The sequence below is a fragment of the Sulfurimonas sp. ST-25 genome (assembly GCF_048079205.1).
In the GTDB taxonomy this organism is placed as follows: domain Bacteria; phylum Campylobacterota; class Campylobacteria; order Campylobacterales; family Sulfurimonadaceae; genus Thiomicrolovo; species Thiomicrolovo sulfuroxydans.
In genome coordinates, this window is sequence record NZ_CP182225.1 from 166,169 (window position 1) to 281,511 (window position 115,343).

Sequence of the window (115,343 nt, forward strand, 5' to 3'; positions counted from 1 at the left end):
CGGCCGCCGTTTGATGGTTTCTAAAATGGCGTTTTTTACGGACATGATCTGCTTTTTTTCTGCTTATTTTATCGCAGGGGAGCATAAAAGCGGATGAGATATGACGGCCAGCTTTTTCACCTAAAAGACGCGTTTTGAAACAAAATCACAAACGGTCATACACTATTCTAAACATTGACCTGTTAAAATTGTTGAAAAAAGGGTAATGCATGCGCCTTCATGCGGTTTTGCTGGTATTACTGTTCTTGTCGCTGGCGCTGAGGGCGCATGAAGCGCGTCATGAGCACATCGTGCTGCAGCTGCAGTGGCTGCCCCAGTTCCAGTTTGCCGGCTACTATGTTGCCAAGGAAAAAGGGTTTTATACCGACGCCGGCCTCGACGTCGAGATCCGCGTCATGAAACCGGAAACGGACGTGGAGCAGGAGGTTCTGAGCGGCCGGGCGCAGTATGGGACGGGAAGGACATCGCTCCTGGTCAATTACGAGAGCGGTGCACCGCTTGTGGCGATGGCGGCCATTTTCCAAAGTTCGCCGATGATGCTTCTGGTGCGGGAGGATTCGGGCATCCGTACGATCAAGGACCTGCGCGGCAAGCGGGTCATGATGACCAGCGATGTCCAGACGGCGGCATCGGTCCAGGCGATGCTTCGCAATGCAGGCATGAAGGAAGAGGACCTCGTGCTGATCCACCACACTTTTGACCCATTGTCGCTCGAGCGGAATGAAACGGATGCGATGGCGGCGTACTCCTCCAATGAGCCCTATGTCCTTGCGCAGCGCGGCATCAAGACCTTTGCGATCGACCCGAAAGTTTCGGGATTTGATTTTTACAACGACATTCTTTTCACCTCCCAGGCGGAACTGAAGCAGTATCCCGAACGTGTCAAACGCTTTTATGAGGCGAGTCTGAAAGGGTGGCGCTACGCCTTCGCCCATATCGACGAGACGGCGGAGATGCTTTTCGAGAAATACAACATGCAGCATAAGAGCCTTGATGCGCTGCGTTTCGAAGGGGAAGCCCTCAAAACGTACGCCCTGAAAGACGATACGCCGCTGGGGGATCTGAGCATCGAGCGCCTCAAAGCGATCTACCAGGCGTATGTGCTGCTGGGATACATTAAGGGTAGCCGGGATATCGGTGCCTTCGTCTATCACCCGGAGCGGCTGCGGCTTACGGCAGAGGAACAGGCGTGGCTCGGGCAGCACCCCATCCTCCGTGTCGGCGTGGACCCGGTGTGGCCGCCGATCGAGTTCATGTCGCGAAAGGGCGTGTACGGCGGCGTCTCTTACGGGTTTATGCGGCGTGTCGCGGAAAAACTGGGGGTGCGCATCGAAGCGGAGCCGAAGCGGAGCTGGCAGGAGGTTGACGAGGCGTTGAATGCACGGGAGCTGGATGTCGCCGCCGCCATCATGGCCGTGCCCGAGCGGCACGCCTATATGAACTTTACCCGCCCCTACCTGACCCTGCCGATGGTCATCGTCGGCGGCGAATCGTTTCAGTATGTTGGGGATCTGACGGTACTGAAGGGCAAACGTGTCGCCGTGGTGAAGGATGATGCAGCCGATATCTTTTTAAAGCGCGATTTCCCGCAGATCCAGCGGATCCAGACGAAGAGTCTACCCGATGCGCTAAGGATGGTCGCCTTCGGACGGGCCGATGTCGCGGTGGATGCGCTGGCCGTCGCCAGCTACGTGATCGCGAAGGAGGGGCTGAACAACCTGCGTATCGTCGGACAGACGCCCTACGACTACGAGATCGCGATGGGTATCCGCAGCGATTGGCCCGAACTGCAGGCGCTGATGCAGCGCGCCATTGACAGTATCGGGGACGAGGAGCGCGAGGCGATCTACCGCCAGTGGGTACCGACGGTCTACAAACACCAGTTCGACTACGCCCTGCTGTGGAAGATACTGGGCGTCCTGGCCGTGATCGCGCTGCTGTTCGGCTATAAGTACATCCGTCTCGATGAGCTTGTAAGACGCCGTACCCGTGAACTGACGGAGCTCAATGCCACACTGAATGAGCGGGTCGAAGAGGCGGTGGGCGAAAACCGGGACAAGGAGCGGATGATGATCCAGCAGGCGAAAATGGCGACCATAGGGGAGATGATCGAATCCATCGCCCACCAGTGGCGCCAGCCGCTCAACGTCATGGGAATAGGCATTGCCAACCTCGACCTCAAACGTCAGCTGGGAAAGGTCGACGACGAGGAGGTCGACAGGCTGATCGATATCGTGCACCGCCAGGTGGACTACATGTCCCAAACCATCGACGACTTCCGCAACTTCTTCAAAAAAGACAAACAGCTCGAAACGGTCCGGCTTCGCACCCTGGTCGATGAGGTGCTCGGGCTGGTGATCCCCGCGTTGGAACAGAAGAAGATCGACGTGGTAGTCGATGTGCCGGAGCAGATCGAAGCGGAACTCTACCCCAACGAGCTCAAGCAGGTGATCCTCAACCTTGTCAGCAACGCCAAAGACGTGCTCCTGCAGCACGGGGCCGAGGCGAAAAAGATCAGGATCACGGGAAAAGAGGAGGGCGGGGATCTCCTGCTTTTTGTGGCGGACAACGGCGGCGGCGTGCCGGAGGAGATTATGGAGAAGATCTTCGATCCCTATTTTACGACCAAGTTCGAGTCGCAGGGAACGGGTATAGGGCTCTATATGTCAAAAATCATTACGGAGAAAAACCTTAAAGGGCACATTTCGGTCGAAAACAGGGACGGCGGCGCAGAGTTCGTCATCCGGTTGCCCAAAAGGCAGAAGGGGGCGTAACACTAGCGGCGTCTGCAGGCGCCGTCAACCATCCAGGCGGTCGACGCTGTTCGGCAGAGGCGTTTGAGTTTAGCCTGTTCGGCGGAGGTGAGGTTGCGTTCGGTGGCATCGGTTTTGTGGCTGTAAATCATGGACTCTCCTTTATGCATGCAGGGTGCTGCGCATCCAAAGGGCATCATAGTATAGTCGCGTTAATGCGGCGTAACGGGAGCGTTGCGCGTTCTAACCTCATTGTAATCGAATACCCGCTAAAATAGCGAAAAAATCTGGGTGCACGTTCCTGTGAAACGGGGCGCCCGCAAGGGTATGGGCTATGAAAGTGACACTCGCGCAGATACCGCATCTCGCCAACCGCGTCGCCATCGAACTGGCACGCAGCGGACTGGTGACAATGACGCAGGGGATGGACCCTATTGTCGCCGAAGCGAAAAAGATACTTGAAGAGAGCGTAAAGCAGGAAGCAGCCCTCGAAGCGCGCGTCAAGGAGATCGTCAACGACAACGAGGACGAGATCGACTTTTACCAGGCAGATGACCGCCAGCTCTTCTTTATGATCAAGAAGAAGCTCGCGCCCGAATACGGTGTCATTCTCTCCTACGAAGACCGCTTTTCGGACCTGGCGCACAAGATCCTCGATGCGATCTACGAAGAGGACCTGATGAACTACGACGTCAGCGAAAACAGGCTCAAAAACATCATCTATGATGCGATCACCTCCTTTATCGCGGACAACGACGAGATCGAGCGTGCGGTGAACGAGAAGATGAAGTCGTTCCAGAAACAGCTCATCCCGGGCACGGATGAGTACGAACTGCGGTTTGAAAAACTCTACCGCGAAGAGCTGACCCGGAGGGGGCTTGCATGAAAACAGCATGGATCTATCTTGAGAACGGCACCTACTTCGAAGCGATGAGTTTCGGTGCCGAGACGACGGCGGTCGGCGAGATCGTTTTCAATACCTCGATGAGCGGGTACCAGGAGATCGCGACGGACCCCTCCTACGCGGGACAGTTCGTCACCTTCACGATGCCCGAGATCGGCAACGTCGGTGCGAACGCCGAAGATATGGAGAGCACGGCGGCCCATGCGAAAGGGATTATCGTCCGCCAGTACCAGCCGCGCTACTCCAACTTCCGCGCCGAGGAGTCCCTTGACGCGCTGTTGAAGCGTCACGGCGTCATGGGCATCTGCGACATCGATACCCGCTACCTCACGAAGATGCTGCGCACGGAGGGGGCGATGATGATGGTCGCTTCCACCGAGATCAGCGACAAGGCCGAACTCAAGAAGGTGCTGGAGAGCTCCCCGCGCATCGAAGAGGTGAACTACATCGAGCAGGTCAGCACCAAAGAGGCGTACAAGCATACGAACGGTACCTACGATGCTGTCAATTTCCGTTATAACGATGCCCCTGAAACGCAGGCGCGCATTGTCGCGATGGACTTCGGCGTCAAACGCAACATCCTCAACGAGCTGACCCAGGCGGGGATGGCCGTCGAGGTCGTGCCCAATGCGACCTCTGCCGAGACGCTGATCGCGCGCTACGAGGCCAAAGAGATCGACGGCGTCTTCCTCTCCAACGGGCCGGGGGATCCGCTGGTTCTGAAAAAGGAGCAGGAGACGATCAAGCAGCTGATTGCGGCAAAAGTGCCGATGTTCGGCATCTGCCTCGGGCATCAGCTGCTCTCCATCTCCCACGGCTACGACACCTTCAAGCTCCGGTTCGGCCACCACGGTGGCAACCACCCGGTGAAGAACGTCAAAACGGGTATGGTCGAGATCACGGCGCAGAACCACAACTACAACGTGCCCGAAAACATCACCGAGATCGCCTCGGTCACGCATACGAACCTCTTTGACAGCACGATCGAGGGGCTGCGTTACAACGACGCTCCGATCTTTTCGGTGCAGCACCACCCCGAAGCGAGCCCGGGACCGAAAGACAGCGAATACGTCTTCGGCGAATTCCTCGCGCTGATGAAGCGCTGAGTTAATTCTGGCCTAACACTCAGAGGCTATACTCTGTAAAAACAGTGGGAGCGACAGTGACATCAATAGAGTGGACGGCCATTATCACCTTCGCCCTGCTGGGCTCCATTGGTCACTGCATCGGCATGTGCGGAGGCTTTATCGTTACGTACACGACCGCAAAGATCAAACCCCGCTTCTCCAAAACCCAGAGTGCTTTTTACCACTTCCTCTATAATATCGGGCGTATTACGACCTATACGCTCTTCGGTGCGCTGTTCGGTTATTTCGGATCGTTCTGGGACGTCAGCCCCCTGACGCGCTCCATTATGTATGCCGTGGCGGGGGTGATGATGATCCTTATGGGACTCTCCTTTGCCGGAAAGCTCAAGTTTCTCACCTCCATCGAGGTGCCGATTACGAACTACAGTTGGTTCAAGCGGGTCTTCACGGCGCAGCTGACGTCGGCGACGCCGATGAGTTTTTATATTCTGGGCGTTTTGAACGGCCTTTTTCCCTGCGGCCTCGTCTATACGATGCTCGTGACGGCGACAACGACGCAGTCGGCACTCTACGGCGCGGCGGTGATGGCGATCTTCGGGCTCTTTACGATCCCGACACTCTTCTCCTTTGCCTACGTCGTCGGCATCTTCTCCCAGACCAAGTTCCGGAGTGTTATGATCCAGCTCGCCGCCGTGACGGTCATCGCCTTCGGGGGCTGGACGCTGATGAAGGCCTATGTCCAGTTTGACAAGTGGTATAATGCCCCTCAGCAACAGCGCAATCTTGCCGGTTCGCCTTATTAACATGTCAAAAATGGGTTGAATATCGTTATATAAACTATAACTTGATACGATTTTACCCACGAAGATGAATTTAAACTTAAAAAATTCGTCAAACTGTCAATATCTCTCACATTTTAAAAAATTTAAGATTCATTAAATATTTCCACTGTTAATATGATGGGGTCAAATAGTCTCGGGAAGGGAGCGTCTGCAAAACCGTAAGCGTGCTTTTGGTTTTGCAGGTGCCCGTCCGGGACCTTTTACGCTTTGAAATCTAAGGAGGCTTGTAATGGAAAATCGTCCATTGGAGTACGACTATACAATTGCCAAATTGTGGATGTTTATGACAATTGTATTGGGTATTGTCGGAATGCTGATCGGTGTCATCTTGGCATGGGAACTGGCATTTCCGAGTGTGAACCTGATTGCCGGGGAAGGGCTCGCTGAGTTTACGAACTTCAGCCGTCTGCGCCCGCTGCATACAGATGCAGTCATTTTCGGGTTTACGGTTAGCGGTATCATGGCGACGTGGTTCTACGTTGGCCAGCGTGTACTGAAGGTGTCTATGGCGGAATCGAAGTTCTTGATGGTAACAGCAAAACTTCAGTTCGCCCTCTATCTTCTCGCGGTCGTTGCGATCGTTGGTTCACTGCTTTTGGGGATCACGACGTCAAAGGAGTATGCAGAGTTTGAATGGCCGATCGATATTCTGATCGTTGTTATCTGGGTCCTGTTCGGTATTCAGATCTTCGGTCTCATCGGTATCCGCCGTGAGAAATCACTGTATATCTCTGTCTGGTACTACATCGCAACTTTCCTCGGTATCGCTATGCTTTACCTCTTCAACAATATGGAAGTTCCGACGGCGCTGCTCTCCGGTGCGGGTGCATGGTACCACTCTGTTTCCATGTATGCGGGTACGAATGACGCGCTTGTTCAGTGGTGGTACGGTCACAACGCCGTTGCCTTCGGGTTCACGGTTCCTATCGTTGCAATGATCTACTACTTCCTCCCGAAAGAGTCCGGTCAGGCGGTTTATTCCTATAAGCTCTCCCTGCTCGCATTCTGGGGTCTGATGTTCGTTTACCTCTGGGCCGGCGGTCACCACCTGCTCTTCTCTACGGTACCTGACTGGATGCAGACAATGGGTTCTGTCTTCTCTGTCGTCCTGATTCTGCCGTCTTGGGGTTCTGCGATCAACATGCTGCTTACGATGAAAGGTGAGTGGAACCAGGTTGCGACCAACCCGCTGATTAAGTTCATGGTTCTTGCGTCTACGTTCTACATGTTCTCTACGCTCGAAGGTCCGATCCAGGCGATCAAATCTGTTAACGCACTGGCGCACTTTACTGACTGGATCGTCGGTCACGTACACGACGGTGTTCTCGGTTGGGTCTCCTTCATGATCATTGCAGCACTCCTGCACATGGCACCGCGTGTTTACAAACGCGAGATCTACTCCAAGTCTCTGATGAACACGCAGTTCTGGATCCAGACACTGGGTGTTGTCCTGTACTTCACTTCCATGTGGATTGCGGGTATTACGCAGGGTATGATGTGGCGTGCACACGATGAGTTCGGTAACCTCGCTTACTCTTTCATCGATACCGTTACAGTCCTGCACCCGTACTACACGATCCGTGCTGTTGGTGGTACACTCTACTTCCTCGGTATGTTCATGTGGGCATGGAATATGTACAAAACTGCGACTGCCGGCCGCCGTGTTGAAGAGAGCGAACTGCAAAGCGCTTCGCCGATGGCAGCGTAAGAAAGAAGGAGGGGAAATATGTTTCACTGGTTAGAAAAGCATCCGTTCTTTTTCGCGGTAGCCGTTTTTGTCACAATTGCGTTTGCGGGTCTCATTGAGAACCTGCCGAACTTTGCGGAGGCTTCCCAGCCGACGATCGGTACGAAACCGTACTCGACGTTGGAACTGGCAGGCCGCCATGTTTATATCAAGAACAGCTGTAATGCATGTCACTCTCAGCTGATTCGTCCGTTCAAATCCGAGACTGACCGCTACGGTCACTACTCCCTCAGCGGTGAGTATGCGTATGACCGTCCGTTCCTCTGGGGTTCCAAACGTACCGGTCCGGACCTGATGCGTGTCGGTAACTACCGTACGACAGACTGGCACGAAAACCATATGAAAGATCCTGCAGCGATCGTTCCGGGTTCCATCATGCCGGCGTACCGCTGGATGTTCAAAAACCTGGCGGATATCGACACCGCTTATGCGGAGCAGGTCACGGTCAACAAGGTGTTCAACGTACCTTATAACAAGCCGATCCCGATGACAGACGGCGGTACGGCAACGGTCAAACTGGCCGGTTCACTTGACGGTGCGAAAGCCGATGCGCTTGCCGAAGCTAAGCTGATTGCAGCAGACATGAAAGATCAGGATGTCAAAGATATGGTCGCCAACGGCCAGGTTCCTGAAATTGTTGCTCTGATTGCATATCTGAACAGCCTGAAGTAAGGACTAGCGCGTGGATGTCAACACCTTTTCGGCGTATGCCTACTTCTTCTTTACGGTGTTCTTGGTGGTGGTGCTATATAGCTACATCTACCACCTCTATAGCAGCGAGAAGAAAGGGCGTCGCAATTACGAGAAGTATGGTGATATGGCGCTCAATGACGATATTACCGATAATCCGGTAGAAAGCGTCTCGGAAAACGAAGAGACGAAAAAAGAGGAGGCATAAATGAATAAGCTGTATATTTTAGGTGCCCTGTTCATTGTGATCCTGCTGGGAATCACATGGCAGATGGCCGGGGGCATTCTCGGCGGCAAGGACTATATGGGTGCACTGGCGCTTCTGGGTGCGGCAGCGACGGCGATCATCGCGGTTGTTGTGGTTACCAAGTATGTTCGCCAAATGCAGATGGACACCGCTTCTGGTGAACTTGCAGAAGAGAACTGGGACGGCATCGGTGAGTATAAAAACGAACTGCCGTTCGGCTGGGCGATCATCTTCGCCGGCCTGGTCATCTGGGCGGTTTGGTACTTTGTTGCCGGCTACCCGGTCAACGCCTATTCACAGATCGGTGAATACAATGAAGAAGTGGCAACGCATGACGCGGAGTTCAACGCGAAATACGCTGACATGGACGCTGATACGAAAGTTGAGATGGGGAACTCGGTCTTTATCGTTCAGTGTGCTCCGTGTCACGGTCTCGCGGCAGACGGTATCGACGGCAAAGCGGCGAACCTGAACCAGCGTCTTGAAGTCACCACGGTCAAATACGTTATCGAGAACGGTTCCAACAACCAGCTGCTCGGTACGGAAATGCCGATGCCGGATCGCAACGGTCTGTTCAATGCGAACACGGGTGCGCTGATCACGGATGCGGAGATCGACACGGTTTCCAAATACGTTGCTAACGGCATGAAAGGCGCCGGTGCTGATATCTTTGCCGGAACTTGTGCGGCATGTCACGGTGCGGACGGTATGGGTCAGCCTTACGTTGCGCCGAGCGTTGCAGCATTTACGCCGGAACTGGTTGTCAATGTTCTGAACCACGGTAAGAAGGGTGCGATCGGTGCAATGCCGGCCTTTACCAACCTGACCGACATTCAGAAAGAAGCGCTGGGTGCATACGTGACCAGCCTGAGTAAATAAGGAGCGATTGATGGAAAATACAAATAGAGGTGTTTTCGCGCTTGACGGCGTCACCGGTATGCTCATCGCAACGGTCCTGCTCCTGGGTATCCTGGTCTATCTTACGATGATGGCACTGGGGGCACAGCAGGCTAACGCGGACAAGTTCTACAAAATCGAGAACGAGAAGTCGATCCAGATGATCAACAAAGATAACGCGGCGAAACGCGTTTTGGTTAACTAAAAGGAGGGGTAAATGAAAATTGATATGAACTTTATCATTACGGCGCTGCTGGTTGTCAGCGCTGCCGTTACCCTTTGGGCGGTACTGACACCGAACCACCTTTTCGTCGGTTAAGGAAACTTAATTGACCTTTCCAAGAGGGCTGGCGGCCCTCATCCTCACGCTAATCACTTCCCTGAGTCTCCATGCGAATTTTTTATATAAAGACGATGTCGTCCACAACGATCTTTTTGCCAAGCAGATTGAAGCCTATGGTGACGAGCTCTATGGAAAAACCGGTGTATCGCTCTATCTGGTCATGTTGCACGATCTGGAGGAAAACCAGACGATTGCCGATCTGAAAAACATACTTGCTGACGAGCTGCAAGAGCCGTTTGTCGTTTTGGCTTTCGTTGAAGAGCGCAAAGATGTCGAGATTTTCGCACAGCCGTCGTCATTATATAAGGATTTCAACCGCAAGCAGGTGCTCAGCCCCAACGCAACGTTTGCAGATGCGCTGATCAGTGCCGTGATGTTCGCCCGCAGCTGGGAAAATTACAATGAAATCATGGACAACTACGGCGGGACGATCCTGCCGATTCTCGGCCAGAAAACAAAAGGCGTGGATACGGTCAAAAAGTACTCCGTCGCGATGTACAACGGCTATGCGGATATCGCAGACCAGATCGCCGAGACCCGCAACGTAGAGCTTAGTACTTCCGCAGGAAACGAAGGTAAGATTTTTCTTGATCTTTTGCGTTTAGTCTTTTATGGCATCATTCTTTACGCACTTATAATCTTTATAAGAAATAAGATGAGAAAAAGGAAACAGACTGATGAGCAGTAACCCCGGGAGAAAATGGCCTTGGATCGTGGTCGGAGGCATTCTGTGTGTCGTGGGACTGAGCTACTGGACGGTGCAGAAAGCGCTCGACAATCCGGTACAGTTGAGCGATCTCGATATGCAGGACTACCGCCACTTTGAACATGACGCCAACGCGATCATCCGTAACAAGATCGCCTTTGACAAGAAGTATGAACTCACCTATGTGACGGAGACATTCAAAGCCGACGGCGCCGTCGTCAAGTTCAAGCTGCTGACACGCGACGGGACACCCGTGGATGACGCGAATGTCACGCTGCGTCTGACCCGTCCGGGTACCCATGCGTATGACATGACCGTCGCCCTGGGGACGGTCGAGGGCGGCATCTACACCTTCGAGACGGTCACCCTGCCCAAAGAGGGGCGTTGGGATATCCTCGCCCAGGTCAATATCGGTGACGACAAGCGCTACCTGAACCTCAAAGCCGATACCCGCTACCCCAACGTCTTCGAATACTGACACCGGGTCATCTTTTCCCCTTTTTCAGAACGGTAGCGCTATACTCCTCTTTAAAAAGGGGAGCCTGTGACGACGGTATTGCCGACATCCCGCGCCATCAGGGAACAGCTGCTGGAACTGCGCTCCCAAAACACGCTGTTGCAGCGTTTCATGACGATGGGCGAACTGATGTCGCGGGCGGTCGTCGTCGAGGGCTTCGGGAACGTCGACCCTGACACCCGGACCCTGACGCTGCTTGAAGCCGCGGACTTCGACGCCTTCTCCGAACTCAAAATCGAGCGCAACTTCTTTACTTTCACCCGCAACGCCGCCTACCTTTTCCGCTTTTTCGAAGAGCTCTCCGGGGAACTTGTCGACATCGACGCCCTCGACAGCGCAGATACCTACGGGGACTTCGCCGAGCACATCGCCATCTTGAAGCTGCTGCGCGAGCGCTACCGGCAGCTCTGCTTCGAGCGCAAGATCCTCGACCGCATCTTCGTGCCGGAACTCTACCGGCTGAACCGCGCGTGGGTAGAGGCGCAGGGCGCCATGGAGGTGCTTGCCGAGGGGTATTTGACGAATTTCGAGCTGCAACTCCTGCGGGAGATCGCCGGACTGGTGCCGCTGACGCTGCGTTTTGATGCGACGCCCTATAACGGGAAAATGCAGCAGAAGCTTGCTGAGCTCGGGGTGGAGACGGCGGTGGGAAATCAGTACCAGATCGATCTCGCCTCGCTGTCGATCGCGGAGACGGTGCCGCTGCGGCACGAGGCAAGCATCAAGGCGATGCCGCTCTCCGAGCGGATTTTGCAGTCGGCTTTTGTCAAGCAGAAAGTGTACGAGATGATTTCGGAGGGGATCGTACCGGAACGGATCGCCGTCGTGCTGCCGGACGAGGGGTTTGTCCCGTTGCTGCGGGGTTTCGATGCGGAAGGGAACTTCAACTTCGCCATGGGCGAAGGGGTGCAGCAGAGCCTCTTCGTACGACGCTGCGAGGCGCTGATGGCCTTTGCCGAACACCCCGGCGTCGAGAACACGATGCGGCTTGAGCGGCTTTTCGGGGAGGGGTACCGCGCTATGATCTCGCTGTATGCCGAGGGGTGCGACAGCGACCGCTTCACGGAGGTGACCGAGGCGCTGCTTGAGGGCGAATCCGAAGCGGTCGGCGCCATCGTGCGCGAAGAGCGTTTCTATTTCGAGCGGCTGATCCCGAGGCTGGGGGAGAGTTCTCTGCGCTCGCTGCTACACCTCTTTATCAACCGGGTGCGAGGAAGGAGCCTGGACGACGTACGCGGGGGGAAGGTGACCGTGATGGGTGTGCTGGAAACAAGGGGCTGCCGATTCGACGGGGTGATCATCGTCGATTTCAATGACGCCTACGTGCCCCACAGAAGCGACAAGGATCTCTTCATCAACTCCCTGGTGCGGGGACGGGCGGGGCTTCCGACGACGGGGGAGCGCGAAGCGCTGCAGAAACAGTTCTATTACCAGCTCATCTCCCGCGCCAGACGGGTGGAGATCAGCTACGTCTCCAACGAGACGACCCTGCCGAGCCGCTTTCTCAAAGAGATGGGGATCGACACGGAGCGCCGCTACGCCGACGATGCCTGGGCGGAGATTCTCTTTTCCCGCACGCCGAAGCGTTCGCTGCCGGTCGAGGCAGTCGAAGCCGATTACGATTTTTCCGCCCGGCCGCTCTCCGCGACGGCGCTGAAAACCTTCCTGGAGTGCCGCCGCCGTTTCTATCACCGCTACGTTGCCGCGATTGCGCCCCACGAACTGCCGAGGGAGATGCCCGAGGAGCACGCGATCGGCAACGCCCTGCACAACGCCCTGCGCGACGTCTATGCGGAACAGGAGCAGTACCGTGATGCGAAAACGCTCAAGGCCGCCGTGGCCCAGGCCCTTGCAGCGCACAGCGGCGGCAGCCCGCTGGAGCGATTTCTGGAGCAGCTGTGGCTCAAAAAACTGGACCCTTTCTTTGAACATGAGATCAACCGCTTCGCCGAGGTGCGGGTCAAAGCGTGCGAGACAAAGCTGACGATGGAACACGCCGGACTGACGCTTGAAGGACGGATCGACCGCATCGACCACGGGCCGGAGGGGTTGGAGGTGCTGGATTATAAAAGCGGGAAGTACCCCCTCTACACGGTCAAAACCGTCGAAAACGCGACGGATTTCCAGCTGGAGTTCTACGCCCTGCTGTCCGAGCAGCTGGGCGAGGTCGCCTACGCGGGCTATTATGATCTGAACAGCGGGGAGATCGTGCGCGACCCGCTGCACGGCCGCAAGCGCGAACTGCTGGACGGGCACCTGGCGGAACTGCGTGAAACAAAACGGTTCAGTTTCGACCTGACCGAGGAGCTTTCCGCCTGCCGTTTCTGCGACTATGCCCACCTCTGCCAAAGGGAGATGCAGTGAGCGGTTTTGTGCCTTTCCAGGCCCTGATGGCCAGTGCGGGCAGCGGGAAGACCTTCAGCCTTGTCGTGCGCTACCTCAGCCTCCTCTTTATGGGGGAGAGCCCCGACGAGATCGTTGCATTGACCTTTACGAACAAGGCGGCCAACGAGATGCAGGAGCGTCTGATCGAGGCGTTGACGCATCTGCACGAGCGCGATGAACTGAAAGAGATCGCGGCACTCTGCGGTGCGGACGACACGGCGATCCTGCAGCGGCGTCCCGAGGTATTGAAACGGCTCTTGGCCGCCGATACGAAGGTGATGACGATTGACAGTTTCTTCGCGCGGATTCTGCGGAAATTCGCCCTGCACGCGGGGATCATGCCGAACTTCGGCACCTTCGAGGCGCAGCATGAGCTGAAGGTGATGGCGCGTTTTCTGAAGCTCTGCGAGATCGAGGGGAAGGAGAATACCCTCGTCGCGATGGCGCAAATCAGCGCGAAACGGGTCAGCGATATCTTCGGCCTCCTCGATGCCCTCTACGCCAAGGCGCCGCAGCTGCGTCATCTGCAGTTCGAGGCGGCGGCGATGGCTCCGCACGAGGCGCGGGCGATGGCGCTGCATGCGCAGCTGGTGGCACTGTTTGGGGGCAAGGCGCTGAGCGACCGGGGGCGCAAAGCGCTGGAGGCGGAGAGCGTCGAGGCGCTGATCGGCAAAACCTGGACGGTGAAGCCCTCTTTGGAGTACTGGGACTTCAAAAAGCACCATGATCCCCAGATGGACGTGCTGTTACAGCAGCTGCAGGGGGCGCTTCAGGGGTATATGCAGGCCAAAGAGCAGACCTTCTTCGCCCATCTCTTTGAACTGCTCGATCTCTATAAGAGTGCGAAGCTCACCGTGGCCAAAGAGGACAATGAGCTCAGCTTCGACGACATCACGGCCCTGGTCTACTACCTGTTGGGCGAGCGCATCGACCGGGAGTTTCTCTATTTCCGCCTTGACAGCCACATCTCCCACCTGCTACTCGACGAGTTTCAGGACACCTCGGTCCTGCAGTTTGAGATTTTGCAGCCGCTCGTGGAGGAAATGGTCTCGGGCAGCGGGGTGCGCGAACACCACTCCTTCTTCCTCGTCGGGGACGTCAAGCAGTCCATCTACCGCTTCCGCGGCGGCACCAAGGAGCTGTTCGGGGCGGTGACCGGCAGGTACGGGCTCACGGTCGACTCGCTGCGGACGAACTGGCGCAGCAGCGTGAACGTCGTCACCTTCGTCAACGACACCTTCCGCGGTCGCATCGACGGCTACGAGGATCAGCTCACCAAGCCGGGGGCGCGCCCGGGCTACGTGGAGATCGTCGAGGACGAAACGCCGCTGGAGGGGATGACAGCCATCGTCGAACGGCTGCTGGCCCTCGGGGCCGCTCCCGGGGAGATCGCCGTACTGACGGCGACGAACAAGGACGGCGGCGCCGTCCAGGAGACGCTCAACGCCCGGCAGATCGACGTGGTGACAGAGACGACCTCGCGGCTGATCGCGCAGCGGCGGGTCCGCGCGGTGATCGAATACCTCAAATACTGCTATTTCGACGCGGAGATCTATGCCCGAAACTTCTGCGCCCTGGCCGACATCGCGGTGCAGCCGCTGCCGCGGCCCGCGCGCGCCTTTGACGCGCCGGCGGAAGCCGTACGGGAGGTGACCGTGCGTTTCGGGCTTTTTGACGGGGATCTGAACATCGTCCGTTTCCTGGAGGTGCTGGAGCGCTTCCGTGACCTGGAGGCCTTTTTGTTCGAACACGAACGTATCGATACGAAGGCCGTCACCCAGGAGCGCGAGGGGGTGCGGGTGCTGACGGTCCACAAGTCGAAGGGGCTGGAGTACCCCTATGTCGTCGTGCTCGACCGGCTGGGGCGCAAAAAAGCGGACACGGCCCCGATCCTCTATGCCTACGAGGGGGTGGAGCTGCGCACGCTCTATCTGCGCCAGAGCAAACGGGCCGAGTTCGACCCCGGGTACGCCGCGGCGCTGGAACGCGAAGCCGCCCTGGCGGATGATGATGCCCTCAACGCCCTCTATGTCGCCTTTACCCGGGCCCGGGAGAATCTTTATGTCGTGCGCAAACCCAAAGAGTCGATGTTCGAGCGGCTCGGCCTTACGCCGATGACGCTGGGCGAGGAGGGGGTGCTGGCCGCCGCGCCGGCGCTGCCGGAGGCGCCGAGGGATATCCCCTATACACCCCTGGCCCTCGGACGGCAGACGGAGGTCGTTAGCGCCGAAAAGGCGGCCGTCGCGGAGGAGCCCTTCGCCGTCACCTTCGGGCTGGCGATGCATTATGCGCTGGAGATGATGGCCGCCTTCGAGCCCGAGGCCCTGGCGGCGGCGATGACCGCCGTCACCAACCGCTACGGGGCACTGCTCGACGGCGGCGTATTTGAGACGATACGCGCAAGGCTGACGCGCCTGCTGGGCGATGAAACCTTCCGCCGCCTCGTCGAGGGGGAGATCGCCCGGGAGCAGCCGCTGATGTATGAGGGGGAGCTGCGCTACCTCGACCTGCTGGTGCGCCAGGAGGAGCGCTGGGTCGTCATCGATTACAAAAGCGCGCGCCGCTACGAGTCCGAACACCGCGAACAGGTCGGGTTCTACGTCAAGGCGGTTCGGGCGATCACGGAGATGCCGGTGGAAGGGTACCTCTGTTATGTGCTGGAAGAGGGGGTGGAGATCGTTGGGGTGTGACCCTTATACATAACTTAAATTCAGTAAATTATAAGTTTAAACGGATATACTTTCGCACTTTTATATTCACTAAGGGTCGCAAGATGAAATTTACGAAAATTGCATCGCCTGAGCAGATCGAGCGCAACTGGGTGCTGATCGATGCTGAAGGCAAAACATTCGGCCGTCTGATCACGGAAGTCGCGACGCGCCTCCGCGGTAAAGACAAGCCATATTTCACACCGAACGTTGACTGCGGCGACTTCGTCGTCATCATCAACGCTTCCAAAGCGAAGTTCAACGGTGCGGGCAAAGTCGCAAACAAAGAGTATTTCACGCACAGCGGTTACTTCGGTAGCACAAAGAGCGTCAAGATGACCGAGCTTCTCGAGAAGAACCCGGAAAAACTCTACAAGCTGGCTACACGCGGTATGCTTCCGAAAACGAAGCTCGGCCGTGCAATGCTGAAAAAACTCAAAGTCTATGCAGGCGAGGAACACCCTCACACTGCACAGATCGCTAAGTAAGGATACTGAATCATGGCAAAAACATACGCAACTGGACGCCGCAAGTCTTCCATCGCAAAAGTATGGCTGACGCCGGGTACGGGCAAGATTACCGTAAACGGTCTCTCCCTTGATGCCTGGCTGGGCGGTCTCGAAGCAAAAAAACTGCGTGTCAAGCAGCCGCTGGCAATGACAAAGCAGGACAGCTCCGTTGATATCGTCGCTACAACACTCGGCGGCGGTTTCGGCGGTCAGGCTGACGCGCTTCGCCACGGGATCTCCCGTGCCCTCGTCAAGTACGACGAGACATTCCGCGCGGTCCTCAAACCGGCGGGTATGATGACACGTGACTCCCGCGTCGTCGAACGTAAGAAACCGGGTAAACGCAAAGCACGCCGTTCACCGCAGTTCTCCAAGCGTTAACGCTTTTTCTGCTCCCTTCGGGGCAGATATTCACTTTCTTTATCTTTCTTTCACAAAACATTCAACTTTATTTATTTTTCTTTCTTTACCCGTTTCGTTAGAATCTGCGCACTTTTTTTTCAAGGGTTGGGTATTGAAATATCTAATAAGTGGCATGATGGCCCTTTCGGCGTCGCTGATGGCGGCAGACAACACTGTCGCGGCGTGGTTCGCGGACGGAAAGGCATACGGCAATATCCGGTACTACTACATTGAGACGGATAAGGATAACGGCGCAGGCACGACCTCTTCGGCCCACGCCAACACGATCGGCGGGGAACTCGGTTACGAAACGGCGGAGCTGCATGGTCTGAAGATGGGGGCGACCTTCATGACGACCAACCCCTTTGCGCTTCCCAATGTGGTCGATACCTCCATTATCGGCAAGGACAACGGTGTGCGCGGTGTGGCGGACCCGACGCAGGGCTTCTCCGTCCTGGGGGAGGCCTACCTGCAGTACAGCCGCGGGCCGATGACCCTCTGGTACGGCCGTAAAAAATATGAGACACCGCTCATTCATACCAAGGAGGTCCGGCTGCTTCCCTCCACGGTCCAGGGGGGGATGGCCGCGGCAACGCTGGGCGGAGCGACGCTCAGCATCGGCTACCTCGACCGTTTCAAACAGCGCACCTCCAATGACTTCGTCAATATCATCGAACACGCCCTCGGTGCGGACACCGAGACGGTAACAGGGCACACTGCCGGTTACGTGGCCCCCGTCAGCATCGTCTACAGCGGCTACGGCGCGAAGCTGGAGGCGTATGACTACTGCAGTCCCGACTTTATGAATGCCCTCTACGTCGGCGCGGGCTATACGCATGCGCTGGGAACGAGCGGGGCGCTCCTGAACGTGGGGGCGCAGTACATCAACCAGCAGAGCATCGGGAACGCCGCGGACAACCTTGAGAGCAACACGTCTATTACCGGCGGAAAGAAGCTGAACAGCAACGCCTTCGGCTTCAAGGCGACGCTCTCCCACCACGAGGGGAGCCTCTTTGCCGCCTACACGAAAGTACTTCGCAGTGCGAGCGACCATGACTCGCTCGTGCTTCCCTGGGACGGTACGCCGCTCTTTACGAACATGATCACGTCAAATGACCTCTTCCAGTCGCTCTACGGCAGTGCGTTTCAGGCCGACAGCGCCTATATCGGCGGTACCCAGGGGATCAAACTCGCTTATGCGCAGGGATTCGACTTTACGGGCATCAGCGGTTTCAAGGCGACGGTCAGCTGGGCGCAGTTCAGTAACAACCGCCCCGGGTATGACAAGGACCAGCAGGACATCAACGCTGTGCTGGCTTACAAGCGTGACGCCTTTTCACTGGCGCTCAAGGGGATCTGGGTCAGCAACAACACCGGGGCATCCAAGGACGGCACCGTCAGTCAGCTCGACAGCCTCACCCAATACCGCGTGATCGCGAACTACACCTTCTAACGTCATCATAAAAAGGAGAAGAAATGACACTCAAAACATTGGCACAATCCCTGGTCGCGGCGGCACTGATCGCTACGGCCTCCTCTGCGGCGGAACATGAATCGAAAGCGCACCACGAAGCGCACTGGGACTACGCGGAAAACGGTCCGGCCCACTGGGAAGAGTTCAGCAAGACCTGCGGCATCGGACATCACCAGTCCCCGATCAACATCGTTCCGGGCAAGTCCATCGCTCTGAACCCGCAGTATGTGCTCCACCTGGATGAGGATATCCATACGACGGCGGATATCATCGACAACGGCCACTCCATCAAGGTCACGCCGAAAGCCGGGGGAATGATTGAGCTTAACGGCGAAAAATTCCGTCTGCTGCAGTTCCACTTCCACGGCAAGAGCGAGCACACCGTCGACGGCAAGCGTTACGACATGGTCGCGCACATGGTCCACCAGAACCCGGAAACGAAGCAGCTGGCCGTGGTCGCCGTCTTCTTCACCGAGGGCAAGAACAACCCGATGCTTGACAACATCGTCGGCAACGTCGGCCGCGAAGCCCGTATCGACCCTCAGGATCTGCTGCCATCCGATACCGCGCACTACTTCCACTACATCGGCTCCCTGACGACGCCGCCGTGTTCGGAGAACGTACAGTGGTACCTGCTGAAGACGCCGGTCGAGGCCTCCAAGGATCAGATCGACGCGTTCCGCAAATACTACGTGGACAACGAACGTCCCGTCCAGGAGCTTTTCGACCGCTCCATCGAGGCGAACTAAGCCTGATTCGCCTCCTTTCGGGGGGCAGCACCCCTTGTTCTAATCTCCGCTTCTGTACAATGGCGCCATGCGCATTTTTTACCTGCTGATCTTACCGCTGTACCTGGCCGCGTCGACCCTGCACCTGGCGACCTCTTCCAACCCCGCACGCCTGAACCCGATCATTGCGACGGATACGGCCAGCAGCGAGATCGCCGGCTTTATCTTCAACGGCCTGGTGAAGTTTGATAAAGACGGCAAGGAGATCATCGGCGATCTCGCCGAATCCTACCGTTTCGAGGATAACCGTACCGTCGTTTTCAAACTGCGACGCGGCGTCAAGTGGCAGGACGGCGCCCCTTTCAGTTCCGAGGATGTCGTTTTTACCTACAACATTATCAACGATCCCTCCGTTGTCTCCCCCTACACCTCGACCTTCCGGATGGTGGAGTCGGTCACGGCGCCCGATGCCTATACGGTGAAGGTGCGTTACAAACAGCCCTATTTCAAAGCGCTGGAGACCTGGATGATGGGGATTCTGCCCGCGCACCTGCTCAAGGATGAGAAGAATCTTATGAGTAGCGCGTTCAATCTGAACCCGGTCGGTACGGGGCCGTACCGCCTGAGCAAGCTTGAGTTTTCAAAGCAGATCGAACTGACGGCATTCGATGATTATTTTGAGCACCGTCCGAAGATCGACCGCATCGCTTTTCACGTCATTCCCGACCCGACAACGCGTTTTTTGATGCTCAAGGCGGGCCAGATCGATCTGAGCGGGCTTGAGGCGATGCAGTACGAGCGGCAGCTGAACGCGGCTTTTTTCAAGCAGTTCCGACCCATCGAAGAGATCTCGCACAGCTATACCTACCTGGGGTTCAACCTTCGGCTGAAGAAGTTCAAGGACCCGCGGGTACGCCGGGCGCTCTCCCTGGCCATTGACCGGCAGGCGATGGTCGATATCCTCTTTATGGGACACGGCAGGGTCTGTACGGGCCCTTTCCTGCCCGGCGGCCCCGCCTATAATCCCGAAGTGCCCATTCCGCAGCCGGACCTTGAAGCGGCCAAAGCACTGCTCAAAGCGGCGGGCTATGACGACGCCCATCCGCTCACCTTCGAAATCGCGACCTCCAACGCCACCCCGGTCCGCCCCTACGCGGCCGAGATCATCCAGCACCAGCTCTCCAAGATCGGGGTCAAGGTGACGCTGCGCATTATGGAGTGGCAGGCCTTTTTGAACATGGTCGTCTTCCCGCGGGAGTTCGAGACGGTCCTGCTGGGGTGGGCGCTCTCCCTGACCCCCGACCCCTACCTGCTGTGGCACTCCGATAACGACAAGCCTGGCGCCTTCAACTTTATCGGTTACCACAACCGTGAAGTGGACAGCCTGATCGAACGGATGCAGCAGACGGTGGAGCGGGACCGGCTTTCAACGATCTGGCAGGGGATGTTCAAACTGATCACCGATGACGATCCCTACCTCTTCCTCTACATTCCCGACGAGATTATCGTGGTCGACAGACGGATCCATCCGATCGAGCCGGCGCTGGAGGGAATCTGGCACAACTACATCGATTGGGAAATGGCACCGGAGTGAATGATGACGATTCTTTTTGACCTGGACGGTACGCTGATCGATTCGACCGAAGCGATCCTCGAGAGCTTTCACCGCACTTTTGAGGTCCTGGGGGGCGAGCACCCTTCAGACGCCGAGATCAAGGCGCTGATCGGGCATACACTGGACGACATGTACCTGCGCGTCGGGATCGCCCCCGAGGCGGTAGAAGCGTATGTCCGGACCTACAAAGAGCACTACCGCCGCATCTCGACGCTTAAAACGGTGCTGCTGCCGCAGGCGCGCGAAGCGATCGAAGCCGCTTCGGCCGTCGCGCGGCTGGGGATCGTCACGACGAAGACCGGGCTCTACTCCCGGGAGCTGATGGAACATTTCGGGGTGATGGATGCCTTCGAGGTGCTGATCGGCCGGGAGGACGTGACCCACGCCAAACCGCACCCCGAACCAGTGTTGACGGCACTGGAGCGGATGGGGGGCGATCCGGCCCGCAGTTGGCTCATCGGAGACACCCGTCTGGATGCGGAAGCGGCACGCCGGGCCGGGGTGAGTTGCGTCGGTGTTTTAAGCGGATATGATAACGAAGAGCAATTACGCTTATTAACACCGTTTATAGAAAAAAATGCCCTCGAAGCGGTCCGATACATCGCAAACAAGGGGAGAAACGTAACGTTTTGACACCCTTTTTTTCTCTTCAAAAATGAAAAGCTGTATTTAAGAGCAACTGGTTTAGAATACCCGATATCTGAGAATAGTCATCATAAGTTAGTAGTATTATGCATATACTGTTCTTAAATTTACCCGAGGAGAAACCATGCTCGAAATCAGATGGCACAGCCGTGCGGGACAAGGTGCTGTAACCGGCGCCAAAGGACTGGCGGATGTTGTTTCCACGACCGGAAAGCATGTACAGGCCTTCGCCTTTTATGGCTCTGCGAAGCGCGGGGCGGCTATGACCGCCTATAACCGCGTTGACGACCATGAAATTCTTAATCATGAAAAATATATGAACCCCGATTTCGTCTTCGTTATCGACCCGGCATTGGTCTATACGACAGACGTGACAATCAACGACAAGCCGGAGACGGTCTACATCATTACAACCCATATGAGCACGGAAGACCTGGTGGCATCCCAGCCCAAGCTCGACGGGAAAAAAGTTTACACTGTCGACTGTATCAAGATCGCTCAGGAGACGATCGGCCGTGCGATTCCGAATACACCGATGCTCGGTGCTTTCATGAAGATTTCCGGCATGTACGACATTGAGTTTTTCAAGGACAGTATGAAACGCATTCTTGCCAAGCTGCCGCCGAAAATCGTTGATGCGAACATGGACGCGATCCAGCGTGCCTACGACGAAGTGAAATAAGGAGAGCAGATGAACAACGGATGGAACGATTTTGAAATCGGCGCAATGCTGCGCTCGTTCGACGGTGCGGTCAATGATGTCGCTACGACGCTTCAGGAAGACCGCCCCTACTCCAAATCGAACTCCTTTACGGCGAGTGTCGCAGACTGGCGTATCGAAAAACCGATCTTTAACAAGGACTACTGTATCGACTGTCAGTTCTGTTGGATCTACTGCCCGGATATCTCCATTATTTCCCGGGACAAGAAGATGGTCGGCGTCGACTACGATCACTGCAAAGGCTGCGGTATCTGTGTCGAGGTATGCCCGACGAACCCGAAATCCCTGCTGATGTTTGCCGAGCAGGAAGATGAAGACAAAGCACTTGCCGGCTGGCCGGAAAAAGAGAAGAAGGAGAACTAATGGCAGATAAAATGGAACTGCGCGACGTCGAGGTCTGGGACGGTAACATGGCCGCCAGCCAGGCACTGCGCCAGGTACAGATCGACGTCGTCGCGGCGTACCCGATCACCCCTTCGACCCCGATTGTCGAGAACTACGGTAACTATCTGGCAAACGGCTACATCGACGGCGAGTTCGTCATGGTCGAGTCCGAGCACGCGGCGATGTCCGGCTGTATCGGTGCTGCCGCAGCGGGCGGCCGTGTCGCAACGGCGACCTCTTCCCAGGGCTTTGCCCTGATGGTCGAGACCCTTTACCAAGCATCCGGTATGCGTCTGCCGATTATCCTGAATGTCGTCAACCGTGCCCTGGCTGCACCGTTGAACGTCAACGGCGACCACTCCGATATGTACCTCGGACGCGACAGCGGCTGGATTCAGTTCGATGCGTATAACCCGCAGCACGCCTATGACCTCAACTTCATTGCTTTCCGCGTCGCGGAAGACCATGAGATCCGCCTGCCGGCAATGGTCCACCAGGACGGCTTCCTGACGTCGCATACGGCGCAGGGTGTCAAAACAATGGACGATGACACTGCTTATAACTTCGTCGGCGAATTCAAGCCGATGAACGATATGCTCGACCTCGATCACCCGGTCACGCACGGTGTCCAGACCGAAGAGGACTGGCACTTCGAGCACAAAGCGCGCCAGCACAATGACCTGATGACGAAGGTCTTCCCGAAGATCGAAGCTGCATTCGATGCGTTCGAAAAAATGACGGGCCGCCGCTATAACATCGTTGAAACGTACAAGACGGAAGATGCGGATGCGGTTGTCGTCTGTATGGGAACTTCCGTTGAAACGGCGTACGAAGTGGCCGATGAGCTGCGTGCCGATGGCAAGAAAGTCGGCGTAATCGGTATCCGTGTCGTCCGTCCGTGGCCGCACGCGCAGATCGCAGAGGCCCTCAAGGGGATCAAAGCGATCGGTGCCCTCGACCGCTCTTCACCGAACGGTACCTTCGGGATGCTGTACAACGAACTGGCCGGTACGGTCATCAACAGCGGTGAAGCGAAAGTCCTGACGAACTACGTCTACGGTCTCGGCGGCCGTGACCTCACCAAAGTCCACCTGCGTGAAATCTACGCGGAACTGCTTGCCAACGCGGAAGCCGGAAAACCGACAACACCGCTGCAGCAGCTGATCGGGGTCCGCGGACCGAAGATCAGCTTCCACTAAGGAGAAGAGATATGAGCGAAATGAAAAAGATTAAAAACCTTAAAGAGTTTTCAACATCCGCGGACCGTTTCGAGGGGGCAAACCTCCTCTGTCCGGGGTGTGCGCACTCTATCATCGTCCGCGAAGTTCTCAACGCGACGAACGATGACCTGATCCTTGCGGCATCGACAGGCTGTCTGGAAGTTTGTACGGCGGTTTACCCCTATACGTCATGGGACGCTTCCTGGATCCATATCGGCTTCGAGAACGGCTCTACGGCTGTTGCGGGTGCCGAGGCGATGTACAAGGCTCTCAAACGCAAAGGGCGCCTGAAGCAGCCGGACCGCGAGCCGAAATTCGTTGCGTTCGGCGGCGACGGCGCCTCTTACGACATCGGTTTCCAGTGGATCTCCGGCTGTTTCGAACGCGGTCATAACATGATGTACGTCGTTCTCGACAACGAAGTCTACGCCAATACCGGCGGACAGCGCTCCTCTTCCACACCGATCGGTGCGAGCACAACGACAGCCCCGGCGGGTCGCGTCAGCTACGGCGAGAAGATGCACAAGAAAAACATGATGCAAATCATGGCGGCGCACGGCTCACCGTACGTTGCGCAGGTTGCACCGAACAAGTGGAAAGATATGGTCAAGAAGATCCAAACCGGTTTCGCGACCGAAGGCCCGGTCTTCATCAACGCCATGTCCGCCTGTACGACGGAGTGGAAGTTCCTTCCCGAAGATACGATTGCGATCTCCGATCTGGCGACGGACTCCCTGGTCTTCCCGCTCTACGAGATCATCGGCGGTACGAAGCTCAACATCACCTACCGTCCGAAAAATGTCATCCCGGTCAAGGACTATCTCGGTGCGCAGGGGCGCTTCAAGCACCTCTTCAAACCGGAGAACAAGCATGTCCTCGACGAGTGGCAAGCTCGTGTCGACCGCGACTGGGAATACCTCCAGCGCCGCGAAGAGGCCAGTGTCTAAAAGACACGGCTTCGCCCCCTATTAACCCCATCCGTTAAAGCCCCCTTCAATACACAAACGCTACCATTTGAAAAATTTTCATCCGATGTTAAAGGACAAATATGCCTCTGCTTGACAGTTTTACAGTCGACCATACCATCATGCCGGCGCCGGCAGTGCGCAAGGCCAAAGGGATGAAGACACCCTGCGGGGATGCCATTACGGTCTTTGACCTTCGCTTTTGCAAACCGAACGAGGAGATCATGCCCGAGCGTGGGATCCATACGCTCGAACATCTCTTTGCCGGATTTATGCGCGACCACCTCAACGGCAACAACGTGGAGATCATCGATGTCTCCCCGATGGGGTGCCGTACCGGGTTCTACATGAGCGTGATCGGTACGCCGGAGGAGGTGCGTGTCGCCGAAGCCTGGGAAGCATCAATGAAGGACGTTCTCGGTGTCGAACACCAGGAAGATATCCCCGAACTCAACCTCTACCAATGCGGTACCTGTAAAATGCACTCCTTGGACGAAGCCAAGGCGATCGCGTCGGGCGTGCTGGACAAAGGGGTCGGCGTGATGGACAACGATGCGCTGAAACTGGACCTCTCCAAGGTTGAAAAGGCGGTCTGCTGATGAAGCTGCTGCTGCCGATGGACCGGGAGGATACCCAGGAGGGTTCCCTCGTTCCGATCGCGGAGGCCAAGACTTGGGGTCTGGTCGACGTGGAGGAGGGGCAGGTCGTCGAAGTCCGTTTTTTCGCGGAGAAGGAGACGGCGCTGGAGGAGTGGCCCGATGCCGTTATCGTGCCGGGTGATTTTGAACCGGTGATGGAGTTCATCGAACAGCAGATGATGGTCCTTGTCGCGCATATGCAGCGTTCCATCGACGACATCGTCGAAGCCTTCCTCTTCAAAGAGCTGCACGAACTGGCGTTCTGACGCCGGTTTTCTTTCAAAAAAGCTGAATCAAGTATCAATTTTCCCTTATTTTTCTTAACATCTTAAAAACTGTATAATTACACCCAATTATACTTGGGCCCCCCGGTTTTACCTGGCCGGCGTGTGCCCGACAAAAGGGTTTTTATGGCTTTTTCCAAAGAGAAACGCAAAGGGACGATCAGCGGTATCATCTTTGTCGCGATCGTCGCCGCCGCCGCCACCTATATCGCGGCGCTGGCCCCGGTAGCGAAACTGGGGATATCTCCCTTGGTTGTGGGTATCGTGATCGGTATCTTCTACGCAAACACGCTGCATAACCATTTCCCGGAAGCGTGGGAGAGCGGGATTGTCTTCTCCGGTAAAAAAATCCTCCGTTTCGCTATTGTCTTTTACGGTTTCCGTATTACCTTCCAGCAGATCGCCGAGGTCGGTATCGAAGGGTTTATGGTCTCGCTGATCATGCTGGGCTCGACCTTTATCCTCGGGACTTGGCTCGGGAGCAAGATCTTCGGCCTTGACCGCGATACCGCTATGCTGACGGCATCCGGCGCCTCTGTCTGCGGTGCGGCTGCGGTCCTGGCGACGGAGCCGGTCCTCAAAGCCGAAGAGCACAAAGCGGCGATCGCCGTCTCCATGGTCGTCTTGTTCGGTACGATCGCGATGTTCCTCTACCCGGCACTCTACAGTGCAGGGGTCTTCGACATGACGCCGCGCGAATTCGGTATCTATGTCGGCGGCACGATCCACGAGGTTGCGCAGGTCGTCGCCGTCGGCGGTGCGTACGGCACCGAGGCGAGTGATGCGGCCGTTATCGTCAAAATGACCCGCGTTATCATGATCGCCCCGATGCTGATCCTGTTGGGGATCTACCTCTCCTACGCTGCGAAGAAAAGCGGCGGCGAGGGCGGTGTGATCAAGCTCGTCATCCCCTGGTTTGCCGTCTACTTCGTGGGGATGGCCGGTGTCAACTCCCTGATCCACGGCTACGTTCACGGCGGTGTGAGCGAAGCGGTCGCGGGGCTGATCACTACGACGATCGCTTATGTGAACGAGATCGATACGTTCCTGTTGACGATGGCCATGACGGCGCTCGGTATGGGAACGCGTTTCGCGAAGTTCAAAGGCCTCGGCCTCAAGCCGATCTACGCCGCCGGTGCGATGTTCGTCTGGCTTGTTGTCGGCGGTTACTTCATCACCAAAGCGGTCGTCGCTACGTTCTAGCACGACCTTTTCTTCAAAAAAGGCCGCTTCGCACGAAGCGGTTTCCCCCTTTTCTACATTCCCACCATGTGATATACGTTGTCTTTTGCGATCTACAATTGGGAAAATCCCCAATGGAAACGATCAATGAAATCAGTTTCGGACTATGTGAAAAGTGCACTCGTCGGTTTCATGCTATTGACGGGTACTATGGCGGACGGCAGGAGCCTGGAGGACACGCGGCGCAACAGCGATGACGTGCCGAAGCTTCAGAGCGCAGAGCGATCTCAGGAGGTGCAGGCACGCATCGAGGGGCAGTTCAGCCGCAGAGACGGTGCGCATATCGCGCTGACACGTTATCTGCGCAAACGGCTGCGTTTCCCTGAGAGCTTTGTCCATATCAAAACGTACTATCGCCGTGAAGGCGAGCGTCTGCACGTGGAGATGGTCTACCGGGCAAAAAATGCGCAGGGGAATTTCTGCACGGAGCGGATGCGGGCAGTGGTCTCGCCGGAAGGGGCGTTATTCGGTGTCCGCTGCGCGTGACGTATCTAGCTGCGCTGTTTTGGTCTCCCGGAAAAGACCGTTGAGTGTTGAGAGCAGCTGCATCGGGTCGACCTGGACGCCCTGCAGCATCACGGCAAAATGCAGATGCGGACCGGTCACGCGGCCGGTACTGCCGCTGAGGCCGATCGGTTCTCCTTTGGCGACGCTGTCGCCGACCTTGACGTCGATACGGCTGAGGTGGTAGTAGCAGCTGTAAAGCCCCTCCCCGTGGTCGACAAGCACGGAGTTCCCGGCGTAATAGCGCTCTTTGGCGAGTACGACCACGCCGTCGTTGACGGCAGCGACGGGGGAGCCGGGCTTGGCCCGGAAATCGGTGCCGGAATGAAAGCTCCTGAGGCTGCCGTTGAAGAGCCTTGCCGTGCCGAAAACACTTGTAACGTTGCTCTCCATCGGAAGGGCAAAGGGCGTAGACCAGAAGCGCTGCGGCGTAAAGCGGCCGTAGATCGCCATCGCCTCACGGTACTCTCTCGAGACGCGTTTCTGCTGTTCGGGATTCGGTTTGACCTTGGAGGGCTGGACATGAAGGGTTTCGGAGGGGTAGTTGCCGTCAATGATGCGGAAAGGGATCAGTTCGTCCCCTTCCGGGCTGAGACGGTGCAACTGCTTTTCTCCCGGTGCCGTGCGGTACCCGACGGGAATAAGGGCAATGCGTTGATCGGGATCGGCCGGATGCTGCAGCAGCGGGATCTCTTTCCCCCGGTAGAAAAGCCTCGCATCGTCATCGGCGGCGAGGCTGATCATGGCGGTCTGACCGTTGGCGATCTCTGTCGCAGCTGCCGGTAGCAGCGTGCATAACAGCAGCAGGAGTAAAAGAGATGACCGCATGAGGATCCTTTGGTGGATAGCTTTTAACAGTATAGGCGGTTTCAGGTAAAGCATCCTTTTAACGATAGCGGTAACGTGGAAGCCAGCAGCATTCCGGTCAGATTCGATAGCACGGATGACGTAGTACTTGGAGCAGTAGAGAAAGGCAACGGAAAGCTAATACTATACTTGATTAATAAAGTATATTTACTTGTGTATTATGATTTTTCTTTGATATGATCGCTCTAAAGATTGAAAAAGGTCCGCAAAACGACGGATCTGCCAAGGAGATATCATGGCTGCTGCATGCCCCGTGGCACTGATAAAAATAGATGAGAACCTGGTAAGACTGCAGGCGTTTCTAGTGGTAATAGCTGTCGCCGCATTTTTGTGGAGCGGCTCGTTCTGGCTGCTGGCGCTGCTGGTGTATGATTTCGCGATACGCGTTCTGGGGGCACCGAAGGGGAGCCCTTTCTTCCTGACAAGCCGGGCGGTCGTGAAACGATTGCCTGTCTCGGCGAAGCCGGTAGATGCGGGGCCGAAGAAATTCGCGGCGAAGATCGGATTGGTTTTCGTCATCACGGCCCTGCTGCTTGCGGTGGGAGGTTACGTTGAGGCTGCGACATGGCTGATGACTGTCATGGCGCTTTTTGCGTTGCTGGAAGCCGCCTGCGGCTTTTGTGTGGGGTGTAAACTCTATACGCTCTGTCTGCCGCTCTTTTCGCGGCAGTAGGGAACGTTACCAGTAGCGGACGCGGCCGCTGTCGACGTGGACGAAGTGGGAATCGGGATAAAAGCCGACCCCGCCGACTTTTTCACTGACGGCGGCTTTGCGGAGCATGGAGAGCTGCGTACCGGGCAGGTTGATGTCCATCGCTTTGCCAAGCATATGGAGGCTTTTTTTCGCGACGCCGGAAGTGTTGTTGTGCAGCATGGCATTGGTCTTCGGCGAGCGGTAGCCTGAAATGATGTGAAAGGCTTCTTTGCTGTCGAGTTTGGTACGGATGGCGTAGAGCAGGTCAAGAAGTTCAGGGTCCATTGCTATCTCCGTGCCCGTCCGGTAGTCCCTGAGGATCTTATTGATATCGACGAGGGATTCCGGGATAAAACTGCCTTCGGCCCAAAAAGTGGTTTTGAGGCTTTCACCCGTATGAATGTTGTAGAAAGAGAGCGTTTTCTCATACGCGTCGGCTGTACTGCCGAACAGTGTATTCGGAAGGGCGGCCGCCAGGGCCGCCGCCCCGCCCAGTTTCAAAAACGCTCTGCGATCCATTGTCTGTTCAAACGCCATCCGAATCCCCCTGTTTCTTATTTCTTATGTATATTATTATACCAAAACGAAACATGGTGGTGCATCAGTAGTTTAAATTACTTAGTATTTCTTAAGATAATGACTGAGTTTTCGATCGTACTTGTAGATGTCGTCGTAGAAATAGACCACGCCCTCTTCATCGACGCGCGCGGTCTGGTAGGTGATATAGACGGGGACGGGAGTGGTGAGACGGACCCAGCGGTTTTCGCCTGTCAACAGCTGTGTCAGGAGTGCTTTGTAAGTGATATCCGGATCATCGAGTGAGAGAAGGTAATGGGCCAGCTCCATCGGCTTTCTGACCCGGATGCAGCCGGAGCTATGGGTACCGTTGCCGTTTTTAAAGAGCGATTGTGAAGGCGTATCGTGGATATAGATATCGTAGGGGTTCTGAAAGAGGAACTTGACGTAACCCAGCGGGTTTTTTGCGCCGGGGTCTTCGCGGAAGGTATAGCGATTGGTATCGCTCTGCTGCCACTGCATCCAGTCGATGGTCCGGGGGTCGATGGGGTGGCTCTCGTCGGCGTCGTCGGCGGCGAAAAGCTTGATGTGTTTTACGGCCAGGTAGTGGGGATCGGTTTGAAGTTTCGGAATAAGGTCTTCGTTGAGGATCGTTGCCGGCACGCGCCAATAGGGGTTGAGGACGATGTAGCGCATCATGGAAGCGAAGGTGGGGGTCTCGCGTTCGCGGCGTCCGACGATCGCCCGCATGGTCAGCAGCGGTTCATCGTCCTGCATGACTTCCAGGGTGAAACCGGGGATATTGACGATGATATAGGGACCGCCGTTGTGGGGCGGCAGCCATTTCCACCGCTCCATATTGAGGCGGATCTTCTTCATGAGCACTGACGGGGACTGGGCCATCTTAGCCGATGTGACCGGACCAACGATGCCGTCTGCCGTGATGCCGTGGCGACGCTGGAAACGTTTGACGGCATCGCGCAGCCGCTCCGTCTCCTCCGCTTCGTCTTCGGAGGGGGGATCGACCAGGTCGCCGGTCATGGCGAGACGGCGGTAGACATTGGCGTCGTCGGCGTAGTCTGCGGCATGGGTACTCCAGCCTCCCGCGTCGGCGATCCGCCGATACTCGGCGAGGGCCGTACGCAGCCGCTGATAACCGATGTGGTTCGGTGCGACTGAGAGCAGGACATCCTGTACGCCGCCCTGCGCAACGTGCTCCGTCAGGAGGGCGGCAGGTTCGAGGAGCGAATTGTCGAATTCGTGGGTGGCATTGAGATCCGCGCCGTAGGCCTGGCCGTAATGCAGATCGTGTCCGAGTGAAAAAAAAGCATCGGTAAGCAGCACGTCAAGCTGTGCAAGCTGTAGCGTTGCATTCCCCTCCTCCTGGCGGAGGGATTGGATTTCGGTTAAATGGTAGGCGGGCGTATTGGGGTCGAGCCCTTCGTCCGCGATGCCGTCGATCATGAGCCAGAGCATGTCCGCGCCGGGAAGGAGACGGCTGTCGCGGCTCCAGAAGGGCGCGAAGCCGCGTGCGGCATAAAAACGCTTTGCTGCGGTCGCCAGCGCCGGCATCTCCGCTCTGGCGGTGACGTTTTCATCCGCCACGCTGCGGATTAGCGCGGCGACGGGGCCAGCAGCGACCGCTACGGGTTGCGTACGGTTGGCCTCCTCTGTACTTTCAAGGGCAATAATTTGTGTGCCAATGAGCAGCCACGCCTTCAGAACAGTGATCACGACCTGTTGAAAAGTAGAGTGTTTCACGTCTGCCGTCTTTTGATCGGGGATATATCCCTATTGTATCCAGATTTATCCCAAGGGGAAGAGCGGTTGACGGAGGCGGGGCGGTTTCAGGTTCGTCTGCGGTAACTGAGGGCCTCCAGGAGATGAACCGCGGCGATCTCGGGACTCCCTTCGATGTCGGCGATGGTACGGGCGACTCTCTGTAGCTTTTTGATGGCGCGGAAGGAGAGTGCGAAGCGCTGCACGGCCTGGGAGAGCAGGGTGTCGCTTTCACCGTCCAGGCGGCAGTAGGTGTCGATGCCGGCGTCGTCGAGGCGACCGTTGAGCGCCTGCTGCCCGCGCGAGCGTTGCAGGGAATGGACACGCAGCACCGTCTCGTGCATCGCTTCCGAGGTGAGCGAAGCGCTGTCCTCGGCCCGGACGGGCTGCATCTGCACATAGAGGTCGATGCGGTCGAGGAAAGGGTCGGAGAGTCTGGAGCGGTAGCGCCGGATCTCCAGATCGCTGCAGCGGCACTCCAGCGCGTCGTTCAGCAGGTTGCCGCAGGGACAGGGGTTCATCGCCGACACGAAGAGGAAGTCCGTCGGGTACTCCACCTTCGAGTGGACGCGCGAGATGCGGATGCGTCTGTCCTCCAGGGGCTCGCGCAGGGCTTCGAGCACCTGTTTGGAGAAGTGGGGGAGCTCATCAAAGAAAAGGATGCCGTTATGGGCCAGCCCCACCTCGCCGATTTGGGCCCGGTGGCTGCCGCTGTCATTTCCAATTATTTATGCTACAATCGAAAGGCAAAGCCCGTGTATTCTGATACAAAATTCCAACTAATTATGCAAATATTTCCAAATATTTGTGCAAAACCTTTACAGAATTCCAATTATTCATGCAACTTCTTGGAAGTGGAAAAATGAAGATTTCATTGAAAAATAGAAAAATCGGATACACCTATGGAAGCATTTCCGGCTATTATGCATTTAGGAAAGAGAAGAGCATAGCGTTTGAGTCGACGCTTGAAAGAGATTTACTTGTTGTACTGGAGTTCTATGATCTGGTACTGGATGTTATAGAGCAACCGGTGACACTAGAGTACTTTGGTGCTGATGGCAACTGCGTGCAATATACGCCGGACTTTCTCGTGCATTTCAAACTTTCTTCCCAAGGCAATGCACGAAAGCCTTATCCAAAGCCAATGCTTATTGAAGTTAAACCATCTAAAAAGCTCAAATCTGACTTCTCCACGCTCCGCCCAAAATTCAAGCTTGCCACAAAATACGCTTTAGAGAATGGATATGTGTTCAAAATCTTCGATGAAAAGAAAATCCGTGGGCAGGCCTTCAAAAACATTAGTTTCTTAGCAAGGTACAAAAACTACGAGTATGATCCTGATGAGCGACATCGCATCATTTCAAATTTAATGATTTTGGGGGAAGTGACTATAGAGAATTTACTCGCATCACTCTACGTCACTGATAGCGAACGGGGTATAGGACTCGGGCATGTATGGCATTTGATCGCGAACAAACACGTAGTATGCGATATAGGGTTGCCTTTGGGCAAGCATACAGTGGTCTGGGCGAAAGAAGAAGAGAATAACTGTTTGGGAGCTCACTATGCATTCTGAGACGGAAGCACATAAACTCGACAGACGCCTTGTAAAAGTTGAAAAAGATGGCTATGTCCAATACCAAGGCGAAGTATATAAAGTGTCACTGATTATCGACCCACACGAGATTGTTGGGATAAATACCAAGACCGGAAGTGCAACAAGGTTATTGGCTAGGGACTTAAAACCAATAGAGTTTAGTGAATCAAGCGGCTATGAGATTATCGACAGGGATATGTTGGATATTTCTGATGAGACTTGGGAAAAAGTAGAGCGCCGATATGAAGGTATCAAACCAATATTGAATGGAGCTTCCAAGGTTGAAATCGAACAACATGCAGAGCAGATGAATGTCCACTATACCACCTTGTATCGATGGTATAAAGAATACAGGGAGAGCGGGACAATTTTAGGTCTTGCACCACGGAAGAAAGGCCCAAAGCCTGGTAAGTCAGGAATCAACAGCCGGGCTGAAGCAATTATCCAGGAAATGATCCAAAAATTCTATTTGACTAAACAACGACCAAACGTATCGTCCATCATCCATAAAGTATTTAATCAGTGCAAGCAGGAGAATGTCACCCCACCCGGCAAGAATACGATTAGAAATAGGATTGCCGGTATTTCAGAATATGAACGACTAAAAAAACAGGGAAATGCGTCGATCGCAAGGGATAAGTTTGAGCCAAAACCTGGGAGCTTTAACGCTGAATACCCGCTGCAGATTGTACAGATTGACCATACCCGTGCCGATGTCATCCTTGTCGATGACGAGACGAGGGCACCTATCGATCGACCATGGCTCACCGTAATGATTGACCTGTATAGTCGAATGGTTGTGGGATTCCATCTGTCCCTAGAAGCCCCCAGTGTTACATCGGATGCATTGTGTATTGCAAACGCAGTGCTTCCAAAAGATCAAATCCTACTTGAACATGGCATTGAGGAGGAGTGGGATGTCTGGGGGTTCCCGCAAACTATTCATTCCGATAATGGTGCAGATTTCAGATCAGAGAGCCTGAAGAGGAGTTGTCTTGTATATGGAATGAATTATATGTTTAGGTCGCCAGGCGTTCCCAGCCTAGGTGGGCATGTCGAAAGAATGATTAAAACAATCATGGATGAAACGCACAATATCCCCGGTACGACGTTTTCAAATATCTTTGAACGCAAGACATATGATTCCGAAGGCAATGCGATGATGACTTTTTCGGAGTACGAAAAGTGGCTATTGCTCTTCCTTACCAAAATATACCATAAGCGTCAGCATCAAACTTTGGGAGTGTCTCCAGAGGCGAAATGGAGAGAGGGCATATTTGGCAGCGCCTTGCATGAAGGCGTGGGGTATCCCCCAAAACCATCCGATCCGCAGACTGTTTTGCTTGACTTCCTGCCAATGGTTATGCGCACCATCCAGCGCAACGGTGTAAATATCGACGGACTGAACTATTATGACCAGTCTCTACGCCCATTCATCAACCAGATTGATCTGCAAACAGGAAAAAAGAAGCAATTCATTTTTAAAAGAGACATTCGCGATATCAGCTTTGTGTGGTTTTATGAGGAAGTGAACCAAGTTTATTACAAAGTGCGTTTGGCTGACATGACCATTCCAAGGATGAGTCTATGGGAGTTGAAAGAAATCAGAAAGAGACTGAAGAATGCAGGTACGCAAGCCATTACGCCGTACAAACTAGCAGAGGCATATGAGGAACTGCATGAACACATCGAAAGTTCTTCACAAAAATCAAAAAAAGCGAGACGGCAGCTTCAGAAAATAAAGAATCAGGAGCATTCTAAGCAGAAAGATCCAAAGCCGATTGTTAAGACAGAAGAGCCGGCAAAAGCCGGGGATGAAAGCCTATGGGATGACGATGACCTTCCCGTTTTTGATTAGGATTGTAGAGTGAGCATCCCATATTCCCATATCCATGACGATTATAAGCATCTACTTGATCTGGATGCAGAACGCCGCATTGCTTCACTTGATGAAGACGTATGGATCAATTACCCAAAAAGCGACAGCGTCATTCAATTGCTAAATAGAATCATCAATATGCCCAAAAAACCCAGGATGCAAGGGTTGTTGATAATTGGAGAAGCAGCTATTGGGAAGACGTCCATCGTCAATAGATTTGCCCAAATGCACCCGGATGTCACTTTTGAAGATGAGGACCGGATAACACATGTGCAACGGCCTGTCATACAGGCTGTAATGCAAAATTCGGATGAACGGGAACTTTACATTGCTATTCTGGAAACGTTCTTAACTCCATTTAGGAAAAACGATACACGCTTGAAGCTGAAATACCAGGCCATTTCTTTGATGCGTGCTTGCCATGTCAAGATGTTGATCCTGGATGAAATCCATAATTTACTACGCGGAACCCCGGTGCAGCAGAGAAGCATCATGGATGTCTTAAAAAACCTTAGCAACGAGCTGATGATACCCATTGTAGGTGTCGGCGTCCACGAAGCAGCACTTGTCTTGGGGTCGGAACCCCAACTCGCGAGCCGCTTCGACATTGCGAGATTGCCTCTGTGGGATATGGACAAAAACTTCAGAGCACTGCTTGTCGCTTTCGAAAAAAGGCTTCCTTTGAAGAAGCCTTCGCATATCGATAGGAAAGAAAAGGCAACACTGATATACCAGTATTGCCAGGGGAATTTGGGGGATCTGCACAGGCTTCTTGTGGAATGCAGTAAAAGCGCGATAGAACGGGGGCTCGAAGAGATCACTGTGGATCTCATTAAAGAAAATCAGTGGGTCATGCGTTCGAATAAACAAAGAGCACGCGAGATACCGCTTTGATCCCTGTGCGGCCAAAACCCTGGGAGGATGAGATTCTGAGCTCTTGGTTGATTCGCTGTTCCATTATGAACGGGAGTGATCCCACCAGTTTTGCGGATGCGATTTGGCCGAAGTCCAGGATGTGGACCAAGGATATGGATCGATTCTTGCCGGAGGATAAAGTATATGCTTTGTCTGAAGCTACCTCGTTATCCCCTGGAGAGATCGTTGGGATGACACTGGCCGGCGTAATAGAAAAAGTAACCCACCTCTCCCGAATGAAACCAACCATAGCATGGCCATGGGTTATTCCAACTGGTAGCCGCAGCAGAAAACGAGTAAATGGTCTTCACTTTTGTCCAAAGTGTCTTGGACTTTCGACTGTCTATTTCAAGAAGCAGTGGCGCCTCTCATGGAACGTCGCCTGTCCTCATCACAGCATTCTGCTACATATTCATTGCCCTGCATGCCATTCCGTATTTTCCCCCCAGCTGGTGCAATATGATGATGGTGACGTCTCCAAGTGTCATATGTGTGGTTATGACTTGAAATCGACCAGCTCCTTGCCGGCAAACGAGATGGCTTTGGATCTACAGGAGTATCTCAATGCAATAGCTATAAATGATCAATATGCAAAAGATGTTTTTCCCTTGCTGGAGGGGAAAACACATTTGGTTTTTGCGACCGTGAGATTACTAATGCGTTTTTTTCGCAGAGCCGATCGTTGCCAGGCTGTTCAGAGGGTCGTGGGTAGGCTCGACGGGCAAGAAGAAAGGCGCTTGAAACATGCCGGCAATCTACTTGATATGGCTGGCGTAGATGAGCGGCACTACCTGTTGACTCTTGTCGGAAAGCTCTGCAAAATGCAGCATAACGATGTTCTTTTTATTTTACGCGAGGAAGGCGTAACGCGTCAAATGTTTGAAAGAACAAAGTGCGAGTTGGAATCGACGATAGACGACATAATGGGTGCTCTGAAAGACAACGTAAGAGGAGAAGTGCATCGGAAGTTGTCAACGAGATCTTTAGAGCCAAAGAGCAAGCGTGAGATCGAAATTAAAATGGACGAGCTCAGGAGATATCTGTGAAAGAAACTCATTGCAGCAGTTGTGCAAAAGTACTGGATGGAGAGTGGTCGTACAGATACAGAGGAGAGCGTTTCTGCCGCCAATGTTTTGAATCGAATTTTACCTTGCGAACATGCACAAAATGTGGCCGAAAAAAGAAAGTTCACAACGATCTAGTGGTTGCTGTTTGCAAGATATGCCAAGTTAAAAATTCCCCGTGTATAAGATGTGGGAAGACTGACTATACGCCAGGATTGATCAGTGGACAAGGACCGGTATGCAACTCATGCTCAAAGTATTTTCGCCCCTATAAAACTTGTACAGAGTGCGGAAAAACTACATACACTGTCTCTAATAGAACATTTAACGATGGAAAGGTGGCACTTGTTTGCCAATCTTGCTACAACAAGCACTTGCCTGTCTGCTCTCAATGCAGAAAACAGAGAAAGGCTTATACATATGATGATGAACAAAAGCCAGTATGCCGGATTTGTGCGTTGGAGGGAACACGGACATGCAAAGTTTGTGGCGAGGAATTCCCTGCAGGCGTTGGTCGTATTTGCACGTCGTGCAGCAGTAACAACTCGTTAGGCCGCCAGATTGATTTTGGTCAGCATGCCTTGTCACCCTTTATGGCCGAATATTTTACACAATTTTCACAGTGGCTTGTGAAAAGAAGAGGCTCGCAGTTCGCTTCCAATAAGATCAAGCAATATTTTCCTTATTTCTTTGACCTGGATCGTTTTGCAGAAGAGCTAGAAAGGCATCCATCTTACGAAGAACTCGTTGACCGTTTCACGGTGGCCAGAACACGTCAAAATCTTCTTGTGAGCATTTTTCTGGATGAGATCGGAGTGATCAGAATTGACAAGAGAGTACAGGAAGAATACTCCAACATGGATATGATTGAACGTTATCTCGGTAGATTCCCTAAGAAGACTTGGCAAGCGGATATGCTTCATAAATATTCTGAACACTTGCATACAAAGCTTCAAAACGACCAAACGACGGTACGGTCAATACGGTTAGCATTAGGTGGCGCCGTAAATTTATTGCATTACTGCAGGCATTTTGTGCCGGTCGAATTATCCAATAAAGCCCTGCATGGGTACCTATGGAAATTCCCTGGACAAAGGGGTACTTTGACAGGGTTCGTCAATTTCGTAAACAGCGGATATTCAATAGACCTCCAGCTTCCAAACGCGGGCAAGACAATACTGCATACTCCAACTAAAAGCCGCCAATTGCTTGAGCGTCTCTTTTTGGAGGCACTTAGAAGCGGAGAACAGGATCTAAGCAGTGTTGTCAAGAAGACTGTACTCGCTATAGAGTATCTGCATCATGTCGGTATTCCGGACAATGTTGTAATTGAACTACGTGACATAAAAAGATCAAAAAAGGATAGCAGCTGGAGTGTACGTTTGGCAGGAAGGGAGTTTTATTTGCCGGAGGAGGTCACTCCTGCGGCAAAATGATCATTTATCCTTGCAGAACGCTTCGTGGAATGAATGATATTCACTAATCAGGTGTATATCTCTCAAAGAAGCTTTTTCGTTTTTCTTGTGGCGCAATTTTGTTGATCTCAAAAGCATATTGACATATGTTGGATAAGTTGCGTTACCATCGCATATTTTTTTTAGAGAAGAGCTATTTTTATCTTGTACAATTTCCTGGACCACTTCCTTTGGGTAATAATAGACGATGTTGTCTCTAATGCCCATCATGAGAATAATCTGCGATTGGTTTTGATCAGAAAACTGAACCTCTTGAATGGCCGGTAAAGTAGATTCCATGGTATAGCTTTCTACAGCCATATCAACCAGGTAATCTTTAAAAAGAGGGTCGTCAACTTTGAGATAAGTCGCTCTCACAAAATTCACCCCTGAAATCATCAATGTAATAGCTAGAAAAATCATTGCTCCTGCTGTAATAGTGACTAACGCACTTTTGATGGAATCAAGCAAACTAGGTTTGCATTTGATGATATATTGTTTGCTCATCTTTTCAAGCACATGTAGTGGGAGTACTCCACCACCTCCCATGACGAGTGTATACGCAAGTATCAAGCCGCCAATGAATAGAAGGGTTTCTTCTGCAATCAGAACGACCGATTCAATTGAGATGGAATGTAGTGGGAATCCGAAGATTAATAGTCTGACAACAATGCTCACGACGACAATAGAAAACATCGCAATGAACAAACTCAGTACATTGCCAATCGATAGCTTGTTTTTTACTTCGTCGATGAAGTGTCTGATCGGGTTGGTGTCAGTGAATTTTTTTGTTTCGGACTCAAAGGGACAAAGATGTTTCTTGATTACTGCAGCACTCTTTTTGTCTTTGACTGGTACTACAAACAAATCAATGAGCAGGTTCTTCCGGTCTTGTCTTGGTTCAAGAAACGAGTGCAGTCCAGACTTAAACTCCATGCGCATGATGTCCTCAAACAAATTAGGCCTATTCCCCGATATGGCTTGCATTGTAAAAATGATGCTGTTGGTTATTTGATCGGTAACACATATAAAGAAAAATACTTCTGGCCGCTTGCCATCTTTGGGGGTATCCAAAAAGGAAAGGGTGTAATTGTGCTGATAGGCCAGGAACTTTTCTACTGTTGTAGATGTGTGGTATTGACCATATGCACTACATAGTTTCACGAAGTCTTTCATATAATTGTCTGTCATAGAACCCTCCAATGTTTTTTGTGCCTGCAATATAGCAAATAGATAAAATATTGTTCAAAAATATTTCATATTGCATCTTGTGGTATCACATATTGTGTTTTAGATAGTCGATACAAGGAAATGAAATGATAAAAACTCTTGCCATACTCTTACTATTGACAGCTTTACTATCAGCAATATCCATTCATGAGAAAGATTTTGGGAATGTCCGGATTGCAGAAGTGACAAGTATTTATGATGGGGACACATTTAGGGTGAATATATTAGGTTATCCCGGAATTATAGGAGAACGCATCCCCATTCGGCTAAACGGCATTGATACGCCCGAGATAAGAGGGAAGTGTGATAAAGAAAAAATCCTGGCACGCAAAGCAAAGCAGTACACTGTACATGCCTTGAGGGCTGCGAATACGATTGAATTAAGGCATATGAAACGAGGAAAGTATTTTCGAATTGTTGCAGATGTCTATGTGGATGGGAGAAGTCTCGCTCGGGGACTGATAACCAGTGGTTTTGCCGTGCCTTACGATGGTGGTAGAAAGACAAAAGACTGGTGTGAGTAAAAAGGTTGACTAGTTATCATGAAGGTTGAAATTCCTACGATTTCGGATCTTAGAAACTCTCAAGTAATCGGATTGGGGAATGAGGTGCTGGCTAGAGGAGTCTCGGTTTATGTCAGACCCCTGGGTATGGCATTGGGGGAGGATGAAATGGTCAAACTCTGCCCAGACGGCAAATGTCAAATTGTACACATTGATGAAGAATTTCATGAGGTCGTTCTTAGCAAGGTGGATGAACATAATCACATCAAGAGAGTATTCGAAGACTCCTTCTAAAGTTTAACACCTAGATGGTGCGTATGCAGATTTTCAGCCGGACTGCAGGCTGGAACATTCGTGTCAATGATGAATGAAAATTGCAAGCACACTGTTTGACTCATTCAAGCTCTAGAGTTGTATAAAAGAACAACCAAGTATAGGGCACACTAACATATATCTTCACATTAATAAATTTATTTCCATACTGTTACAGTGATACATAATTAAGTAAATAATTAGAAACAAACATATACTATTGTGAAAAATTAATTAAAATAACCAAAATAAATCTACTATGTTTCTTCAAATGATGACGGATTTTGTAGTAGAGAAAGGTTCAATGAGTAATGATCAGGCATTTTTCCAAACAGACCAGTTTATTATTACTGTCAGGGGTGAGTCTAGCTTTTATAGGTTGTAATAGCGGTGATAGCGATCATCAGGCGAGCGTTAATATTGACACGAGTAATCAGCAGCTCTTAGTTGCTACACTTTTCGATTCTATAGACAGTACTACGCCACAACTCCCCTCTGTGAAAGAGACAAAAACACCGGATCCCTCTTCGATGTCATATGCTGAAGCGCTTGCAAGTATCAAAGGAGAATCAGATTCAAAAAAAGAGACGGTCTCGACTTGCAGTGGAGGGGGAATGATATATTCCAACGGTTCGGAAGGCAGCGCAGAACTAAGCTATGAGAACTGTGTAGAAGGAACGACAACGACGAATGGAAAGATTACAGTCATTTATGACGATACGACCGGAAGCGTCAGCTATACATTGTCGGACTATAGTTTGGAAAATAGCAGTACCTCTTACAAAACACCCAAGACGACATACACTCTTTCTAGCGGCCACATTGCTTATGTCACTTCGGGTGAGAGAACCATTGATGGCAAAAAGGTCGAGTTTGACCAATACAAATATGCGCTTGATATTGTCGGTGACACGATGCGTATCGCAGTGAACGGATATTTGAAAACCGATGCCGTCGGCGATTGGATGGGCGTCAAGACCGAGAAAGCAATGCAATTCAAAGAGGGTGTTTGCCCTGATTCAGGTGACATGGCGCTTCTTGGCAGTGGATCCACCTTGGAACTTAAGTTTAGTGAGGACCACAGCATTGGCCTTTACCTGAATGATGAGTTGACTAAAAGCTTTGGCGACTGCAATGTGCTTCCGGTTCTATCAGAAGCCGGTGCTTGAATTACAACACTCCCAATTTTTACAATTTAACACTACCGACATAATACGAAATTAAAAGGATGAGAATGTTTCATTTTATGAGAAAGCTTTCAACAGTCATTTCCCCGGTGCTCGCTTCGGTCTTTCTTTTTTCCTCTACGATAGGCACTGCCCAGGCATCTGTAAGGAGTGTGACCGCTCCTTTTCTTTTGGGGGCACAGCAAAATTCTCATAAGGAATCAGACCCATCTTTACTGATGTTTGATGGAAATAATCATTCTGTTTTTTCACCTGAAAAAGCTGTACTGGTTGAACGTGATTTCAATGCTCCGGTACTCCTGAAAGGTTTGAAGCTTCTAGGGGGAACAGACTACGAAATCAGCGTTGACTACTTCATCAATGGAGTATGGGAACAGTGCCAGGCGTGGAGTGGTCTTAAACAACCTTCTTCTCAGTGGCATACTTATTCCGTGGCAGAACCGATTGCCGCTGAAAAAATCCGTATTTCAATGGTTCCTTCGAAAAAAAATGGCAGAGGTGTAGGAGAGATTCAATTCTTGTCTGACCAGAAGATAGAAAACTCTTCCAGTCGCGTTTTCGATGATACGGGTATCAAAGATGGATACCGTAACGTCTATCCAATGCAAAAGTCAGTGAAACAGGAGTATGGCAGCACGACGTTTGCGTTGACGACGGCGTTGCATGCTGGCCAGATCGCCCGCGCATGGCTGGAGTATGACGTGGAGGGCGTCAGTGGCGGCGCCAGCGTGATCCGAGCTATTAACGACGAACTCGCTTTGGGCGGTTTACTAATACAGGCGACAAGCACGAATGGGGCAAAGAAGAAGGTTCATGTCCGCGAAGAGATTAATCCGGAATCACTCCATGCCGGCTTTAACCGAGTCAAATTCATCAATCATGAGAGAGGAGAGATTCCTGAACCTTACTCAGTAAGCAATGCAGTGCTTTCCCTTTCGACTGCCAAGAAGCTTGAGCAAACTGCGGGTGCTCGCCTTGCAGTGTTCACGCCCCAGAAGGGCCTATCATATAAAGAGTATGCCTATATTCGGGGGTTTGTACAGGCAAATGGCCAAAACATCAAAAAAGTGACGGTTGACGGGAAGGCTGTACCTGTCAACGGGGGAGCTTTTGAGAGTCTCGTCAAGGTAAAGGGCACAAAAGAAGTTGTAGTCCACGCAGTGATGGAAAATGGCACCACGTTAAACGAAAAGGTCGCAGTCAATACGACGCTAGCCCTTATGCAAGCAAAAAGCGTGCAACTCAGCGAGAGCGGTGTCGCGCTTCTCAGTGGAAAGCAGCCCGTCTTGCAAACCCGAAGCGTCTTGGCAAGAGCTGGGAAGACAACTCGTATTACATTGGGTGAAGCAACGCTTGAGGTACAGAAGCAGGCATTGAAAGCAAATCGCCAAATCAAGGTCTCTACTCTTGGAGAGAGGGATCTCCCCCCGCTGGATCCAGGCATGGTCAATGTCACCAAAGATCAGCAGGGTTATCGCTTCTTGCCACATGGAACCAAGTTCGATAAGGAAAACCGGCTGGAGTTGGCTTACGACGAGAGTAAGCTTCCAAAGGGGAGTAGCGCCAAAGATGTCAAGACATATTTCTTTGACGAAGAGACCGGGCGATGGCTGCCTCTGCCGAAAGTAGCGGCTGCATCGGGAGTAGTTGCCTCGACAACTACCCACTTTACGGATATGATCAATGCCGTCATTAAAACTCCCGATGCCCCGCAGGCAAAGGCATATGGCGCTACGCAGATTAAAGATCTAAAAGTGGCGAATCCTGGCGCAAAGATCAATCTTATCCAGCCACCGAAGGCGTCAACGCAGGGGGATGCGCAATTGAGTTATCCTCTGGAGATTCCTGGCGGAAGACACGGCATGATGCCGCAGCTAAATGTCAACTATAGTTCCGGTTCTTCGAATTCATGGATGGGACTTGGATGGAACCTTTCGACACCGAGTGTCGGTATTGATACGAGGTGGGGTGTACCGCACTATTACGATGATAATGAAAGTGAAACATATATGCTTGGAGGGCAGCAGCTTGCTCCCCAGGCGCATCGTAGTGCACCGGTTTCCCGGACATCCGAGAAGCGTTTTTACCCTCGTGTAGAGGGGACATTCAATAAAGTTGTCAGGCACGGGAGTGATCCGAAGCACTATTGGTGGGAAGTGACGTCTAAAAATGGTGCAAAGAGCTTTTATGGGGGTAAACCATCTAGCGGGGTCGACCATGCAGCGGTGTTAACCGATTCGTTTGGCAATATTGGACATTGGGCGCTTGTACAGTCAATCGACGTCTATGGCAATACTGTGAATTATACGTACGAGAAGGTGCGGGATTCCGGTATGGGTGATGGAAAAGGAGGCGTTGATGGATTCGAACTTTATGTTAAGAAAATCAATTATACCGGATTCAACGGAGATGACGGGGCATATGACGTTGTGTTCATCCGTGACCGGGATCTGCAAGAGCCCCGCCGAGACGATATTACGATAAGTGCAAGACTAGGCTTTAAACGGGTTACTGCAGATCTCTTGAGAAAAGTGGAAATCCGTTTCCAGGAAACTACGTTCCGCACATATTCATTTGAATATACGAAGGGTGCCTTCGAGAAGACGCTTCTCAAAAAGATTGAACAATACGATGCGGAAGGGTCACTCTTTAACACCCATACATTCAATTATTTTGACGATGTCCGGAAAGACGGCAAATACGCACCGTTCGAAAAGGAGAAGAAGCAGTGGTCTGTGGACCCTGTTGCTTACGACGCCGTACCTTCCAATGAAACGACAGTTCCTGCGGCACCTTTGGTTACTACAAGTACATCCGGATCGGCAACGACAACGCCGATGGCGACACCATCGTCTGTGGTTTCCACTTCGAGTACAGAGACCAGTATTAAAGGGCTGATGGAAGCCCTCTCCCATGTGAATGAACATTCGCGTCTCAACCTTGATCTTGAGGGTATCGTATCCAAGGGGAATGCCCTGGCGGAAGGCTTAAGTAGCAAAAGTGGATTTGAGCATGTTCAGGTGTCCGTGCAGGGTGTTGATGACGAAGCCATTGCGGAAACAGCCCGTGACGGCGTAGCGGACCTGATATATTCCAGCGGGGATGACACAGCGCTGGATTACATCCGTGTCTGGCAAGCACCTTTTGCTGGGACGGTCGCTATTGATGCTCCGCTTGCCCTTGTTTCCGTGGGGACAAACGACCAAGCAGATGGTGTGCGCGTCTCGGTGCAACACCAGGATCGTGAGGTTTGGAATACAGTAATTGCTCCGGACGATTTCAACGTCAAATACCCTGAAGGCACTGATGCAATCATTGTTCAAAAAGACGATTTGATTCTTTTCAGAGTTCATGGCCTTTCTAACGGGTTTAATGACGTCGTTTCATGGAGCCCTGCGGTTTCGTATTTGGATAAACCCGTAGGCACGTTTGACGCGAACAACCTACCTCTGTATGACTACAGCTATACGAAAGAATTCCTTCCGTTGGCTGCTGCTGCCGACTTGCCTTACAGCGGTACCATTATTGTACAAGGAGAAATTCTCAAAGAATCCCTTTCGGATGATGTCAACCTTTCGCTTGTGAAATACAGTGCGGCTTCAGATCAAAGCAGTGTCCTGTGGAGCTATGCCAGTAAGGCACAGAATAAGCTGCAAGAAGAACCGGAATATGGCGAATTCGATGTTGAAGCGGGAGACAAGGTATTTGCTGTCGTTTCCACGCAAAGTCCTATCGATGCAAAAGCGATTGTTTGGAAACCGGTTGTTACATACAAAAGTATGAAGAAACGTTTCATCGACCGGGTGATCCTCGGAGATGTCGATCTGCCGGCTTTGGCCACGGAGATTCGGCCCGCCTTTACACTTTACCGTCCCTTGAAAGAGAGTACGGCCTGGAGCGTGCCGTCAGATGGAACGATGCTTTTCGACGCAGCAGTACCAGGAACATGGGATGGAGCAGAACCGTTAAACTTCACTGTCAAGTCCGGCGGCGAACTGCTGGCCAAGCAGCAAATAACAATGCAAACATTAATGACTGGGGCCTATAAGCCGTTGAGTGTTGACGTTACCCAAGGGCAGGACGTCTATGTCGATTATAGCAGTCTTGGAACGGTGTCCGGCGTCGAAACAACTTATTGGCATCCGGACGCAACGTTGAACGGCAAAACTGTCGAGTTTGATGCGGCGGGTCTTTCCGAATTGCCACTTAACTACGAGGTCTTCTACCGCGGCTGGGGAGAATACGTCTTTATGGCGGCAGATGGGGACAACATTTCACCGGTGAAGGTTGCTGACCTCATGGGGGCTGTTTCGGATCCAACGCGTACACTGCAGAGTGCCAACGCTGCTACCGATAGCAATAGTACTGCTGCGACCGATGAAGGGGCAAGTACTGCATCGGTAACTGCGCCGGCACTGAGAAGTGCGATTGTCAACGGACAGAAGGTTTATGTTATTCAGTCTGCTCCGGAGGTGAAGAGCAGCAGCGTGATATCGCAGATCGGGTTCCTCTCGGCTTTGAGCGGTTCTATTTCAAAAACCAAGACGCTCAGTGCTTCAGCAACGGTTGGGCCTGTCGGCGACACGAATTCCAAAACGTTTACTGTCGGGGGCAAGGCTGGATCCAGCTGGACCGAAGATAACGGCGTACTAGCTTTTGTCGATATTGATGGCGACTCCTTGCCAGATCAGGTATTTGACGATGGCGATCACCTCAAATACAAAAAGAACCTTTCACACTCCGGGATTGAACGCTTTGGCGTCGCCAAACTGATTTATGGAGTAGGTGCCTTCCACCACAGTAAGTCGAATTCTTCAAACAGGGGTGCAGAAGCACACTATTATGCGTTTGCCGGCGTAAATAAAAGCAAGACAACGACGACAACGGATATCTATTTCTCCGATGTAAACGGTGATGGTCTGATTGATGTAGTAAAAAAAGGAGTCGTCTATTACAACCATATCGACAGCGAAGGCAAGCCGATCTTTACCCTAAACAGTGCAGATACTCCCAACCCGATTGCGCAGAGCGGCTCGGTGAATTCCGAGGGGTGGATCCCGGAACAAACCGCTGAAGAACGTGCCCAGCTGGACAGCGAAAACCCGCTGCATGATACTGTCAAAGTATGGGAGGCGCCGGAGGCGGGGGTTGTCTCAATCTATGCACCGGTAAATCTCATTCAGGATACCAGTGAAGAGCGGCCGGATTATCTGAAAGCTGATGGTGTTATGGTTTCAATCGAACACAGGGAAGTTACGCTTTGGAGTGAGAAGATTGCCTCTGACGATTATGCTACCAAGACTCCGACCGGCGTTAGCTCCGTTGCGGTGCAACAGGGTGATCGTATCTATTTCCGCGTCGATTCAATTAATGATGGCATGTACGATAAGGTGAGTTGGGCACCAATTATCTCCTATACGGATAAAACTGACCGCCTTGACGCAAATAACTTGCCGGTTTACCAATACGATGCCAAAGAGGATTTTCTTCTCTCCGGGTACGACGTTACGATGCCGATTGAGGGTACAGTTTCCATTCAATCGACATTTAGTAAGACAGTGACAAGTGATGATGTCATCTTACGTTTTGTGAAAGTGGATTCACAGAATGGGGATACAGTGCTCTGGGAGGAGAATATGGGCCGTGGCGCTGAGCAAAATGCTACGGTCGTCCTGCCAAACCGAGATGTGTTGAAAGAGGAAAAATACCGCTTTGAAGTCGTTTCAGACACCAACGTAGATTGGTCGAAGGTCGTGTGGACTCCAACAGTAGTTTACGTCGCCTCACCCGAAAATATCACTCTTTTCGATGAGAACAACGTAGCCCTCTTGAAACTTCATGCAACACCTACAGTACAGACTTTTTCTACTGAGTATGTTGCTTCCATTCCATGGGTTCCGGATGCGAACATGTCTTCGGCAAAGATCAAACCGTTACTGGTGTTGGGGGCATATGATAACGGCCGTGCCGTTTTCAGTATCAAACGAAATGCGGAATTGCTGGGTAAGCAGGTTGTGGAATACCAGGACGGCTCGCTAGTGACCCCGCTGCAGTCATACAACGTTGATTTGACAGACAAGCATGGCATTTATTTTGAGTACCACACCAACGATCGTGATTTCGCGACATTTCTGGGACAAAACGATGCTTCCGTTTCAATCAAAATCGACAACAATATTACCCTGTATCATGAAGCCGGCGTGCATGCACGAAGAGCATTTAGTATTTTTGGTCCAATGTATCGTCATTGGGGGCAGTTCGTTTACAACGCAAATGATGGACGCTCAACTATGCCGATCATGGAAAGTCTCCTGGGCTTCAGTGGTATTAATGGTGGAGGCGCAGGCGCCGGTGCCTTCGACAATGCAAACAGCAAAGACGATCTGCAGAACGCTTTCGACACCTACGGTTATGACCCGGCAACGTCTATGTTCATTATCATGTTCGCCAGAAGCGAAGCTGATCTCTGGCAGGGTGTTGATACCGATACCCAGTTGGGACGCACGACGATCAGTGCATCGCGGCTTGGCCTTAAGAGTATCGAGCAGGACAACCCAATTGCGGTTGATGGTGAAAACGGCGTACCGGTTCGTGGGATTAGCAAGGTGATGAAAAGCGAGGCTCAAGGTTATTCGGCCGGCTTCTTGCTGGGTGTCTCCGTTTCTGATCAGACCAATAAGACGTTAACGGACTTTATCGACATGAATGGGGACCGATACCCGGATATCGTCGGCAATGACCGGCTGCAGTATACGACCCGGTATGGTTCGCTTGATAGTAATATTAGCAGCGGTATTATTGGCGGTTTCCCGACCTACGGAGAGGCGCATTCAGAAACGCTTAGTGCCGGAACGTTTGCTTTCGCTGAGCTCGTGACGTCGGGGAGCTCGAATGCCTACGCCGCTGACAGTAATGACCCAAGTGCCGGTCTTTCCGGTTATGCGGGTTCTTGCGATGATCAAGGCGAATACTCTTATCGGGATATCAATGGGGATGGACTTCCCGACCGCGTTGACAAGAACGGCAATGTACGGTTGAATCTGGGCTACCGCTTTACTGATGTTGCCGAGGAGTGGGGTTATGGAGAGATTCAAACGGGAGAGAGCGAATCCCTTGGTGCTGGCGCGAGTATCAACCTGGTGAATTACAGTATCAGCGCCGGGTTGTCAATCAATACATCTGATAATAAGCACAAACACACACTGAGCGATCTGAATGGTGATGGGTTGATTGACGAGGTTTATATCAATGGTGCCGGTTCAGTCATGGCAAGGATCAACACCGGGAACGGCTATACGGATACAATTGAATGGAGTGGCGCAGGCGGTCTTTATGAGAGCGAGACTCTTAGCGGCGATGCCAATGGCTATATCACCGCTTGTGTCAATATCCCATTGCCTCCGATTCGTTTCTGTGTGAATCCCGGAGGCTCTGTCGGCGAGGGTGGCAGCAGGGACAAAGCTATGCTCAGTGATATTGACGGAGACGGCTATCCTGATTATTTAAGCTCTTCCGATTCGAACAACCTTGCTGTCAAGCGTTCGACTATCGGTAGGACGAATCTTCTTAAAAGTGTTGAGCGTCCACTTGGAGCTGTGATCAATCTTGATTATAAACGCAGTGGAAATACTTACCAAAATCCGCATAGCAAGTGGGTTCTTGATACGGTCGAAGTCTTTGATGGTCATAGCGGAGACGGTGCAGATACTATGAAAAAACGTCTCTACTATAAAGACGGGTATTATGATCGCCATGAACGAGAATTCTATGGCTTCGCATGGGTGACGGCTGTAGATTTAGACACGGCGAATAGCGATAGCGTATATCGTAAAACCGTCAGCCATTATATTAATGGGAACTACTATGAAAAGGGTTTGCTTGATTATTCCAAAGTGATTGACGATGCCAACCGGACTTACGTCGAGAACTTTAATAGTTACAACACTGTGGACATCTTTACTCAGCAGACAATGAGTGATGAGGAGAAAGATGAAGACGGTCGCGTGACATTCCCGCAGCTGCAGCGCCAACAGACGCTGTACTACGAAGGGACAGCCCAGGCTGGTCAGCGCATGGTGTTGGAGTATACATATGATCGGTACGGGAATATACGGACCCAGACGGATTATGGTGAGATGAGTGACCCGTCTGACGATTACAAGGCCTATGTCACTTATTACCAGGATCTTGATGCTTATATCTTATCCGTGCCCCAAACAATACACATTTATGATGCTGGCAACAACCTTTTACGCCACCGTGAAGCGACTGTTAACGAAAGAGGTGCGGTAACGCAAGTGAGAGTTAACTCTGGAGCGGCTCCACTCAATACTGACATGACGTACGATGCATACGGTAACCTTGAAAGCATCACCAACCCACCAAACCATAAGGGACAGCGGTATGCGGTCCATTACGTTATGGACGACGTCGTTAATACATATACGACCGTTATGCATGATAGCTTTGGTTACACCGCCACTGCGGCTTACGATTATAGATTCGGCGTACAGACGAATCAGACTGATATAAATAATCAACCCGTTGTCACTACACTTGATGCAAAGGGACGTGTCGAAACGATCACCGGCCCGCTCGAAGCAGGTACAGGCGATACGACAATTACACATCATTACTACCCGGAGGAAGAGACGCCTTATGCCGTGACAGAGCATTACGACGAAGGCCGTCCGGACACTATTGATACCGTTACTTTCATCGACGGTTTGATGCGGGTTGTCCAAACGAAAAAAGACGCCGCAATAGATGAAGACAAAGATGGAGTGGCACTTGACGGCATGGTTGTATCTGGCCACATAGTGTTTGACAGCTTTGGTCGTACTGTAGCTGTGTACTATCCCGTTTCAGAAATGCCAGCTTCTAAAGAAACGTTCAACACAGACATAGATAATATCGCTCCAACGAGAACGCATTACGATATCCTTGATCGGAAAACGCTAACAACCTTGCCTGACGGTGCTACCCTTGCCAACGCTTATGACTTTGGTGCAGACCGTCAAGGCGTTATGCGCTTCCATACGCTCCGTATTGACGCTAACGGCAACGAGGCTGAAAACTTCAAAGACGTCCGGAATAGGATCACCTCAGTTCTGCAGCACAATCCATTGGCAGAACAAGAAGATATCTGGACGAGCTACAGTTACAATGCGGTAAACGAACTAATCAGCGTTCTTGATGACAAAGAAAATCTTACTCAGGCTGTTTATGACTTGGCTGGCCGACGTACCGACATCAGTAACCCTGATACGGGGTTAATCAAGTCAGTATACGACGCCGCGGGCAATGTAATAGAGAAAATCACTCCAAACCTTCGGGCTACAGGCAAGTCTATCAGCTATGAGTACGATTACAACCGTCTGAGTCATATTGCCTATCCAGAAAACCCGCAGAACAATGCCACTTACACCTACGGGGACGATGCATCGAACTACAACGTTGGACGCGTCATAAGTATTACCGACGGCAGTGGCATACGCCGTTTCGAATACGGTAAGTTGGGTGAGACGACAAAGGAAACGCGTACTCTCTTCACTTTTACAGGCACTGAGCCGAAGACGTATATTACAGGCTACCGGTATGATACATGGAACCGTCTACGGGAGCTTACGTATCCTGATGGTGAAGTACTGACGCATACCTATGACCGCGGTGGAAAATTGAGCGCAATGGAAGGTCGAAAAGGTAGTCATAAATATGACTACCTCAAGACATTGACTTATGACAAGTTTGGTCAACGTGTATTTGTACGTTATGCCAATGATACAACGATGACCTATGCGTACGAACCAGAGCGCAGAAGACTTGCTAACATAGTTGCAGCCAATGATCAGCGGACCTTTATGGACGACGTTTACGCCTATGATGCTATGCAGAATATTCTTGGTATCAACAATAGAGCAGGGGTCCCAGTTGATTCCCCGTATTTCGGCGGTGAGACGCAGCAAAATTTCAGTTATGACAACCTTTATCAGCTTACCGGTGCAAATGGAGATTGGGTTACCCGCCAGGGGCATGAGCATCGCTATGACCTGAAGATGGTCTACGACACTATTGGAAATATCCAGTCGAAAAACCAGCTCCACGAACGTTTGCCGTACGAAGGAGACAAGTGGATTGAGCAGAAAGGGACTAGTTATAACTGGATTTACAGTTATACCGGGATGCAGCCACATGCTGCGAGTAGAATTGGTGAGCGGAAGTTCACCTATGATGCCAATGGAAACCAGATCGGCTGGGAGAACCTCAAGAATCACACCAACAGAGTCATTAAGTGGGATGAGGAGAACCGGATTGCTTCGGTTAGTGACAACGGCGAAACAAGCTACTATGTATATGATGCTGACGGCGAGCGAACTCTCAAACGTACGTCACAGGGCGAGACATTCTACGTTAACCCGTACTACGTGATCAGAGAGGGTGAAGTTTCTAGCAAGCACTTCTTTGTCGGTAGCCAAAGGATTGCTACGAAGCTTGCCAAAAAAGAGTCGGATAACAATGGCAAGGGAAACAGTCAGCCGATTCTGGAAAAAGAGCAGTATTACTACCACCTTGACCATCTGGGAAGCTCAAGTTTCATCTCCGACCGTAACGGAAAAGTATTTGAGCATCTGGAATATTTCCCTTCAGGTGAGACTTTTGGGCATGAGCACTCCAATACCCAAAGAACTCCATACAGGTTTACGGGTAAAGAGTATGATGAGATGACTGGATTGTATTACTTCGGAGCGCGTTATTATGATCCGAGAACTTCTGTTTGGCAAAATCCTGACCAAATACTTTCACGGTATATGAATGGTCAAGGTAATGATGGTGTATATAATCCCCGGAATTTGAATCTTTTTACATATTCTTACAATAACCCTATCGTTCTGTCTGATCCCGATGGGAACATTCCTATCGACACAGTGTGGGATATTGCGAGCGTAGTTTGGGATGTTGGGAAAATAGGTGTAGGATATGCGACAGGAAATCAGAAGCTTGTCGGTGAAGGTGTTGTAGATCTTGCTGCTGATTCAGTTGCAGTATTAATTCCGTATGTTCCGGCTGGGGCAACAAAGCTCGCGCGTAAGGGTGGTGATGCCGTTCAGGCAGCCAAAAAGGTTAATTATTCTAGACCATCAAATTACAGAAAAGGCGTCAGGGACAAAGTTTGGGATAATGCTACAGATTCTAAGACCGGCAGAGTTCGTGATCCTAAAACTGGTCAATTTATGAGTAAAGAAAAGTCATGGGATATGGGGCATAAACCAGGATATGAATTTAGAAAACATCAAAAGAGCGCTGAAGAAAGAGGAATCTCTCGAGAAAAGTTTCTTGATGAACATAATAATCCTGAGCACTACAGACCAGAGCTACCACAAAGTAATCGTAGCCATGCTGGAGAGGATAAAACAGATACATACTTTGGTAATTAAGGAGCAGTTGATATGTCAGAAGTATCAAACGAAAATATAGCTTTAGCAAAAATGGCAAGAGATGCTTTTGGTGGTACTGCAAAGGTTAGGCGATACTATGATGAAAAAGAAGAAAAAAGTGTTGACATATTGACAAGTGAAGATGAAAAGTTATTGTCGTATGCAACAATTGGCTTGTCTGACTCACCTCTATACATTGATGGGAAAGAATATGAAGTTCGTGTTGAATTAGTAGGTGCGTCGTATGCAAATATCGATTATTTTCCGAATGTTTTAGCGACTGCTGCATTCAACATAATGAACTCCAAGTGGGAATGCTACCCAGGTGTGATTTTTGATAATATTATTTCAATGTATGATTCATCAATTGAGATGAAGCATCTCTTGTTTGTCCCTCCCTTTGTTTGGGATAATAGATTAGAAACTATAGAATTTGAAAATAAGAAAGTGGCTTGGTTGCAAATAATTCCAATTTCTGATGAAGAGCGAAGTCTGGCTCTAGAAAAGAGTTCAGAAGCTCTTGAAGAATTATTAGAGCAATCAGAGGTTGATGTTTATAACATACTGCGTCAGTCAATCGTATAACCTTAGATGATTTACTTTGTAAACCACCAGGTAATACATAAAAAGGTTGCTGCTCTGCTGTTTGGATGACATGTGTAATGTGCTAAATAGAAAAATTGTCGATATTCAGCCAGAGAGAATCTTGCATATTGTCAAAGTGTAATATATCTTCGAGAAAGATGTTTAGAAGACATTGTACTGTTGTAGGAATTGGGAACAAATGGCTTGGGCTTAATCGACTTTTGTGTCTGTTTTTCTGTATATGAATTAAACATGATATACTGGAATTCATACGGTGTGGTCGGCAATTTCTGCAATTTTTTGTGGTATGATTTCGCTACTTTTTATTTTAAAAGGCTGAATGCCATATTGTTGAGAAAGCGGCAGATTCCAAAATCTGCCGCTTTTTGGAATCCTGTAAAGGGGGTTATATGAAAATTGAAGAGCTCTCGCTCAATGACTATAAAGAGTTATTGGGTTATCTAAGCAAAACGCAAAGCGATAGTCTAATCGACAATGATTCTGTAGAACATGCAGCTATTTTGGTTTCAGAGCTTGTGAAAAGCGCAACTAAAGAAATAAGATTATTTACGACAAGTTTTTGTGAAGAGTTTTATAACCGGTCAGATGTCATTAATGCCTTCGAATCTGCAGCCGAGAAAAAAGTACAGTTCCAGATTATTTCTAGAAAGCCATTACATGAAAACCCTGCGTATGCTGCCTATAATGACCTGTTTCAAGAAAGAGTCAGTGTGAAGACATTATCTACAGGAATTGTTATAGCAAATGAAGATGATGCATCGGAACGAATGGAACTGAACAATTTTATGATTATTGACAAACGTGGAATTCGATATGAGCAGGGAAGCATTGAGACACCTTGCAACGGTCTCAAGAATGTAAATGCTCGAGGGACATTCAATCGGCCTGTAGATGCCGAACTGTTTGTCGATGCTTTTGATAAGGCATGGAGTAGGGCCAATTTTTTGGCACTGCACGCACAAACTAATTCATCAACTGCACAAAAGTACTAGAAAGGCGGGATACTGGAGGTTGGGGAATCAATTTGCGGATAAAAAGGAACTTCAAGCAGCCAGTGTAGATGAATTAGCGAGACAAACCATTACAAGATACAACAAATGGAGCGAATGGCTTAGTTTTATTGACAGGTACCTTTCCAAGCCAGTATATTACGTCTTAGTACTTGATTACTTTTTAATCCTATTTCAGTGGGTACCGATTCTTGGCCCTTATTTCAGACAATTTAGCCTTTCAACATACTTTGTTGGACTTTTCGCAGGAAATCCTACAGCATCGCTAACCTCAATGTATCTGCTTGCTCCGCTTATTGCGTTGTATTTTAGAGAGCAATCTATGATTGTGGACGGTTTCATTTCTGATTATGACATGGAACGGGAATCTAGCCCAAAACGAACGCTCTTGGATGAAAAAAAAGATGACTATGATGTTATGCCAAATGGCATAAAGCTTGACAAGCTCATGGCTAACCAGCGTTTCCTCAATGAGTTCGATGATGGACGAGAAATTCAGAAGTTTATTAATACGGCAATAGCGGCTGGACAGAAGCGTGAAAAGATAAAGACCGTCTCTCCACGTAAGATTTCTGTCTTGGTTGGGTTGATGATTCCAGGAATGATGTTGTCTGCAGCAGTGCATGATTCAATTGCGTTTGTGTTGTCTGCATGTCTGCTCCTTGTTATCATGACTAATATTATGGCTGAAGTGATCTATGGACTACGAAGTTATGGGAAATCTTCATTGTTCAAAAGTGCAACAGATGCGTCACATCATTTAATGATGGAAGCAATGCAGGAGAATGCCGAGAAACCCGCTGTGCACTTTATTTTTAAGTGACTTTTTCTCCGTTCTGCCCACGAATCGGTTTCCCTTCATTGGCACATAGACACTTGCTCTAGATTACAATCAACAAAAAATATGTGACTGGTAGGCTTTTTTGATAGCATTTTTTAAAGAGTTATAAATGTCTTTGTGTCTGAAAACATATGATTTGTAAACTGGTAGTTCTAGTTTTCTAATTTGTATTTTTCCACCAGCTTCCACTGACTTGGCAACTGCGTGAAATCGCCCTTTGTGCTGAACGACTTTTTGGAGGAGCCTGACGATTTCATCTGCAGTAATATTATTTGACATGGCACTGAAAAGAAGACCTGCAAAAGCATCGCTTTTCTGTGTCCTTTCAATTTCAAGCAGGTAGGCACTTTTACCATCTTCTAGATAGATTTTAACTAAGAGAAAATGTCTGTATGTATATAACGTCTTGTTCAGATTTTTGTATCTATGAAGATGCCAGCGACCTTTTATGTTTTTATCTAACTGCTTTTTTCTGATAGTACAGTAAGAGGAACCATGACTTTCGGTGCCATCATTCCCAACAAAATGAAAATCAGAAACTTGGGAATCAACATCTTTGACCATTTCGGTCAGTGCATCAACTGTTTTAGAAAGTAATCCGGATAGGTCCGCTGGCGCTTTACTCTGCTTCAACTGCGCGATACCTTCAGAGTCCTTTCTATTGGTCGGATCACCAGACGAAAGACCGGTCACCTCTTCATAACCTTCATGGTTGGCGGGGGGCATACCTTCAATTTCTTTGATCGCGGTTGATCTGGTCACAGGCGCAGTCGGGCCGAGAAGTTTTACTTCGGATCTTATAAAGGCCCTCCCTGTTTTAATCCCTGGGTCGTTCATTCCGTCGACACCCAGATCTTCCTGGTCAATAATTCTAGGGTTTTTGAGACCCTTTGGAGAGCTATCTGTTCTTTCGGGATCGTTAGTGCGGTATTCCGTTTCGAGGCATTCGACTTTGAAATCTTGGGGTTGTGATACACCCGTTATACGCAAGATGAGGAATGTCTGATTGTCTACCCAAAGGCCTCTACCACTCAGAGCCATGCTTGTAGGATGGAAAGGGAGAACCTCTGGGTATCTGTCTTCATAGGGCCGCCCATTTGGCATAGCCCTTGTCCTTTGCACACTCGCCCATAGTCGACTGAGTCTTTGGAACGAAGCCTTATTAAGCTTTAAATATGCCAACAATGTCATATTCTCTGACAAATGGTTTTCTCGGGATTCAATAACGTATCGAACATCTTCCTCTTTGGCCTTTTTGACATGCAGTTCCAGGAAATCAGGAAGGTTGTAGTGGAGTAAGTGGGATCTGAACTGCTTGTGGTAAGGAACGACTGCACTGGTTAGGAATTCAAGCCCTGGTATCAATATGGTGGCTCCGCTTATGGTACGTAGTTTGGTGAGCGTCGAATTCAAAAAATGGTATGTGGCAACCTTGCCCATATCCCCTAGCCAGTATTGGCTCGAAGGGATAAAGTAATTTGACGTTAATGGGTCTTTACTGCTAAATGTTATTACTTCCGGCGCATCAATGGTAAAGTCGAAAGAAAATTGCTCATGTTTCAGCCGTTGCCAATTGCGTCCAGTTTTTCTTTGTCCTTCCCAAACGCTTCCAATCCTAATGATGTCCAGTTCCGTAAGAGGCACTTTAAACACTTGTGCAGTATTTGATAGAGATCCATTTGATTTAATCTCTTTTGTTGATATTTCTACCATTGGGACACTTGAACTTAATGTAGTGTTGATTACAGGACCGTACCACCATATAACACGGAGAGTTTTGTCATTAGGGAAAGATTTTATTAACGGGAAAGAGTCCATAGGTTATTTGAGATTCATATCAAAGTATTGTTGAAAGATAGTAGCATAATTGATTGGAAATAATGATTGAACCTGTCAAGGAATGAAAGATTGAATTACCTTATATGCGGAGCAACCGTATGTGATAAAACTATTCTTTTCGCCGCAAGTCAAATGAACTTAAGAGCCTGATTCTTCAAGTAGTTTTGCATACATAAGTGAACGTTCTCTCATTATCCTGATGAGTTCTTGATTCTCATCATTATTACATACAACTACATCAGGCATGTATTTTTGTATTGTCGGTATGATATCTCTGTATTCATCTCCATCCGTAGTAATAATATTGTAAAAAATATATTTTTTATCTTCAATAATCTTTGAACCTGTAGCGCGCTTCCAAGTACTAAAATAGGGTGTACTTTTTATGTATTCTTCAAAGTGTTCTGGGATCATGACTTTAACTTTCTTATGTTTTTGGTAAGGTTTGTAGAAAGCATTCATACCTTTGTTTGAATCTTTGACTTGATGCCGCAATTCCCGAAGTACACTATATTTTGCATAACTATTAATAGGTTCGATCTTTTCAATTTTTCTAAATGCAAGATAACGTATTTCTTTTCCAGAATCTGTTTTAAACTCACCGATAAGATACCAGTAGTATTCCATATTCGCTATTCGTATTGGTAAAACTTCGCGCTGCTTTATTTCACCGTTTTTTCGATAATGGAGATTGATATATTGCCCAGCCCTTATGGCCATTTCAACGGTAGCAAAGAATGATTTCATTGGCTCTGCATCTTCAATAGTGTCCGGCTGAAGTAGGTTGTAATAGCGTCTCTTTTTATAGTAATTGACAATTAATCCCACTTGTTGGGACAGGGAGTGCCCAAAGTGAGAGCTATTTTTTAGGATACCGGTTAAAACGACGGCCTCTTCTGCTTTGATAAAGGAATCGTCCAAAAACCTTGGGCGTTTTGCTATCCAAAGTTTTTCTTTTCTAACGTATTCAATGTCATCGGAATAAAAATGATCTCTTACATCTCGAAAATTTCTTGCCAGGGTTAATTCGTTTACATCATAAAAATCAGCGAAACTGGAAAGGACCACAGATTGGCTTCTGGAAAGCTCATTTAAGATAATGACAACGACTTCTTGTGCTTTATATTTCAAATGGGTCCTTTAAAAAAAGAGTACTTCAAGACCTTTTTTTTGGTCTTGAAGTGGTGTATAATTATATCAGAGGTTCACTAGGATGTGAATCTTGCAGAGTCCTTTTGGTTATCTCAATGAGGTGGCCATTCAATCGCTATGACGACTATATAAGGAGTATACATGCCTGGCGAAAACAACAACGGAAGTAATGCACCCGGACAGAACAAAGAATATAGCATTATCATCAATGGTAGACCAGTTACGGTCAAAGACCACAAACTTACGTATGAACAGGTTCTTGAACTTGCTAAGATTCCTGCAGGTGGTCAAACAACCCTCTATATAATTACGTATGAACGTGGAGAACACGGAAATGCAGAAGGTACATTGGCGCCAGGTGGTTTCGTTGTCATTAAAGATGGGATGGTGTTCAATGTCGACACAACTAATAAATCGTAGCCCTGATTTAAAACGATTACGTGATGAAGGTTTCAGCGTACACATAAAAGGAGGACTCTTGGTGATAGATGATGTTCCCTACGTGACTGCTGAAAGAAAAGTATCAATAGGAACATTGGTCTCGACATTGGCGCTTCAAGGTGAGAAAGCCGCCTACGACAATATGCACGTCGCGCATTTTGCAGGGAGTCAGCCCTGCTTTGCGGACGGACGTCCGATCAATGAAATAATGCATCAAACTATTGAGACAAATCATGGTAATGGTATCATAACCAAGATGTCTTTTTCAAGTAAGCCAAGCGGAGGATATAGAGATTATCATCATAAAATGATTACATACATCAATATCCTACAGGCTCAGGCCCAGGTGATTGATTCATCAATGGATGCGAAACGTTTCCGTCCACTTGAAGATGATGTCACTTCAGTATTCAACTACGTCGACACGAATGCAAGCAGAGCATCGATCACCGAACTTACAGAAATGTTTGCGGAGCAAAAGATAGGTATTGTCGGTTTAGGTGGGACAGGGTCCTATATCCTTGATTTTATAGCCAAGACGCCTGTTAAAGAGATTCATCTTTTTGACGGGGATGCTTTCCTGACACATAATGCATTCCGCGCTCCGGGTGCTCCCTCCATAGAGCAACTCAATGAAGGGATGAGCAAAGTCGACTATTTGAGTGACATATATTCCAAGATGCACAAAGGGATACGCGCGCATTCTCTCTTTATGACGGAGCAACATATGGAGCTGTTGAAGGAGATGGATTTTGTGTTTGTTTCCATCGACAGCGGTGAAATTAAGCGTTTGATTTTCGATTATCTTGATGGGAATGATATCCCCTATATAGATGTTGGAATGGGGTTGACAATTGAAGAAAAAGTGTTGCGTGGGTCAGTGCGCACTACCGCCTTTATGGCAGAAGAGCACAAGGGGCTTAGAAGGATGATTGATTTCAGCGAAGGAGTGGATAACGCTTATAGCACTAATATCCAGATCGCTGAATTGAATGGGCTTAATGCTGCAATTGCAGTCCTAAGATGGAAGCAACATCTCGGGTTCTACCAATCGCTTGTGGATGAAGGACAGGTGATGTTTAGTATTAATACCCTTGGCCTGGTGAAGACATGAGACATGAATTTGTCGAATTTATTCCAGAGAAACCGGATGAGGGAGTGTTATATATCTCTATCCCCTATAAGACAACATTGCATCTCTGTGCATGTGGTTGTAAAAGGGAGGTTTTTACCTCCCTATCACCAGCAGGATGGAAATTGATATTTGATGGAGAAACAGTTTCACTTGATCCCTCAATCGGGAATTGGGATTTCCCATGCCAGTCGCATTACTTTATCAAAAAAGGGAAGGTAAAGTGGTCTTATGGTTTTTCTGATGAACAGATCCGTGAAGTCAAAGAAAGGGATCTTGAGGATAAAGAACAGTACTATCGAGCAAAGGAAGAAGTAGAGATACAGATATCACACAGTCCCTGGGCGAGAATCGTTCGATACTTTTTTAAAAGGAATAAGTAGGAAGCATCTCAGAAATGACAAGATAGACAGTGTAATAGAAATGCGTCTATAATTGTCGAATAAAAGTGTAGTAGTTAAATGATGTCAGTATGAAGACTGAGTGTTTTGGGGGAGCATTACGTATGTTGGAAGCATGTAGATTGAAAATTACAAAAGGATCATTGTGGGAATAATACAGCACATTACGCTGCTCTTTGATAAGAAGGCGGTTACGATTACAATCGAAGACCATGAAAACGGTGTATTTGGGGCAAGCTTCGAGGGGAGAGAAGGCATTTTTACATCGGCAGAAGAAGGTGAACGACGTTTTATTAAAAACGAGGAAGTATTTGTTGACAGTGATGCGCAGAAACTTTTGCGGGAGTGCGTTGGGCGCTTAGTCAAGGCAAATGGGCAGTATGTATCTGCGCACAGTCATTCGCCTACAATAGTTGATCTTGAACAACTAAAGGGGATACTTGGGCTTGATGAGATTTCACACGCCTAGTGTCTAGATTCAAGAGCAGTTACGCAGCAGGATGAGCAAGCGATGTGAATAAGCTCAATATCTGTTTGAAAGAAGTCAAGGAACTGCTGTCTACAAGAAGCAAAAGTCGTATAGTGACTAAAAATCATATTTATTGATGTGGTAAAAATTTGAAATAGTTCCTCAGATTCAAAATAGGCTAGGCTGATATCGCTTTGTAAAAGGTGGATAGAATAAGCCAATGATGGTGTAGGGATTTCTTGCTTTTCGAATGTGCATTTGTTTCATTGTACCAAGGAAGAGATACAGATCCTTATTTTTAATAAAAGTTTCAAGTTTTTCTTTGACCTTTTGCTGCGCAACATTTTTCCCATGTCTATTTTTTTCATTTAAATATAATTGAGAAATTTCCCAATCAATGATACTCATTGAGCTTTCAACGCCTTCATCATCTTTAAAATGTAACTTGAACTTGTAGGGTATATGGGGCATGGCCGTAAATTCGGATCTCGTCTCTTCATCATCGAATAACGATCGTGTTGAATTTAGGAATTCTAGTTCATCCTTCTTGGAAGGTGCTGGCTTGAGATTAGCTTCTATTTTGACGCCCAAATACTCCGTTGGCTTAAAAGTACATAGAGAGAATTTATTGCTCTTTGCAGCGTCTAGGATGAAAGAGAGATTGGTATACACTTTGGAGTTTTGAAGTATTAATTGTCGACGTCTTCCCCAATCTCCTTGAGGGGGTACATTGTCGAGTATGTCCATGGTACTTGTATTAATTCGGAAGCTTTCGGGACGAGGATCGCGGGAATCTGCGGTGACTTCAGCATCTAACCAGGTGTACCTATTGAATTTTTTATAGTCTTCCATTGTACGAAAAGGGATTGGATAGATTCTGATCCAATCGCCGTTTTCCGTAATTCCGGCAGTACACATCAGTTCACCATATTTTTTCGAACGGGTCGGATAGGTTTTAGCTACTACAAAAATTCTTTTTCGTGGACTGGAAAAAATAATATTTCCTTACATGATTACCTATGAAATATTATTATATCCAAGTCCAAACATTTTTTTCAAATTTTCAGCAATCACCCCTCGATGGCAATACTCAATATCTTTTTCAAAGCAGGTCAAAGCAATTTTTTCATTAGAGGCAATATCATTAATGTATTTGAGAGCATTTTGTGCTACATCTGATGGAATAGTCTCGCGTTGGTAGTCTGCGAAAAGCATTTGATAGTCGCTAATGTCATTAAGTTCTTGCCTATTTTCAGACTCTATCCCAAGCTCGGGGAGGTGAAGATATCGAATACCAATTTTTTCAAGTGTACTCTTAAGCATGTGCTTTGAAAATCCGAACTTCATGCTGAAGGGGTTTTTTCTGACATCACAAAGTACTTTGATGTCATTATTGATAAGAAGGTTGACGTAATGTTCGAAGGTAATTCCCTCATACCCAATGGTGAATAGCATTACACCATCATCAATCAACTTTGGCTCTTTTTGATATCTTTTTTCCAAGAACTTATGGGCGATTTTACTATGCAATGTGTAGTACGGATAGTTCTTATAAACGTATGCAATAAGGTCATTGCCTGACAGATCTTCATATTTGCTGGCAAATGACAAAATTGCGTGTTTATCTTTCTCTTTCAGGCCACTTAACGAATTGCCTTCGCTTTCTAGACCATTGATCAGGTTCTCTTCATCGTTGATTTGAATGAAAGCATAATTGTGCAGGGTTCTTAAATCAGCGTTAGCCTGGAATGAGTAGCAGCCATAATGGTATGGGACGAATTCATATGCCTTTTTCTTACTAGTTTGAACTTCTTCAACAAACAAAAAAAGTAGTTTTTGTAGATCTAATTTGGAGAGTGGTCTTTTGAATGCATGTATCAGTGACAAAAGTAATCGTTGTCTGTAAAAAGTAGGCTGTGTTTTCATGCAACTATCCTAACTATAATTGTATCCAATCAAGTTGAGGTACAATCAAATAAAATATTGATATTGTACAATAAAATATATATATATGGGTAATAAATTAGGAATTATGGAATATGAATGTAAATAAAATATGTATTTATTTGATAATATATTGTATCATTGCTATGAATTATATTGGGAACGTGTTCAGTGACATATACCGAATTCTTACAGTTACTAGAAAAGCATGAGATTGATGTGGGTGGGATCGCATCAAAATTGGGCTATTCGAAAGGCAGTATTGAAAACAATTGGGCTAAAACGGGAGAAGTGCCAAGAAAAGCCGTACTTGCACTAGAGTTGTATCTGGAGTTACGGCAAGAAAAGCATGCCAATGAAGTATTGAAACAGAAATTGGAAGAATACGATAGAAAGCAGAATCTAACTCAACTTCTTTCGAAGAAAGCATTACAGATCGCGGAACGAAAAAGCAATGAGAATGGACTGGAGCTAGAGGATTATATCTCTTCATTAATCATTTCGACAATTTAGAGAATTGCTATAAATGCATACGAGATGTTGTACCCGTAACTCATTTAGTGGTAACAATCAGAAACGTCAATCGCATCAATCCTAGTCGTGTTGAATAGTCGTAACGGGTTGTCGGTATACCTATGATTTGGAGTTCTCATATATAGGGTTATGAGGCTTGTCAATGTCAATCTCCACGTCGTCAGGACTCAACAACATATTTTTTTTTGCTAAGCATCGCTTTTCAAGGATACCAGTTTAAACCAGTAAATCATATATTAGTAAATCCCACTTTAGAAGGCGGGATAAGCCTTGTTGTCATAGTTTGTAAAACAATCACTCTTTCATGCAATAAATGTCCAGATCCAATTCTGCATTGATTGAACACAGAAACTCTAGACTTTCTTTAGTAAATGAAAAACTTGGCATCAAATCATTTGAGTACACAACAATACTTAGCTTTTTTTCCGTATCTAGAGAAGACAGGACGCCCTCTTGTTGAGGTGTGAGATGTAGTATTAGGTCATGCAAAATGCTATCTACATGCAAAATATCTTTCTTCTGAATAGAAAACTCACAACCATTAGTTTTATATTCTATTGTACCTTTTTCATTTTTTAGATCACCAACTTTCCATATTTTTGTCGCATGGATTTTTTCAGCAATTTCACTTATATCATTTAACGCTCCAGATATTATTAAGCGCACAATTACTTCGTTTTTATACATATTTACCACCTCAAAAATCATTGATATTTAGACCAGTTGGTTCGCCTGGGCCTTTGCCGCCTTTACGTTTAACTACGATATCACCATTCTTTTTTTTGTACAAATCCTGGCGTGAATTTTCTTTTAAATCATGTGGGTGGATTCCACCCCTTTTTAATCTTTCAATTTCACCAGGACTTAACATTTTATCGTCATTGGCACAATAGGGGGAATTGTTCTCCCATGAGTCATCCCAAGCTACCGGATGAAACGCTGGTGGTGGGTTTAAGATCGAATAACCTATGCCCAAAACTGCCACACCTATCGTTGGGAAAAGTGGTATTAAGAAGGCAAATTTGCCAGTTGGGTCAATAAAATTAGCTGGATCCCCGAGGACATACCCATAAAGGTTGGTGTCCCCACCTGCAAACCCAATCGGATCCTTCGCCATCCACTTGCCGGTATAGGCATCATAGTCGCGGTAGCCAAAGCGGGTCAGCTTGGTATCCGGATCGTAGAGGCCTCCGGCGAATCCGAAGGGCACCTTGACATCAGGGTTGCTATCTGAAAGGATATTCCCGTAGGTGTCGTACTTGACGGCTTTGCGATCACCAAGGAATAAGAAGAGAGGTTTCTCATAGGCGTATTTGAATGTCCCCACCTGGTCGTATGCCAGGTAGAAGACCTTGCCGCTTCCCGTCGTCATCTTGTAGGGCATCCGTCCGGCTGCGTATTCGAACCGGCTGATCAGGTTGTCATTGCCGTCATAGACCGCCAGGAGCGTCGTCAGGTCCTTCCAGAGGTATTTCTCGACGATCTGTCCGTTGATCTTTTTGGCGACACGCTGGTTATTGGCATTCTGAAGGTATTCGATCACCGTGCCGTCAGGCTTGACGACCTTTATGAGTTCGCCGAGTGTGCCGTATTCGTACGTCGTCGTTCCTTCCGGCGTCGTCTTCTCTGAGAGGTAACCATCATCGTCATAGGCATATGTGTTCTGACCGTAGACGACCACCTGGTCATCCAGGGTGAAGTTCGCTGTTGTCGTCACACCGTTGATCGTCGCGCTTTGCCGGTTGCCGTTGGCATCATATACATACGACTCGACAGAGCCTGAATAAAGATCTTTTGCTTCAATCAAACGACCGAGGGAGTTATATTTATATTCATACAAGGCGAGTGGATTCACTTCTGAACCCTCAAGGCGCTGGGTGATCTTACCCGCGGGTGAACGCTGCAATATCTGGTAGTTATATCGATAGACTCCGGTTCCTTTGATAGTGGATGTATCGGTTTCGCCGTAATCATTATAGGTCATCTGAAGATCGAAGTGAATATCACCACTGTTCACGGATGTAAGCAAGCCATTCTCGGGGCTGTATGTCATTTGGGCGCCGCCGATCTGTGTCGGTTGGCCATCCCCGTTATAGACATAAGACTCGCTGGCACCAGCATAGGTGAAGCTCTCGACTCTAAAGTCGCTGTTGTAGCCCAAGCTCATCGTCTGGTTTAGCACGCCGCTTTGGGCGATGGAGGTGACAAGCGCACCGTCGTAACCGTAATCGATCTGCTCACTGCCGCGCATGACAGTGGAAGGATTGTCGCCGCAGTCGTAGCCATACGTTGTGTTTCCTTCAGGTGTTTGCACCTGCGATACCCGACCGCCGCTATACGTTGTAACAACCGTCTTGCCGCTCGGCTTCATGAGCGTGATCAGCCTTCTTTGCTTGTCGTAGATGTAAGCGGTCGCCTTACCCAGCGGAGAGGTATAGGAGTCACGCTTGTTGACGCCGTTATAGCTAAAGGAGTGGTCTCTCGGTATCGGCGTGGTGAGGACGATCATATTTCCATTGGCGTCATACTGGAAGTCTGTCGTATGCAAGTTGGGGTGGGTGATCTGCGTACGTCTGCCAAGGAGGTCGTAGGCATAGCCCGTTGTGAGTCCGTCAGGATCGATGACTGAGTCGAGGTGGCCGTCCGCATTATAGACATACGTTGTGGTTCTGGTACCTTGCGTGACGGTGGTCAGTCTACCTTCATTGTCATAGCCGTACTGTACCGGCAGTAGGTTGCCCAACTGCGAGGAGAGCATCAGGCGGTTGGCCGCATCATAGGTCTGGCTGGAAGTGATGCCTTCGGCCGAAACAGTCGTCTGGGTGGAACCGCTGTAATCACGTTCGTTCGTTACCGTAGCCCCGTTCGTTGTCGCTGTCCGCACCACTTTTGAGACGCTGTCTCCGTCCATCGTGTAACTGGCGGTATATGCTGTCTGCATGGAGAGTCCGCTTGGTTCCGTCCGTGTCGTGGAAGCAAGGATCCTACGCCCTTCCGCAGGATCCTTGACGAGCACTCCGTTTGCCGTCAGGTAGGTACTGGTCGTCTTCTCGCTGCACATTGTCGTGCTTGAAAGGGTGTCGTCAACGGCATTCTCGTAAAGAACGGTGTCGCCGGAAGGGAGGAACTTTTCCGTGACAAGGAGACCGTTCGCCAGGTAATGCTTTTTATAGGCGACGGCGTCGCCGGCAGCCCTGGTGACATTGATGTCAAGGGCTGTTGCTCCGCTGCTTTGGCCGAAGAGCCACTCTCCCTGCTCGGCATCAACAACTTTGACAACTTTCCCATTGCTGTCGAAGATGTGGAGGAAGCTGTTCCCGTTTGGTTCGGTCTCCTGGGTCATGAGATGGTTCTCATACGTGAAGCCATAGGACGACAGATCTTCGTACTGCACTTCCGTCAGATCCCCGTTCGCGTCTACGTTTAGGTAGGTACTCTGACCGTGCGGAGCCGTAACGCTTATGACGGTGCCGTTGGCGTCCCTGTTGAGTGTCGTCGTTTGACTGAAAGCGTCTGTCACGGTAGTAAGCAGACCCTGACCATCATAAAGGAAGGAGGAGATTGTCTGTTTGGTGTAGGCATCGCGTGTCAGTACATGTTTGCCTTCGGCATCAAACAGGTATTCATGCGTTCCAAGTTTTACGACAAGATTGCCGTTCTCCTGGACGGGGGTGTCGACCGCGTAGATGGTGCTGTCCAGATAGAGTTTGTCTCCGGAGAAAACCGCGTGACCGTTCAGGCTCCAGCCGTAGGCGACGGTTCGGCTGCGGTTCTCATCAATGTCTCCTGAGGAGTAGTGCAGACCATACTCGGAACCGCTGATCGCGATCTCCTCGTGGAAGGTGGTGTCGCGCGGGGAAACATATGAACTGATGGACTCATCGCATATAGGTTGGTCCTCGTCTGTCTTCTTGACACAGCGGTGGAGATCTTCACAGGGTGTATTTGCCGTCTGAACTGACCCATTAAGATCTTCACAAGCCGTCGTTAGATTATTATCGACGCCAGACCATTGGTAAAGGATCTCCTCATTGTCGCCTTTGGCTGGAAAGTTTGCTTGAGTTTCGTCGCACACGGCAGGCAGTTTACACCGTTCATAATTGACGCATGTGAGTTTGCCGCTTTCTATCGTACCGTTGCTGTCAATACATTGCTGGTGTGATGCTGGCGCATCAAGTGTATCGCTTCTCCACGGAGTAGAATAAGTGGCATTGCTCTCTTGAACAGGAAAGGGGATGTCACTTTCATTGCATAGTAGGCATTGATAAAACTCGTTGGCGTAATGGTTGTCATAATAGTTTACATATTGGGTTGTAGTCCATTTTTTGCTGTATTTAAATACGTAATGGTGCGTCTGCCAATTTTTATAATATTTGTCACAGTAATATCGACTCGTATCTTCTAGCAATGAGCAGGGAGTAGAATAACTGCAATGTTGAGTCTGATCAGATACTCCAGAATCTTTTGAATACAGATACCAATATCGTGGTGCATCGCAGGCGCAGTTTTCATAACCCTCCTGCGTATCAGATACAGAAAAGAGTGCAGTTGGCAATAGCAAGAGTAACCCGAATATCATTTTAAGCATATGAGAATACCTTTGATCGTCAAGATGAGATTGAAAAATCCAGAAGCACCATCATTACCGTTGTGTATTGTGTGATCTTATTTATTAAAATTAATCCATGATATCATTAGTATATTAGCAAGAAATAAAAAAGAATATTTATTAGCCTATTTGATATTTTTTTAATTACCGTGTCTTAACACTATATTTGTTTTGCAATCTGTGCAAAATATGGGTTCCTCCCTTTTGATTGAAATTTCTTTCTTCAAAAAAGTAGTAGCATAATTATTTGGAAAGTAGCATAATTAGTTGGAAATGACAGCCGCCACCGAAAATGGAGGCGGAGGTACCGCTGTGGTGTGGAGCCCTGAAAGGGCGCAGCGGCGTGAAGTGGGGCGCTCTCCCTTCCAGCACGTCGAGTTTGGCGATGTCAAGGAGCTCGCCGTCGGTCATAGGCGGCAGGATATGGCGCAGCCGTTTGGCAATCATCGACTTCCCGGAACCGGGGCTTCCTTCGAGGAGAAGGTTGTGCATGCCGCACGCACTGATGAGCGCGGCGCGTTTCGCCACCTCCTGGCCGCGAATCTCCCCGAAGTCCTCGGGATAGTGTTTCTGATAATAGTAGCGGACATCCTGAAACGTCTGATGGGGAAACGGGATGGGTTTCGGTGCTGCCGGCCGGATGTTTGCATGCTCCTCCTCTTTGAAAAAGGCGATGGCGTCTTTAAGCGTTCCGGCACCGACAAAGGTGATCCCGGGAATGTTGGAGAGTTTATCGAGGGCCTCCATCGGGACGAGGGCATTGCGCAGCAGTCCCCTGTTGGCCAGGGAGAGAATCAGCGGATAGAGCATGAGGTTCTCCTTGACCGTGCCGTCAAGACCCAGCTCTCCGAAAGCGTACCACTCCGGGAAGTCCCGTTCGGAACTGTCTAGGGCGATCAGGAGGGCCATGGCGAGGTCGAACTGGCTGCCGTGTTTCTCGATGTCGCTGGGACTGAGATTGATCGTGATGCGTTTGGGCGGGAAGGTGAAGTCGTTTGCCAGTAGAGCGCTTTTGACCCGCTCCCGCGCCTCGGATATTGAGGAGGAGGCCAGGCCGACGACGGTGAAGGAGGGAAGACCGCGTGTCAGCGTGGACTCGACCGTGACCGGAAGTGCGTCGATGCCTTCGAGGGTGGCACATTTGAGCTGTTTCATGACAATACTCCCATAGGTCAGGAAGAATGGTATCCATATAAAATTTATAAAAACATTAATTGTTGTTTAGCGTTTTAGTAAAAGAGCGAGTATTCGTGTGTGGTGTAGTGATGCTGTGTGCCATGGTATGAGTGATGAAGACAATATCAAGGAGGGAAAAGTTGAATGAAAAGATGTTTGGGGCGACCTGGCACCTGGGAAAGGAGGTGTCGTTAGCCGTTCTTCTTCTCTTTTTGAATCCGCTTGTACTCTTTCTCGAATTTCTTGCGGCGAGTGTAGGTGAGCTTTTCAATAAAGAGCTTGCCGGCGAGGTGGTCCATCTCGTGCTGGACGGCGACGCTGAGCAGGCCGTCGGCTTCGAGGACCTGCTCGTTGCCGTGACGGTCTTGGTAACTGACGGTGACCGTCTCAAAGCGTTCGACGTCCTCGTAGAAGCCCGGCACGCTGAGACACCCCTCCTGGTAGAAGGTCGTGCCGTCGCTGAGCACGATCTGCGGGTTGATGATCTCCAGCAGTTCCGACTTGTCCTGTTCGCCCTGCTCGTCGGGGAGGTTGATGATGAGGACCTGGAGGGGTTTGGCGACCTGGATGGCCGCGAGGCCGATCCCGTTGGAGGCGATCATCGTATCGTACATATCGTCCAGGAAGGTATGGAGGGCTTCGTCGAAACGCTCAACAGGCTCGGAGAGCTGTTTGAGGCGTTTGTCCGGGTAGGTGACGATCGGAAGCTGCATGCGCCTTATTTCTTCGCGTTCTTGACGAGGACTTCGTCGATGAGGCCGTAGGCTTTGGCCTCTTCCGCACTCATGAAGAAGTCGCGGTCGGTATCTTTCTCGACCTTTTTCAGGCTCTGTCCGGTGTTCTTGGCAAGGATGCCGTTGAGCTCTTTTTTCATGCGCAGGATCTCGTTGGCCTGGATCTCGATGTCCGTCGCCTGTCCCTGGGCGCCGCCGAGGGGCTGGTGGATCATGATGCGCGCGTGCGGCAGGGCAAAGCGCTTGCCCTGGGCGCCGGAGCTGAGCAGGAAGGAGCCCATGGAAGCTGCCTGCCCGATACAGATCGTCGCGACGTCGGGACGGATGTAGTTCATCGTATCGAAGATCGCCATACCGGAGGTGACGACACCGCCGGGGGAGTTGATGTAGAAGTAGATGTCTTTATCCGGATCCTCCGCTTCGAGGAAGAGCATCTGAGCGACGATGGTCGAAGCGACGGCGTCATTGACCTCGCCGCTGAGCATGATGATGCGGTCTTTGAGGAGGCGGGAGTAGATGTCGTAAGAGCGTTCGCCCCGCGCACTTTTTTCAATGACGTACGGAATATAGCTCATGGGTTACTCTTCGGTCGTCGCCGTCTTGGCGTTGAGGAGGCCGCTGAGCACTTTGTCTTCGACCATCGCCATCTGGATCGCCGGCAGGTAGCCGCTGTCTCTGTAGTGGTCGTAGGTCGCCTGCGGGTCCTGACCTGTCTGCATCGCTTCGAAGTAGATCGTCTGCATGACTTCCTGCTCGTTGACGTTGATGCCTTCGGCCTTGGCCAGGGCATCGATGATGAACGTCGCTTTCACGGAGCGTGTCGCATCGTCGCGGAAGGTTTCGCGGAGCTCTTTGACCTTCTCCTGGTCATCGCGCAGTGCCGCGAGCTCCTCTTCGCTCATTTCGCGCGCTTTGTTGTTCAGCGCCATGTCCATCTCCTGCTCGACGACGAACTCCGGCAGGTCGAAGTTGTATGCGGCGACGAAGGCCTCGAGGAGTTCCGGCTTGAGTTTCTCGTTGAAGAGCTTGCCGCGCTCTTCGTTCTCGAGCTGTTTCTGGACCTGCTCTTTGACCATATCTATCGTCGCGTCCTCTTCACCCGGCAGCAGCTGCTTGGCAAGCTTGGCGTCCATGCGGACCTTCTCTTTTGTCTGGATCTTGTGCAGTTTCACCTTGAACTGTGCCGGTTTGCCGGCCAGTTTTTCGCTGCCGTAGCTCTCCGGGAATGTGACGTCGATCATCTTCTCGTCGCCCGCTTTCATGCCGATGACCTGATCTTCGAAGCCCGGGATGAACTGGCCGCTTCCGATATTGAGCGGGAACTCTTCGGCTTTGCCGCCTTCAAACGCTTCACCGTCGACGAAGCCTTCAAAGTCGATGACGGCAGTGTCGCCGTCTTCAACCGCGCGGTCCTCTTCGATGTCAACGAAAGGCGCCTGCGCTTTGGCGATCTCCTGGATACGGTCGGTGACCGCTTTGGCAGTGATCTTCGGCGCTTTGAAATCGGGAACCTTGGCCTGATAGTCGCCGAGGTCGAACTCGGGGCGCATTGCGACCTTGATCGTCATTTCGATCGTACCGTCCTCTTTCTTGTCGAACTTGGAGAACTGCGGCTCACCGATCAGGGCATCGGCAGCGATCTTGAGGGCATCCAGACCGATGTTCAGGGCTTCGCGGACCGCCTGGCTTTCAGCGTCTTGCATAAGGCGTTCGCCATACTGTTTCTTGACGGCGGATACGGGGACTTTTCCTTTGCGGAATCCCGGGATGTTTGCTTGCTTGCTCAGCTCTTTGGCCATGTTGTCGAAGTGCTTGTCCAGGTCGCCGGCGGTGACCGTCGCGCTGATTTCGGCATTGGCTGCGTTGATTTTGTTGGTGCTCATTTCCATGGTGATCTCTTACCTTTATCTTCTGTTTCTTCCGGCTCAGCCCATGCGGCAATACGGAGAAAAATTTCGCAATTCTACCTTAATTACATTAACACGACTCTTAGATTTCGGCGCTAGCAACTTCTTAAGCTTTTTTAAGTATTGAAATTGATTAAGGGATATCTAACGACAGATGATCTAATATCTCACCACACAAAGAGGACAAATTTTGTCTTTTTTAAAATTGTTATCAAAATAACATGTGAATTGAGGAAGAGCGATGCAAGTATATATGGACAACAATGCGACGACCATGGTAGACCCGGCGGTCGTCGAAGCAATGCTTCCATTTTTCAGCGAGCAGTACGGAAACCCGAACTCGCTGCATAAATTCGGCACTGCGTCCCATCCGGCGATCGCGAGAGCGATCGACCAGGTCTACGCAGCGATCAGCGCGTCGGACGACGACGATATCGTCTTTACGTCCTGCGCAACCGAATCGAACAACTGGGTACTCAAATCCGTCTGGATCGACAAGATCCTGCACGGGGAGAAGAACCATATCATCACCACAGAGGTGGAGCACCCCTCCGTCCTTTCCACCTGTAAGTTCCTGGAGGAGCAGGGCGTCAATGTAACCTACCTCCCGGTCAACGAGCAGGGCGTCGTCGATGCCCAGATGCTGCGCAGCTTCATTACGGACAAGACGGCGCTGGTCTCCGTGATGTGGGCAAACAACGAGACGGGAATGATCTTCCCGATCAAAGAGATCGGAGAGATCTGTAAAGAGAAGGGCGTGCTCTTCCATACCGACGGCGTCCAGGCCGTCGGCAAGATCCCCGTCGATGTCCAGGCGGTCCATGTCGACTTCATGTCGATGTCCGCACACAAGTTCCACGGCCCGAAAGGGATCGGGGCACTCTATATCCGTAACGGACAGGCCCTCTCCCCGCTGCTCAACGGCGGCGAGCACATGGGCGGCCGCCGTTCTGGCACCCTGAACGTCCCCTACATTGTCGGGATGGGCAAGGCACTGGAAATGGCGACAGTGAATATCGAAGAGAAGATGGCCAGCATCAGCGCTAAGCGCGACCGCCTCGAAGATGCGCTGCTGAAGCTCATTCCCGACACCTTTACGGTCGGTGAACGCGACCACCGTACTCCGAACACGATCCTCATCTCCATCCGCGGGGTCGAGGGCGAAGGGATGCTGTGGGACCTCAACAACGCGGCGATCGGTGCTTCCACCGGTTCGGCGTGCGCCTCCGAGGACCTCGAAGCCAACACGGTAATGCTCGCGATCGGTGCGGACCACGAACTGGCCCACACCGGTATCCGCCTGAGCCTTAGCCGCTATACGACGGACGAAGAGGTCGATTACGTGATCGATCACTTCAAAACGGCTGTCGAGCGTCTGCGCTCGATCTCCAGCTCATACGCCAAAGTCAAACCGACGCCCGGCGGTGAAGCCACTGCGTGTGAAATGCACTGAGAATTAGAGAGAGAAGGAAACCATTATGGCAAAGAATGATCTGTTTGGCGCATCCCTGTGGGATGAATACTCCAACAAGGTAACGACACTGATGAACAACCCCCAGCACCAGGGGGAGATCACGGAAGAGGAAGCGGCCGCGAACGGCAACAAGCTGATCGTCGCGGACTTCGGTGCGGAGAGCTGCGGTGACGCCGTACGCCTCTACTGGGAAGTCAACCCGGAGACCGACGTCATCGAGAACTCCAAGTTCAAGAGCTTCGGCTGCGGGACGGCGATCGCCAGTTCCGATATGATGACGCAGCTCTGTCTGGGCAAGACGGTCGACGAAGCGGTCAAGATCACCAACATCGACGTCGAGATGGCGCTGCGCGATACGCCGGACGTACCGGCCGTTCCGCCGCAGAAGATGCACTGTTCGGTCATGGCGTACGACGTCATCAAGAAAGCGGCCGGACTCTACAAGGGCGTCGACGCGGAGAGCTTCGAAGAGGAGATCATCGTCTGCGAATGTGCCCGCGTCAGCCTCTCGACCCTCAAAGAGGTGATCAAGCTCAACGACCTGAGTACGGTCGAGCAGGTTACCGACTATACGAAAGCGGGCGGCTTCTGTAAAAGCTGTATCAAGCCGGGCGGCCACGAGGCGCGCGAATACTATCTCGTCGACATCCTCGCCGACGTCCGCCGCGAGATGGACGAAGAAAAGATGAAAGCGGCGGCCGAAGCCGGTCTCGGCGGCGATTTCGAAGCGATGACCCTGGTCCAGAAGATCAAGGCGATCGACGCGGTCGTCGACGACAACATCCGCCAGTTCCTCATCATGGACGGCGGGAACATGGAAGTCATCGACGTCAAGGACGGCGAAGAGTACATTGACGTTTATATCCGCTACCTCGGTGCCTGCTCCGGCTGTGCGAGCTCCAGTACGGGAACGCTCTATGCCATTGAAGCGGCCCTCAAAGAGAAGCTCTCCGACAAGATCCGCGTTCTGCCGATCTGACGACATGACGAGGGGCCCGGCCCCTCTCCCCCCTCCTATCATTAACGATTTCCCCCTTTTTTTTATCAGCGGCTGTTGCTTAAATGCCGACTTTTTCTGTACAATGCCGCCTTTCAAACGTTCACAAGGAGATAATAATGTTCAAAAACATACTGGCACTGATCGGTGCCGTGACACTGGTCGCGGTGATCGGCGGATACGCGATGTTCGGCGGCAAAGTACAGCAGCTTGACGGCGGTGCCCTTCCGGCGTATATGAAGATGTTCGGCAACATCCTGGAAAACGGGGATGCAGCGCGGGCCATGATGAAAGAGTGGAAGATCAGTGATGAAGTCACGAACGACGATGCGGCGGAACTGATCAAGGCACTGGCCGAAGAGTACAACATGCGTATCACGGGTGACGTCAAAATGTATACGAAAGATGACGCCGCGGCGACTGAAATCAAGCATGCGCGCATCTTCTCGCTCTGCAGCCTTCCAATCGCGAAGGTGTTCCTGAACTACTCCCGCTGGTACGGCGGATTCATGCCGTGCCGCATTATGCTGGTCGAATACGGCAGCGGTGAGCGCTTCCTTGTGGCGATGGACATGACGCTGGCGATCCACGGCGGCCACCCGCTCCCGGCCGATATGCTCACGATGGCTCTCTCTGTCAAAAAAGCGATGGAAGAGATTCCGGAGCGTGCCGCCAAAGGCGACTTTTAACTTCTACTTGTTCGGGCCCTCTTTGGCCTGAACATCCTCTTTTTTACCCCGGATAGTCTACAATCCAGTATGCATTTTATTTTATATGTTCATATTCTTTCCGCAACGGCATGGATCGGCGGGTCGCTGCTGCTTTTCGCGCTGGGCGTCTTGCTGCGCGACAAAGAGGCCCAGCGGCAGACCTATGAGCATCTGGGGCCCATCTACGGCTGGTTCGAGGTCTTCTGGCTGGTCTCGCTCTGGGTGACGGGGACGCTGCTCTATCTGCACCACGGTTTCCACGAGGTCTTCAAATACGCCTACGACTCGGAACTGTCGCAGATGATGCACCACAAGGTCTACCTGGTCATCGTTTTGACGATGTTAACGTTTGTTCATTTAGTGATCGCCTTCAAAACGCACATGATCAGCCGGACGAAATGGCAGCAGTTCCTCTCGCGGGGGAGTTCGCTGGGGATCTTCTTTCTGAACCTGATCATCCTCTGGTATGCGATCGGCGTGCGGAGTATGTTGTAGCCGATGAGAGTACGGATGAGAAAGTGCCCGGAGCAGTTGACAAAGGCGGTATGTGATGGTTTACCGGATTGACCGCAAAGATCTCTGGGATCTCCGGTTCCTTGAGAAGATCTACCGCGACATGGAGCACGACTACTACTGGAGCGACGATTTTTCCGAGGCGATGTACCTTGCGCTCGCCAATGCCGGCTTCATCAGCGTGTCGCTGGAGTATGGCGGCAGCCAGCTTCTGCTGGGGGAGATCCAGCGGGCGTACGCGCTGCTGCGTTTCGATGAGATGCATGTCAGCAAAAAGGTGGCGAAACTGCTGCGGGGGGCGAACTACCGGCTCGCGTTCAACACGGCATTCGACGACGTTGTCCGCGGGATACAGGCCTCGCATGACGCATGTTGGATGGTCGGGAAGTACGAGACGCTGATGCGGCGTCTGAATGCGAACAGCAGTGAAGCTTTCAGGCTCTTTAGCGTGGAGCTGTTCGACGAGGGGACCGGTACCCTCGTTGCCGGCGAGATCGGTTACATTACGGCCAACAACGTCTATACGAGCCTCTCGGGGTTCCACAGTGCCGAACGGCGCTACAGCAGCTGGGGAACACTGCAGCTGGTCCTGCTGGGCCGGCATCTGCAAAAGGCCGGGTTGCGCTTTTGGAATCTGGGGCATCCCTACATGAAGTACAAGAGCGATCTGGGTGCCGTGGTTGTTCCGCGGCGCACGTTTTTGAAGCTCTGGTATCCGCGCCGGTTCGGTTCGCTCGCCCTCTAGCGGTGAGGTGCTCCTGGAGAAGTCTGCCTTTACAGGTTCTTGTCGAACCAGTTGGCGACTTCGGAGCGGATGGTGTGGCGCAGCTGGATGCCGGCGAGGAAGTCGCTGTGCTGGGCTTTGTTGAGCATGGTCACCAGGGCGTTACGGCGCTTGGAGAGGAAGGGGTGGTCGATCTGGTGCGGGTCGCCCATGACGACGAGGCGCGTCTCGTCGCCCATCCGGGTCCCGATCAGCTTCATCGTCGCGTTCGTCATATTCTGCGCCTCGTCGATGATGACGAATTTGCGCGAGATCGTCGTCCCGCGCATGTGGGCGATATCCATTACCTCGATGTTGTACTTGGCCATGAAAAGCTCCGTCGCGTTTTCGCGCTTGGTGGAGTTCGTATTGCCGGTGAACTCCACCTGTGATTCGATGGAGTGTTTGTTCTGGTGCTCGATGGTGTAGTTGATGGCGGAGTAGAGCGGGTACATGAAGTAGCCGAGCTTCTCGTGTTCGTCCCCTTTGCGGAAGCCCAGTTCCGCCTGCGGATCGGAAGCGGTGACGGTATTGCGCGCGTAGACGATCCCCTCGACGATCCCCTCTTTGACCATCTCCAGTCCCGCCTGCAGGGCCATCAGGGTTTTGCCCGAACCGGTGGAGCCGGCGACGACGGTCAGGTGGTTCTGGGGATGGGTGAGAATGGTGTAGTAGAACTTCTGCTCCAGGTTGATGGGGCGGATCAGGGTCTCGTCGAAATACTCCCCGAAGCGCTTGTCGAAGTCGCACCACTCCAGGTGGCCGTTGTAGGTGAGCGCATAGCGCTGCAGCCCGGTTTCATATATCTCGTTGTGCCCTTCGCTGGTGGCCTCCTGGATAAAGCTGAACTGTTCAAAATTGCGGAAGTCGTTCTGCGGGTCGAGGACGGGTTCCTCGTGGTAGGTGACGGTGTGGGCGAACTCGATGGCGTCGGGGCGTTCGACGCTGGCATTTTTCAGGCTCTGCGCCTCGATCCCCTGCACTTCGGCTGCGATTTTGAACGAGATGTCGTTGGTGACGAGCTTGAGATGGTAGTCCGCGGCGATCTCGGCGATCTTGGCGTCGTTGAAGCCCTTCGGTTCGGAGTAGGATTTGGCAATGCGGTACTCTTCGCGGTAGATGATCAGCAGCTCGACGTTCGTGTCGCCCTCCGCCTCGGGGTTGAGGTCCGGGGCGAAGGGGAGGGTGAGACGGTAGTAGCAGTCGCTGTTGTTGGGCGCCGTCTCGCGCGAACGGCGCAGCGGTTCGGGCAGGGCGTCGAAGGTCAGGGTCTGCCCCACCTCGTAATCGGCGAGCCGGAAGAACTCCCGGGCCCGGAAGCCGGCGTCCGAGCGCATGTCGTCTTTTTTGTTATTGAGCTCGGCAAGCACCGTGTTGGTGATGGCGACAATATTTTTGTTGTTCTCGGAAATGCGCAGGATGTTGGCCGGATCATCGAGAATGACTGAGGTGTCGAGGAGATAGCATTTTTGTGTGGGACTCATGGAAAGAGCATCCTTCGGTTATATGAGTTACATTGATTATAACCCCGGAAAGCTTAATGCGAAAGGATGCGGTGGATGAAGTTTGGGCAGCACGCTTTACACGTGGTAATAGCGTGTGACTCCCTCTATGGTGCGCCCCATATTGAGCAGGAGCATATCGGCGACGACAAGGGCGGCCATCGCTTCGCAGACGACGGAACCGCGGATGGCGACGCAGGGGTCGTGGCGTCCCTTGAGCGCGAAATCGACCTCTTCGCCCTCGGTGGTGGTCGTGTGCTGCTCTCGGAAAATGGAGGGGGTCGGTTTGAAGTAGACGCTGAGGCGAACCGCGTCCCCGTTGCTGATCCCGCCGAGGATGCCGCCGCTGTGGTTGGATTCGAAGCCGCTGTTGCGTATTGGGTCGTTGTTCTCTGACCCGTGCAGGCGCGTCCCCAGAAGGCCGTCGCCGATCTCGACGGCCTTGACGGCGTTGATGCCCATCATCGCGTCGGCGAGGACGGCGTCGAGCTTGTAGTAGAGCGGTTCGCCGAGGCCCACCGGAAGGTTCTCGATATGGACCTGTGCGACCCCGCCGACGGAGTCATGGTCGTTTTTGGCGAGCAGGATCGCGTCTTTTTGCGCCTGCTCCACGCTGGGATCGAGGGCGTAGATCTCGCTGGTGACGACGTGGTCGAAGTCGAAGCTGCTTGCGGCGATCCCCGCGATCTCGCTGATGCCGCTTTTGACGGTGATGCCGACCTCGCGCAGCATCAGTTTGGCAATGGCCCCCGCCGCGACGCGGGCCGCCGTTTCGCGGGCACTGGAACGCCCGCCCCCGCGGTAGTCGCGGATGCCGAACTTGTGCCAGTAGGTGTAGTCGGCGTGGCCGGGGCGGAAGATATCTTTGATATTGGAGTAGTCTTTGGATTTCTGGTTGGTGTTGTAGATGACCATCGCAATCGGGGTGCCGGTGCTTTTGCCTTCGAATACCCCGCTGAGGATCTCGACCGCGTCGTCCTCTTTGCGGGCCGTGGCGTAGGCGTTCTGTCCCGGCTTGCGGCGGTCGAGCTCGCGCTGAATGTAGGCCTCGTCGATCGTGAGGCCGGCGGGAACGCCGTCGACGACGCAGCCGATCGCCTTGCCGTGGGATTCGCCGAAGGTGGTGAAACTGAAGCGGATGCCGAAACGGTTCATGAAAGCTCCTCTTTGAGTCGGGCGATGGTTTGCTGGGCCGCCTCCTGCTGGGCGGTTTTTTTGCTCTTGCCGGTGGCTTTGGCGTACTCCTTGCCGTCGATCACGATGGCGATGGTGAACTCTTTCTTGTGGTCAGGGCCGCTGCTGCCCACGAGGCGGTACTCGGGGGTGATGCCGAAGTGCGCCTGGGTCAGCTCCTGCAGCGCCGTCTTGTGGTCTTTGAAGAGGGTGTCGAGGGAGATCTCTTTATAGACGCTCTCCAGCAGGGTGGTCGCGATCGTTTTGACCGGGGCGAGTCCCGCTTCGAGGTAGATGGCGCCGATCACGGCTTCGAAGGCGTTGGAGAGCAGAGAGGGTTTGGTGCGTCCGCCGTTGTTTTCTTCGGCGTTGGAGAGGAAGATGGCCTGGCCCAGCTTGATATGGTTGGCCAGGCGCGCGAAACCCTCTTCGTTGACAAGGGAGGCCCGCATCTTGGAGAGTTTGCCCTCGTCGTGCTTGGGGAAGTGCTCAAAGAGGTACTCGCCGACGATGAGGTCGAGGACGGCGTCGCCCAGGAATTCGAGGCGTTCGTTATTGTAGGGCTGTTTGAAACTTTTATGCGTCAGGGCTTCGCGCAGCAGCTGTTTGTTTTCGAAGGTGTAGCCGAGCGTCTGCTCAATACGCGCCATCTGGTCCATGCTTATCCTCTTTTCATCTTTTCGGCGACGCCCCGGGCCAGGGTGTCGCAGCGTTCGTTTTCCGGGTGGCCGTCATGGCCCCGGACCCAGGTCGCTTTGATACGGTGGGGGGCGCTGGCGACGATGTAGTCACGCCAGAGATCGGGGTTCTTCACCTTGGCGAAATCGCGTTTGATCCAGTTCTGAAGCCACTCGTTGATCCCCTTGACGACGTAGGAGGAGTCCGAGACGATCTCCACGTCGCAGGGCTCTTTGAGGGCTTTGAGACCTTCGATGACGCCGCGCAGTTCCATACGGTTGTTGGTCGTATGGGGTTCGCCGCCGCTGAGCTCGCGCTCTTTGTCGCCGAAGCGCAGGATCGTCCCGTAGCCGCCGGGGCCGGGGTTGCCCAGGGCGGAACCGTCACTGAACAGGGTGATATGTTTCATACTTCGTAAGCCCTTTCCGAGCGTTCCGACGGGGCGAAATCCGCTACGGCTTTGCCCAGCAGCGGTTCGGTGACGACGGAATCGATCGTATGGCAGTTCGGGCAGCGGTGGAACGGGAAAGGGAAGATCTGCTTGCAGTGGCCGCACAGGTATTCAAACTGCAGGGTTGCCCCGCTTTGGCCGCTTTGGCGAAGTTTGATCAAAACATCCAGTTCGAATTCGGAACTGTTCTGAGCAAGATTCACGCTTCCTCTGGCGCTATACAGCTGCCGCAAATAGCCATCACCTGAAATTATATCCAAATTCAGGTGCTCCTCGGGTAAATACCACAGGATGTCCGCGATGATGCGGCTGGCGGAGAGCTCCAGGGCCGCCCAGGCCACTGCCGGGTCGTGGCGGAAAAGGTATTCGAAGGTGAGGTAGGTGAGGGTGTGGTGTTCGCGGTACTCTTCGGCGAGCCGCCGGCATTTCGCCGCCGTATCGGTTCGGGCGTCCTGCAGCAGGCTGACGGTTTCGAGGTAGCGGCGGTCGCCGGCGATGTCGTTGCCGAGTTCGTCGAGGGGTTCGAGCACCTGCAGGGCCTTGTCAAAACTCCGGAGCCGTTCGTAGGTGAAAAGCAGCAGCTTCAGCGCCTGCGGCGTGCGGGGAAAACGGCCGAGGATCTTGAGCAGGATCGTCTCGCACCGCTCCAGGAAGCCGGCTTTAAAATAGGTCTGGGCGAGCAGCAGCAGCAGTTCGCGGCGACGGTGGGGCTCGTGCTGCATCTCCAGAAGGCTGCGGTAGATCGCGACGGCCTGTTCGAAATCGCCGTTTTGCACATAGGTCTGGGCGACGAGCAGCCATGACTTCTGCGAGACGGCGCTGCTGCCAATCTCGCGGTGGAGTTCGGTCTGGGAGGGGGGCTTGGTAAACGAGCGGAGGAAGCGTTCGAGGTAGCGGTGGTCCTCCTTGCTGCGCAGCCGTCCCCACCAGTAGCTCACGAACGCGATGATGAAGATCAGGGCGACGAAGACGATGATGCCGAATAGCGGGTCGCGGAATTCGATAAAGAGGCTGTTCACGTCGGCTCCTGTCGCACTGCCTTGGGGGGTCTTGGATTGCAGCCATTATAGCGCTTTTGAACTTTTCGGAGAAAATGAGATAAAAATGTGACGAAAAAAACTGATAAAACATTGACATTACTTCGCCAAAAAGGGTAGAATGACGTTGAAACTGGAGAATGCGAAAGGTTTATACGTCAATGATATTCAGTTATATCCGTGCCGACAGCCACTTTCACGGTGTATACGAACAGCTGAAAGTGATCAGTGCCTATGCCAAGAAACATGATCTGGTGATCGAAGACGAGATGGTTGATCAGCTGTCGCAGAACAGCCGCCTCAGTGAACGTGACGAGGCTGTGCGTTATATGCGCCAGCCCGAACACATGGGCGGTACGCTGCTGATCTACGACCTGTGGGTGCTCAGCAGCAATATCGAGGATGTCGTGCAGATGTTTAGCTGTCTGCTGAAAAACGGCATCGAAACCCACTTGATCAAACCTTCAATCGTCTTGAATGCGCAAAGTGATATTATCGTCGCGATGGGGTTGGTTGACCAGTTGCGGCAGACGATACAGTCGGTGGAGAAGAAGGTGATCGGCCGCCCGAAAGGGAGCCGTTCCTCTTCGAAGTTCGACCCTTATCTCGAGGTGATCATCGGTTCGCTTCGGGAGGGACAGAGTGTCAGCGAGATCGCTAGAGTATTGGATGTGAGCCGGAGTTCCCTGAAAGACTACATCGAGTCGCGGGAGCTCAAAGAGGTGGCGATGGGAAGCAGTTTTTTGGAAAACGTGGACAATGCCGAAGCCAGCATTATCGAAACGATCGAATGTCCGCAAGTCAATGAAAAGGAGTAGACAGTGAGTCAGGCAGAAGTCTCAGGCCAGGCCGGACCGGCCAAGGTCAGTAAAAAAGAGTATTTAAAAGGGTGGGTTTCCTACCGCGTAAAACGCTACTGGTTTTTCGTGGGGATGACCATCGTGTCGCTGGTACTGCCGTGGATTACGATCAACGGCAACCATATTTTCCTGTTGAGCTTTGACAAGCTCAAACTGCACCTGGCGTTTGTCCAGTTCGACATGCAGGAGATGTACCTTATGCCGTTCATTCTGATGATCCTCTTTATCGGGGTCTTCGGGATGACGGTACTGGGCGGCCGTGTTTTCTGCGGCTGGGTCTGTCCGCAGACGATCTTCCGCGTCATCTACCGCGACCTGATCGAAACGAAGATCCTGAAACTGCGCAAGCGGATCAAGAACAAGCAGAAAGAGCCTGACTGGAGCAAGCCGGAGAACAAGGCCAAGCGTGTTGTCGCCATTGCGCTCTGGACGGCGCTCTCCCTGCTGGCAACGGCGAACTTCCTGTGGTTCTTCGTCCCGCCGGAGGATTTTTTCCCGTACCTGATGAACGCGGGTGACCACCTGATCCTCGTCGGGATCCTGCTGATCACGACGCTCTTCCTCGTGGTCGACGTCGTCTGGTTCAAAGAGAATTGGTGTGTCTACGTCTGTCCCTACTCCCGTATCCAGTCGGTCCTGTACGACGAAGATACGGTGATGGCGATCTACGATCCGCACCGCGGTGGCGAGATCTACGACGAAGCGAAGCACAAGCAGTACACCAAACAGAAGGATCTGCAGGCGGTCGAGCCGAATGCGGAGTGTACGACCTGTGAAAGCTGTGTGACCGTCTGTCCGACCCACATCGATATCCGCCAGGGGCTGCAGCTCGAGTGTATCAACTGCCTCGAGTGTGTCGACGCCTGTACGGAAGTTATGGGTGCGCTCGGACGTCCGTCGCTGGTCCGCTGGTCGAGCGAAAAAGAGGTGCTGTTCCAGAAAGGCAAAACGCACTACCTGCGTCCGAAGATTATCGGTTATGCCGTCGTCCTGGTCATCATCATGGTCGTTCTCGGTATGATGGGAAGCAAGAAGGAGCATATGCTGCTTAACATCAACAAAGAGAACCGCCTCTATGCGATCGAGAAGACGCCGGAAGGCAAAACGCTGGTCGAGAACGATTACATCTTCCTTCTGCAGAATACGCAGGATAAAGACCATAAGTTCTATTTCGACATCGAGGCACCGAAGGGGATGGAAGGCAAGATCAAAATTCTCAAGCCGACCAAACCCTTCACCGTCCATCCGGGCGTGAAGAAGAAGAAAATCGTCCGCCTCTATACGACGGAGGAGCTGGTCAAAGATGAGCGTAAGGATACGGTACTGCCGATCAAGATCCATGCCTATGCCATTGACGACAAAGAGAAGATCGCCGTCGACCGCGAATCAACCTTCATCTTCCCGCGCTACGACAAATACGAGGCGGCGGAATAACCTTCCGCTCAACCTTTCCGTGCGGTGCTCGGCGCCGCGCGCTTTAACGGATTCGTTCCGTTTCCTCCCTTTAACGGCCGCCCGAACTGCTGAACCCCGGGCGGGTTCCGTTTTCTTATCCATATGTTTCGAAACATCCGATCGGCTTCACGTATCCAAAACAGATGTATGCCGAGGCATGGTGTTGGTTTTCATAGGCTTCGCCGAAAGGCAATATCGTTATGTGTCGATGCAGGTCTGCTAGAGGTGTGGCGGGAGAGGATACAAGGCCCCCGGGCGGGGTGCTCTGCTTTTCAAGAGAAGTTGTCTGAAACGGTTTAGACGATCCGGGCCTCTTTGTCGCCCGGTTCGATCTCGCCGATCAGGTAGCCGTCGGTCGCGTCGAGGACGGCGTTGACATCGTCGGGACGGACGACGAGGACCATGCCGACACCCATATTGAAGGCGCGGAACATCTCGTCGCGGGCAACGTGTTCGCTCATCAGTTCAAAGATCGGCAGGACGCGGACGTCGTCGCCTTTGATGACGGCGCGCAGGCCCTCGGGCAGAACGCGCGGCAGGTTCTCGACGAGGCCGCCGCCGGTGATGTGCGCCATCGCCTGGATCTTCGGTTTGAGCTGCTTGAAGGTCTTGACGTAGATGCGCGTCGGCGCGAGCAGGGCGTCGATGAGCGGCGTGCCGTTGAAGTCGTCGTCGAATTTCATCCCCATCTTCTCAAACAGAACCTTGCGCGCCAGGGAGAAGCCGTTGGAGTGGAGGCCGGAGCTCGGCAGGGCGATCAGCTTGTCGCCCGCGCGGACGTTGGCGGGAGTATCGAGCTCGCTCTTCTCCGCGACGCCGACGGCGAAGCCGGCGAGGTCGTAGTCATCTTTGGAGTACATGCCCGGCATCTCCGCTGTTTCACCGCCGATCAGGGCGCATTCGGCCTGGCGGCATCCTTCGGCGATTCCGCTGACGACGGCGGTCGCGACATCGACCTCGAGTTTGCCCGTGGCATAGTAGTCGAGGAAGAAGGTCGGGGTGCCGAAGTTACAGATGAGGTCGTTGACGCACATGGCGACGAGGTCGATGCCGACCGTGTCGTGTTTGCCGGAGTCGATGGCCAGTTTCAGCTTGGTGCCGACCCCGTCGGTCGCGGCGAGGAGCACGGGTTCTTTGTAGCCTGCCGGCATCTCGAAGGCGCCGGCGAAAGAGCCGATCCCGCCCAGGACACCGGGGATGCGGGTCGACTTGACCAGGGGCTTGATGTTCTCGACGAAACTGTTCCCGGCGTCGATATCGACACCGGCGTCTTTGTAGCTGATTTGACTCATAGATCGCTCCAGATGATTATTAATGGAAGTATAGCGAAGGTGGGGTTAGGATAGGGTTTGGCAGGGGCTTTCAGCGCAGATGCGTTATGCTTCGCCTACATGTTCGGCGCGTCCAAAGCTTGGCCGGTGAGAAGTTGGGATTTTCTTCATTCCGGTTTAAATGTAAGATGCTAAAATCGCGCCACTTTCGGCCCAAGGGCACCTCTGAATTACCCTACGTGAATCTCAGAGGACATGTGAAGCATGAGATTTTTTTTGTTTGCTGCGCGGGCTTAGCTTTGGCTAAGTCAAGTGGGAAACGGAGAAAAGATCGTGCTTCAGATGCCCTCCCGAAGGGCAGTGCAGAAAAAGCCATATTCGGCGTTGCCACTTTTCGCCCTAGCTTTGGCTAGGCCTCCAAAGTAGCGCCTTGACTATGACATTTTCTGCACTGCTGAGCTCACGTAGGGTAATTCAGAGGTGCCCAAAGCCCCCAAGGAATTGAGAAAATGAGAGAGTTTGTCTACCCTGAAATGATGGTACACGTCCCGATGTGTACCCACAAGGCGCCCCAGAATGTTCTGGTGATCAGCAATGCGCCCGAACGCCTTCAGACGGAAGTGGCGCGCCATGAGGGCGTCGTTGTCGTCCATGCCCCGGCCAGCCTTGACGCGCTGCGCGAAGTCGCCGACGGCAGTGTCGACGTCGTTCTCTGCGAAGCGGATGTCGATGCGGCGGTGGCCGGGCACATCAGCCGCGTTCTCAGCGAAGAGGGGGTCGTTTCCATGCGCCACGCTTCGCTCGAGGAAGTCCAGGCCAATACGGTGCTGCTCGGTGTGCTGGGCAACTATTTCAAGGTGATCATGCCTTACCGCCTAGCCAATGAGGAGACCCTCCTGCTGGCCAGCAAGGGCAACCACCCGACGGCGGACATCAACCTCCACCGTGCGGACATGCTCGACGGGCTGGAGTATTACAACACCGATATCCACCCGGCCGCGTTCGCGATGCCGAACTACATCCGTAAAACCTACCTCGGGATCATCCGCAACTAAATGGCTTCCATTATGAGTACGCCGAAGGAGCAAAGCCCCTCCGACTACGCTGACGCTGTGTCCGCGTTGTCCTCGGGCTTACGCCCTGTGAAATTCCGCAAAGCTACATCAGCAGCGGGCGCCCTGGAAGAAGTGCTCTTGGAGCGCCCACGCCTTCCCAGGGGGCTGTGATGGCGTTTGAATACGCGATCGCACTGACCGGGGGGATCGCGACGGGCAAAAGTACCGTCGCCTCCCTGCTGGCCCTGCACGGCCTGCGGGTCATCGACGCCGATGCGATCGCGCACAGGCTGCTGGACGAGCACAGCGGATGGGTCGCCGAGACCTTCGGCGCACACTATGTCGAAAACGGCAAGGTCCTGCGCAGCGAACTGGGGAAGGTGATCTTCTCCGACCCCACGGCCAAAGCGACGCTCGAAGCTTACCTGCACCCCAAGATCCGTCAGGCGATCGAGGAGGAGAGCGAACGCCAGGACGCTTTCAAATTCCCCTACTTGATCGACATCCCGCTCTACTTCGAGACGCAGGCCTATCCCATCGCGGACTCCGTTGTCGTTTACACTCCCAAAGCGACGCAGCTGCAGCGGTTTATGAAACGCAACGGCTTCGACGAGGCCGAGGCGCTGCGCCGCATCGAGTCCCAGATGGACATCGAGGAGAAGAAGAAGCGCGCGACCTGGGTCATCGACAACAGCGGCAACCTCAAACAACTTCAGGCTGAGTGCGAGGCCTTTGTTGAGATGATCAAAGCCAAATATAAAGCCTAAATAACCTTTCAACCAATACCCACTACACTTCCATTACTGATATTACTCAAAAGGCATAAACGATGATGATCGCCAAATACAGCGCGAGCGGTAACGACTTTGTCCTCTTTCACAGCTTTATCGCAAGAGACCGCTCCGAACTGGCACGCACCCTCTGTGATCGCCAAAGCGGTGTCGGGGCTGACGGCCTGATCGTCCTTGTGCCGCATGTCGAGTACGATTTCGAGTGGCAGTTCTACAACAGCGACGGCTCGACGGCGGAGATGTGCGGCAACGGCAGCCGTGCCTGCGCGCACTACGCCTACAGCAACGGCCTGGCACCGGCGAACATGACCTTCCTGACGGAAGCGGGCGTCATCGGTGCGGAAGTGGAGGGGGAGATGGTACAGAGCGATCTGACCCCGCCGAAGATCCTGCGTGATGACATCGTTGCGGGCGGGAAAAAGTGGTGGCTGCTCGATACGGGCGTGCCCCACCTTGTCACCTTTGATGCCGACATGGATAACTTCGACCCCGAAGAGGCGCGTGCCCTGCGCTTCGAGCACAACGCCAACGTCAACATTGCCAGCGTCGACAGTGACGGCTCCATCCGGGTGCGGACCTATGAACGCGGAGTCGAGGACGAGACGCTCGCCTGCGGGACGGGGATGGCGGCCTGTTTCTACCGCGCCAACCGTGAAGAACTTGTCGGCGACAAAGCGAATGTCTACCCCAAAAGTGGAGAGACGCTCTATCTCGGGCTGGAAGAGGGGACGATTACCTTCAAAGGGCTCGTAGAGAAAACGTTTGAGACGGTTTTAGACGTTAAATAGTTTTTTTGTTCCCTTTCTTCTTTGCTCGCACAAAGAAGAAACCGAACCCGAAAGAAGAAAATGCGAAAGGCTGCCGCTTTCGGGATATTCCATTCCTTGGTGATCCGCCCGACCCGCTAATTACCGTTTCGGACTTGTACAGAAGAAGCGGAACCCGACATCCTTCACTTAGCACTTAGCACTTAGCACTTAGCACTTAACAGTCGCTCCGGAGGAAGTCCTCTCGGAGGATAGCACGGGCAGCGATGCCGCTTAGAGGCCTGCGGCCTCCATGCTTTTTGCCTGGGCGTCGGCGATGAGGGGATCGATAATCTCGTCGAAGAGGCCGCCGGTCATGATCTCGTTGAGGCGGTAGAGCGTCAGGTTGATGCGGTGGTCGGAGATGCGGTTCTGCGGGTAGTTGTAGGTACGGATGCGGCCGCTGCGGTCGCCGGTCCCGACCTGCTCCTTGCGCGCGGCACCCTCCGCCTCCTGGGCTTTCTGCTGCTCGATCTCGAAGAGGCGCGCCTGCAGGACCTTCATTGCTTTCTCTTTATTCTTGTGCTGCGATTTCTGGTCCTGGTTGGTGACGACGATGCCGGTAGGCAGGTGGGTGATGCGCACCGCGGAGTCGGTCGTATTGACGGACTGCCCGCCGCAGCCGCTGGAACGCATGACGTCGATCTTGAGATCGTTCGGGTCGATTTTGACGTCGACGTCGTCCGCTTCGGGCATGACGGCCACGGTGATCGCCGAGGTGTGGACGCGTCCCTGGGACTCCGTCGCCGGGACCCGCTGCACACGGTGGGTCCCCCCTTCGAATTTCAGACGGCTGTAGACTTTGTCGCCCTTGATCAGGGCCGTGATCTCTTTGTAGCCGCCCATGTCGGAGGGGCTGGAGCTGATCAGTTCGATCTTCCATCCTTTGACTTCCGCGTAGCGGGTATAGGCGGTAAAGAGGTCGCCGACAAAGATTGCGGCTTCGTCCCCGCCGGTGCCCGCGCGCATCTCCAGAATGATGTTGCGCTCGTCGTTGGGGTCCGTCGGCAGTAGGAGGACCTTGATCTCCTCCTCCATCACGGGGACCTGCGGTTCGAGGGTTTTGAGCTCCTCTTTGGCCAGTTCTCCCAGTTCGTCGTCGTACACGAGGGACTTGTTCTCTTCGATGTCCACGAGCAGCTGTTTGTAGGCCTTGGCCGTATCGACGATGTCCTGCAGAGAGGATTGCTCTTTGGAGAGCGCGGTCATCCGTTTGACGTCGTTGGCGATGTCGGGACTGCTGAGCAGTTCGCTGAGCTCGTTGTAACGGTCGATAAAAGGGGTCAGTTTGTCAGAAAGCATGTCTACTCCCATTTGCAATAGCGAATAATGATACTATTTTGAAAAGATAGTTGGGGAGGGAAAGCGCGGTTTAACTGCGCGCAGGCTCGCCGCCAAGGCGAACTTAGCGTTAGCGTAGTCAACGGGGCTTTGCTCCGTTGGCGTACTAATTAAAGGCCGTTTACGGCCTTCTGGAGGCGGCTGACTTTGCGGGAAGCTGTCTCTTTTTTCAGGATCCCTTTGCTGACGAACTTGTGGATCTGCTGGTTAGCGACAGTCATAGCGGCAGATGCTGCTTCTTTGTTGCCTTCATCGATGGCTGCGCGGACAGCTTTGACGATGTTTTTCAGGCGCGTGCGGTAAAATCTGTTACGTTCCGTACGTTTTTCAGTCTGACGGATACGTTTCATTGATGACTTATGGTTTGCCATAGCCTTTATCCTTCTGGAAAAAAATTTAGGGTAGAATACTACCTTAAAAATAATTAAATTTAAGTTAAACTTTAGTGTATCCCCCGCTTTCAGGGCGATGAGAAGGGTAGAAATGAAATTATTCGGGACCGACGGCGTACGTGGTGAAGCGGGAACATTTTTAACGGCGGAGCTGGCGATGCGTACGGCAATGGCAGCGGGGATCTACTTCAAAAAGAGCTCAAAAACGAAGAAGATTCTGCTGGGCAAAGATACGCGGCGCAGCGGCTATATGATCGAAAACGCCATTGTCAGCGGCTTGACGGCGGTGGGGTATGACGTCGTACAGATCGGCCCGATGCCGACGCCGGCCATTGCCTTCCTGACCGAGAACATGCGCTGCGATGCGGGCATTATGATCTCGGCGAGCCACAACTCCTTTGAAGATAACGGTATCAAGCTCTTCGACGCCCACGGCAACAAATTCTCCGAAGAGGTCGAAGCGCAGATCGAAGCGATTTACCGGGATGACGCACAGATCGCCAAGGCGCAGGTGACGGGGCGCGCCATCGGTTCGGCGAAGCGGATCGACGACGTCATCGGCCGCTATATCGTCCAGCTCAAGAACTCATTTCCCGATGTGCTCAGTCTGCAGGGGATGCGCATCGTCCTCGATACCGCCAACGGCGCGGGCTACAAGGTCGGTCCGACGGTCCTTGAAGAGCTGGGGGCGGAAGTGATCGTACTGCACAACGCTCCTGACGGTTTTAATATCAACGAGGGGTGCGGCGCGCTGCACCCCAAAGACGTCCAAAAAGCGGTGAAGCAGTACCGTGCCGACATCGGTTTCGCCCTCGACGGCGATGCGGACCGGCTGGTCGTGGTGGATGAAAAGGGCGAGGTGGTCGACGGGGATCAGCTGCTCGGTGCGCTGGGGCTTTTCATGCACAAGTACGGCCTGCTCAAGGGCGACGGGATCGTGGCGACGGTGATGAGCAACCAGGCCCTTGAAGACGCGATGGCCGCCGCCGGGCTCACACTCCACCGCTGCGGCGTCGGGGACAAGTACGTGCTGGAGGCGATGCGCGAACACGGCATCAACTTCGGCGGCGAGCAGAGCGGGCACGTCATCATGCACGATTTCGCCAAGACCGGAGACGGCCTGGTGACAGCACTGCAGGTGCTGGCGATGGTGCTGATGAACAATACGAAGGCATCCGCCGCGCTGCACCCGTTCGAACTCTATCCGCAAATGCTCGTCAACCTCAATGTCAAAACGAAAAAACCGCTGGACGCCATCGACGGGCTTGCCGACGTGCTGCAGGGGATCGAGGCCGCCGGCATGCGCCATCTTATCCGCTACAGCGGGACGGAGAACAAACTGCGCCTCCTGCTCGAAGGGCGGGACCGCGAAGCGATGACCGCGGAGATGGAGCGCCTCAGCGGCTTCTTCAGGCATGCCCTCAATGACTAGGGGCGTGCTCGCACTCTTCCTGGCCCTGGCCGGGATCTTCATCATCGACCAGAACATCAAGGCGCTTTTCCTGGGCGGCTACCGTTTCTACAGCGACTGTATCGATCTGACCCTCGTCTATAACAAAGGGGTCGCTTTCTCGATGTTCGCTTTCCTGGAATCATGGCTCAAGTGGCTGCAACTGCTGCTGATCGCGGGGGTACTTGTGTACGTTATGCGGCTGAAAAAAACCTGCTACATGCTCCCGGTCGGTATCTTGGTGGGTGCGGGCCTCTCCAACGTCTATGACCGTTTTGTGCACCCGGGAGTGGTGGATTACGTCTACTGGCACTGCGGCTTCGATTTTGCCGTCTTCAATTTTGCCGACGTGATGATCGACGTGGCGGTGCTCTGGCTGCTGCTGCTCAACCTCAAATCCCATTGGTGCAAAACCGGAAGCTGAGAGTTGCATTCCGGGGCGTGATGCGGTATAATTACACCAGCGCTCAGGACAGTTCGCTGTTTTGAACGCTCTCCTTTAGACCTGTGCAATGCGTAGGCGAGGCACTGGGTCAGGATGGGAACATAGCAGCCCACCTTTTCTGTGCATGTGCCGCAGGTATCTGGAGGAGAGTTCCTCATTACTTCTTTTTATCCAAACCACCGAAAAAACTGTTTATGAAACGTTATTGATGCTGTGCGATCATGTTTGTTGATGGTATTGAGCCCTTCCCGCTACAATGCTTTCAGACAGATCGAACACAAGGAGTGTAGGATGAAAACGTACAAGTTGGCGGCCATGCTGCTCGGAGCGGCCCTGATGACGGGGATCGGAGCGACGTCGGCCTTTGCGAAATGCAACGGTGAGAAAATGGAAACACCGGCAACCAAATGCAGTGGTGAGAAAAAAGCGAACATGAATACCAAGTGCAACGGCGAGCAAAAAGCGAACATGAACGCCAAATGCAACGGTGAGAAAAAAGAAGAGAAGCCCAAAGGCAAATGCGGCCAGGGCAAATGCGGCGGGTGACCCCGCAGCAGTGAGTTTCGCGCAGGAAAGGAGCCGCCATGCAATGCCAGCTTTCCAACCTATGTAAAATCGTCGAACCGGCCGTGGAAAAGCTCCAGAGTGTCGCACTGCTTTTCGTACGGCTGATCCTCGCCTACGGTTTTTATGAACCGGCGAAGATGAAGTGGAACGATATCGGCTCCGTGGCCGAATGGTTCGCTTCTATGGGCCTCCCAATGCCCACGCTGCAAGCATACCTGGCGGCAACGACGGAAGCGTCGGGTGTCGTGCTCTTGACACTGGGGCTATTTACGCGGCTGATCTCCATTCCGTTGATGGTCGTCATGCTCGTTGCCATTACCCTTGTGCACCTGCCCAACGGCTTCCAGTCGGGCAACAACGGGTTCGAAATCCCGCTGTATTATTTGATTATGCTTTTCGTCCTGCTGACGCACGGCGCCGGTAACCTCTCCTTCGACCGGCTGCTGTTCAAAAGCAAAGAGGCCTGACCCCTACGGGGCCTCTGCCCCATCCCCATATTTTAATCTTCCCGGTATTTTGAAATCCCGCACGGCTGGTTCGGTGAGGGCGGATGCGCTTCGAGGTATTCGAGATCCTCGAGGGTCTGTTTGAGGACCTTCTGCTGCTGCAGCAGCGGCAGCATCGCGTTATCTTTCTGGGTCAGGTTGAGCTTCATATCCATCAGGATCGCCTGCACCTCTTTGTCGAGGTCGGACAGGGCGTTTCTTACGTGTTCGATCGGTTTCATGCCGCGATTATAGCCAAAGGGCGTTGGACGGAAGCCTCGGGTTTTTGGCTAATGCAGCTGTTTCAGTGGACGAGTTCGACGCCGAAGAGCCCGTACAGCAGACCGCTGGCAATGAGGTAGACGCCGAAGGGTTTGAAACTGTAGCGCGAGACGACGGCGAGGAAGGTTTTGACGGCAACCCAGCCGACGACAAAGGAGACGACGAAGCCGATGGCCAGTGCGCCGAAATGCTCGAAGGAGAGGGACGAGTACTCCTTGAGCAGCGTATAGCCCGAGGCGGCGCCCATCGTCGGGATGGCCAGCAGGAACGAGAATGCCATGGCCGTGTCCCGCGACAGCCCGCCGAGCATCCCGCCGAGGATCGTCATCCCCGAGCGCGAGACCCCCGGCACCAGGGCGAAGACCTGGAAGACACCGACGGTGAGGGCCTGTTTCATACTGACCCCCTCGAGGTCTTTGACGGCGTGCGCCTTGGGTTTGTACGCGAACTCGACGGCGAGGAAAGCGATCCCGGTGAGGATCATCAGGGCGACGGTGGAGTTGGCGGCGAACATCGCCTCGATCTGTTTGTGAAAGAGCAGACCGACGATGCCCGTCGGGATGAACGCGGCGATGAGCTTGATCCAGAGCGCTGTGCTCTGCATGAGCCGTTCGCGGTAGATCAGCATGACCGAGAAGATCGGGGCGATCTGGATAATGATTTCGAAGGCGGTCAGGAAGGTGTCCTGCTTGAGACCGAGCATCTGTCCGGCGAGGTAGAGGTGGGCGGTGGAAGAGACGGGGAGATATTCGGTAATTCCCTCGACGATGCCGAGGATGAGAGCGTCAAAAAGCGTCATAAAAATGGGTCCGGATGTCAAGATGCATCATTGTACCTTTTCGGCCCGAAAACCAACCTTGAGAGACCCTTAAATGAACATAGAGTATAATACGCGGCTTGAAAAAGGCGGTGCAAACCCGCCTTGCCGCATATGCATATCACTTAAGGAAAAAAAGCATGCTGCTCTTTACCCCCGGTCCTACCCCTGTTCCGGAATCCGTCCGCAAAGCGATGGCGGAGGAGACGATCCATCACCGCACGCCGGAGTTTGAAGCGATCTTCGAACGGGCGCGCAAAGCGCTCTTCGGCCTGATGAAAACCGATGAGGTCGTGATGCTGGCCTCGACGGGTACCGGCGCGATGGAAGCGGCCATCACCAACCTCTGCCGCGATACCCTGCTGAACATCAATGCGGGAAAATTCGGCGAGCGTTTCGGCAAAATCGCCCAGGCGCACGGGCTGCAGAACGTTGAACTGGCCTATGAATGGGATACGCCCTCAACGCCCGAGGATGTCCTCGCCGCACTGCAGGAGAACCCGCGCATCGATGCCATCGCCGTTCAGATCAGCGAAAGCGCCGGCGGCCTGCGCCACCCGGTCGAAGCGATTGCCGCGGCCGTCAAGGCGGTACGCCCCGACATTATGATCATCGCGGACGGCATTACGGCCGTCGGCGTCGAAGCGATTGACGTCACCCACATCGATGCCCTGCTGGCGGGAAGCCAGAAGGCGCTGATGCTGCCGCCGGGCCTCGCCGTGATCGGTCTGAGCAATGCGGCGGTCGAGAAGATCGGTGCAGGGAAGGGGTACTACTTCAACCTCGCCACCGAGATCAAGAAACAGCGTACCAATACGACGGCCTGGACGGCGGCGACGACGCTCGTAATCGGCCTGGAGGCCGTCCTGGCGGAGATCGAGGCCAAGGGCCTCGAGACGCTTTACGACGAAACGGCCCGCCGCGGTGCCGCGACGCGGGCTGCCTTCGAGGCGCTGGGACTGCATATTTACCCGAAAGTGCCTGCGGCGTCCATGACAACGATTGATGATGCGAACGCCAATGAGATCCGTGCCCTGCTGAAAAAAGAGTTCGACGTCAATATGGCCGGCGGCCAGGACCACCTCAAAGGGAAGATCTTCCGTGTCAACCACATGGGGCTGATCAAGCCGTTCGAGGCCGCCTGGGTCGTCAACGCCGTCGAGGTCGCCCTCGACAAGCTCGGCCGCCGCAGCTACGACGGCACGGCGGGCCGCGTCTTCAACGAAATCTATTTCGGGCTGACGGCATGATCTTTGCCCACGAGATCCCCGAAGGGAGCAAGCTCTATTTCGGTGCCAGCGCCCGCCGCAAGCGGGAGATCGAGCAGATCGCCAGCGATGTGCTCTATGCCGACGGCTTCGAAGAGATCGTCGTGCCGCTTTTTTCGCACCACCAGCATGAGAGCATCTCCGATGCCAAAGAGCTGATCCGTCTCGGGGACCGTGACAACAACCGCATGAGCCTGCGCGCGGATACGACCATCGACGTCGTGCGCATCATCTCCAAGCGCCTCGGGCGCAATACGGACCACCGCAAATGGTTTTACATCCAGCCGGTCTACCGCTACCCGTCACACGAGCAGTACCAGGTCGGTGCCGAGGTGATCGGCGAGGCGGACCTCTCCATCGCGCTCACCCGCTGCCTGGAGATCTTCGAGCGTCTGGAGACGCAGCCGCTGCTGCAGATCTCCAACATCAACATCCCGAAGATCCTCAGCCGCCTGCTCGATATCCCGATGGACGATTTCCGCCACATCCGTATCGAGAACCTGCTGGCGCGGGGGATCGACTGGCTGACCAAGCTCGTCTACCTTGAGAACCCTTCGGAGATCGACGCGGTCCTGCCGCTCGTGCCGGAGGAGCTCCGCGTCGAGCTGCTGAAGATGAAAGAGCTTAGCCTGAGCGTGCCGTATAGCAACACGGTCGTCGCACCGCTTTATTATGCGAAGATGCTCTATTACGACGAGCTCTATTTCCGCGTGATCGCGGACAACGACGTTTACGCCAGAGGCGGACGCTATAAAAACGAAGATGTGACCAGTGTCGGCTTCGCCATCGCAACCGATGTGCTGCTTGAAGCCGGCGTGTAAAGGAAATTGATATTATGAAAAAAGCAGATTTGATCGTCGGCATCCAGTGGGGCGATGAGGGCAAAGGGAAGATCGTTGATCTTCTTGCGCAGAAATATGACGCCGTCGCGCGTTACCAGGGCGGACACAATGCCGGCCACACCATCTGGGTTGACGGGACCAAATATGCCCTCCACCTGATCCCCTCCGGCGTCCTGAACCCCGAAGCGATCAACATTATCGGTAACGGCGTCGTCGTTTCGCCGGCGGCACTGATCAAAGAGATGAAACAGTTCGACAAGCTCGAGGGGCGTCTCTTTGTAAGCGAATCGGCGCATATGATCCTCGGCTTCCACGAGGAGATCGACCAGGCCAAAGAGCGCCTGCGCGGCAAGAAGGCGATCGGGACGACCGGCCGCGGCATCGGGCCCGCTTACAGCGAGAAAATTGCCCGCGCCGGCTTCCGCCTCGGAGAGCTGCGCGATATCGACGCGCTGGCGGCACGCATCCTCGAGTACTTCGAGCAAAACGGTGCCATCTACAGCGCCCTGGGAATCTCCGCACCGGATGAAGCGGCGCTGAAAGCGGAACTGCAGGGGTTCGCCGATGTGCTGTTGCCGTACCTGGCCAATACGACGCAGATGGTCTGGGAACTGCTCTCAGGTGATCAGAACGTTCTGCTTGAGGGGGCGCAGGGAACGATGCTCGACATCGACCACGGTACTTACCCCTATGTCACAAGCTCTTCGACGATCGCGGCGGGCGCGTGTATCGGCCTGGGAATCAGCCCGAAAGACATCGGAAAGGTGACGGGGATTGTCAAAGCCTACTGTACGCGTGTCGGCAACGGCCCTTTCCCGACGGAAGATTTCGGAAACGACGGCGACAAGCTGCGCGAGCAGGGGCACGAGTTCGGCACGACAACAGGGCGTCCGCGCCGCTGCGGATGGTTCGATGCTGTGGCGACGAAGTTCGCGAGCCGCATCAACGGCTGCGACGAGTTGGCCATCATGAAACTCGACGTCCTCGACGGCTTCGACGAAGTCAAAGTCTGCGTCGGCTATGAGGTCGGCGGGGAAGTTGTTGACTACATGCCGCTCGATCTTGAAACGGCCACGCCGGTCTACAAAAGCTTCCCGGGCTGGGAGCGGACCGAAGGCGTGCGTGAATGGGATGCGCTGCCGGAAACGGCCAGGGCCTATCTCAGCGAGATCGAAAAGCTGACCGAAACGAAGATCGGCATGGTTTCCACCTCCCCCGACCGCAACGATACGATCATCCGTTAGGAGAAGCAACGCTAACGGAGTCGGTCACTTTTCGATATAATCTATCACAATGAAGTTGACTATCTGGAACTCCTTGGCATCGAAACTGTTGTTCTCCCTGGCGTTTTTCAGCCTGCTGCTTGTCTTCGGGCTGGCGTACGTCAATACGAAAATCGTCATCAGCGGCTACAAAAAACAGCTTCAGGAACTGGTGGAACAGAAGATCGACTTTATGCTTCCGCAGCTCTCCGATGCCCTGCACAACGACAAACAGCTTCTTGTCGAAGAGCAGCTCATCCGCCTCAGCTCGGCGCAGGTGATCAACGGCGTGCGTCTGCTGAGAAACCACGGGCGTCCCCTGGTCGTCGGCAACTTCGGCTCTTCGCACCGGCTCTTTACCCTGGCGCTTCCCGTGACCAATATCAACGGCGAGATCATCGCCTCGATGGATGTTGCCGTCTCCGACCGGAATTTCCGGTCGATGATGGAACAGTATTTCCAGTTCCTCGCCGCGATCATCGCCGGGTACGTCCTGCTCGTCCTGCTGCTGCTGAGGCTGCTGTACCGCTCTTTCCTCCCGCTGCGCGAGCTGACCCGGAAACTGGAAGCCTTCGACCCGAGCCACCCCGTGCCCATTGAGCTGCGGGACACCAGCGCGAACGAGATCGGTATGATCGCCGAAGCGGCGAACAAAATGAGCGACAACATCATCCACCACGCCGACTTTATGAACGAGCTGCACAAAGAGATCGAAGAGGGGCGCCAACACCTCAAAGAGGCGCAGCAGATCGCGCGGATGGGAAGCTGGCGGATCGATACGCAGACGCACGACTGCAGTTTCAGTGATCAGATGTACGTGCTGCTGGGCCTGCCGATGGACGGCATGCCGCTGACCTGGGAAGCACTGCTCAACGTCATCGAGCCGTCGCAGCGCCAGGCGTTTATCCGCGCCCTCGAGAACACGGCCCAGACCCATACCCCGTTCCGCCTGATGCACAAGCTTGTCAATGCCCACGGGGAGGCGATGCACGTCTTGACCGAGGGGAAACTGAGCCTCCGGCGTGACGGGAAGGCATTTATTTCGGGGATTACGATGGACGTCAGCGAGCAGGCGGAGAGCCAACAGATGATCGAAAAGCTCGCCTTCTACGACCCGCTTACCAATCTGCCAAACCGGGTGCTCATGCAGGACCGTCTGCAAAAAGCGATCAAGGACGCCAACCGCCGGGGCGAGAAGCTGGGGGTGCTCTTCCTCGACCTCGACGGCTTCAAAAACGTCAACGACACCCTGGGGCATACCCTGGGGGACCGCCTGCTCAAAGAGGTGGCGGAGCGCCTCAAGCGCACCCTGCGGGACTCCGACACGATCTCGCGGATCGGCGGGGACGAGTTCATCGTTCTGCTGCCGCTGATCAATTCGGAAAAAGACATCACGATCGTCGCCAAGAAGATGATCGACGCTCTGCAGGAGCGCTGGGAGTTCGGGGACAAGGCGATCTTCACGACGACGAGTATCGGGGTGGCAATTTACCCGGACCATTCCGACGACGCCGATACCCTGATCAAGTTCGCGGATACGGCCATGTACAAGGCGAAAGAGGACGGGCGCAACCGCTACCGTTTCTACGATACGACGATGGGAGAGACGATCCGCAAAAAGCTCCAGGTCGAGCACGAGATGCGCGAAGCGATCGAAACGATGGAGCAGTTCGAACTCTACTACCAGCCGAAGATCTCTCTGCGCACGGGGGCCATCACCGGCGCCGAGGCGCTGATCCGCTGGAACCACCCGAAGATCGGGACGGTCTACCCGGACGACTTCATCCCTGTCGCCGAGCACACGGGGATGATCATCAAGATCGGCGAGTGGGTTATGCACGAGGCGGCCCGCCGCATCGAGCAGTGGCGCGCCTCTGGGATCGTACCGCTGAAGCTGGCCGTCAACCTCTCCGGGCGCCAGTTCGGCAGCCCGTTGCTGCTACACCAGATCCGGACCGTGCTGCAGCGCTATGACATCAAGCCGGAGTATCTGGAGTTCGAGGTCACCGAAAGCGTCTCCATGATCAGTCTGACCGAAAGTCTGAAAGTTCTGCACCAGCTGCGTGACCTGGGCGTCGGCGTCAACATTGACGACTTCGGGACGGGCTACTCCTCCCTGGCCTACCTCAAACAGTTCCCGGTCGATACCCTCAAGATCGACAAGGCGTTCATTATGAACATGCTCGATGACCAGGATGACCGGACCATCGTCGAATCGATCGTGTCACTGAGCAAGGCGATGGGGCTGAAGATCGTTGCGGAGGGGATTGAGAGTGCCGAGCACGTCCGCCTTCTCAAGAAGCTCGGGGTCGACTACGGGCAGGGGTATTACTTCAGCAAACCGGTACCGTTCGGCCAGCTTGACCGCATGTACCGTAACAACCTCGTGAAGATGAAGACGCTCCGCGAGCCGGAGCAGAAGCAGGCCGTCTAACCCTTTTAGAGTCCCGGCATACGCGGGATCTTGCCCAGTTTGGTATTGCGGCAGTACCAGCCCCACCCCTTTTTCATCCAGTGTCCCAGGACCGGCATCGGCATCATGAAGGCTTTTTTGTCGTCGCGGAAGACGAAGCCCGCACCGGTACCCGTATCCATGACGCAGAGGATGTTGAGGTGCTCCTGGTACCCTTTGCGTTCCGCCTTCCCGGCGTCGCGCGCGGCGATGTTGAAGGCGATGTTTTTGGACATGACTTCAGCCACATGCCCCTGTTTTGCCCGCCATTCCGGTCCTTCCAGCGCCGCGACGTCCCCGGCGGCGTAGACGTTGCTGACCTCGCCGTCGATCACGACCTCGCTGTAATCGTTGATGGCGACGAAACCGGCCTCGTTCGTCGGGAGGTCTGACGCCTTGATGACACCGTGACCGTCCCCGGCGGGAATGAACATCGTGAAGTCCGAGTCAAGCTTGCTGTCATCCTCGAAGACGACGCCGTCCTCTTCGAAACGTTTGATCTTTTTGCCGAAGTGTTTGTTCAGATCGGCCCGTTCGAACATCGTGTCCATCATGCTAAGCGCCTGGTCGCCCATGCGTGCGCCCGGCTTGGGCATCGGGGCGAAAAAGGTCAGTTCGAAACGGTCGCGGATCCCCTTTTTCTTCAGGAGTTCATGGAGGTTGAAAAAGAGTTCGAAACCGGGACCGCCCCGTACGGCGGAGGTGTCTTTTGGGTTGCCGCCGAAGCCGAAGGCGACCTTGCCGCTCCCCTTGGCGACCAGGGCGTCGATCCGCTCCTTGATCCGCAACGATTCGCGCGGATCGCCGCAGATGGAGAGGGTATGCTCGATGCCGGGGTGCTTCATCTTGTGCGCTCCGAGGGCGACGACGAGGTAATCGTAGTCGTCGATCACCTTCCCGGAGGCAAGGGTGACCCGGTTCGCCTTCGCCTCGATCGTTTCGACTCCGTCGACCAGGAGGGTGAAGCCGTGGGCATCCCGCAGCTCCTCCAGCGAGACCTTGACGTCGTCAAAGGAGGCTTCGCCCGTCGGGACCCAGATGGAAGTAGGATAGATATAAAAATAGTCCCGGTCGCTGACGAGCGTCACGTCATAACCTCTTTTGCGCAGATGCGTCGCCGCATCGACTCCTGCAAACCCTCCGCCAAGCACCAACACCTTTTTCATCGCTACCCCTATAATTTGGATTGATAATAATCATAATACAATGACGATAAAATCAAAATTAAACGGCAGTTATTTCGTCAAATTCTTCCGGTGGCGATGGAGGTTAAGGGTGAGCTCCCGGGTCATTGCTTCGGCGTGCTTCGGCAGGTAGAAGTGATTACCCTGGACTTTGTCGCAGCGATACTTTTTCAGCGCATCGGCCTGTTCGGGAAGTTCGACGCCTTCGGCAACAACCTGGTATCCGAGCTCATGGGCCATGGCGATGATGGAGCGGATCAGGGCCTGGTTCTGGCTGCTTTCGTATTCCTGGACAAAGCTTTTGTCGATCTTGACCGTGTCGATGGTAAGGCGGCTGAGGTAGCTGAGCGAGGAGTACCCGGTGCCGAAATCGTCGATGCTGATATGGATGCCGAGGTCGCTGAAGGCGCCGAGCACGCTCTTGGCTGCTTCCGTATCCAGGTCGATCAGCTGCCCCTCGGTGATCTCGATGCCGATAAATACCGGATCGATATTGTACGTTTCGAGCAATTCGGTGACATAGGTGAGGATCTCTTTGTTCGCCAGCTGTTCTGCGGGGACGTTGACGTCAATCCGGATCAGCGCCAGGCGCAGACGCCGCCACTGGTCAAGCAGCCGGACGGCGTGTTCGAAGGCCCTTTGCGTCAGGGTCTGCATCAGGTGCGCCTTCTCGACGATGGGCAGGAACGTTATCGGCGGGATGTAGGCGCTGTTCTCTTCGTCGTACCAGCGTACCAGGGCCTCGCAGCTCACGATGACACCGGTATAGAGGTCGACCTGCGGCTGGTAGAAAAAGGTGATCTTGTCATCTTGAAACGTCTGTCGAAGGGCATTCTCCATTGTCAGTTGGCGCTCGATCTCTTCGGTCATCTCCGCCGTGAAGTAGGTGAACTGGTTTTTGCCGCCGCGTTTCGCTTTGTACATGGCGGCATCGGCCTGTTTGAGCAGGACGTCGAGTGCGCTGCTGTTCTCCGGGAAGAGCGTAATCCCGATGCTGGCACCGACGTAGAGCTCCTGCTCTTTGATGTTGAAGCCCTCTTGCAAAACGCTGATCATTTTCTGGGCGATATGGGAGGTGACAAAATGGTCCTCGCCGTACTCCACCGTGACGATAAACTCGTCGCCGCCGAAACGGGCGATGTAGTCGGATTCGCGCAGGACATGCTGCAGACGCCGCGCGGCCTGGACCAGTAGTTTGTCGCCGTAGTTATGGCCGAACGTGTCATTGATGTACTTGAAGTTATCCAGGTCAATGAAGAAGATGGCAAACTGTTTTTCAGCCCGTTGCGCACTCGTGATCAGGGACTGGAGATGGTAGTTGAGGTGATGGCGGTTCGGCAGCATCGTCAATGCGTCGTAGTCGGCGAGCTGTTTGAGCTTTGATTCAGCGGCTTTTTGAAGACTCAGATCGATGTCGATGGCGTAGAACTGCGGGTTTTCCGTGGCCCGGTCGAGAAGGATACGCGCGCTTTGCACCGGGATGGAGATGCCGCTTCTGGCCAGGACCGAATGCTCTTCGGCCGCCATCGCATCGTTATGGTTCAACCACGCCGCGATCCCCGCGGCAAAATGTTTTTGTTGGGATTGGGGAAGGATCAATTCGTCAATCTTCCGCCCCAGGGCCTCTTCGGCGCTGTAGCCGTACAGCGCTTCGCTTTGACGGTTCCAGTAGTTGATGCGCCGCTGTTCGTCGAAGCCCTGGATCGCGACGGTCGGCATCTGATCCAGCAGCGAACGGAAACGCTGTTCCGTCGTTTCATGATAGTTCTGGGCGCGGTACTGGAAGGTGTAATCGATATAGGCGGTGACGACGCCGACGATGCGGCCGTCGGGATCGCTCAGCGGGGCGCGGCTGCTGAGCCGCCACATCTCTCCTTGCTTTTCAATCCGGTTGAGCAGTTCGGTCCCGTGCTCCAGTACCTTCCGATCTGACATTTCGAAGAGCTGTGCCTCCTCCGCCCCGAAAAGGTCATGGTCGGTTTTCCCTTTGAGCGCATTGCTGTTGCCCAACCGGACATCCTTGGCAAAAGAGAGATTGCCTCCGAGGTAGACAAGATTACTGTTTTTCCAGCAGATGCGTATCGGCGTGGCGTCGATGAGCTGCTCATAGAAACGGCTGGTCGAGTGGACCGTATTGTATTGGGCCAGGACCCGGTGGTAAAGCGCGTTCTGATGGGAAAAGACCATGAAACGGTTCAGCAGGTTCGTCAGGTACGTCAGTATATCGTTGTCCATGCAGGCGGTATCGGTGTAGAGGGTGACGATGCCCTCCGGACGGGTCCGGTCGGGGGAGAAGAGCGGGACCGAGAGGACGGAGACCAGCGGGGCGTAGCGCAACCGTCTCTGCCATGCCGTGTCCATCGGGGCTTCAAGCGCATTGCTGAAGAGATGGGGCTGGGCGGAAACAAAGGCGTATTCGGTCGGGTTTTGTGCCTCGTCGACCGCCACGGCGGGGCGGACACCGTAGTCCTCTGTCAAAAAACCCGGTTCGGTTTCGTCATAGATGTAAAAGGGGTCGATAGCGCCCTCTTTGTTCGTGAAGCCGGCCCAGAGGGTCACGACGGGGGCAAAACTGCTTAAGAGCTCGAAAAGCTGCTGTTTCTGGCTTTCCGGCGAAAGTTCCAAGGTGCAGAGCCGATCGACGCGATCGCCGAGATCAAACCACATACGCTCCTGCAGACTTGGATCGGGCAGTTCATTCGGGGAGGCATCTATGGGACCTTCGGCGACCGGCAGCGGCAGCGGCTTGATACGCCAGTAGAGAAACAGAGCGGAAGCGATGGCGAGCGGCCATAAGATGTGAAGGAAAAAATCCGCGGTCGTCATGATGGTCTACGTTCCCTTGCGCGAAGAATTTTTTAGAGTACTATATTTTATATTAATATTGTTTGTTGTAATTGAACAGAAATATAGCAATACTTATGTTCTGTAATTTTTGACGTCGCCGTTTAGATTGAAGCTATGGGGTGCCTTGAAGGTACGCTTTGGCATTATTGGGGCAAAAAAGGATGACGATGGCTAAGGAAGTAGCGCTCCTCGGGGGCGGATGTTTTTGGTGCATCGAGGCAGTCTATCGCCGGGTCAAAGGGGTCAGCAGCGCCATCAGCGGTTACGCGGGCGGCGCAACGGAGCACCCCGATTACCGTGCGGTCTGCAGCGGAACGACGGGGCACGCCGAAGTGGTCGAGGTCACTTTCGATCCCGACGTTATCTCCTTCGGGGAGATTCTCGATATTTTCTGGGTCATTCACGATCCGACGACGCTGAACCGCCAGGGCGCGGACGTCGGGACCCAGTACCGCTCGGTCATCTACTATTATAACGATGTACAGAAAGCAGAAGCGGAGGCCGCCATTGCCGCAGCACAGACCGGTTTTTCCGACCCGATCGTGACGGAACTCTCCCCGGCTCCGACGTTCTATCCGGCAGAAGCGTACCACCAGAACTATTTCGACCTCAATCCCCAGCAGGGATACTGCCAGGTCGTGATCGCGCCGAAGGTGCAGAAATTTATGCGGACGTTCCAGGAGAAGATTGATGTTTGAGGCAGGTTTTCTGGGGACGCGCGCCCTCTGGTTTATGGACATCGTCACCCTGTGGTTTGCAGCGTTGCCGTTCTTGATGGGCGGGGCGATCCTTCTGATTAAAGGCGGGTATGAAAAGGGGCACAAACGTGCACAGACGCTGCTCTTCGCGGTCACGCTGGCGATGGTCGTGCTTTTCGAAGTCGGGGTGCGCTTTACCGGCGGCTTTGTCGCCTACGCGGAAGAGAGCGGCGTGGAGTTCTCCTCGCTGGCGGTGTTCCTGGCGGTGCATGTGCTGATCGCCGTCGCCGCCGTCGCCGGGTGGGCATGGCTGCTGATCGACGCCCTGCGAAGCTACAGTGGCAGTGAAACGGTGGCCGCCACGCACAAGCGCAACGGTGTGATCGTGTTCTCGGGGATGACTGTCACATCGCTGATGGGTGTGACGATCTACGGCATGCTTTTTATGACCTAGCGGATGTGTTTCGTCGTTTTTATCGTCGTCGGTGCCTTCGCCGTGTCACTGCTGACACACGGACAGCTGCTCTACGGGGTGGCCGCCGGGGCCGTCTCCCTCTTTTTCCTTTTCTTCTCGGTACGCAAGCTCATCAAGAACGGACCCTGTCTCTTCGGCAAACGCAGAGACTGCTAGCGCTCAGAGCCGCCCCTGTTTGACAAGGGAGAGGACCATGGCCAGCGAATAGCCGTCGTTCTCATACCCGTCTTCGATGCAGGATTCGCATTTGTTGCCCAGTTCGCACTCGCTGTGGTTGAGCATCGCGTCGACGCTCTCCCAGCCATGTGACTTGATGCATTCGGCAATCGCCTTCATATCCATCGAATTACAGACGCAGATCATGCGGTCGGTGTCGATCATACTTGCTCCTTTGCCAGCTCTTTTGCGAGGGTGATGCAGGCCGCGACGGTCGGTTCGGGGGCGATGTGGACCTTCTGGCCGGGAAGGCTCTTTTCCGTCGTGCTGCCGATGGCGACGACGGTCTGGGTCTGGGCCAGGACAAAGCGGCGCTGAAAGCACTGCAGTGCAGAAGGCGAGGTAAAGATCAGTATGCTGTCGTCGGGAATTGCAATGTCTATTTTATCGGCCCGACAGAGGGTCTCATAGACCACGGCCTCCTCCACGGCGACCCCCTCGTCGCGCAGCCGGGAGGCGAAGTCCGACGCGACGACCCGGGGGCGTGCATAGAGCCAGCGGAAACGGGGGAAACGCTCCCGGATAAGTGCGTACAGCATCTCGCCATACCCCTTCACCGTTCCGGCAACCGTGCCGCCGAGTGCCTCCACGCGCTGCTGCGTTCCCTTCCCGACGCAGAGCACAGGCACGCTTTTCCACTCCGGGGCGATCTTTTCCAGGGCATCGACGCCATTTTTCGAGGTAAAGATGATGCCGTCGATCCGTGAAAGATCGACTTCGGGCCGCAGCCATGCCGTTTCCAGGATCGGCAGATGGGTAATGTCGGGATCATCGGAGGGGGTCACAGAAAGAAGATAGATGGGCCGTATTGTCATAGATGGATTATAACCAACTCCCGGTGGATGTCGGGAGAAGGAGACGCTTTGAATGAAGGTAGGGAAAGTATAGTAAAGAAAAGTTACTAAACTGTTAACGCTTTTTCTGGCACGCCGGGCAGATGCCCCGCAGCACGATATCGCTGCTCTGGATGCTGTAGCCGCTGACGGCTTCGGCGTGCGCTCTGATCTGCTCCGTATCGAAGGAAAAATCTTCGATCTTCCCGCATTCGCTGCAGTGCAGGTGCAGGTGCGGCTCTTTTCGGATCTCGAAAACACTCTTGCTCTCGGGGACTTTCACCTCTTCGAGCAGTCCGTTTTCCGTCATTATGGCAATATTCTTGTACACCGTCGCCAGTGAAACGTTCGGATACGCTTCTTTTACCTCCTGGTAAAGCATATCGATGTTCAGGTGGCCGAAGGTGTTGAGGCTTTCGACGATCTTGAGCCGCTGCGGGGTCACCTTGAGGTGGTGGTTCCGCAGGTTCGTGGCTATGAGTTCTTTATTCATAGTAGCATTAAAGCACCAAAAAGGTAAAAGTCGAAATAATAGTAGCAAGAAGGCGGCGTTTATTATTTTCCATTAAGTAAAAGTAGTTTGTTTATTTAAGGAAAAAAATTATCGTTTACAGGTAGAATTTCCCCATTACATGAATTTGGAACCTTCGCATTTCTGCCGGAGGATTGAATAATCAAGGAGAGAAAAATGTTTAAAAAAATTGCGTTGACAGCATGTGTCCTGGCTTCTGCCGCATCCGCGGAGACACTGGCCGATCAGGCCAAGGCGATGGGTCTCGCCCCTATTCCGAAAAGCACGACCGAACTCTATAAGCTCATCGACAATCCGAAGAACCCGATGAATGCCCAGAAGGTTGAGCTCGGCAAACAGCTCTTCTTCGACCCTCGCCTTTCAAAGAGCGAAATCATCAGCTGTAACACCTGCCACAACCTCGCCACCGGCGGTGTGGACGGCGTGCCGGCGGCGATCGGCCACAACTGGGCACACAACCCGCACCACCTGAACTCTCCGTCGGTCTACAACGCCGTATTCGCTGAGAAACAGTTCTGGGACGGCCGCAGCCCGGACCTCGAAGACCAGGCGCAGGGACCGATGCAGGCGGCCCCGGAGATGGCGGCCAAACCCGAACACGTTGCCGCCGTCGTCAACGCCATCCCTGCATACGTCGCGGCGTTCCGCCACGCCTACAATGACCAGAAGATGGTCCCGACCTTCAAGGACATCGCGGATGTGATCGCCTCCTTCGAGCGCACACTGGTCACGCCGTCACGCTTCGACGAGTACCTGCGCGGCTGTGACAAAGCACTCTCCAAAGAGGAGAAGGCCGGTCTGCAGACCTTCATTGACAAAGGGTGCGTGAGCTGTCACACCGGCGTGGCTGTCGGCGGCGGTATGCAGCCGTTCCCGCTGATGGGCAAGTTCAAGTACATGGGCGTCGGCGATTTCAAAGGCGATGCGAACGGGATGGTCAAGGTTCCGACGCTGCGCAACGTTGAAGAGACAGCGCCTTATTTCCACAACGGTACGGTCTGGAGCCTGAAAGAGGCGATCAAGATCATGGGCGAGACTCAGCTGGGTGTCAAACTGACCGACGCAGAGACGGAGAGCATCGAGACGTTCCTCAAATCGCTGACGGGCGAGAAGCCGGTCGTCGAGTACCCGGTCCTGCCGGCCCGCACGGCGACAACACCGTTGCCGGATTCCGGCAAATAACCCTCTAGCGGCCGGCCAGCGCCAGCCGCACCATCAACTCCCCCTTCTTCTCATAAACATCAAGCTGTGCCGCAAGTGCAAGACGCCGTCTGCGTATGATCCCCTCCATGGTATGAAAGACATGAAAATATTCCGGTGTAAACGCTGTCTGGATATAGCGCAGCCGTTTGGCCGCGACCAGGGTGACGAGGGCGCCGGCCGCGCTGTAATAGAGGCTTTTGTTGACCGTACGTTGCAGGCGGTAGTCGCGCATCAGCAGCAGGTTGGTGCGCAGGACCGACCGGGCTTCGGCGGGGTGTGAAAGGGAGCCGTCCAGCCGGCGGAGCTCCTCATCCAGCCTGGCCGCTTTTTCACTGCGGAGTCGCGCGGCCTCCGTCTGGGCCGTCGGGCAGTGTGCCGCGATGACCCGGAGCAGCTCCTCGTCGCTGTAGTGCTTCCGGTCGGGGGTATAGGTATAGTTTTGCGACGAGGTGTAGTCGTGGTCGAGGGCGAGCAGGAGTGAGACGGCGAAGGGGATGTAACGGTATTTGTCCTCTTTTTTCCTGTCGAAGACGATGCCGCTGTGGGAGATGAGCGGCTTGGGGCCGGCGTAGGTTAATTTCATCCTCTCTCCTTGGGGCGCGTTGGCAACAGTGTACCACCCTTTGGTAACGGCTCGCGCTGCGCGGCGCTACCGAAATTGGGGGTTGTCGTCGATGACGCTGTGCAGGGTCTCCAGGAAGTGGGAGGGCGGTTTCCCTCCGACGACCTGCTCAATGATCTCGTCTTTCTCGGCGTCGAGGAAGGTAAAAACGGGACTGGCGGTGACCCGGTATTTTGGGGGCAGGCTCTCATGGTCGTTCCAGATATCGGCGGCGATGAAGTGGGCTTCGATGTATGCGGCGACCTCCGGGTCCGTGAAGACATCCTTTTGCATAAAGCTGCGGACTTTGCATCGGGGCCTTGTGAGGAAGAGCATCAGCGGTTTGTGGGCGAGTTTTGCGGCCCGTACCGCCTCAACGTACCCGGTGTACCAGACGATATTGGCGTGCAGGATGCCGTAAAACAGGAAAAGAGCCGGAAGTATCAGGCGCATAAGGTCTCCTCCGAAAACACTCCATTATAGCAGAGCGCACGCCGGAAACCTGTACAAAATTGCGTCAGATTAAGGCGACATCCTCCCCGGTCTGACCGCCGAAATAGTCCGCCAGTGCTTTGCGGTCGACGGCATGGTCGGCGCCGCGGTAGAGGTTGGCCTCCAACTGGGCCAGGGCGTCGTCGATCGGTTTGGCGCTCCCCTTGAGCGGCAGCAGCAGTTCGAAGAGGGTGCGGTCGCTTTTGGCGGCTTTGACCCGTTTGACCATCGGGGGGAGTTCCCTCTTTTTCGGGAGACGGTCGCGGCCGCGCAGCAGCAGTAGCCAGAAGGACAGGACGCCCGCGGCCGCTCCGGCGGCGAAGATGCCCAGGGCTTCAAAGGGGCTGAAACGGCTGCCGTCCGGTACCGTAGGCGTCTGCACGGCCGCCGCTTTCGAGGGGGCGGCCGTTTCGACATGCGGGGCCGCCGCGGCTGCCGGTACCGGTGCCGCGCCCTTGACTTTGATAAAGAAAGGCGGGGTCTGCAGGGTCGCCGGTTGCGCGGTTTTGGCATCAAAATAGCGGAAGGATTGCGGCGTGACGGTGAGGTCGCGGTCCGGGATAATGGCGATGGTCTGGTCAAAGGTGCCGAAGTATTTGCCGTCTTGAAGCGTGCTGGTCGTTTTCGGGTCGTTGGCGTAGACGATGGCGTGGGCGAAGTGCGGGTCGAATTTGGGGATGTCCTCGACGTTGCCGTTGCCTTCGATATGGATGTGGAGGTTGACCGGCTTGTTGGCGTCCACGGACGCTTTATCAATGTCGGCGTGCATCGTGAAACGGCCGTAGACCTCCAGCCCCTGCGGCAAAGCGGTGACATGCAGGGTCTCCTGTTCGGAGTAGACTTTGCGGTACTGCATCCGCGCCGCGCCGAAGAAGGGGTCGTTGAAGAAGGGATCGCCGCTCATGCCGCCGCGGCCGGTGCTGACCTTGGTGCCGATCTGGGCGAAAATGGCGGGGATTTCGAGGTCCCCGCTCTGCTGCGGAAAGAGCAGGTAGCGGTAGGACTGGGTGATGTACCCTTCGCTGTCGGCGGAACGTTCGGCCTGGGTGTTGATGCGTTTGATCCAGAAGTGCTCAAGGGTCGGTTCGCTGATGCGGATGTCGTCGATGCGCTCCCCGGGCAGGTATTTGAAGACCAGGTCGAGTTCGACCGGCTCGCCGACATAGGCATCCTCTTTGGAGAGGTGCAACAGCATCTGCACGGGCGCTCCCTTCGCTGCTGCCTGGGGAGCGACAACCTTGACATGCAGGGGGAGGGTGTGTTCGACCGTGCCGTCAACGGTGATGTCGAGGGCGGGGATGGCAGTGTCCTCCGTCGGGGTAAAGACGAGCCGCTGTTCGACGGCGCGCGTTGTTCGGCCGTTCACGATGGAGATGTTGCGGCTCGTGCCGCGGCTCTGGATGGGGTAGCCTGCGATCTCCGTCAGCGCCGGGAAGCGGATATCGTCGCCGGTGGCGCTGAGTGTCAGGGTGACCGGGTCGCCGCGGGTGACGGCGGGGTTGTCGACGGTGGCGGTCACCGCCGCGAAAAGCGGCAGCCCTACAAGCAACAGTGCCAGGATCTTACCAAGGGGTCGTTTCGTCATCATGGGGTTCTCCTTTGCCCGATAGCGGGATCATCAGTGTTTTGATGCCGCGCTTGTCGAGCATCTGGTTGTATTTGCGCTCTTCCATATCGCTGATGGGGTCGGCCATGGCGGCCTGCTGTTTGTCTGTTTCGGGGCTTTCCGGTGCTTCTTCCGGCTGCCTGACAGCCTCTTGCTGTTGTTCGTCCTGCTGGCCGTTTTTCTGCTGTGCCTCTTGTTGTTGCTTCTCGCGTTCTCCGTCCGCTTGTTTCTCCTGCTCCTCCTGCTTCTGTTCGCCCTTCTCCTGTTGCCGGTCTTCTTTTTGCTGCTGATCTTCACCCTTTGAGGCGTCGTCCTGGCTCTTTTGGTCCTTGTTCTCTTGATCACCCTGTTGCTTCTGCTTGTTTTGCTGCTGATCATTCTGCTTGGATTGGTTCTGGTCGTTTGACTGGTTCTGTTTGTCCTCTTTTTGCTGCTCCTGCTCTTTCTGTTTTTTCAGGAGATCGAGGTTGTACTGCGTATCGTCGTCTTTGCCGAGTTTCAGCGCCTCCTCGTAGGCCTTGATCGCTTCATCGGTTTTGCCGAGGTTCGCGAGGCTGTTCCCGAGGTTGTGCAGCGCTTTTTGTTTGAGCTCTGGAGCATGGATCTGCGCGAAAACGCCGGCGGCCTCTTTGTAGTGCTGCTGCTTGTAAAGGGCGTCGCCGTAGTTGAAGCGCGCGGCATCGTTCTTCTCCTGCAGCGCGCCGTACCCCTGGGCGGCCGCGGCGTAATCGCCTCCCTTGTAGGCCGATGCGGCGTTGGAGAGGGTATGGAAATCCGTCACCCCGGCATGGAGCACTCCCGCGGCAAGGCAGGGCAGAAGGTATCTAAGCATGGCGTCTCCTTCGCTGCGGCAGGGAGTAGAGGGCCATCAGCAGCAGGAGAACGCCGCCGCCTAGCGGCCAGACGAAGAGTTCCTGAAGATCGCGGATGACGTCGTTCTTTTCCCTGCGCGGTGTGAAGCGGGACTTCAGCGCATCGGCAAGGGCTTTGATGTCGTTGTGTTTGAGGGAGTAGGGCAAATAGGCGCCGCCGCTTTGCAGGGCGAGGGCTTTGACGTCGTCGTTGCGGCGGACGACGACGATGTCGCCGTGCTTGTCCGTCATGGCCCCCTGGCCGGTCGGGATGACCCCGCCCTTCTCCGTGCCGATATTGTAGAGGAAGACGACGATGTTGTGGGCTTTGGCGTATGCGATCTCTTTGTCGAAATCGCTGCCGTCTCCGCCGTCGGTAAAGAGCAGCAGCGCTTTTTTGTTGCTCCCCTCCAGGAGGGTGTCGGTCTGCTGCAGGGCCTGGAGCAGGTCGGTGCCGCGCAGGCTGATGGAGTCGGTATTCATGTTCGATACGAGGTAGCGCAGGGTCGCAAAATCCTCGGTCAGCGGCGAGACCATGAAGGCCCGGGCGCTGAACCCGATCACCCCGATACGGGTGCCGTTGACATCCCCGAGCAGGGCATCGAATTTCCGCTTCGCCAGGGCGAGACGGCTGGGGTAGACGTCGTTGGCGAACATGGAGCGGGAGAGGTCGAACCCGACGATGAGGTCGATCGTACTGCTCTGGACCTTGATCTCGCCGTTGTCAATGACCGGCCGGGCGAGGGCGACGATAAAGAGGGCTGCCGCGGCGAGCAGCAGGGCGCTGCGCAGCCACTGCGGCACGATGGAGGTGCGCTGCAGCAGCAGTTTCAGCACCTCCGGGGCAAAGGTGTTCCGGGCCGCTTTGCGCGGTGCAAACAGCAGCAGCGCGAGCGGGACGAGGACGATCAGCAAGAAAAGCAGGTGCGGCTGTTCAAAGTGCATGGCCTCTCCTTCGCATGACGGCATAAAGCACGAGCAGCAGCAGCGCCGCGCCGAGGGGGTACTGGAAGTAGTAGTGTTTCTTGACGTACTTGTCCGCCTTGATCTCGCTCTTCTCCAGGGTGTCGATCTCGTCGTAGATCCGCTTGAGCCGCTCGACACTGCCCGCCTCGTAGAATTTCCCGCCCGTCTCCCGGGCGATCTTTCGGAGTACCTCCGGATTGTAGTCCCCGCGGCCGCCGACGCCGATGACGTAGACTTTGATGCCGTGCTTGACGGCGCTCTGGATGGCGACGTCGAGGGGGACCTGGGAGGTGTTGTCGATCCCGTCGGTGAGCAAAATGGCGATCTTCTCCTTGGCGTCGGAGGATTTAAAGAGTTTGGTGCTCATAAAGAGCGCCTCGTAGAGCGCCGTGCGCTGCATGCCGGCGATGCCGACGTCGACCTTGGAGAGCAGCTGCCCCAGGCTCTGCTTGTCATAGGTCAGCGGCATGGCGACGTAGGCGAAGTCGGCGAAGAGGGTCAGGGCGAGCTTGTCATGGGCGCGCTTGTCGATGAAGTCGAGGACGATCTTTTTGACGATGCCGAATTTGTCCATCTGCCGCATGGAGCCGCTGGCGTCGAGGACGAGGGAGAGCTCGTACCCCTCGTCGTTGTTGACGACGACTTCATTCTGGCGGATCGGCGAGGCGAGGGCGAGGGCAAGCAGGGCGAAAACGAGGAGTTTGATCCCCCGGGTGAGCCAGCCGCTCCGGGCGGAGAGGGTGCGCAGCAGCGCCGTGTCGGGGAAGAGCATCTGCTGCGTTTTGGCCCGGCAGAGGGCCTCGCAGAGGAAAAAGAGGGCGATCAGTCCCAGCGCCCAGGGGTACTCCAGCGTCCACTCACCCACGGCGCGCCTCCTTGATGAAATCGTGCAGCTTCGTCTCGAGCGCGGCGTCCAGGGGGGGAACGCTTTTTTGGTACTTGTAGGGTTCAAGCTCCGAGAGCAGCGCCCGGAAGGTCGGCATCGTCTCCGGTGTCGCCACGAAGTGCCCCAGCAGGCTGAAGTCGTAGACGGCGCTTTTCGTGTCGCTGAAATCCAGCGCCTGCAGCCGTTTCAGCGCCTCGGAACGTTTGGGGTCTCCTCCTTTGCGGCGCTGTTTGAGCAGCCAGAAGAGCAGGAGAGCCGTCAGGAGGATGCCGGCCGCGACAAGGGCAGTGAGCAGCCAGAGCGAGTGGTCGGGGACGGCGACAATGGGCTTGATGTCTTTGAGCGGGAGGGTCTGTCCTGGCATCGCCTACCTCCTGAACAGCGCGGAGAGCTTCACGAAGGGCTCTTCGTCGGTGTAGAGTTTCGTTGCGGTGATGCGGTGGGAGGCGAGGTGCTCGACGAGGGCCTTGTCCCGCGCCTCCAGGGCATCACGGTAGCGTGCGGCGAGGGCGGGGGAGAGTTCCAGGGTCGTGCCCGCCATGCTCTGGGCGTCGAGCAGGCCGATCTCGCCGGAGAGCGCGGGGTTCTCCTCGAAGCGATCGCGAACGATGATGGCGTAGACCTCGTGGCGGGCGAGCAGTGAGAGGTCGATGTCGTCGCCGTAGAAGTCGCCGATCAGGAAGATGAGCGAACGCTGGCGGACGCGGCCGTTGAGGTGGTCGACGAGCGCGGCAAAATCGACGCGCTTGCCCAGCGGGTCGCGGCCCAGTACCTCGGGGACGGTGACATGCAGGGAGCCCAGGGCGCGGGTCGGCGGCAGGAAGAACTCCTCTTTGTCGCTGAAGACAAGGGTGGAGACGCGGTCGTCGTTTTTCAGCGCGGAGTAGGAGATGAGTGAGAGGGCTTCGGCCATCACCTCCTGCTTGAAACGCTGCGAGCCGAAAAAGATGCTGCCGCTCTCCAAGAAGACGCAGACGATGTTGAGTTCGCGCTCCTCGTTGAAGACGTTGACGAAGGGGCGCTGCTCCCTTGCCGTCACCTTCCAGTTGAGGGTCCGCACGTCATCGCCGATGGTGTACTCTTTAAGTTCGGCGAAGTCCAGCCCGTTGCCCGCGAAGATGCTGGGGTTGCCCCCGGCGTTGCTGCCGAAGATGTTGCGGCGGGTACGGATCAGGATCTCTTCGCTCTTGTGCGCCAGCACTCTCACGCCTTAGGGGAGCTTGATCGTCTGCATGATCGTGCCGATGAGGTCGTCGGCGGTGACACCGGCGGCTTCGGCCCGGTAGTTCAGCACCATGCGGTGGCGCAGGACGCCCCGCACCGTGTCGGCGACATCAAGGGGGGTGACGAAGTCGTTACCGCGCAGATAGGCGCGGGCCTTGGCGGCCTTGTAGAGGTTGATGGAGGCCCGGGGGCTCGCACCGTATTCGAGGTATTGCGCGATCTCGCCGACCCCGTACTTCTCCGGCTCGCGGGTGGCGAAGATGATCTTCATCATATAGCGGGTGACGGCCTCGTCGACATGAACGTTTTGCACTTCGTCGCGCATGGCGAGGATGTCGTCGGCACCGGCGACCTGCAATATAGCCCCGACGCTGCGGTTAGCGATGCGATCGACGATCTGCATCTCCTCCTCGAAGCTGTTGTAGTCGACGAGGACCTTGAGCATGAAACGGTCGAGCTGTGCCTCGGGGAGGCGGTAGGTCCCCTCCTGTTCGACGGGGTTCTGGGTCGCGAGGACGAGGAAGGGATCGCTCAGTTTGAAGGTCTCGTCGCCGATGGTGATCTGGTGCTCCTGCATCACCTCCAGCAGGGCCGACTGCACCTTCGCCGGGGCGCGGTTGATCTCGTCGGCGAGGAGCAGGTGGGTAAAGGCGGGACCCATCTTGACCTTGAACGCGCCGTTGCGCTGGTCGTACATTTCGGTCCCGACGATGTCGCTGGGGAGCAGGTCGGGGGTGAACTGTACCCGTTTGAAATCCAGTCCCAGCGCCTTGGCCAGGGAGTTGATGGCCGTCGTCTTCGCCAGCCCCGGCACCCCCTCGACGAGAATGTGGCCGTCGGTGATGAGGCCGATCAGCAGCGCGTCGATGAGCGCCTCCTGTCCGACCATCACCTTGGCGATTTCGGTCTTGATGGCGTGGATTTTCTCGTTCATGTTTTCCCATCCTCGGATCGTGTGATACGCAATCATATTCGGACGGGGTAAATCGGGTGTAAATCCATATATAACAATTGGTAAATCGTGGCAGCGGTGTTGCGCGGCGTAGCGCCCCTCCGCTGTTCGTCAGGCGATGAGGCTGCGTTTGCCGCTGTCGGCGAGACTCAGCCAGGCGGGGAGCATCAGCAGATCGATGACGACGGCGATCACGAGGGCAGACGCCGTGACGATCCCGAAGTTGACGTTGGGGACGAAGTCGCTCAGCGCGAAGATCATAAAGGCCGCGCTGAGGATGAGGGTGGTAAAGACGATCGCTTTGCCCGCATAGTGGTAGACGTAGGCAAGCGCCGCTTCGAAGCTTTCGCCCTCACGCCGCGCTTCGCGGTATTTGACGAGGAAGTGGATGGTGTCGTCCACCGCGACGCCGATAATGATGGCTCCGGAGACCGCCACGCCGAGGTCGATGGTGATCCCCAGCCACCCCATGACCCCGACGACGAGGGCGATGGGCAGCACGTTGGGGATGATAAAGAGGGGGATCATGCGGAGGTTCCTGAAGATCAGCATCATCATCAGGGAGACTGCCGCGATGGCGAGCAGGATTGATTCGACAAGGGTGTCCGTAACGTCGTGCTGCATATGCGCGAACATCTCCGTCTGACCGTTGACCTGGGCGCGGTAGGGGGTCTGCGCCCACCAATCCTCGACCCACTGCATCATCTCCAGGTCGAGGGAGGTGTCAACGATGTCCACGGACGCGGTAACCCGCAGCTGCCGTTCGTCGACGTCCATGCGGTCGTTTATTTCCATTCCCTGGGGCAGGGAAAGGGAGTAGAGCAGCAGATACTGGGCGATCAGGTTGCGCCCGTCCGGTACGGTCGGGCTGCCGGTCATGACGTCGTTGAACTTTTCGACGACGTCGACGAGGGAGGTGGTGTGGCGCACCGCCGGATACTGCGCTTTGAACGCCTCGGTAAAGCGGGCGACGGTCCGCATGAATTCGGGCGATTTGATGCCGTCCTTCTCCCCCGAATCCACGACGATCTCGTAGGCCATCGGTCCGGTGAGGTTGCGCTGCACGAAGGTCACCGTCTCCCGGAAGGGGACGTGCTCTTTGAAGTAGCGCACCGTGTTCGAGTCGACCTTTACCCAGGCGATCCCGATGCCGATCAGCGTAAAGAGCAGCAGGCTGCCAAGGAGGATACGACGGTCATGGCGTATGATGAAACGGGCGCTCCGCAGCGAGAGCGCGTCATGGCTTTCGGACT

At 53.4% G+C, this 115,343-nt stretch carries 109 protein-coding genes and 1 other RNA gene (2 of these 110 running past the window's edge); 68 read left to right on the forward strand and 42 right to left on the reverse strand.

What is annotated here, in order from left to right; translation table 11 throughout:
* Window positions 1–45: the beginning of a methionine synthase gene (gene metH, locus ACM66T_RS00880; RefSeq protein WP_231019717.1), read on the reverse strand. Its footprint begins 3,447 nt before the window's first position; the window shows 45 of its 3,492 coding nt (coding positions 1–45); its start codon is at window positions 43–45; its stop codon lies beyond the left edge, outside the window.
* A 164-nt stretch (window positions 46–209) separates the two neighbouring features.
* Between metH and ACM66T_RS00885 the strand changes: the two genes are divergently transcribed.
* Entirely contained in the window at window positions 210–2,774 is a 2,565-nt protein-coding gene (locus ACM66T_RS00885; protein ID WP_231019718.1) for an ABC transporter substrate-binding protein, read from the forward strand.
* 2 nt (window positions 2,775–2,776) lie between these two features.
* Here the strand turns inward: ACM66T_RS00885 and ACM66T_RS00890 are convergent, their stop codons facing one another.
* Window positions 2,777–2,905: a hypothetical protein gene (locus ACM66T_RS00890; RefSeq protein WP_255707372.1), complete on the reverse strand. Its 129-nt coding sequence runs from the start codon at window positions 2,903–2,905 to the stop codon at window positions 2,777–2,779.
* A 182-nt stretch (window positions 2,906–3,087) separates the two neighbouring features.
* On the opposite strand from ACM66T_RS00890, the gene ACM66T_RS00895 reads away from it, so the two are divergent.
* From ACM66T_RS00895 to ACM66T_RS01020, 26 genes are all read left to right on the forward strand, one after another.
* The gene (locus tag ACM66T_RS00895) at window positions 3,088–3,639 is read left to right on the forward strand and encodes a DUF507 family protein (RefSeq protein ID WP_231019719.1); all 552 of its coding nucleotides are present in this window, start codon (window positions 3,088–3,090) and stop codon (window positions 3,637–3,639) included.
* A complete protein-coding gene (gene carA / locus ACM66T_RS00900) occupies window positions 3,636–4,763 on the forward strand; it encodes a glutamine-hydrolyzing carbamoyl-phosphate synthase small subunit (RefSeq protein WP_231019720.1) in 1,128 nt (375 codons plus the stop codon). Before ACM66T_RS00895 ends, carA begins: the two co-directional genes overlap by 4 nt.
* 56 nt (window positions 4,764–4,819) lie before the next feature.
* The gene (locus ACM66T_RS00905) at window positions 4,820–5,548 is read left to right on the forward strand and encodes a sulfite exporter TauE/SafE family protein (protein ID WP_416768683.1); all 729 of its coding nucleotides are present in this window, start codon (window positions 4,820–4,822) and stop codon (window positions 5,546–5,548) included.
* Between the two features lie 268 nt (window positions 5,549–5,816).
* Window positions 5,817–7,295: a cytochrome-c oxidase, cbb3-type subunit I gene (gene ccoN, locus ACM66T_RS00910; RefSeq protein WP_231019722.1), complete on the forward strand. Its 1,479-nt coding sequence runs from the start codon at window positions 5,817–5,819 to the stop codon at window positions 7,293–7,295.
* Between the two features lie 18 nt (window positions 7,296–7,313).
* Entirely contained in the window at window positions 7,314–8,006 is a 693-nt protein-coding gene (gene ccoO / locus ACM66T_RS00915) for a cytochrome-c oxidase, cbb3-type subunit II (RefSeq protein ID WP_231019723.1), read from the forward strand.
* A gap of 10 nt (window positions 8,007–8,016) precedes the next feature.
* A complete protein-coding gene (locus ACM66T_RS00920; protein WP_231019724.1) occupies window positions 8,017–8,232 on the forward strand; it encodes a cytochrome c oxidase, cbb3-type, CcoQ subunit in 216 nt (71 codons plus the stop codon).
* Window positions 8,233–9,150, forward strand: a complete 918-nt coding sequence (locus tag ACM66T_RS00925) for a c-type cytochrome (protein WP_416768684.1) — start codon at window positions 8,233–8,235, stop codon at window positions 9,148–9,150.
* A gap of 10 nt (window positions 9,151–9,160) precedes the next feature.
* Window positions 9,161–9,373: a DUF4006 family protein gene (locus ACM66T_RS00930; RefSeq protein WP_231019726.1), complete on the forward strand. Its 213-nt coding sequence runs from the start codon at window positions 9,161–9,163 to the stop codon at window positions 9,371–9,373.
* A 124-nt stretch (window positions 9,374–9,497) separates the two neighbouring features.
* Window positions 9,498–10,199: a 3-dehydroquinate dehydratase gene (locus ACM66T_RS00935; protein WP_231019727.1), complete on the forward strand. Its 702-nt coding sequence runs from the start codon at window positions 9,498–9,500 to the stop codon at window positions 10,197–10,199.
* Entirely contained in the window at window positions 10,189–10,695 is a 507-nt protein-coding gene (locus tag ACM66T_RS00940) for a FixH family protein (RefSeq protein ID WP_231019730.1), read from the forward strand. Before ACM66T_RS00935 ends, ACM66T_RS00940 begins: the two co-directional genes overlap by 11 nt.
* Window positions 10,696–10,761: 66 nt before the next feature.
* A complete protein-coding gene (locus tag ACM66T_RS00945) occupies window positions 10,762–13,098 on the forward strand; it encodes a PD-(D/E)XK nuclease family protein (protein ID WP_416768685.1) in 2,337 nt (778 codons plus the stop codon).
* On the forward strand, window positions 13,095–15,809 hold the full coding sequence (locus tag ACM66T_RS00950; RefSeq protein ID WP_231019734.1) for a RecB-like helicase: 2,715 nt from the start codon (window positions 13,095–13,097) through the stop codon (window positions 15,807–15,809). The genes ACM66T_RS00945 and ACM66T_RS00950 overlap by 4 nt, the downstream gene beginning before the upstream one ends.
* A gap of 83 nt (window positions 15,810–15,892) precedes the next feature.
* On the forward strand, window positions 15,893–16,315 hold the full coding sequence (gene rplM, locus ACM66T_RS00955) for a 50S ribosomal protein L13 (protein WP_231019735.1): 423 nt from the start codon (window positions 15,893–15,895) through the stop codon (window positions 16,313–16,315).
* 12 nt (window positions 16,316–16,327) lie between these two features.
* The gene (rpsI, locus tag ACM66T_RS00960; protein ID WP_231019738.1) at window positions 16,328–16,717 is read left to right on the forward strand and encodes a 30S ribosomal protein S9; all 390 of its coding nucleotides are present in this window, start codon (window positions 16,328–16,330) and stop codon (window positions 16,715–16,717) included.
* A gap of 154 nt (window positions 16,718–16,871) precedes the next feature.
* Window positions 16,872–18,191, forward strand: coding sequence for an OprD family outer membrane porin (locus ACM66T_RS00965; protein WP_231019739.1), 1,320 nt, complete (start codon window positions 16,872–16,874; stop codon window positions 18,189–18,191).
* Between the two features lie 23 nt (window positions 18,192–18,214).
* Window positions 18,215–18,961, forward strand: coding sequence for a carbonic anhydrase (locus ACM66T_RS00970; protein WP_231019741.1), 747 nt, complete (start codon window positions 18,215–18,217; stop codon window positions 18,959–18,961).
* A 67-nt stretch (window positions 18,962–19,028) separates the two neighbouring features.
* Window positions 19,029–20,534 (forward strand): peptide-binding protein, encoded by a 1,506-nt coding sequence (locus tag ACM66T_RS00975; protein ID WP_231019743.1) that lies wholly within the window; start codon window positions 19,029–19,031, stop codon window positions 20,532–20,534.
* A 3-nt stretch (window positions 20,535–20,537) separates the two neighbouring features.
* A complete protein-coding gene (locus tag ACM66T_RS00980; RefSeq protein WP_231019745.1) occupies window positions 20,538–21,188 on the forward strand; it encodes an HAD family hydrolase in 651 nt (216 codons plus the stop codon).
* A gap of 136 nt (window positions 21,189–21,324) precedes the next feature.
* Window positions 21,325–21,882, forward strand: a complete 558-nt coding sequence (locus ACM66T_RS00985) for a pyruvate flavodoxin oxidoreductase subunit gamma (protein WP_231019746.1) — start codon at window positions 21,325–21,327, stop codon at window positions 21,880–21,882.
* A 9-nt stretch (window positions 21,883–21,891) separates the two neighbouring features.
* On the forward strand, window positions 21,892–22,284 hold the full coding sequence (locus ACM66T_RS00990) for a 4Fe-4S dicluster-binding protein (protein ID WP_231019748.1): 393 nt from the start codon (window positions 21,892–21,894) through the stop codon (window positions 22,282–22,284).
* Entirely contained in the window at window positions 22,284–23,504 is a 1,221-nt protein-coding gene (locus ACM66T_RS00995) for a 2-oxoacid:ferredoxin oxidoreductase subunit alpha (RefSeq protein WP_416768686.1), read from the forward strand. Before ACM66T_RS00990 ends, ACM66T_RS00995 begins: the two co-directional genes overlap by 1 nt.
* Window positions 23,505–23,515: 11 nt before the next feature.
* Window positions 23,516–24,472, forward strand: a complete 957-nt coding sequence (locus ACM66T_RS01000) for a thiamine pyrophosphate-dependent enzyme (protein WP_231019751.1) — start codon at window positions 23,516–23,518, stop codon at window positions 24,470–24,472.
* Window positions 24,473–24,573: 101 nt separating this feature from the next.
* On the forward strand, window positions 24,574–25,089 hold the full coding sequence (gene luxS, locus ACM66T_RS01005) for an S-ribosylhomocysteine lyase (RefSeq protein ID WP_231019753.1): 516 nt from the start codon (window positions 24,574–24,576) through the stop codon (window positions 25,087–25,089).
* Window positions 25,089–25,394, forward strand: coding sequence for a hypothetical protein (locus tag ACM66T_RS01010; RefSeq protein ID WP_231019755.1), 306 nt, complete (start codon window positions 25,089–25,091; stop codon window positions 25,392–25,394). The genes luxS and ACM66T_RS01010 overlap by 1 nt, the downstream gene beginning before the upstream one ends.
* 144 nt (window positions 25,395–25,538) lie before the next feature.
* Window positions 25,539–26,615 (forward strand): YeiH family protein, encoded by a 1,077-nt coding sequence (locus tag ACM66T_RS01015; protein ID WP_231019757.1) that lies wholly within the window; start codon window positions 25,539–25,541, stop codon window positions 26,613–26,615.
* A 126-nt stretch (window positions 26,616–26,741) separates the two neighbouring features.
* A complete protein-coding gene (locus tag ACM66T_RS01020; protein ID WP_231019759.1) occupies window positions 26,742–27,140 on the forward strand; it encodes a hypothetical protein in 399 nt (132 codons plus the stop codon).
* Here ACM66T_RS01020 and ACM66T_RS01025 read toward each other — a convergent pair.
* Window positions 27,117–27,986, reverse strand: a complete 870-nt coding sequence (locus ACM66T_RS01025; protein WP_231019761.1) for a M23 family metallopeptidase — start codon at window positions 27,984–27,986, stop codon at window positions 27,117–27,119. The genes ACM66T_RS01020 and ACM66T_RS01025 overlap by 24 nt on opposite strands.
* Window positions 27,987–28,260: 274 nt before the next feature.
* On the opposite strand from ACM66T_RS01025, the gene ACM66T_RS01030 reads away from it, so the two are divergent.
* A complete protein-coding gene (locus tag ACM66T_RS01030; protein WP_231019763.1) occupies window positions 28,261–28,698 on the forward strand; it encodes a DUF4395 domain-containing protein in 438 nt (145 codons plus the stop codon).
* A 6-nt stretch (window positions 28,699–28,704) separates the two neighbouring features.
* Here the strand turns inward: ACM66T_RS01030 and ACM66T_RS01035 are convergent, their stop codons facing one another.
* The 3 genes from ACM66T_RS01035 to ACM66T_RS01045 form a co-directional block, all read right to left on the reverse strand.
* Window positions 28,705–29,256 carry a DUF882 domain-containing protein gene (locus tag ACM66T_RS01035; RefSeq protein ID WP_231019765.1) on the reverse strand — a complete coding sequence of 184 codons (552 nt, stop codon included), beginning with the start codon at window positions 29,254–29,256 and terminating at the stop codon, window positions 28,705–28,707.
* An 81-nt stretch (window positions 29,257–29,337) separates the two neighbouring features.
* Window positions 29,338–30,969: a L,D-transpeptidase family protein gene (locus tag ACM66T_RS01040; protein ID WP_231019767.1), complete on the reverse strand. Its 1,632-nt coding sequence runs from the start codon at window positions 30,967–30,969 to the stop codon at window positions 29,338–29,340.
* A 113-nt stretch (window positions 30,970–31,082) separates the two neighbouring features.
* Window positions 31,083–31,742 carry an ATP-binding protein gene (locus ACM66T_RS01045; protein WP_349636722.1) on the reverse strand — a complete coding sequence of 220 codons (660 nt, stop codon included), beginning with the start codon at window positions 31,740–31,742 and terminating at the stop codon, window positions 31,083–31,085.
* A gap of 110 nt (window positions 31,743–31,852) precedes the next feature.
* Here ACM66T_RS01045 and ACM66T_RS01050 point away from each other — a divergent pair, with 110 nt between their 5' ends.
* From ACM66T_RS01050 to ACM66T_RS01070, 5 genes are all read left to right on the forward strand, one after another.
* Window positions 31,853–32,590, forward strand: a complete 738-nt coding sequence (locus ACM66T_RS01050; RefSeq protein WP_231019770.1) for a heteromeric transposase endonuclease subunit TnsA — start codon at window positions 31,853–31,855, stop codon at window positions 32,588–32,590.
* Window positions 32,580–34,469 (forward strand): helix-turn-helix domain-containing protein, encoded by a 1,890-nt coding sequence (locus ACM66T_RS01055; RefSeq protein ID WP_231019772.1) that lies wholly within the window; start codon window positions 32,580–32,582, stop codon window positions 34,467–34,469. Before ACM66T_RS01050 ends, ACM66T_RS01055 begins: the two co-directional genes overlap by 11 nt.
* Before the next feature lie 9 nt (window positions 34,470–34,478).
* Window positions 34,479–35,384, forward strand: coding sequence for a TniB family NTP-binding protein (locus ACM66T_RS01060; RefSeq protein ID WP_231019774.1), 906 nt, complete (start codon window positions 34,479–34,481; stop codon window positions 35,382–35,384).
* 5 nt (window positions 35,385–35,389) lie between these two features.
* Complete coding sequence (locus ACM66T_RS01065) at window positions 35,390–36,451, forward strand: TniQ family protein (RefSeq protein ID WP_231021249.1); 1,062 nt, start codon at window positions 35,390–35,392, stop codon at window positions 36,449–36,451.
* 356 nt (window positions 36,452–36,807) lie between these two features.
* Complete coding sequence (locus tag ACM66T_RS01070; protein WP_231019775.1) at window positions 36,808–37,905, forward strand: hypothetical protein; 1,098 nt, start codon at window positions 36,808–36,810, stop codon at window positions 37,903–37,905.
* On the opposite strand, the gene ACM66T_RS01075 is transcribed toward ACM66T_RS01070, so the two are convergent.
* Window positions 37,906–39,099, reverse strand: coding sequence for a hypothetical protein (locus tag ACM66T_RS01075; RefSeq protein ID WP_416768687.1), 1,194 nt, complete (start codon window positions 39,097–39,099; stop codon window positions 37,906–37,908).
* 140 nt (window positions 39,100–39,239) lie between these two features.
* Between ACM66T_RS01075 and ACM66T_RS01080 the strand changes: the two genes are divergently transcribed.
* The 7 genes from ACM66T_RS01080 to ACM66T_RS01110 all read left to right on the forward strand — a co-directional run bounded on the left by ACM66T_RS01080 (window position 39,240) and on the right by ACM66T_RS01110 (window position 55,029).
* Window positions 39,240–39,677, forward strand: coding sequence for a thermonuclease family protein (locus ACM66T_RS01080; RefSeq protein ID WP_231019779.1), 438 nt, complete (start codon window positions 39,240–39,242; stop codon window positions 39,675–39,677).
* Between the two features lie 18 nt (window positions 39,678–39,695).
* Window positions 39,696–39,950, forward strand: a complete 255-nt coding sequence (locus tag ACM66T_RS01085; RefSeq protein ID WP_231019781.1) for a hypothetical protein — start codon at window positions 39,696–39,698, stop codon at window positions 39,948–39,950.
* A gap of 329 nt (window positions 39,951–40,279) precedes the next feature.
* Window positions 40,280–41,137 carry a hypothetical protein gene (locus ACM66T_RS01090; protein ID WP_231019782.1) on the forward strand — a complete coding sequence of 286 codons (858 nt, stop codon included), beginning with the start codon at window positions 40,280–40,282 and terminating at the stop codon, window positions 41,135–41,137.
* Between the two features lie 65 nt (window positions 41,138–41,202).
* Window positions 41,203–52,590 (forward strand): SpvB/TcaC N-terminal domain-containing protein, encoded by an 11,388-nt coding sequence (locus ACM66T_RS01095; RefSeq protein ID WP_283949355.1) that lies wholly within the window; start codon window positions 41,203–41,205, stop codon window positions 52,588–52,590.
* A 12-nt stretch (window positions 52,591–52,602) separates the two neighbouring features.
* Window positions 52,603–53,175, forward strand: coding sequence for a suppressor of fused domain protein (locus ACM66T_RS01100; RefSeq protein WP_231019784.1), 573 nt, complete (start codon window positions 52,603–52,605; stop codon window positions 53,173–53,175).
* Between the two features lie 410 nt (window positions 53,176–53,585).
* The gene (locus tag ACM66T_RS01105) at window positions 53,586–54,188 is read left to right on the forward strand and encodes a hypothetical protein (protein ID WP_231019786.1); all 603 of its coding nucleotides are present in this window, start codon (window positions 53,586–53,588) and stop codon (window positions 54,186–54,188) included.
* Window positions 54,189–54,207: 19 nt separating this feature from the next.
* Window positions 54,208–55,029 carry a hypothetical protein gene (locus tag ACM66T_RS01110; protein WP_231019787.1) on the forward strand — a complete coding sequence of 274 codons (822 nt, stop codon included), beginning with the start codon at window positions 54,208–54,210 and terminating at the stop codon, window positions 55,027–55,029.
* A 69-nt stretch (window positions 55,030–55,098) separates the two neighbouring features.
* Here ACM66T_RS01110 and ACM66T_RS01115 read toward each other — a convergent pair whose 3' ends face one another.
* Complete coding sequence (locus ACM66T_RS01115) at window positions 55,099–56,760, reverse strand: hypothetical protein (protein ID WP_231019789.1); 1,662 nt, start codon at window positions 56,758–56,760, stop codon at window positions 55,099–55,101.
* Window positions 56,761–57,024: 264 nt separating this feature from the next.
* A complete protein-coding gene (locus ACM66T_RS01120; protein WP_231019791.1) occupies window positions 57,025–58,017 on the reverse strand; it encodes a WYL domain-containing protein in 993 nt (330 codons plus the stop codon).
* A gap of 162 nt (window positions 58,018–58,179) precedes the next feature.
* Between ACM66T_RS01120 and ACM66T_RS01125 the strand changes: the two genes are divergently transcribed.
* The 4 genes from ACM66T_RS01125 to ACM66T_RS01140 all read left to right on the forward strand — a co-directional run bounded on the left by ACM66T_RS01125 (window position 58,180) and on the right by ACM66T_RS01140 (window position 60,481).
* Entirely contained in the window at window positions 58,180–58,458 is a 279-nt protein-coding gene (locus ACM66T_RS01125; protein ID WP_231019793.1) for a multiubiquitin domain-containing protein, read from the forward strand.
* Window positions 58,433–59,593, forward strand: a complete 1,161-nt coding sequence (locus ACM66T_RS01130) for a ThiF family adenylyltransferase (protein WP_231019795.1) — start codon at window positions 58,433–58,435, stop codon at window positions 59,591–59,593. The genes ACM66T_RS01125 and ACM66T_RS01130 overlap by 26 nt, the downstream gene beginning before the upstream one ends.
* Window positions 59,590–59,994, forward strand: coding sequence for a DUF6527 family protein (locus tag ACM66T_RS01135; RefSeq protein ID WP_231019797.1), 405 nt, complete (start codon window positions 59,590–59,592; stop codon window positions 59,992–59,994). Before ACM66T_RS01130 ends, ACM66T_RS01135 begins: the two co-directional genes overlap by 4 nt.
* Window positions 59,995–60,157: 163 nt before the next feature.
* Window positions 60,158–60,481, forward strand: coding sequence for a hypothetical protein (locus tag ACM66T_RS01140; RefSeq protein ID WP_231019799.1), 324 nt, complete (start codon window positions 60,158–60,160; stop codon window positions 60,479–60,481).
* 168 nt (window positions 60,482–60,649) lie between these two features.
* Here ACM66T_RS01140 and ACM66T_RS01145 read toward each other — a convergent pair whose 3' ends face one another.
* Entirely contained in the window at window positions 60,650–61,399 is a 750-nt protein-coding gene (locus ACM66T_RS01145) for a hypothetical protein (protein WP_231019801.1), read from the reverse strand.
* Window positions 61,400–61,498: 99 nt separating this feature from the next.
* Window positions 61,499–62,407: a DUF488 family protein gene (locus ACM66T_RS01150; RefSeq protein WP_231019803.1), complete on the reverse strand. Its 909-nt coding sequence runs from the start codon at window positions 62,405–62,407 to the stop codon at window positions 61,499–61,501.
* 189 nt (window positions 62,408–62,596) lie between these two features.
* Between ACM66T_RS01150 and ACM66T_RS01155 the strand changes: the two genes are divergently transcribed.
* The gene (locus ACM66T_RS01155) at window positions 62,597–62,938 is read left to right on the forward strand and encodes a hypothetical protein (protein ID WP_231019805.1); all 342 of its coding nucleotides are present in this window, start codon (window positions 62,597–62,599) and stop codon (window positions 62,936–62,938) included.
* A gap of 315 nt (window positions 62,939–63,253) precedes the next feature.
* Here ACM66T_RS01155 and ACM66T_RS01160 read toward each other — a convergent pair whose 3' ends face one another.
* From ACM66T_RS01160 to tig, 6 genes are all read right to left on the reverse strand, one after another.
* Window positions 63,254–63,646, reverse strand: coding sequence for a DUF4279 domain-containing protein (locus ACM66T_RS01160; protein ID WP_231019807.1), 393 nt, complete (start codon window positions 63,644–63,646; stop codon window positions 63,254–63,256).
* A 10-nt stretch (window positions 63,647–63,656) separates the two neighbouring features.
* The gene (locus ACM66T_RS01165; RefSeq protein WP_231019809.1) at window positions 63,657–67,547 is read right to left on the reverse strand and encodes an RHS repeat-associated core domain-containing protein; all 3,891 of its coding nucleotides are present in this window, start codon (window positions 67,545–67,547) and stop codon (window positions 63,657–63,659) included.
* A gap of 264 nt (window positions 67,548–67,811) precedes the next feature.
* On the reverse strand, window positions 67,812–68,723 hold the full coding sequence (locus ACM66T_RS01170) for a magnesium chelatase domain-containing protein (RefSeq protein ID WP_231019812.1): 912 nt from the start codon (window positions 68,721–68,723) through the stop codon (window positions 67,812–67,814).
* Window positions 68,724–68,935: 212 nt separating this feature from the next.
* On the reverse strand, window positions 68,936–69,457 hold the full coding sequence (gene def / locus ACM66T_RS01175; RefSeq protein ID WP_231019814.1) for a peptide deformylase: 522 nt from the start codon (window positions 69,455–69,457) through the stop codon (window positions 68,936–68,938).
* Between the two features lie 5 nt (window positions 69,458–69,462).
* Window positions 69,463–70,053 carry an ATP-dependent Clp endopeptidase proteolytic subunit ClpP gene (gene clpP, locus ACM66T_RS01180; protein WP_231019816.1) on the reverse strand — a complete coding sequence of 197 codons (591 nt, stop codon included), beginning with the start codon at window positions 70,051–70,053 and terminating at the stop codon, window positions 69,463–69,465.
* 3 nt (window positions 70,054–70,056) lie between these two features.
* Window positions 70,057–71,367: a trigger factor gene (gene tig / locus ACM66T_RS01185; protein WP_416768688.1), complete on the reverse strand. Its 1,311-nt coding sequence runs from the start codon at window positions 71,365–71,367 to the stop codon at window positions 70,057–70,059.
* Window positions 71,368–71,626: 259 nt separating this feature from the next.
* Between tig and ACM66T_RS01190 the strand changes: the two genes are divergently transcribed.
* The 5 genes from ACM66T_RS01190 (at window position 71,627) to ACM66T_RS01210 (ending at window position 75,824) form a co-directional block, all read left to right on the forward strand.
* Window positions 71,627–72,838 (forward strand): NifS family cysteine desulfurase, encoded by a 1,212-nt coding sequence (locus ACM66T_RS01190; RefSeq protein ID WP_231019820.1) that lies wholly within the window; start codon window positions 71,627–71,629, stop codon window positions 72,836–72,838.
* A 25-nt stretch (window positions 72,839–72,863) separates the two neighbouring features.
* Window positions 72,864–73,838, forward strand: coding sequence for an iron-sulfur cluster assembly scaffold protein (locus tag ACM66T_RS01195; RefSeq protein ID WP_231019822.1), 975 nt, complete (start codon window positions 72,864–72,866; stop codon window positions 73,836–73,838).
* A 137-nt stretch (window positions 73,839–73,975) separates the two neighbouring features.
* Complete coding sequence (locus tag ACM66T_RS01200) at window positions 73,976–74,545, forward strand: DUF302 domain-containing protein (RefSeq protein ID WP_231019823.1); 570 nt, start codon at window positions 73,976–73,978, stop codon at window positions 74,543–74,545.
* 69 nt (window positions 74,546–74,614) lie between these two features.
* Complete coding sequence (locus ACM66T_RS01205; protein WP_231019825.1) at window positions 74,615–75,061, forward strand: hypothetical protein; 447 nt, start codon at window positions 74,615–74,617, stop codon at window positions 75,059–75,061.
* A 55-nt stretch (window positions 75,062–75,116) separates the two neighbouring features.
* Window positions 75,117–75,824, forward strand: a complete 708-nt coding sequence (locus tag ACM66T_RS01210) for a GNAT family N-acetyltransferase (RefSeq protein WP_231019828.1) — start codon at window positions 75,117–75,119, stop codon at window positions 75,822–75,824.
* A gap of 29 nt (window positions 75,825–75,853) precedes the next feature.
* On the opposite strand, the gene ACM66T_RS01215 is transcribed toward ACM66T_RS01210, so the two are convergent.
* The 5 genes from ACM66T_RS01215 to ACM66T_RS01235 all read right to left on the reverse strand — a co-directional run bounded on the left by ACM66T_RS01215 (window position 75,854) and on the right by ACM66T_RS01235 (window position 80,665).
* Window positions 75,854–77,326 carry a PhoH family protein gene (locus ACM66T_RS01215; protein WP_231019830.1) on the reverse strand — a complete coding sequence of 491 codons (1,473 nt, stop codon included), beginning with the start codon at window positions 77,324–77,326 and terminating at the stop codon, window positions 75,854–75,856.
* Between the two features lie 96 nt (window positions 77,327–77,422).
* Window positions 77,423–78,499 (reverse strand): chorismate synthase, encoded by a 1,077-nt coding sequence (aroC, locus tag ACM66T_RS01220; protein WP_231019832.1) that lies wholly within the window; start codon window positions 78,497–78,499, stop codon window positions 77,423–77,425.
* Complete coding sequence (gene rnc / locus ACM66T_RS01225) at window positions 78,496–79,176, reverse strand: ribonuclease III (RefSeq protein ID WP_231019833.1); 681 nt, start codon at window positions 79,174–79,176, stop codon at window positions 78,496–78,498. The genes aroC and rnc overlap by 4 nt, the downstream gene beginning before the upstream one ends.
* A 2-nt stretch (window positions 79,177–79,178) precedes the next feature.
* On the reverse strand, window positions 79,179–79,604 hold the full coding sequence (gene rnhA, locus ACM66T_RS01230) for a ribonuclease HI (protein WP_231019834.1): 426 nt from the start codon (window positions 79,602–79,604) through the stop codon (window positions 79,179–79,181).
* On the reverse strand, window positions 79,601–80,665 hold the full coding sequence (locus ACM66T_RS01235; protein ID WP_231019836.1) for a tetratricopeptide repeat protein: 1,065 nt from the start codon (window positions 80,663–80,665) through the stop codon (window positions 79,601–79,603). The genes rnhA and ACM66T_RS01235 overlap by 4 nt, the downstream gene beginning before the upstream one ends.
* 179 nt (window positions 80,666–80,844) lie before the next feature.
* On the opposite strand from ACM66T_RS01235, the gene ACM66T_RS01240 reads away from it, so the two are divergent.
* Both ACM66T_RS01240 and ccoG read left to right on the forward strand, forming a co-directional pair.
* Window positions 80,845–81,501, forward strand: a complete 657-nt coding sequence (locus ACM66T_RS01240; RefSeq protein WP_231019838.1) for a hypothetical protein — start codon at window positions 80,845–80,847, stop codon at window positions 81,499–81,501.
* A 3-nt stretch (window positions 81,502–81,504) separates the two neighbouring features.
* Entirely contained in the window at window positions 81,505–82,977 is a 1,473-nt protein-coding gene (gene ccoG / locus ACM66T_RS01245; RefSeq protein WP_255707385.1) for a cytochrome c oxidase accessory protein CcoG, read from the forward strand.
* 317 nt (window positions 82,978–83,294) lie between these two features.
* On the opposite strand, the gene purM is transcribed toward ccoG, so the two are convergent.
* Window positions 83,295–84,290 (reverse strand): phosphoribosylformylglycinamidine cyclo-ligase, encoded by a 996-nt coding sequence (purM, locus tag ACM66T_RS01250; RefSeq protein WP_231019840.1) that lies wholly within the window; start codon window positions 84,288–84,290, stop codon window positions 83,295–83,297.
* A 488-nt stretch (window positions 84,291–84,778) separates the two neighbouring features.
* On the opposite strand from purM, the gene ACM66T_RS01255 reads away from it, so the two are divergent.
* The 3 genes from ACM66T_RS01255 to dapF all read left to right on the forward strand — a co-directional run bounded on the left by ACM66T_RS01255 (window position 84,779) and on the right by dapF (window position 86,903).
* The gene (locus tag ACM66T_RS01255; protein WP_231019842.1) at window positions 84,779–85,324 is read left to right on the forward strand and encodes a spermidine synthase; all 546 of its coding nucleotides are present in this window, start codon (window positions 84,779–84,781) and stop codon (window positions 85,322–85,324) included.
* A 170-nt stretch (window positions 85,325–85,494) separates the two neighbouring features.
* The gene (gene coaE, locus ACM66T_RS01260; protein ID WP_231019843.1) at window positions 85,495–86,091 is read left to right on the forward strand and encodes a dephospho-CoA kinase; all 597 of its coding nucleotides are present in this window, start codon (window positions 85,495–85,497) and stop codon (window positions 86,089–86,091) included.
* A gap of 62 nt (window positions 86,092–86,153) precedes the next feature.
* Entirely contained in the window at window positions 86,154–86,903 is a 750-nt protein-coding gene (dapF, locus tag ACM66T_RS01265; RefSeq protein WP_231019845.1) for a diaminopimelate epimerase, read from the forward strand.
* 252 nt (window positions 86,904–87,155) lie between these two features.
* On the opposite strand, the gene prfA is transcribed toward dapF, so the two are convergent.
* Window positions 87,156–88,223 carry a peptide chain release factor 1 gene (gene prfA, locus ACM66T_RS01270; protein ID WP_231019847.1) on the reverse strand — a complete coding sequence of 356 codons (1,068 nt, stop codon included), beginning with the start codon at window positions 88,221–88,223 and terminating at the stop codon, window positions 87,156–87,158.
* A gap of 149 nt (window positions 88,224–88,372) precedes the next feature.
* Window positions 88,373–88,633 carry a 30S ribosomal protein S20 gene (gene rpsT / locus ACM66T_RS01275; RefSeq protein WP_231019849.1) on the reverse strand — a complete coding sequence of 87 codons (261 nt, stop codon included), beginning with the start codon at window positions 88,631–88,633 and terminating at the stop codon, window positions 88,373–88,375.
* Between the two features lie 112 nt (window positions 88,634–88,745).
* On the opposite strand from rpsT, the gene glmM reads away from it, so the two are divergent.
* The 5 genes from glmM (at window position 88,746) to ACM66T_RS01300 (ending at window position 91,583) form a co-directional block, all read left to right on the forward strand.
* Window positions 88,746–90,086: a phosphoglucosamine mutase gene (gene glmM / locus ACM66T_RS01280; protein WP_231019850.1), complete on the forward strand. Its 1,341-nt coding sequence runs from the start codon at window positions 88,746–88,748 to the stop codon at window positions 90,084–90,086.
* Complete coding sequence (lspA, locus tag ACM66T_RS01285; protein ID WP_416768689.1) at window positions 90,070–90,528, forward strand: signal peptidase II; 459 nt, start codon at window positions 90,070–90,072, stop codon at window positions 90,526–90,528. Before glmM ends, lspA begins: the two co-directional genes overlap by 17 nt.
* Before the next feature lie 72 nt (window positions 90,529–90,600).
* Window positions 90,601–90,698, forward strand: an RNA gene (gene ffs, locus ACM66T_RS01290) — signal recognition particle sRNA small type.
* Window positions 90,699–90,840: 142 nt separating this feature from the next.
* A complete protein-coding gene (locus ACM66T_RS01295; protein ID WP_231019853.1) occupies window positions 90,841–91,095 on the forward strand; it encodes a hypothetical protein in 255 nt (84 codons plus the stop codon).
* 38 nt (window positions 91,096–91,133) lie between these two features.
* Window positions 91,134–91,583, forward strand: a complete 450-nt coding sequence (locus ACM66T_RS01300) for a DoxX family protein (RefSeq protein WP_231019854.1) — start codon at window positions 91,134–91,136, stop codon at window positions 91,581–91,583.
* 32 nt (window positions 91,584–91,615) lie between these two features.
* Here ACM66T_RS01300 and ACM66T_RS01305 read toward each other — a convergent pair whose 3' ends face one another.
* Window positions 91,616–91,843 (reverse strand): hypothetical protein, encoded by a 228-nt coding sequence (locus tag ACM66T_RS01305; RefSeq protein WP_231019856.1) that lies wholly within the window; start codon window positions 91,841–91,843, stop codon window positions 91,616–91,618.
* A 62-nt stretch (window positions 91,844–91,905) separates the two neighbouring features.
* The gene (locus ACM66T_RS01310; protein WP_416768690.1) at window positions 91,906–92,682 is read right to left on the reverse strand and encodes an undecaprenyl-diphosphate phosphatase; all 777 of its coding nucleotides are present in this window, start codon (window positions 92,680–92,682) and stop codon (window positions 91,906–91,908) included.
* Between the two features lie 158 nt (window positions 92,683–92,840).
* Between ACM66T_RS01310 and ACM66T_RS01315 the strand changes: the two genes are divergently transcribed.
* Genes ACM66T_RS01315 through ACM66T_RS01330 form a run of 4 tightly spaced genes read left to right on the forward strand, consistent with a single transcriptional unit; the run spans window position 92,841 to window position 98,506 of the window.
* Window positions 92,841–93,950: a pyridoxal-phosphate-dependent aminotransferase family protein gene (locus tag ACM66T_RS01315; protein ID WP_231019860.1), complete on the forward strand. Its 1,110-nt coding sequence runs from the start codon at window positions 92,841–92,843 to the stop codon at window positions 93,948–93,950.
* Window positions 93,947–94,789, forward strand: coding sequence for an ATP phosphoribosyltransferase regulatory subunit (locus ACM66T_RS01320; RefSeq protein WP_231019861.1), 843 nt, complete (start codon window positions 93,947–93,949; stop codon window positions 94,787–94,789). The genes ACM66T_RS01315 and ACM66T_RS01320 overlap by 4 nt, the downstream gene beginning before the upstream one ends.
* 14 nt (window positions 94,790–94,803) lie before the next feature.
* Window positions 94,804–96,054, forward strand: coding sequence for an adenylosuccinate synthase (locus tag ACM66T_RS01325; protein ID WP_231019863.1), 1,251 nt, complete (start codon window positions 94,804–94,806; stop codon window positions 96,052–96,054).
* Between the two features lie 49 nt (window positions 96,055–96,103).
* On the forward strand, window positions 96,104–98,506 hold the full coding sequence (locus ACM66T_RS01330) for a putative bifunctional diguanylate cyclase/phosphodiesterase (protein WP_416768691.1): 2,403 nt from the start codon (window positions 96,104–96,106) through the stop codon (window positions 98,504–98,506).
* A gap of 5 nt (window positions 98,507–98,511) precedes the next feature.
* On the opposite strand, the gene ACM66T_RS01335 is transcribed toward ACM66T_RS01330, so the two are convergent.
* Complete coding sequence (locus tag ACM66T_RS01335) at window positions 98,512–99,690, reverse strand: NAD(P)/FAD-dependent oxidoreductase (protein WP_416768692.1); 1,179 nt, start codon at window positions 99,688–99,690, stop codon at window positions 98,512–98,514.
* A 69-nt stretch (window positions 99,691–99,759) separates the two neighbouring features.
* Window positions 99,760–102,534 (reverse strand): EAL domain-containing protein, encoded by a 2,775-nt coding sequence (locus ACM66T_RS01340; RefSeq protein ID WP_231019868.1) that lies wholly within the window; start codon window positions 102,532–102,534, stop codon window positions 99,760–99,762.
* 188 nt (window positions 102,535–102,722) lie between these two features.
* On the opposite strand from ACM66T_RS01340, the gene msrA reads away from it, so the two are divergent.
* Genes msrA through ACM66T_RS01355 form a run of 3 tightly spaced genes read left to right on the forward strand, consistent with a single transcriptional unit; the run spans window position 102,723 to window position 103,884 of the window.
* Entirely contained in the window at window positions 102,723–103,253 is a 531-nt protein-coding gene (msrA, locus tag ACM66T_RS01345) for a peptide-methionine (S)-S-oxide reductase MsrA (RefSeq protein WP_231019870.1), read from the forward strand.
* Window positions 103,246–103,707 carry a DUF420 domain-containing protein gene (locus tag ACM66T_RS01350; protein ID WP_231019872.1) on the forward strand — a complete coding sequence of 154 codons (462 nt, stop codon included), beginning with the start codon at window positions 103,246–103,248 and terminating at the stop codon, window positions 103,705–103,707. Before msrA ends, ACM66T_RS01350 begins: the two co-directional genes overlap by 8 nt.
* Before the next feature lie 3 nt (window positions 103,708–103,710).
* Complete coding sequence (locus tag ACM66T_RS01355) at window positions 103,711–103,884, forward strand: hypothetical protein (protein WP_231019873.1); 174 nt, start codon at window positions 103,711–103,713, stop codon at window positions 103,882–103,884.
* 3 nt (window positions 103,885–103,887) lie between these two features.
* Here the strand turns inward: ACM66T_RS01355 and ACM66T_RS01360 are convergent, their stop codons facing one another.
* The 3 genes from ACM66T_RS01360 to ACM66T_RS01370 form a co-directional block, all read right to left on the reverse strand.
* A complete protein-coding gene (locus ACM66T_RS01360) occupies window positions 103,888–104,109 on the reverse strand; it encodes a hypothetical protein (RefSeq protein ID WP_231019875.1) in 222 nt (73 codons plus the stop codon).
* Window positions 104,106–104,759, reverse strand: a complete 654-nt coding sequence (locus tag ACM66T_RS01365; RefSeq protein ID WP_231019877.1) for a uroporphyrinogen-III synthase — start codon at window positions 104,757–104,759, stop codon at window positions 104,106–104,108. The genes ACM66T_RS01360 and ACM66T_RS01365 overlap by 4 nt, the downstream gene beginning before the upstream one ends.
* 94 nt (window positions 104,760–104,853) lie before the next feature.
* A complete protein-coding gene (locus ACM66T_RS01370; RefSeq protein ID WP_231019879.1) occupies window positions 104,854–105,270 on the reverse strand; it encodes a Fur family transcriptional regulator in 417 nt (138 codons plus the stop codon).
* Window positions 105,271–105,465: 195 nt separating this feature from the next.
* Here ACM66T_RS01370 and ACM66T_RS01375 point away from each other — a divergent pair, with 195 nt between their 5' ends.
* Window positions 105,466–106,491 carry a cytochrome-c peroxidase gene (locus ACM66T_RS01375; RefSeq protein ID WP_231019881.1) on the forward strand — a complete coding sequence of 342 codons (1,026 nt, stop codon included), beginning with the start codon at window positions 105,466–105,468 and terminating at the stop codon, window positions 106,489–106,491.
* 4 nt (window positions 106,492–106,495) lie between these two features.
* On the opposite strand, the gene ACM66T_RS01380 is transcribed toward ACM66T_RS01375, so the two are convergent.
* The 10 genes from ACM66T_RS01380 to ACM66T_RS01425 all read right to left on the reverse strand — a co-directional run.
* Window positions 106,496–107,095: a hypothetical protein gene (locus ACM66T_RS01380; RefSeq protein ID WP_416768693.1), complete on the reverse strand. Its 600-nt coding sequence runs from the start codon at window positions 107,093–107,095 to the stop codon at window positions 106,496–106,498.
* A gap of 66 nt (window positions 107,096–107,161) precedes the next feature.
* Window positions 107,162–107,566, reverse strand: a complete 405-nt coding sequence (locus ACM66T_RS01385; protein WP_231019885.1) for a thioredoxin family protein — start codon at window positions 107,564–107,566, stop codon at window positions 107,162–107,164.
* Window positions 107,567–107,630: 64 nt separating this feature from the next.
* Window positions 107,631–109,193 (reverse strand): BatD family protein, encoded by a 1,563-nt coding sequence (locus ACM66T_RS01390; RefSeq protein ID WP_231019887.1) that lies wholly within the window; start codon window positions 109,191–109,193, stop codon window positions 107,631–107,633.
* Window positions 109,168–110,043, reverse strand: a complete 876-nt coding sequence (locus ACM66T_RS01395) for a tetratricopeptide repeat protein (protein ID WP_231019888.1) — start codon at window positions 110,041–110,043, stop codon at window positions 109,168–109,170. The genes ACM66T_RS01390 and ACM66T_RS01395 overlap by 26 nt, the downstream gene beginning before the upstream one ends.
* Complete coding sequence (locus tag ACM66T_RS01400; protein ID WP_231019890.1) at window positions 110,036–111,007, reverse strand: vWA domain-containing protein; 972 nt, start codon at window positions 111,005–111,007, stop codon at window positions 110,036–110,038. Before ACM66T_RS01400 ends, ACM66T_RS01395 begins: the two co-directional genes overlap by 8 nt.
* On the reverse strand, window positions 110,997–111,893 hold the full coding sequence (locus ACM66T_RS01405; protein WP_416768694.1) for a vWA domain-containing protein: 897 nt from the start codon (window positions 111,891–111,893) through the stop codon (window positions 110,997–110,999). The genes ACM66T_RS01400 and ACM66T_RS01405 overlap by 11 nt, the downstream gene beginning before the upstream one ends.
* A complete protein-coding gene (locus ACM66T_RS01410) occupies window positions 111,886–112,278 on the reverse strand; it encodes a hypothetical protein (protein ID WP_231019894.1) in 393 nt (130 codons plus the stop codon). The genes ACM66T_RS01405 and ACM66T_RS01410 overlap by 8 nt, the downstream gene beginning before the upstream one ends.
* A 3-nt stretch (window positions 112,279–112,281) precedes the next feature.
* The gene (locus ACM66T_RS01415) at window positions 112,282–113,115 is read right to left on the reverse strand and encodes a DUF58 domain-containing protein (protein ID WP_231019896.1); all 834 of its coding nucleotides are present in this window, start codon (window positions 113,113–113,115) and stop codon (window positions 112,282–112,284) included.
* Window positions 113,116–113,124: 9 nt separating this feature from the next.
* Window positions 113,125–114,072: an AAA family ATPase gene (locus ACM66T_RS01420; protein WP_231019898.1), complete on the reverse strand. Its 948-nt coding sequence runs from the start codon at window positions 114,070–114,072 to the stop codon at window positions 113,125–113,127.
* A gap of 129 nt (window positions 114,073–114,201) precedes the next feature.
* A protein-coding gene (locus ACM66T_RS01425; protein WP_231019900.1) for an efflux RND transporter permease subunit crosses the window boundary here: on the reverse strand, window positions 114,202–115,343 show its end. Its footprint extends 1,153 nt past the window's final position; the window shows 1,142 of its 2,295 coding nt (coding positions 1,154–2,295); its start codon lies beyond the right edge, outside the window — the gene reads right to left on this strand; the stop codon is at window positions 114,202–114,204.

Coding starts and splice junctions, on each gene's coding strand:
- ACM66T_RS00885 (WP_231019718.1), top strand. CDS start 210: ATGCGCCTTCATGCGGTTTTGCTGGTATTACTGTTCTTGTCGCTGGCG.
- ACM66T_RS00890 (WP_255707372.1), bottom strand. CDS start 2,905: ATGATTTACAGCCACAAAACCGATGCCACCGAACGCAACCTCACCTCC.
- ACM66T_RS00895 (WP_231019719.1), top strand. CDS start 3,088: ATGAAAGTGACACTCGCGCAGATACCGCATCTCGCCAACCGCGTCGCC.
- carA (WP_231019720.1), top strand. CDS start 3,636: ATGAAAACAGCATGGATCTATCTTGAGAACGGCACCTACTTCGAAGCG.
- ccoN (WP_231019722.1), top strand. CDS start 5,817: ATGGAAAATCGTCCATTGGAGTACGACTATACAATTGCCAAATTGTGG.
- ccoO (WP_231019723.1), top strand. CDS start 7,314: ATGTTTCACTGGTTAGAAAAGCATCCGTTCTTTTTCGCGGTAGCCGTT.
- ACM66T_RS00925 (WP_416768684.1), top strand. CDS start 8,233: ATGAATAAGCTGTATATTTTAGGTGCCCTGTTCATTGTGATCCTGCTG.
- ACM66T_RS00930 (WP_231019726.1), top strand. CDS start 9,161: ATGGAAAATACAAATAGAGGTGTTTTCGCGCTTGACGGCGTCACCGGT.
- ACM66T_RS00940 (WP_231019730.1), top strand. CDS start 10,189: ATGAGCAGTAACCCCGGGAGAAAATGGCCTTGGATCGTGGTCGGAGGC.
- rplM (WP_231019735.1), top strand. CDS start 15,893: ATGAAATTTACGAAAATTGCATCGCCTGAGCAGATCGAGCGCAACTGG.
- rpsI (WP_231019738.1), top strand. CDS start 16,328: ATGGCAAAAACATACGCAACTGGACGCCGCAAGTCTTCCATCGCAAAA.
- ACM66T_RS00965 (WP_231019739.1), top strand. CDS start 16,872: ATGATGGCCCTTTCGGCGTCGCTGATGGCGGCAGACAACACTGTCGCG.
- ACM66T_RS00970 (WP_231019741.1), top strand. CDS start 18,215: ATGACACTCAAAACATTGGCACAATCCCTGGTCGCGGCGGCACTGATC.
- ACM66T_RS00975 (WP_231019743.1), top strand. CDS start 19,029: ATGCGCATTTTTTACCTGCTGATCTTACCGCTGTACCTGGCCGCGTCG.
- ACM66T_RS00980 (WP_231019745.1), top strand. CDS start 20,538: ATGACGATTCTTTTTGACCTGGACGGTACGCTGATCGATTCGACCGAA.
- ACM66T_RS00985 (WP_231019746.1), top strand. CDS start 21,325: ATGCTCGAAATCAGATGGCACAGCCGTGCGGGACAAGGTGCTGTAACC.
- ACM66T_RS00990 (WP_231019748.1), top strand. CDS start 21,892: ATGAACAACGGATGGAACGATTTTGAAATCGGCGCAATGCTGCGCTCG.
- ACM66T_RS00995 (WP_416768686.1), top strand. CDS start 22,284: ATGGCAGATAAAATGGAACTGCGCGACGTCGAGGTCTGGGACGGTAAC.
- ACM66T_RS01000 (WP_231019751.1), top strand. CDS start 23,516: ATGAGCGAAATGAAAAAGATTAAAAACCTTAAAGAGTTTTCAACATCC.
- luxS (WP_231019753.1), top strand. CDS start 24,574: ATGCCTCTGCTTGACAGTTTTACAGTCGACCATACCATCATGCCGGCG.
- ACM66T_RS01010 (WP_231019755.1), top strand. CDS start 25,089: ATGAAGCTGCTGCTGCCGATGGACCGGGAGGATACCCAGGAGGGTTCC.
- ACM66T_RS01015 (WP_231019757.1), top strand. CDS start 25,539: ATGGCTTTTTCCAAAGAGAAACGCAAAGGGACGATCAGCGGTATCATC.
- ACM66T_RS01020 (WP_231019759.1), top strand. CDS start 26,742: ATGAAATCAGTTTCGGACTATGTGAAAAGTGCACTCGTCGGTTTCATG.
- ACM66T_RS01025 (WP_231019761.1), bottom strand. CDS start 27,986: ATGCGGTCATCTCTTTTACTCCTGCTGCTGTTATGCACGCTGCTACCG.
- ACM66T_RS01030 (WP_231019763.1), top strand. CDS start 28,261: ATGGCTGCTGCATGCCCCGTGGCACTGATAAAAATAGATGAGAACCTG.
- ACM66T_RS01035 (WP_231019765.1), bottom strand. CDS start 29,256: ATGGCGTTTGAACAGACAATGGATCGCAGAGCGTTTTTGAAACTGGGC.
- ACM66T_RS01050 (WP_231019770.1), top strand. CDS start 31,853: ATGCAACTTCTTGGAAGTGGAAAAATGAAGATTTCATTGAAAAATAGA.
- ACM66T_RS01055 (WP_231019772.1), top strand. CDS start 32,580: ATGCATTCTGAGACGGAAGCACATAAACTCGACAGACGCCTTGTAAAA.
- ACM66T_RS01075 (WP_416768687.1), bottom strand. CDS start 39,099: ATGAAAGACTTCGTGAAACTATGTAGTGCATATGGTCAATACCACACA.
- ACM66T_RS01080 (WP_231019779.1), top strand. CDS start 39,240: ATGATAAAAACTCTTGCCATACTCTTACTATTGACAGCTTTACTATCA.
- ACM66T_RS01085 (WP_231019781.1), top strand. CDS start 39,696: ATGAAGGTTGAAATTCCTACGATTTCGGATCTTAGAAACTCTCAAGTA.
- ACM66T_RS01090 (WP_231019782.1), top strand. CDS start 40,280: ATGATCAGGCATTTTTCCAAACAGACCAGTTTATTATTACTGTCAGGG.
- ACM66T_RS01095 (WP_283949355.1), top strand. CDS start 41,203: ATGTTTCATTTTATGAGAAAGCTTTCAACAGTCATTTCCCCGGTGCTC.
- ACM66T_RS01100 (WP_231019784.1), top strand. CDS start 52,603: ATGTCAGAAGTATCAAACGAAAATATAGCTTTAGCAAAAATGGCAAGA.
- ACM66T_RS01105 (WP_231019786.1), top strand. CDS start 53,586: ATGAAAATTGAAGAGCTCTCGCTCAATGACTATAAAGAGTTATTGGGT.
- ACM66T_RS01115 (WP_231019789.1), bottom strand. CDS start 56,760: ATGGTAGAAATATCAACAAAAGAGATTAAATCAAATGGATCTCTATCA.
- ACM66T_RS01125 (WP_231019793.1), top strand. CDS start 58,180: ATGCCTGGCGAAAACAACAACGGAAGTAATGCACCCGGACAGAACAAA.
- ACM66T_RS01130 (WP_231019795.1), top strand. CDS start 58,433: ATGTCGACACAACTAATAAATCGTAGCCCTGATTTAAAACGATTACGT.
- ACM66T_RS01135 (WP_231019797.1), top strand. CDS start 59,590: ATGAGACATGAATTTGTCGAATTTATTCCAGAGAAACCGGATGAGGGA.
- ACM66T_RS01145 (WP_231019801.1), bottom strand. CDS start 61,399: ATGTGTACTGCCGGAATTACGGAAAACGGCGATTGGATCAGAATCTAT.
- ACM66T_RS01150 (WP_231019803.1), bottom strand. CDS start 62,407: ATGAAAACACAGCCTACTTTTTACAGACAACGATTACTTTTGTCACTG.
- ACM66T_RS01160 (WP_231019807.1), bottom strand. CDS start 63,646: ATGTATAAAAACGAAGTAATTGTGCGCTTAATAATATCTGGAGCGTTA.
- ACM66T_RS01165 (WP_231019809.1), bottom strand. CDS start 67,547: ATGCTTAAAATGATATTCGGGTTACTCTTGCTATTGCCAACTGCACTC.
- ACM66T_RS01170 (WP_231019812.1), bottom strand. CDS start 68,723: ATGAAACAGCTCAAATGTGCCACCCTCGAAGGCATCGACGCACTTCCG.
- def (WP_231019814.1), bottom strand. CDS start 69,457: ATGCAGCTTCCGATCGTCACCTACCCGGACAAACGCCTCAAACAGCTC.
- clpP (WP_231019816.1), bottom strand. CDS start 70,053: ATGAGCTATATTCCGTACGTCATTGAAAAAAGTGCGCGGGGCGAACGC.
- tig (WP_416768688.1), bottom strand. CDS start 71,367: ATGGAAATGAGCACCAACAAAATCAACGCAGCCAATGCCGAAATCAGC.
- ACM66T_RS01190 (WP_231019820.1), top strand. CDS start 71,627: ATGCAAGTATATATGGACAACAATGCGACGACCATGGTAGACCCGGCG.
- ACM66T_RS01195 (WP_231019822.1), top strand. CDS start 72,864: ATGGCAAAGAATGATCTGTTTGGCGCATCCCTGTGGGATGAATACTCC.
- ACM66T_RS01200 (WP_231019823.1), top strand. CDS start 73,976: ATGTTCAAAAACATACTGGCACTGATCGGTGCCGTGACACTGGTCGCG.
- ACM66T_RS01205 (WP_231019825.1), top strand. CDS start 74,615: ATGCATTTTATTTTATATGTTCATATTCTTTCCGCAACGGCATGGATC.
- ACM66T_RS01210 (WP_231019828.1), top strand. CDS start 75,117: ATGGTTTACCGGATTGACCGCAAAGATCTCTGGGATCTCCGGTTCCTT.
- ACM66T_RS01215 (WP_231019830.1), bottom strand. CDS start 77,326: ATGAGTCCCACACAAAAATGCTATCTCCTCGACACCTCAGTCATTCTC.
- aroC (WP_231019832.1), bottom strand. CDS start 78,499: ATGAACCGTTTCGGCATCCGCTTCAGTTTCACCACCTTCGGCGAATCC.
- rnc (WP_231019833.1), bottom strand. CDS start 79,176: ATGGACCAGATGGCGCGTATTGAGCAGACGCTCGGCTACACCTTCGAA.
- rnhA (WP_231019834.1), bottom strand. CDS start 79,604: ATGAAACATATCACCCTGTTCAGTGACGGTTCCGCCCTGGGCAACCCC.
- ACM66T_RS01240 (WP_231019838.1), top strand. CDS start 80,845: ATGATATTCAGTTATATCCGTGCCGACAGCCACTTTCACGGTGTATAC.
- purM (WP_231019840.1), bottom strand. CDS start 84,290: ATGAGTCAAATCAGCTACAAAGACGCCGGTGTCGATATCGACGCCGGG.
- ACM66T_RS01255 (WP_231019842.1), top strand. CDS start 84,779: ATGAGAGAGTTTGTCTACCCTGAAATGATGGTACACGTCCCGATGTGT.
- coaE (WP_231019843.1), top strand. CDS start 85,495: ATGGCGTTTGAATACGCGATCGCACTGACCGGGGGGATCGCGACGGGC.
- dapF (WP_231019845.1), top strand. CDS start 86,154: ATGATGATCGCCAAATACAGCGCGAGCGGTAACGACTTTGTCCTCTTT.
- prfA (WP_231019847.1), bottom strand. CDS start 88,223: ATGCTTTCTGACAAACTGACCCCTTTTATCGACCGTTACAACGAGCTC.
- rpsT (WP_231019849.1), bottom strand. CDS start 88,633: ATGGCAAACCATAAGTCATCAATGAAACGTATCCGTCAGACTGAAAAA.
- glmM (WP_231019850.1), top strand. CDS start 88,746: ATGAAATTATTCGGGACCGACGGCGTACGTGGTGAAGCGGGAACATTT.
- lspA (WP_416768689.1), top strand. CDS start 90,070: ATGCCCTCAATGACTAGGGGCGTGCTCGCACTCTTCCTGGCCCTGGCC.
- ACM66T_RS01295 (WP_231019853.1), top strand. CDS start 90,841: ATGAAAACGTACAAGTTGGCGGCCATGCTGCTCGGAGCGGCCCTGATG.
- ACM66T_RS01300 (WP_231019854.1), top strand. CDS start 91,134: ATGCAATGCCAGCTTTCCAACCTATGTAAAATCGTCGAACCGGCCGTG.
- ACM66T_RS01305 (WP_231019856.1), bottom strand. CDS start 91,843: ATGAAACCGATCGAACACGTAAGAAACGCCCTGTCCGACCTCGACAAA.
- ACM66T_RS01310 (WP_416768690.1), bottom strand. CDS start 92,682: ATGACGCTTTTTGACGCTCTCATCCTCGGCATCGTCGAGGGAATTACC.
- ACM66T_RS01315 (WP_231019860.1), top strand. CDS start 92,841: ATGCTGCTCTTTACCCCCGGTCCTACCCCTGTTCCGGAATCCGTCCGC.
- ACM66T_RS01320 (WP_231019861.1), top strand. CDS start 93,947: ATGATCTTTGCCCACGAGATCCCCGAAGGGAGCAAGCTCTATTTCGGT.
- ACM66T_RS01325 (WP_231019863.1), top strand. CDS start 94,804: ATGAAAAAAGCAGATTTGATCGTCGGCATCCAGTGGGGCGATGAGGGC.
- ACM66T_RS01330 (WP_416768691.1), top strand. CDS start 96,104: ATGAAGTTGACTATCTGGAACTCCTTGGCATCGAAACTGTTGTTCTCC.
- ACM66T_RS01335 (WP_416768692.1), bottom strand. CDS start 99,690: ATGAAAAAGGTGTTGGTGCTTGGCGGAGGGTTTGCAGGAGTCGATGCG.
- ACM66T_RS01340 (WP_231019868.1), bottom strand. CDS start 102,534: ATGACGACCGCGGATTTTTTCCTTCACATCTTATGGCCGCTCGCCATC.
- msrA (WP_231019870.1), top strand. CDS start 102,723: ATGGCTAAGGAAGTAGCGCTCCTCGGGGGCGGATGTTTTTGGTGCATC.
- ACM66T_RS01350 (WP_231019872.1), top strand. CDS start 103,246: ATGTTTGAGGCAGGTTTTCTGGGGACGCGCGCCCTCTGGTTTATGGAC.
- ACM66T_RS01355 (WP_231019873.1), top strand. CDS start 103,711: ATGTGTTTCGTCGTTTTTATCGTCGTCGGTGCCTTCGCCGTGTCACTG.
- ACM66T_RS01360 (WP_231019875.1), bottom strand. CDS start 104,109: ATGATCGACACCGACCGCATGATCTGCGTCTGTAATTCGATGGATATG.
- ACM66T_RS01365 (WP_231019877.1), bottom strand. CDS start 104,759: ATGACAATACGGCCCATCTATCTTCTTTCTGTGACCCCCTCCGATGAT.
- ACM66T_RS01370 (WP_231019879.1), bottom strand. CDS start 105,270: ATGAATAAAGAACTCATAGCCACGAACCTGCGGAACCACCACCTCAAG.
- ACM66T_RS01375 (WP_231019881.1), top strand. CDS start 105,466: ATGTTTAAAAAAATTGCGTTGACAGCATGTGTCCTGGCTTCTGCCGCA.
- ACM66T_RS01380 (WP_416768693.1), bottom strand. CDS start 107,095: ATGAAATTAACCTACGCCGGCCCCAAGCCGCTCATCTCCCACAGCGGC.
- ACM66T_RS01385 (WP_231019885.1), bottom strand. CDS start 107,566: ATGCGCCTGATACTTCCGGCTCTTTTCCTGTTTTACGGCATCCTGCAC.
- ACM66T_RS01390 (WP_231019887.1), bottom strand. CDS start 109,193: ATGATGACGAAACGACCCCTTGGTAAGATCCTGGCACTGTTGCTTGTA.
- ACM66T_RS01395 (WP_231019888.1), bottom strand. CDS start 110,043: ATGCTTAGATACCTTCTGCCCTGCCTTGCCGCGGGAGTGCTCCATGCC.
- ACM66T_RS01400 (WP_231019890.1), bottom strand. CDS start 111,007: ATGCACTTTGAACAGCCGCACCTGCTTTTCTTGCTGATCGTCCTCGTC.
- ACM66T_RS01410 (WP_231019894.1), bottom strand. CDS start 112,278: ATGCCAGGACAGACCCTCCCGCTCAAAGACATCAAGCCCATTGTCGCC.
- ACM66T_RS01420 (WP_231019898.1), bottom strand. CDS start 114,072: ATGAACGAGAAAATCCACGCCATCAAGACCGAAATCGCCAAGGTGATG.